This is a genomic window from Stutzerimonas stutzeri SDM-LAC, assembly GCF_000235745.1.
In the GTDB taxonomy this organism is placed as follows: Bacteria; Pseudomonadota; Gammaproteobacteria; order Pseudomonadales; family Pseudomonadaceae; genus Stutzerimonas; species Stutzerimonas stutzeri_H.
On sequence record NZ_AGSX01000043.1, the window covers coordinates 113,810 to 209,516 of the forward strand.

At 61.2% G+C, this 95,707-nt stretch carries 72 protein-coding genes and 1 riboswitch (1 of these 73 only partly in view); of the genes, 43 read left to right on the top strand and 29 right to left on the bottom strand.

The genetic code is table 11. From position 1 onward, the window contains the following. The 4 genes in view from PSTU_RS0104555 to PSTU_RS0104570 are tightly spaced (at most 3 nt apart) and all read left to right on the top strand, a layout consistent with a single transcriptional unit that may run on beyond the window. Positions 1-42, top strand: the 3' end of a protein-coding gene (locus PSTU_RS0104555; protein WP_019339862.1) for a response regulator. Its footprint begins 3,462 nt before the window's first position; only the last 42 of its 3,504 coding nucleotides appear in the window; the start codon falls outside the window, past its left edge; the stop codon is at positions 40-42. Position 43: 1 nt separating this feature from the next. Beyond that, a complete protein-coding gene (locus PSTU_RS0104560) occupies positions 44-862 on the top strand; it encodes a CheR family methyltransferase (RefSeq protein ID WP_019339863.1) in 819 nt (272 codons plus the stop codon). Further along, entirely contained in the window at positions 859-1,458 is a 600-nt protein-coding gene (locus PSTU_RS0104565; protein ID WP_019339864.1) for a chemotaxis protein CheB, read from the top strand. Before PSTU_RS0104560 ends, PSTU_RS0104565 begins: the two co-directional genes overlap by 4 nt. A 3-nt stretch (positions 1,459-1,461) precedes the next feature. Next, positions 1,462-2,658, top strand: coding sequence for a hybrid sensor histidine kinase/response regulator (locus PSTU_RS0104570; RefSeq protein ID WP_019339865.1), 1,197 nt, complete (start codon positions 1,462-1,464; stop codon positions 2,656-2,658). A gap of 8 nt (positions 2,659-2,666) precedes the next feature. Here PSTU_RS0104570 and PSTU_RS0104575 read toward each other — a convergent pair whose 3' ends face one another. The 6 genes from PSTU_RS0104575 to PSTU_RS0104600 form a co-directional block, all read right to left on the bottom strand. Next, on the bottom strand, positions 2,667-3,320 hold the full coding sequence (locus PSTU_RS0104575) for an HAD family hydrolase (protein ID WP_019339866.1): 654 nt from the start codon (positions 3,318-3,320) through the stop codon (positions 2,667-2,669). After that, the gene (locus PSTU_RS0104580) at positions 3,320-4,321 is read right to left on the bottom strand and encodes an ABC transporter ATP-binding protein (protein ID WP_019339867.1); all 1,002 of its coding nucleotides are present in this window, start codon (positions 4,319-4,321) and stop codon (positions 3,320-3,322) included. The genes PSTU_RS0104575 and PSTU_RS0104580 overlap by 1 nt, the downstream gene beginning before the upstream one ends. A gap of 129 nt (positions 4,322-4,450) precedes the next feature. Continuing rightward, positions 4,451-5,251 carry an ABC transporter permease gene (locus tag PSTU_RS0104585; RefSeq protein ID WP_019339868.1) on the bottom strand — a complete coding sequence of 267 codons (801 nt, stop codon included), beginning with the start codon at positions 5,249-5,251 and terminating at the stop codon, positions 4,451-4,453. Next, positions 5,238-6,149 (bottom strand): ABC transporter permease, encoded by a 912-nt coding sequence (locus PSTU_RS0104590; protein ID WP_019339869.1) that lies wholly within the window; start codon positions 6,147-6,149, stop codon positions 5,238-5,240. Before PSTU_RS0104590 ends, PSTU_RS0104585 begins: the two co-directional genes overlap by 14 nt. Continuing rightward, the gene (locus tag PSTU_RS0104595) at positions 6,146-6,949 is read right to left on the bottom strand and encodes an alkaline phosphatase family protein (RefSeq protein ID WP_019339870.1); all 804 of its coding nucleotides are present in this window, start codon (positions 6,947-6,949) and stop codon (positions 6,146-6,148) included. The genes PSTU_RS0104590 and PSTU_RS0104595 overlap by 4 nt, the downstream gene beginning before the upstream one ends. Before the next feature lie 126 nt (positions 6,950-7,075). After that, positions 7,076-8,134, bottom strand: a complete 1,059-nt coding sequence (locus tag PSTU_RS0104600; protein ID WP_019339871.1) for an ABC transporter substrate-binding protein — start codon at positions 8,132-8,134, stop codon at positions 7,076-7,078. Positions 8,135-8,488: 354 nt separating this feature from the next. On the opposite strand from PSTU_RS0104600, the gene PSTU_RS0104605 reads away from it, so the two are divergent. Further along, the gene (locus PSTU_RS0104605; protein ID WP_019339872.1) at positions 8,489-9,205 is read left to right on the top strand and encodes a UTRA domain-containing protein; all 717 of its coding nucleotides are present in this window, start codon (positions 8,489-8,491) and stop codon (positions 9,203-9,205) included. A gap of 188 nt (positions 9,206-9,393) precedes the next feature. On the opposite strand, the gene PSTU_RS22220 is transcribed toward PSTU_RS0104605, so the two are convergent. From PSTU_RS22220 to PSTU_RS0104650, 9 genes are all read right to left on the bottom strand, one after another. Next, a complete protein-coding gene (locus tag PSTU_RS22220; protein ID WP_029404611.1) occupies positions 9,394-10,047 on the bottom strand; it encodes a hypothetical protein in 654 nt (217 codons plus the stop codon). A 545-nt stretch (positions 10,048-10,592) separates the two neighbouring features. Further along, a complete protein-coding gene (locus tag PSTU_RS0104615) occupies positions 10,593-13,895 on the bottom strand; it encodes a hypothetical protein (RefSeq protein WP_019339874.1) in 3,303 nt (1,100 codons plus the stop codon). Then, on the bottom strand, positions 13,892-16,033 hold the full coding sequence (gene tssI / locus PSTU_RS0104620; RefSeq protein ID WP_019339875.1) for a type VI secretion system tip protein TssI/VgrG: 2,142 nt from the start codon (positions 16,031-16,033) through the stop codon (positions 13,892-13,894). The genes PSTU_RS0104615 and tssI overlap by 4 nt, the downstream gene beginning before the upstream one ends. Before the next feature lie 258 nt (positions 16,034-16,291). Next, entirely contained in the window at positions 16,292-16,810 is a 519-nt protein-coding gene (locus PSTU_RS0104625; protein ID WP_019339876.1) for an Hcp family type VI secretion system effector, read from the bottom strand. A gap of 282 nt (positions 16,811-17,092) precedes the next feature. Further along, positions 17,093-18,553, bottom strand: a complete 1,461-nt coding sequence (gene selO, locus PSTU_RS0104630) for a protein adenylyltransferase SelO (RefSeq protein WP_019339877.1) — start codon at positions 18,551-18,553, stop codon at positions 17,093-17,095. A gap of 87 nt (positions 18,554-18,640) precedes the next feature. Further along, on the bottom strand, positions 18,641-21,931 hold the full coding sequence (mscK, locus tag PSTU_RS0104635) for a mechanosensitive channel MscK (protein WP_019339878.1): 3,291 nt from the start codon (positions 21,929-21,931) through the stop codon (positions 18,641-18,643). 108 nt (positions 21,932-22,039) lie between these two features. After that, entirely contained in the window at positions 22,040-23,785 is a 1,746-nt protein-coding gene (locus PSTU_RS0104640; RefSeq protein WP_019339879.1) for a potassium/proton antiporter, read from the bottom strand. Between the two features lie 310 nt (positions 23,786-24,095). Continuing rightward, positions 24,096-25,898 (bottom strand): acyl-CoA dehydrogenase, encoded by a 1,803-nt coding sequence (locus PSTU_RS0104645; RefSeq protein ID WP_019339880.1) that lies wholly within the window; start codon positions 25,896-25,898, stop codon positions 24,096-24,098. Positions 25,899-26,017: 119 nt separating this feature from the next. Then, positions 26,018-26,923: a polyprenyl synthetase family protein gene (locus tag PSTU_RS0104650; protein WP_019339881.1), complete on the bottom strand. Its 906-nt coding sequence runs from the start codon at positions 26,921-26,923 to the stop codon at positions 26,018-26,020. 118 nt (positions 26,924-27,041) lie between these two features. Here PSTU_RS0104650 and fni point away from each other — a divergent pair, with 118 nt between their 5' ends. From fni to PSTU_RS0104675, 5 genes are read left to right on the top strand one after another with little or no spacing between them, the layout of a single operon-like run. Beyond that, positions 27,042-28,091, top strand: coding sequence for a type 2 isopentenyl-diphosphate Delta-isomerase (gene fni, locus PSTU_RS0104655; protein WP_019339882.1), 1,050 nt, complete (start codon positions 27,042-27,044; stop codon positions 28,089-28,091). Positions 28,092-28,137: 46 nt separating this feature from the next. After that, on the top strand, positions 28,138-29,427 hold the full coding sequence (locus PSTU_RS20460) for a glycosyltransferase (protein WP_036992677.1): 1,290 nt from the start codon (positions 28,138-28,140) through the stop codon (positions 29,425-29,427). Beyond that, positions 29,420-30,580, top strand: coding sequence for a lycopene beta-cyclase CrtY (gene crtY / locus PSTU_RS0104665; protein ID WP_019339884.1), 1,161 nt, complete (start codon positions 29,420-29,422; stop codon positions 30,578-30,580). The genes PSTU_RS20460 and crtY overlap by 8 nt, the downstream gene beginning before the upstream one ends. Beyond that, positions 30,577-32,094 carry a phytoene desaturase gene (locus PSTU_RS0104670; protein ID WP_019339885.1) on the top strand — a complete coding sequence of 506 codons (1,518 nt, stop codon included), beginning with the start codon at positions 30,577-30,579 and terminating at the stop codon, positions 32,092-32,094. The genes crtY and PSTU_RS0104670 overlap by 4 nt, the downstream gene beginning before the upstream one ends. Next, positions 32,091-33,017 carry a phytoene/squalene synthase family protein gene (locus tag PSTU_RS0104675; RefSeq protein WP_019339886.1) on the top strand — a complete coding sequence of 309 codons (927 nt, stop codon included), beginning with the start codon at positions 32,091-32,093 and terminating at the stop codon, positions 33,015-33,017. Before PSTU_RS0104670 ends, PSTU_RS0104675 begins: the two co-directional genes overlap by 4 nt. Here PSTU_RS0104675 and PSTU_RS0104680 read toward each other — a convergent pair. Then, a complete protein-coding gene (locus PSTU_RS0104680) occupies positions 32,977-33,504 on the bottom strand; it encodes a sterol desaturase family protein (protein ID WP_019339887.1) in 528 nt (175 codons plus the stop codon). The two genes, PSTU_RS0104675 and PSTU_RS0104680, sit on opposite strands and share 41 nt — an antisense overlap. An 86-nt stretch (positions 33,505-33,590) precedes the next feature. Continuing rightward, positions 33,591-34,631 (bottom strand): NAD(P)H-dependent flavin oxidoreductase, encoded by a 1,041-nt coding sequence (locus PSTU_RS0104685; protein ID WP_019339888.1) that lies wholly within the window; start codon positions 34,629-34,631, stop codon positions 33,591-33,593. Positions 34,632-34,874: 243 nt separating this feature from the next. Here PSTU_RS0104685 and PSTU_RS0104695 point away from each other — a divergent pair, with 243 nt between their 5' ends. After that, the gene (locus PSTU_RS0104695) at positions 34,875-35,714 is read left to right on the top strand and encodes a 23S rRNA (adenine(2030)-N(6))-methyltransferase RlmJ (RefSeq protein WP_019339890.1); all 840 of its coding nucleotides are present in this window, start codon (positions 34,875-34,877) and stop codon (positions 35,712-35,714) included. A 231-nt stretch (positions 35,715-35,945) separates the two neighbouring features. On the opposite strand, the gene PSTU_RS0104700 is transcribed toward PSTU_RS0104695, so the two are convergent. Both PSTU_RS0104700 and PSTU_RS0104705 read right to left on the bottom strand, forming a co-directional pair. Next, positions 35,946-36,920 (bottom strand): serine/threonine protein kinase, encoded by a 975-nt coding sequence (locus tag PSTU_RS0104700; RefSeq protein ID WP_019339891.1) that lies wholly within the window; start codon positions 36,918-36,920, stop codon positions 35,946-35,948. Between the two features lie 214 nt (positions 36,921-37,134). Continuing rightward, entirely contained in the window at positions 37,135-37,845 is a 711-nt protein-coding gene (locus tag PSTU_RS0104705) for a ComF family protein (RefSeq protein WP_019339892.1), read from the bottom strand. Positions 37,846-37,938: 93 nt separating this feature from the next. Between PSTU_RS0104705 and bioB the strand changes: the two genes are divergently transcribed. The 10 genes from bioB to PSTU_RS0104755 all read left to right on the top strand — a co-directional run bounded on the left by bioB (position 37,939) and on the right by PSTU_RS0104755 (position 50,309). Next, positions 37,939-38,997, top strand: coding sequence for a biotin synthase BioB (gene bioB, locus PSTU_RS0104710; RefSeq protein ID WP_019339893.1), 1,059 nt, complete (start codon positions 37,939-37,941; stop codon positions 38,995-38,997). 80 nt (positions 38,998-39,077) lie between these two features. Then, positions 39,078-40,259: an 8-amino-7-oxononanoate synthase gene (gene bioF / locus PSTU_RS0104715; protein WP_019339894.1), complete on the top strand. Its 1,182-nt coding sequence runs from the start codon at positions 39,078-39,080 to the stop codon at positions 40,257-40,259. Continuing rightward, on the top strand, positions 40,252-40,974 hold the full coding sequence (locus tag PSTU_RS0104720) for an alpha/beta fold hydrolase (protein WP_019339895.1): 723 nt from the start codon (positions 40,252-40,254) through the stop codon (positions 40,972-40,974). Before bioF ends, PSTU_RS0104720 begins: the two co-directional genes overlap by 8 nt. Beyond that, entirely contained in the window at positions 40,971-41,795 is an 825-nt protein-coding gene (gene bioC, locus PSTU_RS0104725) for a malonyl-ACP O-methyltransferase BioC (protein WP_019339896.1), read from the top strand. Before PSTU_RS0104720 ends, bioC begins: the two co-directional genes overlap by 4 nt. Further along, positions 41,792-42,475 (top strand): dethiobiotin synthase, encoded by a 684-nt coding sequence (gene bioD, locus PSTU_RS0104730; RefSeq protein ID WP_019339897.1) that lies wholly within the window; start codon positions 41,792-41,794, stop codon positions 42,473-42,475. Before bioC ends, bioD begins: the two co-directional genes overlap by 4 nt. A 133-nt stretch (positions 42,476-42,608) precedes the next feature. Then, entirely contained in the window at positions 42,609-42,866 is a 258-nt protein-coding gene (locus PSTU_RS0104735; protein ID WP_019339898.1) for a hypothetical protein, read from the top strand. A gap of 236 nt (positions 42,867-43,102) precedes the next feature. Continuing rightward, a complete protein-coding gene (locus tag PSTU_RS0104740) occupies positions 43,103-44,908 on the top strand; it encodes a phenylacyl-CoA dehydrogenase (protein ID WP_019339899.1) in 1,806 nt (601 codons plus the stop codon). A gap of 115 nt (positions 44,909-45,023) precedes the next feature. Further along, positions 45,024-46,370 carry a GGDEF domain-containing protein gene (locus PSTU_RS20465; RefSeq protein ID WP_080571173.1) on the top strand — a complete coding sequence of 449 codons (1,347 nt, stop codon included), beginning with the start codon at positions 45,024-45,026 and terminating at the stop codon, positions 46,368-46,370. Between the two features lie 146 nt (positions 46,371-46,516). Beyond that, complete coding sequence (locus tag PSTU_RS0104750; RefSeq protein ID WP_019339901.1) at positions 46,517-48,310, top strand: acyl-CoA dehydrogenase C-terminal domain-containing protein; 1,794 nt, start codon at positions 46,517-46,519, stop codon at positions 48,308-48,310. A 220-nt stretch (positions 48,311-48,530) separates the two neighbouring features. After that, positions 48,531-50,309 carry an acyl-CoA dehydrogenase C-terminal domain-containing protein gene (locus PSTU_RS0104755; RefSeq protein ID WP_019339902.1) on the top strand — a complete coding sequence of 593 codons (1,779 nt, stop codon included), beginning with the start codon at positions 48,531-48,533 and terminating at the stop codon, positions 50,307-50,309. A 605-nt stretch (positions 50,310-50,914) separates the two neighbouring features. Here the strand turns inward: PSTU_RS0104755 and msrA are convergent. Both msrA and PSTU_RS0104765 read right to left on the bottom strand, forming a co-directional pair. Continuing rightward, positions 50,915-51,562, bottom strand: coding sequence for a peptide-methionine (S)-S-oxide reductase MsrA (gene msrA, locus PSTU_RS0104760; RefSeq protein WP_019339903.1), 648 nt, complete (start codon positions 51,560-51,562; stop codon positions 50,915-50,917). A 95-nt stretch (positions 51,563-51,657) separates the two neighbouring features. Then, on the bottom strand, positions 51,658-54,333 hold the full coding sequence (locus tag PSTU_RS0104765) for an EAL domain-containing protein (protein ID WP_019339904.1): 2,676 nt from the start codon (positions 54,331-54,333) through the stop codon (positions 51,658-51,660). Between the two features lie 110 nt (positions 54,334-54,443). Here PSTU_RS0104765 and PSTU_RS0104770 point away from each other — a divergent pair, with 110 nt between their 5' ends. After that, positions 54,444-54,971 carry a hypothetical protein gene (locus PSTU_RS0104770; protein ID WP_019339905.1) on the top strand — a complete coding sequence of 176 codons (528 nt, stop codon included), beginning with the start codon at positions 54,444-54,446 and terminating at the stop codon, positions 54,969-54,971. A 68-nt stretch (positions 54,972-55,039) separates the two neighbouring features. Here the strand turns inward: PSTU_RS0104770 and aceF are convergent, their stop codons facing one another. Together aceF and aceE are read right to left on the bottom strand one after the other, a co-directional pair. Next, entirely contained in the window at positions 55,040-57,028 is a 1,989-nt protein-coding gene (gene aceF, locus PSTU_RS0104775; RefSeq protein WP_019339906.1) for a dihydrolipoyllysine-residue acetyltransferase, read from the bottom strand. 24 nt (positions 57,029-57,052) lie between these two features. Beyond that, positions 57,053-59,698 carry a pyruvate dehydrogenase (acetyl-transferring), homodimeric type gene (gene aceE / locus PSTU_RS0104780; RefSeq protein WP_019339907.1) on the bottom strand — a complete coding sequence of 882 codons (2,646 nt, stop codon included), beginning with the start codon at positions 59,696-59,698 and terminating at the stop codon, positions 57,053-57,055. A 275-nt stretch (positions 59,699-59,973) separates the two neighbouring features. Here aceE and glnE point away from each other — a divergent pair, with 275 nt between their 5' ends. From glnE to PSTU_RS0104845, 13 genes are all read left to right on the top strand, one after another. Then, positions 59,974-62,919 carry a bifunctional [glutamate--ammonia ligase]-adenylyl-L-tyrosine phosphorylase/[glutamate--ammonia-ligase] adenylyltransferase gene (glnE, locus tag PSTU_RS0104785; RefSeq protein ID WP_019339908.1) on the top strand — a complete coding sequence of 982 codons (2,946 nt, stop codon included), beginning with the start codon at positions 59,974-59,976 and terminating at the stop codon, positions 62,917-62,919. Positions 62,920-62,964: 45 nt separating this feature from the next. After that, the gene (gene ilvE, locus PSTU_RS0104790) at positions 62,965-63,888 is read left to right on the top strand and encodes a branched-chain-amino-acid transaminase (RefSeq protein ID WP_019339909.1); all 924 of its coding nucleotides are present in this window, start codon (positions 62,965-62,967) and stop codon (positions 63,886-63,888) included. Between the two features lie 75 nt (positions 63,889-63,963). Further along, on the top strand, positions 63,964-64,998 hold the full coding sequence (gene waaF, locus PSTU_RS0104795; RefSeq protein ID WP_019339910.1) for a lipopolysaccharide heptosyltransferase II: 1,035 nt from the start codon (positions 63,964-63,966) through the stop codon (positions 64,996-64,998). Further along, positions 64,999-66,000 carry a lipopolysaccharide heptosyltransferase I gene (waaC, locus tag PSTU_RS0104800; RefSeq protein WP_019339911.1) on the top strand — a complete coding sequence of 334 codons (1,002 nt, stop codon included), beginning with the start codon at positions 64,999-65,001 and terminating at the stop codon, positions 65,998-66,000. After that, positions 66,000-67,121 carry a glycosyltransferase family 4 protein gene (locus PSTU_RS0104805; protein WP_019339912.1) on the top strand — a complete coding sequence of 374 codons (1,122 nt, stop codon included), beginning with the start codon at positions 66,000-66,002 and terminating at the stop codon, positions 67,119-67,121. Before waaC ends, PSTU_RS0104805 begins: the two co-directional genes overlap by 1 nt. A gap of 118 nt (positions 67,122-67,239) precedes the next feature. Beyond that, positions 67,240-68,055, top strand: a complete 816-nt coding sequence (rfaP, locus tag PSTU_RS0104810; RefSeq protein ID WP_019339913.1) for a lipopolysaccharide core heptose(I) kinase RfaP — start codon at positions 67,240-67,242, stop codon at positions 68,053-68,055. Next, the gene (locus PSTU_RS0104815) at positions 68,052-68,789 is read left to right on the top strand and encodes a lipopolysaccharide kinase InaA family protein (protein ID WP_019339914.1); all 738 of its coding nucleotides are present in this window, start codon (positions 68,052-68,054) and stop codon (positions 68,787-68,789) included. The genes rfaP and PSTU_RS0104815 overlap by 4 nt, the downstream gene beginning before the upstream one ends. Continuing rightward, entirely contained in the window at positions 68,786-69,538 is a 753-nt protein-coding gene (locus PSTU_RS0104820) for a lipopolysaccharide kinase InaA family protein (RefSeq protein WP_019339915.1), read from the top strand. Before PSTU_RS0104815 ends, PSTU_RS0104820 begins: the two co-directional genes overlap by 4 nt. Continuing rightward, a complete protein-coding gene (locus PSTU_RS0104825; RefSeq protein ID WP_019339916.1) occupies positions 69,535-70,956 on the top strand; it encodes a lipopolysaccharide kinase InaA family protein in 1,422 nt (473 codons plus the stop codon). Before PSTU_RS0104820 ends, PSTU_RS0104825 begins: the two co-directional genes overlap by 4 nt. Before the next feature lie 174 nt (positions 70,957-71,130). After that, positions 71,131-72,885, top strand: coding sequence for a carbamoyltransferase (locus tag PSTU_RS0104830; protein WP_019339917.1), 1,755 nt, complete (start codon positions 71,131-71,133; stop codon positions 72,883-72,885). Further along, entirely contained in the window at positions 72,872-73,792 is a 921-nt protein-coding gene (locus PSTU_RS0104835) for a glycosyltransferase family 2 protein (RefSeq protein WP_019339918.1), read from the top strand. The genes PSTU_RS0104830 and PSTU_RS0104835 overlap by 14 nt, the downstream gene beginning before the upstream one ends. Beyond that, entirely contained in the window at positions 73,789-74,934 is a 1,146-nt protein-coding gene (locus tag PSTU_RS0104840; protein ID WP_019339919.1) for a glycosyltransferase, read from the top strand. The genes PSTU_RS0104835 and PSTU_RS0104840 overlap by 4 nt, the downstream gene beginning before the upstream one ends. After that, positions 74,927-75,787, top strand: coding sequence for a glycosyltransferase (locus tag PSTU_RS0104845; protein WP_019339920.1), 861 nt, complete (start codon positions 74,927-74,929; stop codon positions 75,785-75,787). Before PSTU_RS0104840 ends, PSTU_RS0104845 begins: the two co-directional genes overlap by 8 nt. Positions 75,788-76,370: 583 nt before the next feature. Here PSTU_RS0104845 and PSTU_RS0104850 read toward each other — a convergent pair. Next, positions 76,371-78,206: an O-antigen ligase family protein gene (locus tag PSTU_RS0104850; RefSeq protein ID WP_019339921.1), complete on the bottom strand. Its 1,836-nt coding sequence runs from the start codon at positions 78,204-78,206 to the stop codon at positions 76,371-76,373. Between the two features lie 117 nt (positions 78,207-78,323). Between PSTU_RS0104850 and msbA the strand changes: the two genes are divergently transcribed. Both msbA and hldE read left to right on the top strand, forming a co-directional pair. Further along, positions 78,324-80,141, top strand: a complete 1,818-nt coding sequence (msbA, locus tag PSTU_RS0104855; RefSeq protein ID WP_019339922.1) for a lipid A export permease/ATP-binding protein MsbA — start codon at positions 78,324-78,326, stop codon at positions 80,139-80,141. Positions 80,142-80,251: 110 nt separating this feature from the next. Continuing rightward, the gene (hldE, locus tag PSTU_RS0104860) at positions 80,252-81,673 is read left to right on the top strand and encodes a bifunctional D-glycero-beta-D-manno-heptose-7-phosphate kinase/D-glycero-beta-D-manno-heptose 1-phosphate adenylyltransferase HldE (protein WP_029404614.1); all 1,422 of its coding nucleotides are present in this window, start codon (positions 80,252-80,254) and stop codon (positions 81,671-81,673) included. A 51-nt stretch (positions 81,674-81,724) separates the two neighbouring features. On the opposite strand, the gene PSTU_RS0104865 is transcribed toward hldE, so the two are convergent. The 4 genes from PSTU_RS0104865 to PSTU_RS0104880 all read right to left on the bottom strand — a co-directional run bounded on the left by PSTU_RS0104865 (position 81,725) and on the right by PSTU_RS0104880 (position 85,034). Then, positions 81,725-82,612: a hypothetical protein gene (locus PSTU_RS0104865; protein ID WP_019339924.1), complete on the bottom strand. Its 888-nt coding sequence runs from the start codon at positions 82,610-82,612 to the stop codon at positions 81,725-81,727. Positions 82,613-82,648: 36 nt separating this feature from the next. Next, on the bottom strand, positions 82,649-83,461 hold the full coding sequence (locus PSTU_RS0104870; RefSeq protein ID WP_019339925.1) for an aldo/keto reductase: 813 nt from the start codon (positions 83,459-83,461) through the stop codon (positions 82,649-82,651). After that, complete coding sequence (locus tag PSTU_RS0104875; RefSeq protein ID WP_019339926.1) at positions 83,461-84,633, bottom strand: NAD(P)/FAD-dependent oxidoreductase; 1,173 nt, start codon at positions 84,631-84,633, stop codon at positions 83,461-83,463. Before PSTU_RS0104875 ends, PSTU_RS0104870 begins: the two co-directional genes overlap by 1 nt. Before the next feature lie 68 nt (positions 84,634-84,701). Continuing rightward, positions 84,702-85,034 carry a DMT family transporter gene (locus PSTU_RS0104880; protein WP_019339927.1) on the bottom strand — a complete coding sequence of 111 codons (333 nt, stop codon included), beginning with the start codon at positions 85,032-85,034 and terminating at the stop codon, positions 84,702-84,704. Between the two features lie 144 nt (positions 85,035-85,178). On the opposite strand from PSTU_RS0104880, the gene waaA reads away from it, so the two are divergent. Continuing rightward, complete coding sequence (gene waaA, locus PSTU_RS0104885) at positions 85,179-86,450, top strand: lipid IV(A) 3-deoxy-D-manno-octulosonic acid transferase (protein WP_029404615.1); 1,272 nt, start codon at positions 85,179-85,181, stop codon at positions 86,448-86,450. Positions 86,451-86,540: 90 nt separating this feature from the next. On the opposite strand, the gene PSTU_RS0104890 is transcribed toward waaA, so the two are convergent. Beyond that, on the bottom strand, positions 86,541-87,992 hold the full coding sequence (locus tag PSTU_RS0104890; protein ID WP_019339929.1) for a TolC family outer membrane protein: 1,452 nt from the start codon (positions 87,990-87,992) through the stop codon (positions 86,541-86,543). A gap of 196 nt (positions 87,993-88,188) precedes the next feature. Further along, positions 88,189-88,295: riboswitch (TPP riboswitch) on the top strand. A 103-nt stretch (positions 88,296-88,398) separates the two neighbouring features. On the opposite strand from PSTU_RS0104890, the gene thiC reads away from it, so the two are divergent. The 5 genes from thiC to PSTU_RS0104915 form a co-directional block, all read left to right on the top strand. Continuing rightward, positions 88,399-90,279: a phosphomethylpyrimidine synthase ThiC gene (gene thiC, locus PSTU_RS0104895; protein ID WP_029404616.1), complete on the top strand. Its 1,881-nt coding sequence runs from the start codon at positions 88,399-88,401 to the stop codon at positions 90,277-90,279. 519 nt (positions 90,280-90,798) lie between these two features. Further along, positions 90,799-92,094 (top strand): putative hydroxymethylpyrimidine transporter CytX, encoded by a 1,296-nt coding sequence (cytX, locus tag PSTU_RS0104900; RefSeq protein WP_019339931.1) that lies wholly within the window; start codon positions 90,799-90,801, stop codon positions 92,092-92,094. Positions 92,095-92,316: 222 nt separating this feature from the next. Continuing rightward, complete coding sequence (locus PSTU_RS0104905) at positions 92,317-93,594, top strand: Wzz/FepE/Etk N-terminal domain-containing protein (RefSeq protein WP_019339932.1); 1,278 nt, start codon at positions 92,317-92,319, stop codon at positions 93,592-93,594. 441 nt (positions 93,595-94,035) lie between these two features. Continuing rightward, a complete protein-coding gene (locus PSTU_RS0104910; RefSeq protein WP_019339933.1) occupies positions 94,036-95,316 on the top strand; it encodes a Wzz/FepE/Etk N-terminal domain-containing protein in 1,281 nt (426 codons plus the stop codon). 129 nt (positions 95,317-95,445) lie between these two features. After that, a partial coding sequence (locus tag PSTU_RS0104915) for an MBL fold metallo-hydrolase (protein ID WP_029404617.1) occupies positions 95,446-95,707 on the top strand: 262 nt, incomplete at its 3' end.

The window sequence follows — 95,707 nt, forward strand, 5'->3', positions numbered from 1 at the left end:
TCGCTGATCCGTGTTTGGTTGCCGAAGGTGGAGCTGCTCTGACATGCCGGACCGCAACCAGGCCATCGAGCTGAAGCTGCTGATCGAAGCGATCTACCTGCGCTACAGCTACGATTTCCGCGACTATTCCGGTGCTTCGCTCAAGCGCCGGGTGCTGCTGGCGTTGAAGCAGATGCGCTGCGAGAACATTTCGCAGCTTCAGCGGCGGATTCTCTATGACCCGCAGGCGTTCATGGAGCTGCTGCAGTTCCTCACCATCCCGGTGAGCGAAATGTTCCGTGACCCCAGCTATTACCTGGCCTTGCGTGAGCAGGTGATTCCGGTACTGCGCACGTACCCGTCGCTGAAAATCTGGATTGCCGGTTGCAGCACGGGCGAAGAGGTCTACTCGATGGCTATCCTGCTCAAGGAAGAAGGGCTGCTCGACCGTACAATCTTGTACGCAACAGACATCAACCCAAGGTCGCTCGAGCGTGCGCGTCAGGGCATCTTCAACATCGATAACATGCGCCAGTACACCGATAACTACCAATGTGCCGGTGGCAAGCACAGCTTGAGCGATTACTATACGGCCGCCTACGACTCGGCAATCATGGATAAGTCCTTGAAAGAGAACGTAACGTTCGCCGATCACAGCTTGGCGACCGATAGCGTATTCGCCGAAACGCAGTTGATTTCCTGCCGCAACGTGCTGATCTATTTCAACAAGCCGCTGCAAGATCGGGCCTTTGGCCTGTTTCTCGATTCGCTTTGTTATCGCGGCTTTCTCGGCCTCGGCAGCAAGGAAACCCTCGAGTTTTCCGGCTATGCCGAGCGGTTCGAAGCCTTCAACAAGCAGGAAAGGATTTTCCGCAAGCTATGAACGCGCCTGCCGAAGCCTCAACCAAGCTGCCCGCCCGGCCTGTGGATGCCGTGGTGATCGGCGCGTCGGCTGGCGGGTTGGCCGCGCTCAGTGCGCTGGTTTCGGGGTTGCCGCCTACGTTCCGCTTGCCGCTGCTGATGGTTCAGCATGTGCCCCCGAAAGGGCAGACCCAGCTGGTAGAGATCTTCCAGCGCAAGACCGATCTGGCTGTGAAGGAAGCGCGCGACAAGGAGCCGGTGCACGGCGGCACGCTCTACTTCGCAGCGCCGGGCTATCACCTGCTGGTCGAGGCGGACATGACGCTGTCGCTCAGCCAGGATGACGCGATGCATTTTTCGAGACCATCGATCGATGTGCTCTTCGAGTCAGCGGCCGATGTCTGGGGCGACCGGGTCGCCGGCATCCTCCTGACCGGAGCCAACGAGGACGGCGCCGCCGGTCTCGAGTCGATCAAGCAGGCCGGCGGCCTCACAATCGTTCAGGAGCCCGGCGAAGCCGAGGTGCCGACGATGCCACTTGCTGCACTCCAGCGCTTCGCGCCGGATTACATTTTGCCCTTACGCGATATTCATCGATTGTTGCGTGATCTGGAGTGACCGATGCCCAACCAAACCGATGAAGCGAACCTGCTGATCGTCGATGATCTGCCGGAAAACCTGCTGGCGCTGGACGCTCTGCTGAAGGGGCCGGGCATCCGCGTGCATCAGGCCGAATCGGCCGAACATGCGCTTGAGTTACTGCTTCGTCACGAGTTTGCGCTGGCCATACTCGATGTGCAGATGCCGGGCATGGATGGCTTCCAGCTGGCCGAGTTGATGCGCGGCACCGAGCGCACCAAGCAGATCCCGATCGTCTTTGTCAGCGCCGCCGGGCGCGAGCTCGACTATGCCTTCAAGGGCTACGAAAGCGGTGCCGTCGACTTCATGCAAAAGCCGCTGGACACCCATGCGGTGCGCAGCAAGGTCAGCGTGTTCGTTGACCTGTATCGCAACCGCAAGCGCCTGGCCCGTCAGCTGGAAGAGCTGGAGCGCAGCCGCCGCGAACAGGAGGTGTTGCTCAACGAGCTGCGCAGCACCAAGGCCGAGCTGGAGAATGCCGTGCGCATGCGCGACGACTTCATGTCGATCGTCTCCCATGAGCTGAAGACGCCACTCAATACGCTCATCCTGGAAGTACAGTTACGCAAGTTGCAGCTCGGTCGCGAGAACGTCGCGGCAATTAGCCCGGACAGGCTACGGCAGATGGTCGACAAGGATGAGCGGCAAATCCAGAGCCTGATTCGCCTGATCGACGACATGCTCGACGTGTCGCGGATTCGCACCGGCAAGCTGTCAATTCGGCCGAGGCAGGCGGATCTGGGAAAGCTCGTAGCCAGCGTGGTGGAAAATTTTGCCCCGCAGATGGAGGTGAGTGGCTGCACGCTGCTGTTCCAGCGCCCCGAACCGATCATTGGTTGCTGGGATGAATTTCGTATCGAGCAGGTGCTGGCAAACCTGCTGACCAACGCCATGCGCTATGGCGCGGGTAATCCGGTGCAAGTCAGCGTGACGCGTCAGGACGACGCGGCCTGCATCGAGGTGCGCGATCAAGGGATCGGGATCAGCGCGAAAAGCCTGGAGCGCATTTTCTGCCAGTTCGAGCGTGCCGAAGGCAGCGAAAGCAGCGCTGGGCTTGGCCTGGGATTGTTCATAGCAGAGCAGATCGTCAAAGCGCATAAAGGCCAGATTCAAGTCGAAAGTGAAGAAGGCAGAGGGGCGCTGTTCAGGGTTCTGCTGCCATTGAACACCGAGGCTTGAGGTTCGCGTCAGGTCCAGGCCAGCAGCGGCCACCCCCGGGCCTCGGCCTGCTCACGCAACAGCGGATCGGGGTTGACCACGTGCGGATGCGCCACCTGTTCGAGCAGCGGCAGGTCGTTGATCGAGTCGGAGTAGAAGTGCGCGCCGTCCAGCGACTCGCCTGCCGCTTCGGCCCACTCGCGTAACCGCGTCACCTTGCCGTCACGGTAGGTCAGCACGCCACGGGTGTTGCCGCTGTAGAAGCCGTGCTGCTCTTCCAGCTGAATGGCCAAAACCTCGTTGATTCCGAGCCGCTCGGCAACCGCGCCGACGAGAAACTCCGCCGACGCGGAAATCACTAGAATGCGGTCGCCGGCTTTGCGATGTTCGGCGATATGGCGCATGGCGTCGCTGTAGATCAGCGGCTCGATCACGTCCTCGACGAAGGGGCCGACGATGTGGTCGACCTCTTCGGCCGTGCGGCCGACCAGCGGCGCCAGGCTGAACGTCATGTAGTCCTCCATCGCCAGCCGGCCGAAGGCGTACTCGGCCATCAGCTCGGCATCCTTGCGCAGGAAGGATTCGCCATCCACCCAGCCGATCTTGGCCATTTCATGAGCCCAGAGACTGGCGCAGTCGCCGTCGATCAGGGTTTCGTCCAGGTCGAAAATTGCCAGGGCCATCAAGCCACCTCGTGAATTGCGCAAGCGTCGATGGTAAGGCTTACCAGGCGACCCTGGGGATAGAGATCGGCCGAGGAGCGGTTGAGCACGTCGACCAAGAGTTCGACGTTGCGCGCTTCGACGCGGTAACGGATCACATTGCCGAGCAGGCTATGGCTTTTGATCACGGCAGCAATGCCGGTGTTGCCTTCGGTTGTGTTGAGCAAGGCGATGGCTTCAGGCCGAATCGCCACCTGTGCATTGACCGGGCGTTGCAGCAGGCGGGTGGCGACTTCGGCGGACAGCAGGTTGTAGTTGCCGATGAAACCGGCGGCGAAGGCGTCCACCGGTGCGGTGTAGAGGGTTTCGGCATCGGCGCTCTGGACGATGCGGCCGGCATTCATCAGCAGGATGCGGTCGGAAAGCGTCAGCGCCTCTTCCTGGTCATGGGTGACGAAAATGGTCGTCAATCCCAGCTCCTGCTGGATCGTGCGGATCTGTTCGCGAAGGTGCTTGCGGATGCGGGCGTCCAGCGCCGATAGCGGCTCATCGAGCAACAGCAGGCGAGGGCGAGTGACCAACGAGCGCGCCAGAGCGACACGCTGACATTGGCCGCCTGAGAGTTGGCTGGGGTAGCGCCGCGCGAAGTCGTTGAGCTCGACCATCTCCAGCACCTCGGCGACCCGTCGCGCGCTTTCGTCCTGGGCGATTTTCTGCATGCGCAGGCCGAAGGTGACGTTCTGCTCGACCGTCATATTGGGGAACAGCGCGTAGCTCTGGAATACCATGCCGATCTGGCGCTTCTGCGGTGCGACTGGCACCAGATCGTCGCCATCCAGCACGATCTGCCCGCCGTCTACCTCAGTCAGCCCGGCGATGCAGCGCAGCAGGGTGGATTTGCCGCAACCGGACGGGCCGAGCAGGGTGATCAGCTCACCCTTGGCGATCTCGCAGTGGATGTCGCTGAAGACCTGGGTTTCACCAAAGGACTTGTGCAGGTTGCGAATGGAAAAGTAGCTCATGAGGGTTCCTGTCTCGAATTGCCGCTGCGGTGGCATGGATCGGTTTGAAGAAGCTCGGCCTGGCGAGACACGCACGTCAGGCTCGGCCGCACAGTCTTACCAAACGGCCTTACCAAACGACCCACGCGCTTAGGCTGTACGCTCTCGATTCAACCGGGTCGCTGCCCAGGTAAACACCAGTACGAAGAAGAAGTAGGAGATCACCAGCGCGCTATTGAAGTGACCGCTGCTGTTTTTCATGTTGTTCAGGTAAACCTGCAGGGTCTCGTAGCGCGTGCCCACCAGCAGATTGGCGAAGACGAACTCGCCGAACAGAAAGGAGAACGACAGGAACAGCGACACCATCAGGCCCTTGCGCAGGTTCGGTAGCACCACCAGCAATGCTGCCTTCCAGGTACTGGCGCCGAGCAGGTGGGCGGCGTCCATCAGGTCGCGCAGGTTGATCGCCTGCAGGTTGTTGCTGATCGCGCGGTACATGAAGGGCAGGGCGATGGTGAAGTAGGCGCCAATCAGTATCCACGGCGTACCGACCATCGCCAGCGGCCCGGAGCCGTACAGCTGCAGCAGCCCGACCGAGGACACCACCGGCGGCACCGCGAAGGGCAGCAGGATCAGGATGTTCATCAGGCCGTCGAGTTTCGGAAAGTGGTAATGCACCACGAACAGCAGCGGCAGGATCAGCACCACTGCCAGGGCCAGCGCACCGAAGCAGACCAGCAGGGACTGACCGAAGGCACGCAGGAAGCGCTCGTCGCTCCACAGCTGCAGATACCAGTCGAGGGTCAATCCGTCCGGAAGAATCGTGGCCGACCAGCTGTTGGCGATCGAGTAGAGAAAGGTCGCTGCCAATGGCAGCAGCAGGATCAGGAACAGCAGCCACACCACGATGCGGTGGTAGCGCTGGCCGCGCCGGGCTTCAACGGCTCGCATGGTAGCTCCTCTTCAGCAGCAGCTGATGCGCCACGGTAATCACCGCCATCAGCCCGACCAGCACCATCGCCAGCGCACTGGCCATGTGCGGATCCAGCGAGATATCCCCGGAAATCATCGCCGCGATGCGGATCGGCAGGACGTTGAAGTTGCCCGTGGTGAGGTAATAGACGGTGGCATAGGCGCCCAGCGCGTTGGCCAGCAGGATGACGAAGGTGCCAAGCAGTGCAGGCGTCAGCACCGGCAGGCCGATGTAGCGCCAGTAGCTCCAGATTCCCGCGCCCAGCAAGGACGCCGACTCGCGCCAGTCTTCGCGCAGCGCGTCGAACGCGGGATAGAGCAGCAACACGCCCAGCGGAATCTGGAAATAGGTGTAGAGCACGATCAGGCCGGTCTTGGAGTAGAGGTTGAAGTCCTCGATGATCCCGGCCTGCTTGAGCAGGATGGTTAGCGCCCCGTTGAAGCCGAGCAGGATGACGAACGCAAAGGCCAACGGCACACCCGCGAAATTGCTGGTCATGTTGGAAAAGGCCATGACGAAATCGCGCAGCTTCGAGTCGACCTGACGCAACGAGTAACTCCCCAGAATCGCGATGACGATCCCGAACAGGCTCGACCAGAAGGCGATCTGCAGGCTGTGCTTGATCGCTTGCAGGTAGAACTTCGAGCCGAAGATCTTCTGGAAATTGGCCAGTCCCCAGCCCTCGGGCGTGTTCAGGCTGTTGACCGTCACCCACAGCAGCGGGGCGATCTGGAAGGCGAAGAAGAACAGCGCGAAGGGCAGCAGGCAGAGCAGCGCCAGCTGTTTGCCACGAGCGGGTCTGCGACCCACCGCGGCTGGAGCGGCATGGTCGCGTATGGCCGCGGTCTTGAGGTTGTTCTCGAGCGGCGCGGTCATTTCAGCAGCTCCCGGCACGCGGGCTTGTCATGCGCTACGCCAAGCAGCTCGCACAGCGTGCCGCACAGCTCGGTCTGTTTTGGGCGCGCCGATAGATCGAGACTGAACGCCGAGCCCAGCGCAAACAACGGCACCTCGCGCTCCTCCGGCAGCAGGCCATTGTGGGAGCGATCGTTGTTCATCCCGTGGTCGGCCGTCACCAACACCTGATAGCCGTCATCCAGCCAACGCTGCAGGTACTCCGCCAGCAGAATGTCCGCGCGGCGTGCCGCGTTGCGGTACTGAGACGAATCCAGGCCGTGCTTGTGGCCGGCGTCGTCGATGTTCATCGGGTGCACCAGCAGGAGGTCGGGGCGATGCCGCAGCCGCAAACTTTCCGCATCGGCTAACAGGTGGGAATCGGGGTAATGGTCTTCGTAGTAGAAATGCCCGTGCTGGATCGGCAGCTCGGGGGTCTCGCTGTGGCGGTCGCGTGCGGCGTGAAACGGCGCGCGGTTATAGAGCTCACTGACCCAGTGATAGGCCGCGGCTGCAGTGCTCAAACCTGCATCACGTGCGTAATGGAAGATGCTGCGCTCGGTCGACAGCCGCACCACATCGTTATGCACGATGCCGCTCTCGATGGGGGGCACGCCAGTGAGGATGCACTCGTACAACGGCCGGGACAGGGCCGGCAGTTCGCACTGCAGCCGGTACAAGGCGCCGCGCCCGGCCATGCAATAGGCCTGAAGGTGCCCGAGTGCATGCTCGGCCACCTCGTAGCTGAGACCGTCAAGGATGACGAGGATGGCTTTGCGCATGCTTGCGTTTCCTGCCGGTTGCCTGCCGTAGAGAGGGCGCTTTCGGGTCATTGCTCGCGAGTGCCGCTTTTCGAGCGCATTCGCGAGCTGACCTGTTCCTTGGTGCCGGTGACTTCCCGCCTCCGGTCATTCCATCTCGATGATCACGTTTTCCTGCCACTGCTGCGGCAGGGCCTTGGAGGTGGCTTCCCAGGCTTCGGCGTTCTTGATGGGCCGGACCTTGGCGTACTGCTCGTTGGGCAGCAGTTTCGCCTGCACCTCGGCCGGCAGGGTCAGGTGCTCGGCGCGAATCGGCCTTGCGTTGCCCTTGGCGAGGTTGATTTGCCCGGCATCGGACAGGATGTACTCACGCGCCAGCTTGGCGGCGTTGGGGTGCTTGGCCCACTTGTTGATGATGGTCGTGTAGCCGGAAATTACCGAGCCATCGGAGGGAATCAGCACTTCGAAGCGGCTCGGGTCGATCTGGTCGCGGTAGGACAGGCCGTTGAAGTCCCAAACCACACCGACTTCCACTTCGCCGCGCTCCAGCGTCTGGATGGTGGGGTTCGACAGCGACAGGCGGCCCTGTTTGGCGATCTCGGCGAAATAATCCAGTCCCGGCTGGATGTTCGTCTCGTCACCACCGTTAGCGATGGCGGCTGCCAGCACACCGTTCACGGCCTGGGCGGCGGCGCTGACGTCACCGATGGCGACCTTGTACGTGCCGTTCTTGAGCTCGGCCCAGGACGTCGGCGCCTCCTTGACCAGCTGCTTGTTAACGATAAAGGCAATGGAGCCGGTGTAGGCCAGCAGCCAGTGGCCGTCCTTGTCCTTGGCCCAGTCGGGGACTTGGTCCCAGGTGCTCGGCTTGTAGGCTTGGGTGACGCCTTGCTGAACAGCGATCGGCCCGAATGCGGCACCGACGTCGCCGATGTCGGCCGTGGCGTTATCCTTTTCCGCAGCGAACTTAGCGATCTCCTGGGCCGAGCTCATGTCGGTATCCATGTGCTTGAGGCCGTATTTGTTCTGCAGATCCTGCCAGGTGTCCTTCCAGTTGGCCCAGCTGTCCGGCATGCCGACGCTGTTGACCTCACCTTCCGCGCGTGCCGCCTCTTCGAGGCTTTTCAGGTCCGTTTGTGCAGCGTTCGCCGAGGTCGCCAGCGCGATCGCCGATCCCAGCAGTGAAGCCAGCAGCAGTCGTTTCATCAGAAGCTCCTTTCGCAGGTCAAGTTGGTCTAGTTCAGCAAGACTGAAGCCAATCTAGGGGGCGCAAATGACATTTTGATGTCGATGCCTCCGCCGTCGCCTCCCATGGGCGACACTGCGACAGGAGCGCCGTAGCAAGCCTAGCTCAGGCTGAGCGCCTTGCCTGGCGCCGTTTCCATTACTTTCACCGATGCGCTCGAACGGGCTTAAACAACCGCTGCGTGGGTGCCATGCGCGACGATGTCACGCGCTGGTCATTTAGCTTGCTTAACTTCAACAGCCTGTTTGCGGTGGGAAATGACAGGAGCAAGTGCTCCGTTCTGGTGCTGGACTAGTCCAGCCATGGAGAAGGTGATGCGTGACGAGGTACCGCGAGCGGTTACGGCAATCTGCCGATCCTTGCAGGAGCAGATCGCCCACGGGTTGCTGCAGCCCAGCGGGCAACTGCCGTCCGAACGCAAACTTAGCGAACTCTTCGACACCACACGGATCACGTTGCGAGAAGCGCTGGGCCAGCTGGAATCACAGGGGCTGATCTACCGAGAGGATCGTCGCGGCTGGTTCGTCTCACCGCCCCGGATCGCCTACAACCCGCTCGTGCGAAGCCACTTTCACGCGATGGTGCAGGAGCAGGGGCGGATCCCGGCGACGGAGCTGTTGTCCGCCCGGCTGATGCCGGCTGCCGCGGACATCTGCGCGCGCTTGGCGCTGCCCGCGTTATCCGGCGTCATCCAGATCCGCCGCGCCCGGCGCATCGATGGCCGCTTGGTGCTCTACGTCGAACACTATCTGAACCCCAGCTACTTCCCGGGTATCCTCAATTACGACCTGACCCGCTCCCTGACCGAGCTCTATTCGAGCGAGTACGGCATCCACTACGGCCGCGTCCGCTTCGACATGGTTCCCACTGCGTTACACCCCGAAGCCGCCTCAACCCTACGCACCGCCCCCGGCAGCCCAGCCCTGCGCATCACCCGCCTCAACCGCGACCAGCATGATCGGCTGATTGATTGCGACGTGGAGTATTGGCGGCACGATGCGATTCATGTGTGTGTGGAGGTGCCTGAGTAGTGAGGAATGCCGACTCACCGATTGCCCACGGAAGTAAGCGTCGCCGAACTGAACGAGGCAGCGACGCTTGGCTACTACATAAGCGCGGCGTCGTGTTTATACGGCGTTACGGTAGGACGCGAGCGGCATTCCTCCCGGATACAGCCGACTCATACTGAGCAGCGCTGCTACCGAGAGTGCTCCATCGACTAGCTAGGCTCGGTACCGACACGATGTTGATGGACATTGCTGAAATCATTGCCCTTTGGAGTGGCATTGATGCATTTCGCCTCCTGGCTACGGTAGTAGTCTTCGACGCTCAGGCCTGGGGCGACCTTGGCGTGCAGCGCGCAGGGTTGTTGTTGCCAAGGGTGGCTGGCCAGTTGCTCCCTCAGCTTCTTCGACGCAGAGCTGCGCTTCCAACCTTCGAGGGTAAGGTCGCGCCAGTAGCGTTCGGGGCGGCCAATGGTGGCGTCATGGGCGGCGGTAACCGGGTCCAAGTGACGACTCTGCTCCAGTACGGGCAGATCGGGCAGCGGCTGCTCGACATCCATATATCGCTGCAAGGTATCCCAAAAGGCGTAAAGGTTGGGTTTGTCGAGGCCCAAGCTGTGCATTTTCATGCCTAGGCAAACCTTAGTGTCGGTATAGCGGTGATGCAGCCAGAGTACGTAGTCGTGGCCGCCATGGGGGGTGATCTGCAGTTGCATCACCGGGTCGAATTCGTAGAACGGGGCGACGAAGGGCGAGCGGAAGCGCCGGCCGATTCGCAGCATGCCGTCGCGCCGGTTGAAGCTGCTGCCGTCATGGGTATATATCAGGGAATAGAGGCCGATCAGCAGATCGACGCCGATAACCGCCATAAAGAGCAGAACCGCGCCGAACCAGAATGCAGTTTGTTCGTCCCAATAACCCCAAAGCGCGCCTTGGTCCCAAGCAATGGTTCCGGCGGTAATTATTCCGAACACTCCGCCAAATATATAAGCCAGCCAGGGCCTCGATGAACCGTAAATCACGAGACAGGCGATCATAATGAAGAGACCTAGTGTTGTGACCAAGAAGTTACTGTTAAAAACATCTGCCAGCTTTAGTGTCCATGGGAAAAAAAATGACATTAAGCAGCAAAGCTTTAATATGAATAAAAAATGCAATAGCTTGCCGCTATTTTCAAAATTCCAGCGCTCCGCATCGCAATAAATCTGCTGTTTGCGTTTTTTTTCCTTGGTTTGCCGCTCATAGGCCAGATGAGCCTCACCCATAAGCTGGCCTTCGATCTCGGATATCGAATCCAAGTTGGCGTAATGCCCCCATTTCAAGGCGGTATCGAACAAACCATGCTTGTCGCGAATCGGTGAAGGCAGTGGGGGCAAGGCTTGGCCGCGATAGGCGGCAGGGCCGTAGGTTTCAGTCATACCTTGAATTCCAGAGTTTCGATTTGCCAGTAGGGAACGTCATCGGTCCTAGCGTTTAGCGCCGGGGGTTTGGCGAAGGCTGCTTGATAAGGTTGCCAGGTTTTCGGATTGGGCTGTGGCAGCACCAGCTCGTCGGAGCGGTCGGCCTCCTTGGCGAGGCGGAATTGACCGAAAACCTTGAGACGCTGAGTGACCTTCTGCCCATAGCGTTGCAATGGGGTAAGCGTCATCACGGGAAACTGCTTCGGCAATATATAGAGCACCGAGGCCTCGTCCAGAGGGTGCGCGGTCAGCTTGGCCTCGTCGATCGGGCGATGCTCGGTGCGCTCCGCATTGAAGGCGCCATTGAGCGGAAGCACCCCCAATGCTTCCCGGGCAAAGAACTGAAAGTGCTGGGCGTCGAATAGGCCCAACAGGGGAGAGTGGATACGCACCGCCCAGTCGTCGCGCTCGAAGGGCTGGGCCGAAGTGCGACGGCATTCCAGGGCCGCGTTCAGCGGGGCGCGCTGCCGATTGAGGCTGCTGATACCCGCACGCACGCTCGCTGGCGCCAGATCCAGCCAGTCGCCTAGACGACTCACCTTGATCACGGGCCGGCCGAGGATGCCGAGCAGCTGCTGGTAGGCAACATGCGGGTCGCTCAGATGAGCGAAGCGCTGGTCGTCTCCAAGCAATTTGTCGAGCGCGCCGACCTGCCCATGATCCTTGCCAAAAGGCCCGTTCTTCATCAGCGCCTCGACGTCGCTGTCGACCAGCCAGCCGGCCAGGATGCTGCCACCGATAAACAGCGTGGCCCCGGCAATCAGCACCACCGGGTTGATGCACATACCAAAAGCGTAAGCCGTCCAGGCCGCCCCGCCCGCCGCCGCCACGCCATAGGCCAGGGCGGCATCGCGGTCGCCCTGGTGCCAGGCGCGCTTGGCGTCCCAGACGGTAATCGCCGTCGTAAAAAGCATGGCCCCGCCCGAAAGAGCGCGCAGTACTGGCAGACGAGGGTTGCCCGTCTGCTCTGCCAGATTTGCTGCCCAGCGGGTGGAGATTCTGGAAGCCTCGAGGCGTGGTTTGTTCAGCAAGCTTACGAGCTGATGCTCACCGCCAAGAATAAATTTCGATAGGTTGCCCGAGGCAACCACAAGGTCAGCCGCTGCAGATATATATCCGGCGCGATAGCGGTCTAGACCATCCCCCGCTTCCCTTTCCAAACTCCTAATCCCCTCAACCTGCGCACTCAGGTTGTACAGGGCGCAAGCCACCGCCACTACAGGCATGGAAGGCGACTGCGCGGCAGTGTCGAGTTTGCTGGCCACCGCATGTTTCCAGGCGCCGTACTTGATCACCTCAGGATGGTCGGCAGGGGCGGCGATGATGACTCCTGTCCCATGATTGGGCAGCCCCCGTCCCACCTGACGCGGGCTGGTGGAGCCGATGACCTGACCCTCCGGATTGACGACGTTCATATACAGGTAGCTCTTGCGGGTGAGGGCAGCCCGCTCGGTGGTGGTCAGGCCATAGCGCAGCCCCTCTCCTTGAACGCCCAAAATCCGTAGGTTCGAAGCCTGGGCCTGTGCTTCGCTGACCAGTTGAATGCCACGCCAGCTGGGAGAAAGTTTCTCGAGTACGCCGTGAGTCGGTGCGAACAGGCGGTGGAACTCAATGGCTACGTTCACTTTAGCATCGTTCAAGCGCTGCACCTGGGTCAGCACGGCTATGGAGAAAGTGTCCATAAAGTCGCTGATCAGGGCGTGCAGATTCTTGTACACCAGCACCTTGTCGGTGTCCTGCGGGTCGATGTCGGCCATGTGCAGCAGGCTGTTCATGCCCATGCGCTGTGGCTCGGGTTCGCGTTTTTTTGCGGCCAGGGCGACAAGCCGCTCTACGGCCTCGGGTAAGGTGCCGTCCGCCTGCGCCAGGAAAGGCTTGGTGAGTGGGTGATGGCCGGCCAGGAGGCGTTCGCTTAACTGGGCGATTCGGGTTTGCAACGAGTTACTGGCGTCGGCCGGAGACAAGGCATCGATATGGTCGGGCAGTTTGCCCAGCGTGGTGAATATCTCGCTGAGCAACTGGTAGGGTTCTAGCAGGCGTTCATCGTGGGCGTATTGCCAGTCCCACAGCGCTGCCGCCAGCGAAACATCCGATAGAAGGCTGACCAGGCGTTGCAGTTGGGATGACAGGGCGGTCCTTACCAGCTCGCGTTCGCCGTCGAACACAGCGTCGTGAAGTTGCTCGAGGTGCAGCTGCTTCTTGAACTTGCCCAGAGGGCTGCTCGGGCTTTGCATGACCGAGCTGTACAGCGCATGGGCGTAGCGACCATTGGGGCGATGCGGCACCAGCGCATTGAGGGTAAGAAGGTAGGACTCCGCCAGACGCGCTTGCGCACAGGCATGTCTGAGCGCGAACAAGGGGTCGTCGAGCATCAGCCCTACCAGCTTCGGATAGGCTCGCATATTGCGTTCCGCAAGCACATCCGCACTGGCCGCCAAGGTGGGCAGGGGCTGCGGTGGCGCACTGCGGGTGGCAGAAGCCAGTTCTTCCAGGCGCAGCTGCATGCGGCTGCTCATTTCATTCGAGGGGATGCTACTCAGGCTGGGGGTGAATAGGGACGGATCACTCAGCAGGCTCTCGATGCTGAAGTCGCGCGCTCGAAAGCCTTCCGTTTGAGCGCTGATCACCACCGCCGGCATGGCCTGCGTCGGCCGCCATTGATCCATCCCAACGACCGCCGCCGACCAAGCGAATGCGACGATATGGGCGCGGCTTTTGACTCGATTCCGATCTGCCTCAAGCCAGCGGATATATTCCCACGTCCAGGGCTTCTCGCTGTAGGCCATCAGGTAGTTGTTGGCGACAGATTGCCCCTGTACAAGGATAGGAATCAGCAGGACTTGCTGCTGCGTGCCGACAGATTGCCGTTCATTGGCAGCGGCGCCGCTCTCGGCCTGCCTGCGCCAATGTGCGAGATCGACATCCTTCATGTTGCCTTGGCCGTCGCACCAGACCTCACGCCAAAGCTTGCCATTCTGGAATACGTAGATTCGCCCTGGACGTGGCAGCGCTCCCCGGGGGGCCTCGTTGTAGGCGTCATGTCCTGGCAGCTTGGCCAGCGGCATGATGGCCAAGAATGTGTTCTGTTGAATGTTTTCTTCTTCCTCATGGCTGCGCATGTCTACAGCGATGGGCAGAGACAGCTTGCCACCATCCTCCCGGTCGACATTCAGCACGAGCCTCTTGCGCTGCGCATTTTCGTACTCGGCACGCTTGCGAACACCCTGCTCGATGGGTTGATCCTTCAACTCGCTCATGCGTCTTCCTCCGGGTCGAGCAACTCAACTTGCCCGCCTTGCTCCGGGTCGCCCCAGACATCCACGATCAATTGTTGCGGTCCCGGGGCCACTTTTTCTATTGGGGCTGGTAACTGGTTCGGATTGGCGGTGCTGGTTTTCTCGCCCACCGGAGCGGTATCTGCTGGTTTGGGCAATACCGGTGAGATAGGCGCCGCCGCTGAGCCATTGCCCGGTGCCCCGCCGGAGTTAATCCGGATCACCGGCCCCACCAGTGTCACGCCGCTGCCGTCGAGCTTGATAAAGCTGCCACCAGCCTTGAAGGTCAGTTCGCTGCCGGCTTCAAGCACGATCTTCAGGCCGCTGGAAAGGTGGATTTCCTGGCCGGCTTCGATGAACTGGCCGGTGCCGATCTTCACGTGTTGGCTGTTGCCGACGGTCAGGTGGTCGTTGGCTTTGACTTCGCTGCGGCGGTCGGCGTGGGTGGTGCGGTGTTCTTCGGACTTGAATTCGCTGTAGCTGTTGGCCTCGACGGTGTCGTGGCGTTCGTGACCTACGCGGATTTTCTGGTCGTGCTCGATGTTCTCGTCCCAGTCGCGCTGGGCGTGGAGGTAGATCTGTTCGGCGCCTTTGCGGTCTTCGATGCGTAGCTCGTTGTAGCCGCTGCCGCCTGGACTGCTCAGGGTCTTGAATACGCTGCGCGTCTTGTTTGCGGGCAGCTCGTAGGGGACGGCGTTTTCCTTGTGATACAAGCAACCGGTCAAGAGGGGTTGGTCGGGATCGCCCTCCAAGAAGGTAATCAGCACCTCCATACCGACGCGCGGAATGGCAATACCGCCGTAGCGGTCACCGGCCCAACTGGATGACACGCGCAGCCAGCAGCTGGTGTGCTCATCGGCTTTGCCTTCTCGGTCCCAGAAAAACTGCACCTTCACGCGACCGTACTCGTCGCAATGGATCTCTTCGCCAGCAGGTCCGGTCACGACTGCGCTCTGGCTGCCGAGAATGCGTGGTTTGGGGTGGCTGAGTGCGGGGCGGAAGGGGACGGCCCAAGGGGTCGCGGTGAAGTGGTTTCGGTAGCCTTGGGTGAAGCCATTATTGGCAAACTGATCCTCGCCATGGAGCGCTGAGGGCGTCAGCGTGGAGGTGCCTGAAAGATCAGTGACGGACTCTTCCAACACCTGCGGTTGCTTGCCTTCGTGGAACACTTCGGTCAGCAGCCAGAGCTGATTCCAGTCGCTGCGCGGGTGATCGCTGATTGGGAGGAAATGACCGCTGACAAGCAGCGGCTGGTCGCTTTCTCCCTCGGCCAGCTCGAAGTCGTGGCGATGGCGTTCCAGTGCGCGACGGGACAGGTGCTTGCCGCGCTCACGGTCGGCGAAGCGGCCGGGGTAGTCGTAGTCCTCGAGGTCGGGTTGGGCGTCGCTCCGTACTGCCGCCTCCATGGTCAGGCGGGGCTTTTCGAAATCGTAATCGCGGCGGGTGACTCGGCCAGTGCGGGTCTCGATGCGTACGCCGAAGCGCTTGATGACCGGCTCATCGGCAACCAGTCCACTGTCCTGCTGGTAGGCCATAGGGGCAAGTGATCGGAATACCGTCTGGTCATCGCCGAACACCAGTATGTGGCCGCTTTCGCTGTGCTGGAAGTGGTAGTGAATGCCTTCTTCTTCACAGAGACGCTGGATGAACTGAAGATCCGTTTCGTCGTACTGAACGCAGTAATCCCTTTTGGGGTAGACCACCGGGCCGAGATCGAAACGGTGGCGGTCACCGGCGAGGATGCCATGCTCATCAAGCACCTTGGCAATGATCTGCGGTACCGAGAGTTGCTGGAAGATGCGTTGGTTGATGCGGTGAGATAGATAGGCAAGCTGTGGTCGCAAGGCGATGCGATAGCGCGTCAGGCGTTTGCCGGAATTGCCTTGCGCGGCGCTGTAGATAATCCCGTGAATGCCATTGCCGCCAGGCGACAGCGCTAGAAAGGCCTGCTGGTGCAACAGGCTTTCAAGGTTCAGGTCGGGGCGTTCGCTGACCAGTTCGAGATCGAACGAGAAGGGTTGCGAAATGGCCTCTCGACCTTTGAATTCGAGGACCTGCAGGTCGTGCTGGACGCCTTCAATGACAAGGCTGAAATGCGTGTCGTTGGCCGGATTGAACATTCCCTGTTCCTTTGTAACCAGTCCATGGCAGCGAGCCGACAAGGGTTCGCAAGGCGGCAATGCCGATACTCCAGGCGTGCCGTAACGCGGATTGGGGAAGCACCCTACCCGCAAAAAGCTGGCAGCGATTTTCGCTCTTTTGGTGAAAAAGTCGTGTGAAGCACTGCGTTGTTTACCGATTGGATCGGCTGAAAACACATCGGCCAGGTAAGCCTGGCCGATGTCGGATTAACCGTGGCCGCGAGGCCTGATCAAGGCTTAGGCCGAGATCGGGGTGCGCCAGTCGTCGGAACCGGAAGTGCCTGAGACCTCGTGGGTCCAGACGATCTTGCGGTAGGTGAAGTAGACGTCTTCCAGGTGGGTGAAGTGGGACATGTTCGGGTCCTGGCAGTTGGGCATGCGCGACTGCACGTCGACGATCACTGCGTCTTCCAGTTCGATGGTGAAGTAGTGCTCCTGGGTACCGGTGGAGGAGGTGCGGTACCACTCCAGACGGCACTTGTTCAGGCGCTCGCCGGAAGTCAGGGCGTTGAAGATCAGCGGCGATGACTTGTCGAATACTTTGGTGATCATCAGCGGTTTGTGTACGCGCTGGCCGGTAGGTTGGCCGGACTGCGGATCACGCGGGATGATGACCTGATGCTGGAAGGCCTGCACCAGGATCTGGTCTTCGTGTCCTTCCTGGAAAATATTGCCGACCGAGTCCTCGGTAAAAGTGCCTGCGGTGATCAGACCTTGCTTGGTGCCTTCGAGGGACAGATACGCGGGTGTTGGCATGAACGCTCTCCTTGCCTTGTTGAATGCCGGAATGGCCCATAAACAAGTACAAGGTGCGTGCCAGTTTAATAAAAATCGTTATTTATCAATAGGTTGTAATTATCGTAAGCGCGCGGGTGGCCGATCCTGCGGGGCACTTCGCATTTAGTTGGGCAACATCCTGCCGAGCCCTGCGCAAGGTTTTGCGCACGTGCGCTCGAGCCCAGCGGCTGCGCACCTTGCCGTAGGGGTAACAGGGGTTTTTGGCAACATAATGTGCAGCATCTTGCGCAAACCAATGGCTCATGACGAGCAGCTGATTTCCAGATGCTTGCCCCATTCCGGTGGCCGCTCTGCGTAGCGCTCCATGCCCGGTTGGTCATCGAAGGGGCGGCTGAGCACGGCATGTAGCTCGCGAACCGGGCCATAGTCTCCCGCTTCGGCGGCTTCGATTGCTTGTTGAGCCAGGTAGTTTCGCAAGATGTACTTCGGGTTCACCGAGTGCATGCGCGCTTGACGTTGGCATTGGTCGCTGCCCTCGCGCTCGCTACGTTGGCGATAGGCAGCGGCCCAATCGTCGAAGGCCTTGATATCGATGAAATCCTCGCGCAGCCGCGCCAGGGCCAGCTCTGCCGGGCTGTCGCCAAGTTCTCGGAAGAAGCGCGTGTAGTCGATGGCGCCGCTCTGCATCAACTGCAGCAAACGTTGGATCAACTCCTTGTCGTCTTCCTCGGCGGCCTGCAAGCCCAGCCGTTTACGCATCAGGTCGAGCCAGGCCGCTTCGTAGATCGGCAGGAACAGGTCCATGGTTGCGCGTAATTGCTCAATAGCGATGAAGGGCGTCAGGGCCTGCGCCAGTGCGGCGAGGTTCCAGTGCGCAATCGGCACCTGGTTTTCGTAGGAGTAGCGACCGGCATGGTCGGAGTGATTGCAGATGAAGCGTGCATCGAAATCGTCGAGAAAGGCGTAGGGGCCGAAGTCGAAGGTGATGCCGAGGATGGACATGTTGTCGGTGTTCATCACTCCGTGGCAGAAGCCGTAGGCCTGCCATTTGGCGACCATCTCGGCGGTGCGCTGCAGCACTTCACGGAAGAAGGCGTGGTAAGGCTCCGGGTGCTCCAGGCATTCGGAGAAGTGGCTCTCGACGACATGATCGAGCAGCTTCTTCAGCTCGTTGTGTTGCTTGGTGTAGTAGAAGAATTCGAAGTGGCCGAAGCGTACGTGGCTGGGCGCAAGGCGCATCAGCATCGCACCGCGCTCCTGGCGTTCACGGTAGACCGGCGTATCCGAGCCGGTGACGCATAGCGCGCGCGAGCTCGGAATGCCCAGCGCATGCAAGTGCTCGCTGGCCAGAAACTCGCGGATCGATGAACGCAGCACGGCACGGCCGTCACCCATGCGGGAATAGGGTGTCAGCCCAGCACCCTTGAGGTGCAGATCCCAATGCTCGCCGGCCTCGTTGACTACTTCACCGAGTAGCAAACCGCGCCCATCACCCAGCTGCGGGTTGTAGCTGCCGAACTGATGACCGGAGTAGACCATCGCTCGCGGTTCTGCCGTGCTCCAGAGCTTGTGTGCCGAGAACAACTCGGTAAATAGCGGATCGTCCTTGATGGCCGGATCGAGGTCGAGCAATGCCATGGCGGCTTCGCTGGCGACGACCAGACGCGGCGCATCCAGCGGATCGGGCGTCACCTTTGTGGAAAACACATCGCCGAGTCGGGCGAAGCGGTTATCGAAATGCAGCTCGGTGAGTGTCTTCACGGGGGCTCCGGCGCTGTCCTGAATGTGGCGCCGCCCAGGCGGGCAGGCGCACTTGAGTTTGGAGGTCGTAGCCGCGACCACGTTCCTTCAGGGCTGACCGTTGGCGGGCGCAGGTTCCTCGGCACTGCCATCGTCCACGGCCAGCTGAATGTCGAGCGCGGACGGAGGGTTTTTCAGATGCACATCCAGCTGGCGGAAGGCGATGACGATGCCGCGCGCACGGAATTCCTGATCAAGGTGCCGGTTGATCTCGTCGATCACCGGGTTGCGGTCGCCCAGATCGCGTACATGCAAGCGCAGCTCGTGCTCCAGCCGGCTTTCGCCGAAGTTGAGGAAGAACACCTGCGGCTCGGGCTCCTTGAGAACCCGCGGGTTATTGCGTGCGGCCTGGAACAGCAGGTTGCGGACCTCTTTAAGGTCGGAGCCGAACTGCACACCGATGCGGATGGTGACCCGCGTGATGGTGTCGTTGAGCGACCAGTTGACCAACTGATCGGTCACAAAGGTCTTGTTCGGGACGATGATTTCCTTGTTGTCGAAGTCGGTGATGGTTGTTGCCCTGATGCGGATGCGACTGACCGTTCCGGACAGGTTGCCGATGGTCACCACATCGCCAATGCGCACCGGTTTCTCGAAAAGAATGATCAGGCCAGAGACGAAGTTGGCGAAAATCTCCTGCAGACCAAAGCCGAGGCCGACCGACAGCGCCGCGACCAGCCACTGCAGCTTGTCCCAGCTCACGCCCAAGGTCGACAAGGTCGTGACGATGCCGATACCGACCAGCGTGTAGGACAACAAAGTGCCCGTTGCATAAGCGCTGCCCTGCGCGAGGTGCATCTTCGACAGCACCAGAACTTCGAGAAGGCCCGGAAGGTTTCGCGCCAATGCAAAGGTGATGACCACGGTAACCAGCGCCCCAAGCAGGTTGTTCAGCGTGATGGTCGAGGTCGTTGCGGCGTCGCCGCTGCCGCTGGTGAATTCGTACAAAGTGATGTTATCGAGGTACGACACCACGCTGATGAGGTCGGCCCACACCCAGTAGAGCACCAGGAAGAACAGCCCGAACATCGCCAGACGTGTCAGCCGCAGGGACTGTTGGTTGACTTGCCTGATATCCAGGCCGGCCTCGCCAGTCGATTCGCTGGTATCCATCGTCTCGTCGATCTGCGCGTCACGCTTGGCCAATGCACGATGGTAGGCGAGCCGCCGTGCGGCCACGGTCAGGCCGCGGATCAGCGTGGCTTCGATGACGATCCAGGCCAGCAGCAAATACAGGGTGTCGATCAAACGACCCGTCAGTTTCAACGCGGTGTAGTAATAACCAAAACCGACCACCAGCATCAGCGCCAGCGGCAATATGCTGAACAACAGGCCGATAAAGCGCCGTAAAAACGGCGCGTTCTGGCTCGACGGGCCCTTGCGCAGCAGGCGCATCAGGCGCCAGCTCATCAGCGCAAAACAGACCAGCACCACGACAATGCCGACCACGTCGTCGACCAGGCCCGCCGGCTGATGCTCGGCGATTGCCACCACGGCCACCAGCGCCATGACCACCAGGCCCAGTCGGCGGATCTCGTTGCGCAGGAAGACCACTTGCGGCCGGAACCAGCCGAAGTGTGTCTCGGCGACTCGGCTGGGCGAGAGCATTCGGTAGGCGCTGTAGAACACCAGCCAGGCCTGGGCCATCTGGTAGAAGGCGGCGCCCAGGCTGATGTTCTGCCCGCGCCCGTCCATCTGCAGCAGGTAACCGCAAAGCGCCAGGAACATCGCGCCCGGCAAGGCCAGCAGGAAGTTCAGCAATAGCGCCAGCGGTGTGTGCAGCTGGCTGTCGCGGCGAAAATGCCCGACTTCGCTGCTCAGGGAGTCGAGCTTGGTGTTGATCGCGTTGCGCCGCCAGAGCAGCAGGCCGATCACCAGCAGCAGCGGCACGAAGAACAGCGGCCGCTCGAACAGGCCCGCGCCCAGCGCATTGAACGCCGAGCCCCAAGGCATGGCGCGTAACTGGTCGTCGAGCAGCGCCGGCACGCTTTTGAACCAATCCAGGTCCAGCGGGCGGTTGCTCGGAATCCAGAACATCTGTTCGTCCAGCGTGTTGCGCAGGGCCTCGGCCTTGCTCTGTAGCTGGCGCTGGTTCAGTTGCAGCGTAATGGATTCGCTGAGCAGTGCGTTGAGCTCGTGGTTCAGCCGGTCGAGCAATTCGCTGCGGGTGCGTATCAGATCGGTAAGCGCGCTGCGAACCTCGGGGGTTACCTCGCCCGGCGGCTGACTGGCGAGCTGTTGATCGACGTAGTCCTGAACGTTGCCGGCCGCTTCCCGACGCTGGTTGAGCTCGAACTGATAGAGACGGATGTCAGCGATTTCATCGGCGAGGTCTTTGTCCAGCGTCAGCTGCGGCAGGGCCTGCTTCTGCTGGTAGAGAATTTTCGATAGCAGAAGGCTGCCTTCGAGTACCGCGATCTGTTCTTCCAGGGCTTGGTCGGCCTGGTTCAGCGTGTCGAGCTGCTGGCGGGTCTGCAGGTTCTGCTGGGTCAGGTCGTTGAGCCGCTCGGTGGCGCGCAACAGATAGCCTGACAAACGCTTGTTCTCGGCGCTTTCAGCCGGCAGCAGCTTGTCCGACCCGGTCTTCTCGGCCTTCAGCGAAAACTCGGCAACTGTCTGTTCGGATTCCTCGCGACGCTTGTTGTTGATGGCCGCCTGCAACGCCATGGTTTCGTGCTCGGCACGGGCGATGCGTTCGGACAGCAGATCGCGACGGGCAATGCCCAGGTCCTGTAGCAGGCTGTTGCCGGCCAGCTCCTTGCGGCGCAATTCAATCTGGGCGGTGAGTGCCGACTTTTCAGCGGCAAGCAGCGCCCGGCGTTCATCACTCAGCGGCTTGCCGTTGTCACGGCCGGTCTTGAGCAGATTGCTGATCTCGTCGATCCGCGTCTGCGAGTCGCTGATATCGGCCTGAGCGCGCTCGGGGCGCGTTTGGGCGCTGATGATCATGCTGTTGGCGGCGGTCAGTGCTGCCTGCCAGGTCGATAGTTCCTCGACGCGTTCTGCCAGGCGCTGCTCCAGTGCCGGCACCTTCAGCTTGGCCAGCTTGTCGGCCAGGTCGCTGGTATCGCCGCCCTTGAGTTTGCTTAGTTCGCGCTGGGACTCGGCAATTTCCTTCGGCGCGCTGGCGAGTTCGGCCTTCAGCTCGGTCAATCGCTGCTGCGCGGTGGCGGCTTGTTCGGCAAACTGCTGCGCACGCTCGTCGGCACTCGGCTGTGCGGGTTTCGCCTCCTCGGCGGCCGGTTTGCTGCCGGACAGCCCGGGGATGGTTTGAGCGAAGGTCGAAGCGGGAGCGAAGGCGAGCAAGGTCGCGATCAACAGGGTGCGCAAGGGTGCCATGAACATTTTCAAGTGAAGAAAAGAGTGCGGAGTCTAAGGGCTGCAGAAGGTCGGCGCGAGTCCATAGATCGGAACGCTCTGGCGCGGGCTTCGCGGTCGGGCAGCGATTCAGAAGTGCAGTGATGGACCGGGTTTGTTGCCCTCAGGGAATTTGAGACCGACCTTACGCACCTGGCCATGCTCCATGGCGGCGATGGTCCAGATCAGGCCGTTCCAGTCGATCTGATCGCCGATGACCGGCTTGCCACCGACACGCTCGGCCATGAACTCGCCAATCGTTTGATCGCCGGAGGTTTCGCCGAGCTTCAGGCCGTACAGCGCAGCAAGGGCGCTCATCTCGGCTTCGGCTTCAAGGATGAAGTCACCGAAGAAGCGCATGTCGCGGCCACGCTCTGGCGCTTCGCTGAACAGCTTGCCGAGCGCCGGCAGATCCTCTTCGTGGCCGATGACGCAGAGGATGTCGTCCACCTGCAGACGGGTGCTGCCGGAGGGGTGGAGCAGGGCCTTGCCGCGAAACAGCGCGGCGATGCGCGTGCCGGCAGGCATCTTCAATTCGCGAAGGGCGGCGCCGATGCACCACTTCTTGGCGGTCAGGCGATAGATGAACATTTCCCACTGGCTGGTGGCGTGGATCTGCAACCCGGCGCGGGAGATCGGCAGTGGCGAGGGCGGCACCTCGACCTTGGCCTTCTTCGCCGCCCAGGTCAGCGTGGTGCCTTGAAGCAGCAGCGAAACCAGCACGATGAAGAACGCTACGTTGAAGAACAGCTGGGCGTTTTCCAGTCCGGCCATCAGCGGAAAGACCGCGAGAATCACCGGCACCGCACCGCGCAGGCCGATCCAGGAAATGAACAGGCGTTCGCGCAGGTGAAAGCTGCGAAACGGTGCCAGCCCGACGAACACCGCCAGCGGGCGGGCAAAGAGGATCATCCACAACGACAAGGCCAGCGCCGGCAGGGCGATGGGCAGCAGGTCGCTGGGTGTAAGCAGTAAACCAAGCACCAGGAACATGCCGATCTGGCTGAGCCAGGCGAGGCCGTCGAACATGTGCAGGATGCCGTGACGGTTGCGGATCGGCCGGTTGCCCAGCAGCAAGCCGCAAACGTAGACCGCAAGGATGCCACTGCCGCCGATCGCGCCGGACAGTGCGTAGATCATGATCCCGCCAGCCACTGCCAGCAGGGGATAGAGACCATCGGCAACCGCTAGCCGATTGATCAGATACAGCAGCAGCCAGCCGCCAGACAGGCCGAGCAGGGTGCCGATACCGAACTGCTGCAGCAGGCTGATGAAGAAGCCCCAGCCGAATCCGGTCTGACCGGAGGCGAGCATGTCGATCAGTGCGACGGTCAGAAACATCGCCATCGGGTCGTTGCTGCCCGACTCGATCTCCAGCGTTGAACCGACGCGTTCGTTGAGCCCGCGGCCGTTGAGCAGGTTGAACACCACGGCGGCGTCGGTGGAGCCGACGATGGCGCCGACCAGCAGCCCTTGCATTAGTGGCAGGTCGAACAACCAGGCCGCGGCTAGACCGGTCAGGCCGGACGTAATCACGACACCGGCGGTGGCCAGTGAAAAGGCTGGCCAGAGTGCGACGCGGAAAGTGGCGGCGCGGGTGCGCATGCCGCCATCGAGCAGGATGATCGCGAGGGCCAGGTTGCTGATCAGAAAGGCCAGTGAGTAGTCGTCGAAGACGATGCCGCCGATGCCGTCGACACCGGCGAGCATGCCGACGGCGAGAAAGATAACGAGGATCGGCACGCCGAGACGCGTCGACAGAGAACTCATCATGATGCTCGCTGCGACCAACAAGGCACCGATAAAAAACAGGTGGTTGATGTTGCCGATATCCAAGCGCGCTCTCCGTGGGTTAGTGCCGCTGACGAACATGCAGGGCGCATGCCAGCGATTCTAACCTGCTGTTTTGGCGAGCTGTCAAAAAACGATCAGCGAGCAGACGGTCGTTATTGAGGTGTCGTGGCGCCGATCGGATCGCGGCTTGCTGCTGTGCCGGAGCTGTGAAGGGTTGCCCCGTCCTGCGGATGCAGCAAGCGCAAGACGGGTAACCATTCATCAAATCGGCAGCCGAAGGATGGATCACATGCATGCGCTCATTGCTCGGGGTTTGAGCCTCGAGCGCTTGGCCTGTCTTCAGCCTGATGGGCTAGAACCAGTCATCCTGCATGGTCAGGCAGGTGTCGTCACGAGCGGCCAGCAGATCCAGTTCGTGGTGACAGCTCGGCACTTCCCAGGTCAGGAAGTAGCGAGCGGCCTGGAGCTTGCCGCGATAGAAGTCGACGTCCGCCGCGTTGCCCTTGGCCAGCCCTTGTTCGGCGCGGATCGCCTGCTCCAGCCAGCGCCAGCCGATCACGGTGTGACCGAATACCTTGAGGTACAACGCCGAGTTGGCCAGTGCCTGGTTGATCTTGCCGGCCATCAGGTCACCTAGCAGCGCCTGGGTGACCTCGGTCAGGCGCGCCAGAAGCTTTTCCAACGGCTGACGCAGCGTATTCAGCGCGCTGAACTCGCCCGCGCGTTTGCAGGTGTTCTGGATCAACCCGAGCAACTGACGCAGGCCGGCGCCACCGTTCTGCGTCAGCTTGCGGGCCAGCAGGTCGAGCGACTGGATGCCGTGGGTGCCCTCATGGATCGGGTTCAGGCGGTTGTCGCGGTAGTACTGCTCGACCGGATATTCACGGGTGTAACCGTGACCACCAAGAATCTGGATGGCCATCTCGTTGGCCTTGAGACAGAACTCCGACGGCCAGGATTTGACGATGGGCGTTAGCAAATCGAGAAGCTCGTGTGCGTTCTTGCGCTCTTCTTCGCTGATGGCCGTGTGCTGCTCGTCGACCAGTCGTGCGGCATAGAGACCGAGATCGAAGGCGCCTTCGACGTAGGCTTTCTGCGTCAGCAGCATGCGCTTGATGTCGGTGTGCTGGATGATCGGTACCTGTGCCGAGGCCGGGTTCTTGCCGTCTGGCAGGCGGCCTTGTGGCCGTTCTCGCGCGTAATTCAGCGAGTACAGGTAACCGGCGTAGCCGAGCATGATCGCGCCCATGCCGACGCCGATGCGCGCGTCGTTCATCATCTGGAACATGTACGACAGGCCTTTGTGCGGCTCGCCGACCAGATAGCCGACGCAGTCGCCGTTGTCGCCGAAGTTCAGTGCTGTGCTGGTGGTGCCGCGCCAGCCCATCTTGTGGAACAGCCCGGCCAGGATCACATCGTTGCGCTTGCCCAGTGAGCCATCGTCGTTGACCAGGAATTTGGGCACGATGAACAGGCTGATGCCTTTCACGCCGGGCGGGGCGTCCGGCAGCTTGGCCAGGACCATGTGCACGATGTTTTCCGACAGCGGATGGTCACCCCCGGAAATGAAGATCTTGTTGCCCTTCAGGCGGTAGGTGCCGTCGCCGGCCGGCTCGGCGCGGGTGCGCAGGTCGGACAGGGAGGAGCCAGCGTGCGGCTCGGTCAGTGCCATGGTGCCGAAGAAGCGGCCTTCGAGCATCGGCTGCAGGAAGCGCTGCTTCTGCTCGTCGTTGCCGAACACTTCGATCAGGTGCGAGGCGCCCATGGTCAGCATCGGGTAAGAAGAGGTGCCGATGTTGGCGGACTGGAAGTGGGCAAAGCAGGCGCGCGACAGGAGGTTGGGCAACTGCATGCCGCCGTCGTCGAAGCTGCGCGAAGCGTTGTGGAAGCCAGCCTCGATGAACGCATCAACGGCGGGCTTCACCTCTGGAATCAGCACCGCTTCGCCATCCTTGTAGATCGGCTCGTTCTCGTCGGCCTTGCGGTTGTGCGGGGCGAAGAGGTTTTCGGCAATGCTGCGGGCGGTGTCGATGGCCGCGTCGAAGGTTTCGCGGCTGTGGTCGGCAAAGCGCTCGCGCTGGGTCAGGCCTTCGGCGTCCAGCACTTCATAGAGTTCGAATGCCAGGTTACGCGGGCAGAGCAGAGTCTCGGGCATGGAAAATCCTCCGTTTACATGCACTCGAGTCTAAGGAGCCGGCGAGACGGCTGCCTAGCACCATACATTCGGGTGATGGGCCAACACAGCAGCGTCTTCTGAGGCTTGCCCCGGCGGGCTCAGTGTGACTTCGCCCAGAAGAACTCGAGCAGTTGCGCCAGGCGACCGCCGCCGACTCCCGCATCGATCAGGTGCTGTTCGGCCCGTGCCAGATGGTCTTCGATGTGCTGGCGAGCCGCGTCAGGGCCGAGCAGGGCAACCACGGTGCTTTTGCCGACATCCTTGCCCGAATCCTTGCCGATCTGCTGAGCGCTGAGCCCGTCGGCCAGATCGTCGAGCAGTTGGAACGCCAGCCCCAGTTCAGTGGCGAAACCCTTGAGGTGGCGCGTGCGGCTGGCATCGGTATCAGCCAGCAATGCGGCAAATTCCACGGCGCAGGTGAACAGGGGGCAGGTTTTCAGGCGATTGGTATGGGCGATGGCTTCGAGCGGGCGCGCACGCTGGCCCTCGCGCAGGTCGTGAAATTGCCCGCGGACCAGGCCCTGTGCGCCAGTGGCTTGCGACAGCAGGCGCACCAGTTGATTACGCGTCGATGCGTCAGTGCCGGCAGTCGAGGCGGCTATGCTGAATGCCTGGCTGAGCAGGGCGACCGAACCGAGCACCGCGACGTCTTCGCCGAACTGGCGGTGAATGGTCGGCCGACCACGGCGCAGCTCGGCATTGTCCATGCAGGGCATGTCATCAAGGACCAATGAGGCGGCATGCACCATCTCCAGGGCACAGGCCAGATCGAGCCCGGCATGGGACGCCATCGTGTCACGCTGTAGATCCTTGAGTGTCAACAGCAGCAGCAACGGGCGGACTCGCTTGCCCGGCGTGAGGGTGCCTTCGCGCATGGCGGACGCGATCGCATCCTGCGCAGGCGCTAGCGGTAGCCACTGGCCTAGCCGTTCGTCAACCTGTGCACGCAGCGTACTGACTGCCTGTTCGAAGTCGAGTTGCGTGTCCGGCAAAGCGATGGCCATGGCGGCCTCCTGTATAATTTTTCGGTAGCTATCGTGACAATACCTGTACGGCGTGTATAAGTCTTGGCACTTTTAATGACCACTACCGTCCACATAAGGTCATCGAACGAGGCGCTGCATGACTAAAGAATCCATTGCGGAACGTAAGAACGACCATTTGGACATCGTTCTCGACCCGCGCCGCGCCTGCTCCGTGATCGATCCAGGCTACGCTGCCCTGACCTTCGAGCACTGCGCGGTTCCAGAGTTGCGTCTGGACGACATCGACCTTCGCGCCTCGCTGTTTGGGCGGACCCTCTCGGCACCGTTGCTGATCAGCTCGATGACGGGCGGGGCGGCGCGCGCGGCTCAGATCAATGCAAACCTGGCCGAGGCGGCACAGGTGCTCGGCATCGCGCTGGCAGTGGGCTCCCAACGAATTGCGCTGGAAACCAATGCGGATCAGGGGCTGACCCGGCAGCTGCGTGAGCTCGCGCCCTCGGTTCCATTGCTGGCCAACTTTGGCGCGGCCCAACTGGTCGCCGGCTACGGGCTGGACGAGGCGCAGCGAGCTGTCGACATGATTCAGGCCGATGCGCTGATCATTCACCTCAATCCATTACAGGAAGCTGTACAGGTTGGCGGCGATCGCAACTGGCAAGGCGTGTACGCAGCGCTCGAAGTGTTGGCCTCGCGCCTGCCGGTGCCGTTGGTGGCCAAGGAGGTTGGTGCAGGCATTTCTCCGCGTGTGGCGCAGCGATTGCTCGATGCCGGGGTGTCGGTGATCGATGTCGCCGGCGCTGGCGGCACCAACTGGGCGGCGGTAGAAGCTGAGCGCACCCTGGACCCGCAGCAGCGCGCCATTGCCAGCGCGTTTACCGGCTGGGGCATACCGAGCGCTCAGGCTATCGCTAGTGTTCGTCGTGCCTGCCCTGATGCGCAGCTCATCGCTTCAGGGGGTATTCGGAATGGCATTGATGCGGCCAAGGCGATTCGCCTCGGCGCCGATCTGGTGGCCCAGGCTGCCGGTGTGCTGGACGCAGCGCTGATCGGGCCGGAAGCCGTAGTCGAGCATTTCCGGGTGCTGATCGAGCAGCTGCGCATCGCCTGCTTCTGCACCGGTTCGGGCAGTCTGGCGCAGCTGACCAAGGCGCCGCTCCTGGCGCCTTTCGACCCGTCCAAGCTGTGATGCAGCCGCAGGACTGCCAGTCGGCTGACCGGCGAGGTCCGTTCGGATGACTCACTTCGCCGTGATCGCCCCGGCTTTCCACAGCCACGTACGGGCCATGGAAGCCTTGGCCGGTGAGCTGCTGGCGCGTGGACACCGTGTGACATTCCTCCAGCAGGCCGACGTCGCCACGGTGTTGCGCGACCCTCGCGTGGGCTTTGCCCAGGTCGGCTCGCGCTCGCATCCGCCTGGCTCGCTCAAGGCGGTGATCGACCGTGCGGCACGGCCCGGCGGGCCCTGGGGAATACGCCGGGTGATTGCCGATATGGCCTCGGCAACTGACCTGTTTTGCCGGGACGCGCCAGCCGTGCTTCGCGCCATCGGTGCAGATTGCGTCATCGCCGACCAGATGGAGCCGGCGGGAGGGCTTGTGGCGGATTATCTCGGGCTGCCATTCGTGTCGGTGGCCTGCGCGTTGCCGGTCAATCGAGAAGCGCACGTGCCGCTGCCGGTCATGCCCTGGCGCTATCGCCCGACGCCCTGGGGCGAGCAACTGAATCTGCAAAGCAGCGGTGTCTACGACCGCGCCATGGGGGCGCACGCCGAGGTCATTGCGCGGCATGCGGCCGCGTTTGGTCTGCCGCCTCGTCTGCGTCTCGACGAGTGCCTGTCACCGCTGCTGCAACTGAGCCAGACGACACCGGCTTTCGATTTTCCGCGTAGCGCGCTGCCTGGACAGTTCCATGGCGTCGGCCCGTTGCGTTCGGCGCTGACCGACGAGCCGCTGATGGATATCCCCGTCGTCACCGGCAGGCCTTTCGTGTTCGCTTCGCTGGGCACGCTGCAGGGCGATCGGTTCGGCCTGTTTCAGCGAATCGCTGAAGCCTGTCGCGAGCTGGATGCGCAGCTCTTGATCGCTCATTGCGGGCGTCTGGATGCTCGGCAAGAACAACGATTGCTAAAGGCCGGCGCCAGCTGGGTCACCGACTTTGCGCCGCAGCGTGCGGTGCTGGCGCGGGCCGATGCGCTGATCACCCATGCCGGGCTCAATACGGTGCTCGACGCGCTGGAAGCCGGGGTGCCGAGCCTGGCGCTGCCCATCGCCTTCGATCAGCCCGGTGTGGCTGCTCGGGTGACGCATGCCGGAGTGGGCTTGAAGCTAAATCCGCGTCTGGCCAGTCGTCGGCGCATCGTTCAACAGCTGCGACGGTTGTTGCGCGAGCCCGGCTTTGCGCAGCGCGCTCGGGCGCTGGGCGACGAGGTTCGCACTGCCGGCGGCGCGCCGCGAGCGGCGCAGTTGATCGAGACGGCGCTAGCAGTTGAGTCGCCGGTCTTGCGCAGGGCCAAACATGGCTGATGCAGACCTGATCCTGGTCGGCGGCGGTCTGGCTAATGGCCTGCTGGCGCTGCGCTTGCGCCGGGCGCGTCCGGATTTGCGGTTGCTGATCATCGAGCAAGGCGAAACCCTCGGCGGCAACCATACCTGGTCCTTTCATGAACAAGACCTGACGCCGGCTCAACGGGCCTGGCTGGAGCCGCTGGTGAGTCATCGCTGGCCTGGTTATGAGGTGGTCTTCCCGGACCTCAAGCGCCGGCTGGGCAGCGGCTATGCCAGCATATTATCCAATCGGTTTCATCAGCTGCTGATGTCCGAACTGGCCGACGGCGTGCGCCTGAACACCACGGTCAACCACGTCGAACCCCGGCAGGTGCGGCTGGTTTCCGGCGAGGCTCTGCGTGCCGGCGTGGTCATTGATGGGCGAGGGGTGCGCCGGACCGATCAGTTAACGCTGGGCTTCCAGAAATTTCTCGGGCAGGAGCTGCGTCTGGATCGGCCGCATGGCCTGTATGAGCCGATCATCATGGACGCCAGCGTCGCCCAGCAGGATGGCTATCGCTTCGTCTACGTGTTGCCGTTCAGCGCCGACACCCTGTTGATCGAGGACACCTATTACGCCGACGGCGATGCCGTTGCGCCGGGCACCTTGCAGGGCAACATCCAGCGCTACGCCGAGGCACGCGGCTGGCGTATCGCCGAGACGCTACGAGAGGAACAGGGCGTGCTGCCCATCGTGTTGTCGGGCGATCTTCCTGCGTTCTGGGACGAAGCCCGTGGCGTGCCGCAGACGGGCCTGTCAGCCGCCCTGTTTCACCCCACTACGGGCTATTCGCTGCCCGATGCGGTGCGTCTGGCTGATCATCTGGTCGCTCTGGACCGCTGGGACGCCGACAGCCTGTTCGCGGCAATCCGCGACTATTCGCTGCTGCAGTGGCATCAACGCGGGTTCTTCCGTCTGCTCAACCGCATGTTGTTCATGGCGGGGCCGGCGGATCGCCGCTGGGCGGTGATGCAGCGTTTCTATCGCCTGCGTGAACCGCTGATCCAGCGCTTCTACGCAGCCAATCTGACCACCTGGGACCGCTTGCGCATCGTCTCGGGCAAACCTCCCGTGCCGGTGGGCGAGGCGCTGCGCGCGCTGGCAGCCGGCAATCACAAGGACAAACGATGAACGAGGCAACTGGCGCTGTGAAGCGGGCTGTGGTGATTGGGGCAGGTTTCGGCGGGCTGGCGCTGGCCATCCGTCTGCAGCGTGCCGGCATCCAGACCACCCTGCTGGAAAAGCGTGACAAGCCGGGTGGCCGCGCCTACGTCTATCACGATCAGGGCTTCACCTTCGATGCCGGGCCGACGGTGATCACCGATCCGCCGGCGCTGGAAGAACTCTTCAGCGGTGCCGGCAAACGCATGGCCGATTACGTCGAGCTGCTGCCGGTCAGCCCCTTTTATCGGCTGTGCTGGGAAGACGGCTACAGCTTCGATTACGTTAACGACCAAGCCGCGCTGGACCGGCAGATTCACGCCCTGAACCCAAAGGACGTCGCCGGCTATCAGCGCTTTCTCGCCTATTCCCGTGCGGTGTACGAGGAGGGCTATGTCAAGCTCGGCACTGTGCCCTTCCTGTCGTTCCGCAGCATGATCGGCGTCGCCCCGCAGCTGGCTAAGCTGCAGGCCTGGCGCAACGTGTACAGCATGGTGGCCAAGTTCGTGGAGAACGACCGGCTGCGCCAGGCGTTGTCGTTCCATTCCCTTCTAGTGGGCGGCAATCCCTTCGAAACCTCATCGATCTATGCGTTGATCCACGCGCTGGAGCGACAGGGCGGCGTCTGGTTTCCACGCGGTGGCACCGGGGCGCTGGTGCAGGGGATGGTCAGGCTGTTCGAGGACCTGGGCGGCAAGTTGGAGTTGAATGCGGAAGTCGCGCGCATCGAGCTGACCGGGGGTAAGGCAAGCGCGGTAATCAGCGGCGACGGGCGTCGCTTCGACACCGATGCGGTGGCCTCGAATGCCGACGTGGTGAACACTTACAAGCAGCTGCTCGGGCATGAACAGCGTGGTCGCGACGAGGCCAAGCGGCTCTCCGGTAAGCGCTTTTCCATGTCGTTGTTCGTCATCCACTTTGGTCTCAAGCGCCGCCACGAGCACCTGCAACATCACACGGTGTGCTTCGGGCCGCGCTACCGCGAACTGATCGACGAGATCTTCAAGCGCGAAACCCTGGCTGACGACTTCTCGCTGTACCTGCACGCGCCCTGTGTCACCGACCCCTCGCTGGCGCCGGAAGGTTGTGCCAGCCATTACGTGCTGGCCCCGGTGCCGCACCTGGGCACGGCGGATATCGACTGGGCGGAGGAGGGGCCAAAGTACCGCGACCGCATCTTCGAATACCTGGAGCGTCATTACATTCCGGGGCTGCGCGAGGATCTGGTTACTCACCGGATCTTCACGCCATTCGATTTTCGCGACGAGCTGAACGCGCATCTCGGTTCGGCGTTCTCGCTGGAGCCGATCCTCACCCAGAGCGCCTGGTTCCGCCCGCATAATCGCGACGATGTGATTCCGAACCTCTATATCGTCGGTGCCGGTACGCACCCCGGCGCGGGTGTGCCGGGCGTTGTGGGTTCGGCCAAGGCCACGGCCGGGCTGATGCTGGAGGACTTGATGTTGCAGGAGCGGGTCGGATGAACGACAAGGTCATCGATCACTCGACACAGGCCATTAACGCTGGCTCCAAGAGCTTTGCGGCCGCGGCCAAGTTGTTCGACCAGCGCACGCGCCAGAGTGCGGTGATGCTCTACGCCTGGTGCCGGCACTGCGACGATGTGATCGACGGCCAGACGCTCGGGCACGGTCAGGTCGAGGGTGATCGCTCCACCGGGGAGGCGCGCCTGGCCGAGCTGGTGGACCTGACCGAGCGTGCCTATGCCGGCGAGCCGATGCGCGATCCGGCATTCGCGGCGTTTCAGCAAGTGATCCAGCGCCATCGGATTCCCAAGGCCCATCCGCTGGAGCACTTGGCGGGCTTTCGCATGGATGTGCAGGGCTACCGCTACCAGACCCTCGACGACACACTGCTGTACTGCTACCGCGTCGCCGGGGTAGTTGGCCTGATGATGGCGCGCGTGATGGGCGCCGAGGCGGAAGCGACGCTGGACCGGGCCTGCGACCTGGGGCTGGCGTTCCAGCTCACCAATATCGCTCGCGACATTGTCGAGGATGCCGAGATCGGTCGCGTCTATCTGCCGGCCGACTGGCTGTCCGAAGCGGGTATTCCGGCTGGCGAGATTGCCCTGCCGCATTGGCGACCTGCGCTGGCGCTGCTGTCGGCGCGTCTGGTCGATCTGGCCGAGCCCTATTACCGGTCGGCCTCGCAGGGTTTGCGCGACCTGCCACTGCGTTCGGCCTGGTCCATTGCTACGGCGCATGGCATCTATCGGCAGATCGGCGTGGAGGTGAAAGCGCGCGGCGCGGCGGCCTGGGATACGCGCGTCTCGACGACTGGCGCGCAGAAATTGCAGTTTCTGCTGGGCGGGGGTGTGCTGGCGCTGGCATCGCGGCGAATGCAGCTCACGCCGCGTCCCGATTTCCTCTGGAAGCGTCCTCGCTAGCAGTCGCCTTGCGCAGTGGTCCGTCATGCAGTTCGCGTAGCTGCTGCTTGAGCACCGGCAGCGGTGGCGCATAGAGAAAACCAAAGGACACGCAACGCTCCTTGCCTTCTACCGCATGATGCAGCCGATGCGCCTGGTACAGGCGCTTGAGGTAGCCATTGCGCGGTACGTAGCGCAGCGGCCAGCGATGGTGCACCAGCCCGTCATGGGCGACGAAGTAGAGCAATCCATAGGCCGTCATCCCGGCGCCGATCCATTCCAGCGGGCCGTAGCCCGCCGTGCCCAGCGCGATCAGCAGAATCGCGACTCCCGCGAAGACCACCGCATACAGGTCGTTTTTCTCGAACCAGCCGCTGCGCGGCTCATGGTGCGACCTGTGCCAGCCCCAGCCCCAGCCATGCATTACATACTTGTGCGCCCACCAGGCGAACAGCTCCATGCCGGCTAGGGTGGCGAGAAATACCAGAGTGTTGGTCAGCACGGTCATGTCCGATCCGTTGGTTTTGCAGAGACCACCAGTCTACGCGTTGCGCCGCGCCAGTCGACCCGGCGCCGACGCCTGGCGAGCGCCGGTTAGCGCCAGCCGGCCGCGAGCGCCTTCGTCAGTTGTGCCGCCGGGACAGCCAAACAGCCGCTGGCATTCTGTCCGGCCCAAAGTGGGGAGAAATGGTCGATGCCCTGTGGCTCGGCTGCAGCGCGAAGGCTGCCGATGGCGTTTCCAGCCAGCGGGAATGCCGGCACCGCATCGGGCCTGGCGCCGAGTTCATGAATGAGCCGGTTGATCATGCTGCGTGCCGGGCGCCCGGAGAACAACGTGGTCAACACCGTTTTCTCTGCTGCCGCGCTCTGCAAGGCCTTGCGGTGCAACGGGCTGGTGCGGCTTTCGTCACACAATAGGTATGCGGTGCCAACCTGCACGCCTGCGGCGCCCAGCGTCTGCGCGGCGGATACGCAGCGAGCGTCCGCAATGCCACCCGCCGCAATCACCGGAATATTCAGCTCAGCCACTAGCTGCGGAAGCAAGGCGAAGGTGCCGATCTGCGTGTCGATGTCCTCGCTGAGAAACATGCCGCGATGACCGCCGGCTTCGACGCCCTGGCCAATCACAGCGTCGGCGCCTTGCGCCTGTAGCCAGCGGCCTTCTTCCAGCGTCGTGGCGCTGGAGATGATTTTCGCGCCGGTCGCCTTGACCCGCTGCAGCAGGTCCGCTGGAGGCAGCCCGAAGTGGAAGCTGACAACAGGCGGGCGGTGCCGCTCCAGCACGTCGGCCATCGCGGCGTCGAACGGTTTGCGGCTGGCAGCGCCGGGGATGCTTGCAGGGTCGATGCCCATCTCGTCGAGATAGGGCGCCAGCAGCGCCAGCCAGCCCGTGTTCCGTTCAGTGTCGGCGAGCGGCGTCTGGTGGCAGAAGAAGTTGACGTTGTACGGCTTGCTCGTCAGCGCGGCGATGGCGGTCAGTTCGGCGTCCAGCCCGTCGGCGTCAAGTGAGCCAGCTGGGATCGAGCCCAGCCCGCCCGCTTCGGATACCGCAGCGGCCAGCTGGTGGTTTTGCGAGTTCGCCATCGGCGCCTGAATGATAGGTAGGGCAATCTGAAACAGCGCGCGCATGTCCATCGAAAACTCCTTTGCAATGGCGGGACGGGCTGACACTGTAGCCCGCCAGGCCCCGGACGCAAGCGGGATTGCTGCCCCTGGTTGCCGGAGCCGTGCAGTGCTGCACCGAAATGAACGACTCGCACCCACTCATCGATTCCGGCGTGTTGGACTGCGGTGCGCCTCGCCAGCCCTTGCGAATCGCCAGCCCCCTGCGAATCGCCGCGTTGCGCGGTTAGACTGTGCGCACTTCAGGAGTGCCCGATGAACTACCGTCACGCTTTCCACGCCGGCAATCACGCCGACGTATTCAAACACCTCGTTTTGTCCCGTCTGTTCTCGATGCTGGCACGCAAGGAGGCGCCGTTCGCCTACCTCGACAGCCACGCCGGCGTCGGCCTGTATGACCTCGCAGGCGACCAGGCCAGCCGCACCGGCGAATGGCTGCAGGGCATCGCGCGTCTGTGGCAGGCAGAGGATGTGCCGGCGATGGCGCAGGGGTACCTGGACGTTATCCGCGCACTCAATCCCGACGGCACGCTGCGTTACTACCCCGGTTCGCCGGAACTGGCACGCCAGCTGACGCGCCCGCAGGATCGCCTGCAGCTCAACGAAAAACATCCCGAAGATGGCCGCCTGCTGAAAGACAACATGGCCGGCGATCACCGCGTGGCGGTGCACCTCGGCGAAGGCTGGCATGTGCCACGCGCCTTGATGCCGACTGCCGAAAAGCGCGTCGTCCTGCTGGTCGACCCACCGTTCGAGCAGGCCGATGAGCTGAGCCGTTGCGTGCAGGCGCTCGGCGAGGCGCTGGGGCGCATGCGCCAGACCATCGGTGTGATCTGGTATCCGATCAAGGATGAACGCCAACTGAAGCGGTTCTATCAGGACCTGTCACGCAGCGGCGCACCCAAACTGCTGCGTGCCGAGCTGTTTGTCCACCCGACCGACGAAGCGCTGCGGCTGAACGGCTCCGGCCTCGCGATCAGTAATCCGCCGTGGGGGCTGGAAGAAGAACTGCGCGAGTTGCTGCCTTGGCTCGCCAAGCTGCTCGGCCAGAGCGAGGGCGGCTGGCGACTGGATTGGTTGGTGGAAGAGAAGTAATGGCTGAACGTGCTCCAGCGGGCGATTCGCTTGGGTGAAACCGGAATCCGGGCCGTGCTTCTCGCCTTTGGTAGGAGCAGGCTTGCTCGCGATCAGAGGCCGATCGAGGCTGGAAGTAGCTGGGCTGTCCGGATCGCCAGCAAGCTGGCTCCTACAGGTGAGCGGGGCAGGGTGGATGTCGCGCTTACATTCAGCTTCACGCCACGCAATCCTGCCGCGTCCAACCTCCAGCTAGAACAGCTTCAGCGGCTCTTCCTGCAACGCTGACATCTGCTCTCGCAGGATCAGCACCTGGTCGCCCCAGTAGCGTTCGGTGCCGAACCAGGGGAAGCTCATCGGGAACGCCGGATCATCCCAGCGACGGGCCAGCCAGGCGCTGTAATGCATCAGGCGCAGCGCGCGCAGGGCTTCGATCAGCGGTAACTCGCGGGGAGCGAAGTCGTGGAATTCGCTGTAGCCGTCCACCAGTTCGGACAGCTGTCCGAGCCGCTCATGACGTTCGCCGGCGAGCATCATCCAGATGTCCTGCACGGACGGGCCCATACGACAGTCGTCCAGATCGACCAGGTGGAACGCATCGTCACGGGCGAGGATGTTGCCGGGATGGCAGTCGCCATGCAGGCGGATCGGCTGGAAATCGGTGCGGGCGAAGACATCATCGACACGCTTGAGCAGGTCGCGCGCGACCGACTCGTAAGCAGGCAGCAGGCTCTTGGGGACGAAATTGCCGTCGAGCAGCGTCGCCAACGATTCGTGGCCGAAATGCTCAGCATTGAGTGTTTCTCTGTGCTCGAACGGTCGGCTGGCACTGACGGCATGCATGCGGCCCAGCAACTGGCCGAGGCGGTAGAGCTGATCGAGATTGCCCGGCTCCGGCGCGCGGCCGCCGCGACGAGGAAACAGCGCGAAGCGGAAGCCGGCATGTTCGAACAGGGTTTTGCCGTCGCGCTCCAATGGCGCCACCACCGGAATCTCACGATCAGCCAGTTCCTTGGAAAACTGGTGCTCCTCCAGAATGGCCTCGTTGCTCCAGCGCCCGGGGCGGTAGAACTTCGCCACGATGGGCGTTTCGTCCTCGATGCCCACCTGATAGACGCGGTTTTCGTAGCTGTTCAATGCCAGCACGCGAGCGTCGCTGATGAAGCCTGTGCTTTCCACCGCATCGAGCACAAGGTCAGGCGTAAGCGTGTCGAAGGGGTGGCTCATGGTCAGCTCCGTGGACGGGCAGCCAGTGTATTGCACCCGGACTTTTAAACAACCGGCTTGGTTGCGGCAGGCTAGTCTGCGAGCCGCGGTGGGTTTTGGCGCGAGGCCACATAAGAGCTCTCACAGCTGAACGCAGCGTCGGTTGCGCTGACGGGGCTATCGGAGCGGACCATGCCGCGACCGCTCGTAGCCGGTTCGCGAGCATAACCCGCGCCTACAACGTCCCAGGTTTCGGTGTGCGCGCCAGACAGTAGACATCTACGCGTGTTGCGCCGGCCCGTTTGAGCAGGCGGGCCAGTGCCTCGGCGGTCGCGCCGGTGGTAAGCACATCATCGACGATGGCTACGTGGCGACCGGCGATCGTCGGTTCATTGGACAAGGCAAACGCCTGACGCAGATTGCGCCGACGGCTGGCTGCATCGAGCTGCTGCTGCGATTGGGTGTCCTGTACCCGCTGCAGGGTCTTCGTATCGATTGGAATTGCCAATGCCGCGCTCAGCCAATCAGCGAGCATGTGTGCCTGATTGAAGCCGCGCTGGCGCAGCCGTTTGCGGGCCAGGGGCACGGGCACGAGCGCATCGGGACGCGGTAAGCCTTCATCGAACGCGTGTTGCAGATGGCGCGAGAGTTGCTCCGCCAGCAACCGGCCGAGTGGCCATTGGGATTGGTGTTTGAAGCGACTGATCAGCGTGTCTACCGGAAAGTCGAAGCGCCACGGCACATTCACTTGATCGAACGCGGGCGGCCGCTTCAAGCATTCCCCGCAAATCAGCCCGGACGCCGGCAGCGGCAGGGCACACACCACGCAATGTTCGTGCAGCCAGGGAAGCTCAGCTTCGCAGGCGCCGCAAACCGTTTGCCCGGTTTCGCAGCGCTCGTCGCAAAGCGAACAGTGGTGTTCAATATTTAACCAGTTGTAAACCATGATTCCTTTCCTGGTTGACAGCGCCTCGGCCTTGGCTAACCATTTCGCATCCGTGCCAGGCCGCCGAGCCGTTATTAATTACAAGGAATACCCATGAGCGCCACTGCCGCTTCCGTTACCCGTCACGACTGGCGCCTCGCCGAAGTCAAGGCGCTCTTCGAACAACCCTTCAATGACCTGATCTTCCAGGCTCAGGGCGTGCACCGCCAGCACTTCGATGCCAACCGCGTCCAGGTTTCGACCTTGCTGTCGATCAAAACCGGCGCGTGTCCTGAAGACTGCAAATACTGTCCGCAATCCGGCCACTACAACACCGGCCTGGATAAAGAAAAGCTGATGGAAGTGCAGAAGGTGCTCGACGCTGCCGCCGAAGCCAAGGCCATCGGCTCGACGCGCTTCTGCATGGGCGCCGCCTGGAAACACCCGTCCGCCAAGGACATGCCTTACGTCCTGAAGATGGTCGAAGGTGTGAAGGCGCTGGGCCTGGAAACCTGTATGACACTCGGCAAACTCGATCAAGAGCAAACCCAGGCGTTGGCAGCCGCGGGCCTGGACTACTACAACCACAACCTCGATACCTCGCCGGAGTTCTACGGCAACATCATCACTACCCGTACCTATGCGGACCGGCTGGAAACGCTGAGCTATGTACGTGAGTCGGGCATGAAGATCTGCTCGGGCGGCATCCTCGGGATGGGCGAGTCGCTGAACGACCGCGCCGGCTTGCTGATCCAGCTGGCCAACCTGCCCGAGCATCCTGAGTCGGTGCCGATCAACATGTTGGTGAAGGTCAAGGGCACGCCGCTGGCCGACGAGCAGGACGTCGACCCCTTCGACTTCATCCGCATGCTCGCCGTGGCGCGGATCATGATGCCGAAGTCCCACGTGCGGCTGTCCGCCGGACGCGAGCAGATGAACGAGCAGATGCAGGCCCTGGCCTTCGTCGCCGGTGCCAACTCGATCTTCTACGGCGAGAAACTGCTGACCACCGGCAACCCGCAAGCTGACAAGGACATGCTGCTGTTCAAGCGCCTCGGCATTCAGCCCGAAGCGCGTGAAGAGCACGACGACGAAGTGCACCAGGCTGCCATCGAGCAGGCATTGGTCGAGCAGCGCGACAGCAAGCTGTTCTACAACGCCGCGTCGGCCTGATTAGTACGACCCCTGTAGCCGCGAAGCTCCTGCGGCTACAGGTTCGCCAGCAAGCTGGCTCCTACAGAAGCTCTTCTGCCATGCCGTTCGATCTCGCTTCACGTCTTTCCGAGCGCCGCGCCGCCCATCTCTATCGCCATCGCCCGTTGCTGGAAACGCCGCAGCAGCCGGAGGTGATGGTCGATGGCGAACGGCTATTGGCGTTCTGTTCCAACGATTATCTCGGGCTGGCCAGCCACCCTGATGTGATCCACGCCATGCAACAGGGTGCCGGGCGCTGGGGCGTAGGCGGCGGTGCATCGCATCTGGTCATGGGGCACAGCACACCGCATCACCAGCTCGAGGAAGCCCTGGCTGAATTCAGCGGTCGGCCGCGAGCCTTGTTGTTCTCCACCGGCTATATGGCCAATCTGGCCGCAGTTACCGCGCTGGTGGGGCAGGGCGATACGGTACTGGAAGACCGGATCAATCACGCCTCGCTGCTCGACGCCGGGCTGCTCAGTGGCGCGCGCTTCTCCCGTTACCTGCACAACGATGCGGATAGCCTGGCCAAGCGCCTGGACAAGGCGACCGGCGATACGCTGGTGGTCACCGACGGTGTGTTCAGCATGGATGGCGACCTGGCTGACTTGCCCGCAATCTGCGCCACCGCAAATGCCCGAAATGCCTGGGTCATGGTCGATGACGCCCATGGCTTCGGTCCGTTGGGCAAAACCGGCGGCGGCATCGTCGAGCATTTCGGACTGGGGATGGCTGAAGTGCCGGTGCTGGTCGGTACGCTCGGCAAGGCCTTCGGCACCGCTGGCGCCTTCGTCGCGGGCAGCGAGGAGCTGATCGAGACCTTGATCCAGTTCGCCCGGCCGTACATCTATACCACCAGCCAGCCACCGGCGGTTGCCTGCGCCACCCTTAAAAGCCTGGAGCTGCTGCGCACCGAGGGCTGGCGCCGAGACCATCTGAATAATCTGATTGCACGTTTCCGTCAGGGCGCGAGCGAGATCGGTCTGACCCTCATGGACAGCCCGACGCCAATCCAGCCGATTCTCGTCGGTAGCAGCGAGCGTGCCCTGAAGCTTTCTTCGGCGCTGCGTGAGCGTGGAATTCTGGTCGGTGCCATTCGCCCGCCCACCGTGCCGGCCGGCAGCGCACGGTTGCGGGTAACCTTCAGCGCGTCGCATAGCGAAGCGCAGGTGGAACGACTGCTGGATATCCTGGCCGAATGCTGGAATCAAATGGCCAAGGAGCCTGAAGCGGATGCGTGATCAGCTGATTTTGCTGCCCGGTTGGGCGTATGGCCCGGCTGCGTTACAGCCTTTGAGCGAGGCGCTGACAGAGCTCGCGCCGGAACTCGACGTAATCATCGAACCCTTGCCGGAGCTTGCCGAGGCCCAAGCTTGGCTCGACGAACTTGATCGCCGCCTGCCCCATGACAGTTGGCTGGCCGGCTGGTCGTTGGGCGGGATGCTGGCGTCTCAGCTCGCTGCGCGGCGCGTGGATTCCTGCCGTGGGCTGGTCACCATCGCCAGCAACCCCTGCTTCCGCGCTCGGCCACAGTGGCCCGAAGGCATGGCACCGGACATTTTCGATGCCTTTCAAGAGGCCTTCCGGCTGGACCCCGAGGAAACTCTGAAACGTTTCCGTCTGCTCTGCAGTCGTGGTGGCTACGATCCGCGAACGCTGGCCCGCCAGCTGGAGGTCAGCCAGTCCAATTCTGCATCGGCGGTGCTTGATGCCGGCTTGCAGTTGCTCGCCGAGCTGGACGGGCGCGGTGCGCTGCATGGCTATTTCGGGCCGCAACTGCACCTGTTTGCCGGTGGCGACGCATTGGTGCCGTCGACCGCTTGTGATGCGCTGCGGCGCTGGATGCCGGGTATTGAAGCTGAGCTGATCGCCTCGACCAGCCATGCCCTGCCTCTGGAACGGCCGGATGATGTAGCCGCAACCATAGCTGCATTCATCAGAGGCACGGCGGAATGATAGAGGTGGCCACGGCGCTGATGCCGGATGCGGGAAACACCCTGCCTGACAAGCGTCAGGTCGCGGCATCATTTTCCCGAGCAGCATCCAGCTATGACGCCGTGGCCGAGCTGCAGCGTACGGTCGGCAACACGTTGATCGAGTGCCTGCCCGCCGCGCTTACGCCGGCGTGCTGGCTGGACCTGGGTTGTGGCACCGGCTATTTTTCTCGCGCGCTGGCGAGCCGTTTTCCTGCTGCTGATGGCGTCGCGCTGGATATTGCCGAAGGCATGCTGCGCCACGCCCGACCTCAGGGCGGCGCGAGCCATTTCATCGCTGGTGACGCCGAGTGCTTGCCGCTGCGTGATGCGTCGGTGGATGTGATTTTTTCCAGCCTGGCACTGCAGTGGTGTGAAGATTTCCCCAGCGTGCTGAGCGAGGCGAAGCGGGTGCTCCGCCATGGCGGTGTGTTCGCCTTCAGCAGTTTGTGCAGCGGCACCTTGCAGGAACTGCGCGACAGCTGGCAGACGGTCGACGGTTTTGCCCATGTGAATCGCTTCCGTCCCATGGGTGCCTATCAGCAACTCTGCGCCGCCAGTGGTTTGCGGTTGGAGCAGTTGGAGGTCGAACCTGAGGTACTGCATTTCGCCGAGCTGCGACAGCTGACCAGCGAACTCAAGGCGCTCGGTGCGCATAACCTCAACCCTGGTCGTCCGGGCGGGCTTACCGGTCGTGCACGTATTCGCGCGCTGATCGATGCCTATGAGCGGTTCCGCACGCCGCGCGGGCTCCCCGCGACCTATCAGGTGGTCTATGGCGTGTTGCGCAAGGAGCTTGCATGACGGCAGCTTATTTCGTTACCGGCACCGATACCGAGGTCGGCAAGACCACCATCGCCGCCGGGCTCCTGCATGCCGCGCGGCTGGCTGGCCTCAGTACAGCGGCGGCGAAACCTGTGGCATCCGGTTGCGAAATCACGGCCGACGGCCTGCGCAACAGCGACGCGCTGGCGCTGCTCGGTGAATGCACACTGCCGCTGCGCTACGAACAGGTCAATCCTATGGCCTTCGAGCCGGCGATAGCGCCGCATCTGGCCGCCCGCGAGGCCGGCATCGAACTGACTGTCGCGGCACTGGCCGAGCCGGTTCGCCGCGTGCTGGCGTTGCAAGCTCAGTTCTCTCTGGTGGAGGGTGCTGGCGGCTGGCGCGTGCCGTTGGCTGCAGGTGAAACGCTGTCCGATCTTGCCATCGAACTCGGGTTGCCTGTCATCCTGGTAGTTGGCGTTCGTCTGGGCTGCATCAATCACGCGCTGCTCAGCGCCGAGGCCATCGCGCGCGACGGGCTAAGAATGGCCGGGTGGGTCGCCAACATCGTTGATCCGGCCACCTCACGCTTGCAGGAAAACCTCGCCACGCTGACCGAGCGTCTCTCCGCGCCTTGTCTCGGTCAGGTTCCGTACTTACCCGTGGCAGACCCGGCCAATGTGGCGCGCTGTCTCGATTTCGGTCTGCTCGAGCCCTAGCTGGCACGCTTCGAATTGACTGCGCTGTAGCGCGCAGCGTCATAAAACAGGTTCCTTTATAGCGACGTGGAACTGGCGCCAGCGAGGTGTCATCTGCTTCAATGGTGGCGAACTGATTTCGCGGATGCCATATATGCAAATCAACAGCAGTCTTCTCTCCGCGGGTCTCGGCGCTTACCAGGCCGGACAGCAGCGTGTCGATCAGGCAGGCGCCGCCATAGCCGGGCAAGGCCTACCGATGGCGGATAATTCCCAGGCGGTGGCCGAAACGGTCGACCTGACCGAGGAGCTGGTGCAATTGAAAGTTGGCGAGCATCAGGCCAAGGCTGGCGCTCGAATCCTGCAGACCGCCGACGAAGTGCTCGGCACCCTGATCAACACCAAAGCCTGACCGCACTGGCCTTCCTGGCCGAGCGACAGGCTTTTTCCTAAGTCGCAAATCCTCCCAAGTGTCCAGCGACGCGCCGACGAACGGCGTGAGGGTCGCTGCTTGACATCGACTGGCCCTAAACGTATGTTTCAAACGCCTGTTTGACCTGCCGGAACGAAGCCGGATGGTCCAATCCAATCAAGCGTGGCTATTCTTTCGGCCACCTGAACCAAGAACCCACCGCTGAGGTTTACGCTATGCCTGACTACAAGGCCCCCTTGCGCGATATCCGCTTTGTACGTGACGAATTGCTCGGCTACGAGGCGCATTACCAAAGCCTTCCGGGCTGTGAAGACGCCACCCCGGACATGGTTAACGCGATCCTCGACGAAGGCGCCAAGTTCTGTGAGCAGGTCATCGCGCCGCTGAATCGCGTGGGCGACATCGAAGGCTGCACCTGGAGCGAGTCCGGTGTGAAGACGCCAGCTGGCTTCAAAGAGGCCTATCAGCAGTTCGTCGAAGGCGGCTGGCCGAGCCTGGCTCATGACGTCGAGCACGGCGGCCAGGGCCTGCCGGAATCGCTGGGCATGGCGATCAGCGAAATGGTCGGCGAAGCCAACTGGTCCTGGGGCATGTACCCCGGCCTGTCCCACGGCGCGATGAACACCCTGCACGAGCACGGCACGCCCGAGCAGCAGCAGACCTACCTGACCAAACTGGTCTCCGGCGAGTGGACCGGTACCATGTGTCTGACCGAGCCGCATTGCGGCACTGACCTGGGCATGCTGCGCACCAAGGCCGAGCCTCAGGCCGACGGCAGCTACAAAGTATCGGGCACCAAAATCTTCATCTCCGCCGGTGAACACGACATGGCCGACAACATCGTCCATATCGTGCTGGCGCGTCTGCCCGATGCGCCGCAAGGCACCAAGGGTATTTCGCTGTTCATCGTTCCGAAGTTCCTGCCGAATGCAGAAGGCGGTGTTGGCGAGCGCAACGGTGTGTCCTGTGGCTCTCTGGAGCACAAGATGGGCATTCATGGCAATGCCACCTGCGTGATGAACTTCGACAGTGCCACCGGTTTCCTGATCGGCCCGCCGAACAAGGGCCTGAACTGCATGTTCACCTTCATGAACACCGCACGTCTGGGTACTGCACTGCAGGGCCTGGCCCATGCCGAGATCGGCTTCCAGGGCGGCATCCAGTATGCGCGTGAGCGTCTGCAGATGCGTTCGCTGACCGGCCCGAAAGCACCGGAAAAAGCCGCTGACCCGATCATCGTGCATCCGGACGTGCGCCGCATGCTGCTGACCATGAAGGCCTTCGCCGAAGGCAACCGCGCGATGCTCTACTTCGCCGCCAAGCAGGTCGACATCACCCAGCGCAGCCAGGACGAAGAGCAGCGCAAGGCCGCCGATGCGATGCTGGCGTTCCTGACCCCGATCGCCAAGGCCTTCATGACCGAAGTGGGCTTCGAAGCGGCCAACCACGGCGTGCAGATCTATGGCGGTCACGGCTTCATCGCCGAGTGGGGCATGGAGCAGAACGTTCGTGACAGCCGCATCTCCTGTCTGTACGAAGGCACCACCGGTATCCAGGCCCTCGACCTGCTGGGTCGCAAGGTGCTGATGACCCAGGGCGAAGCACTCAAGGGCTTCACCAAGGTCGTGCACAAGTTCTGCCAGGCCAACGAAGGCAACGAGTCGATCAAGCAGTTCGTCGAGCCGCTGGCCAAGCTGAACAAGGAGTGGGGCGACCTGACCATGAAGGTCGGCATGGCCGCGATGAAGAACCGCGAAGAAGTCGGTGCCGCCTCGGTGGATTACCTGATGTACTGCGGTTACGCCTGCCTGGCCTACTTCTGGGCCGACATGGCGCGCCTGGCTTCGGAAAAGATCGCTGCCGGCGAAGACGCCGATGGCTTCTACACCGCCAAGGTGCAGACGGCGCGCTTCTACTTCCAGCGCATCCTTCCGCGTACCCGCGCCCACGTCGAAACCATGCTGTCCGGTGCTGACAACCTGATGGACATGGACGAGGCGCACTTCGCACTGTCCTACTAAGGCGCCGCGCAACCAGGAAACCGCTGCTACGGCAGCGGTTTTTTTTGGCTCGTGTTCCGCGATGCCAGTGATTGTTTTCACCCCGTGGGTGAACCTTTCATCAAGTGCAGGCAAAATGCCTGCTTTCCTCACGGCCGTTACCGGAGCCGCCGTGCCTCGCCAGAGCCCCGCTCGTTTCAGTCATTTCTATGCACCGCTGGCGCTATTGGTCGGAGGGCTTGTGGCTGCAGGTCAGCCCATGCTGAACGAGTTCTTCACGTCCTTGTTCAATGTGCTGCCCACCGTCCTGCTATTGCTTGGGGGCGCCTTCTGCATCGCCTATGCACGGGTCCGTGAGACCTTTCTGCTGCTGACGGTTTATATCGTCTATTTCCTCCTCGATACCCAGGTCGACCACTACCGGCTCTCCGGCGTGCTACTGCCAGAGGCTGCGCTGACGTTCCACCTGTGCAGCCTGCTTCTGCCGGCGCTCTACGGTCTCTATGCCCTTTGGCAAGAGCGTGCACACCTGTTGCAGGACGGTCTGGCACGCCTTGCCGTTGTGTTTGTCGTCTCGGTCTTGGCTCTGGCCTTGGCGCGGCGCTTCCCCGCGGGGGTGCTCGACTGGCTGACGGAAGTTCGCTGGCCGTCATTGCAGGCTGACTGGCTGCAGTTGATCCAGCTGGCCTATCCAGTATTTCTGATCGCCATACTCGCCGTACTGGCGCAGTACCTGCGACGGCCTCGGCCAGTGCACGCGGCGCAGTTGGTTGCGCTGATCGGCCTCCTCTTGATGCTGCCGCAGGTGTTCAGTCGTCCCGGTGCGCTCAACGTCTTGAGCAGCCTGATGATGCTGGTGCTGGTGATCGCCATTGCCCAGGAGGCCTATCAAATGGCGTTTCGTGACGAGCTGACCGGCCTGCCGGGCCGTCGCGCCCTGAACGAGCGACTGCAGCGCCTGGGGCGTCAGTACGTAATCGCCATGGCCGATGTGGATCGATTCAAGGCCTTCAATGACACCCACGGGCACGATGTAGGTGACGAAGTGTTGCGCCTTGTCGCGAGCCGGCTACGCAAGGTTGGCGGCGGTGGACGCGCCTATCGCTACGGAGGCGAGGAGTTCGCGCTGGTATTTCCAGGGCGTGATCTGGCGCATTGCCTGCCGCATCTGGAAGCCGTGCGGCAGGCCGTCGAGAGCTATCCACTGCAGCTGCGCGACACGTCCAGCCGGCCAAAGGATGCGGAGCAGGGACGGCAGCGCCGTGGTGCTGCTTCGGCAGCGGCGGTCTCGGTGACTATCAGTATCGGCGTCGCCGAGCGACTGATGACGCAGCGCAGCGCTGAGGAGGTCATCAAGAAGGCCGACCAGGCGCTCTATAGCGCCAAGGGAGCGGGGCGCAACTGCGTCCGCTCGCATGTAGAGAACCGCCGCGGTGCGATGCGTACGTTGAAAGAGGGAGGTTCCGACGCAGTGCGAGGCTGAAAAGCAGCCTGCGCTTGCGCTACGAACTGGTGGGCAGTCGGCGGTTATGGCGGCGCATTCAGCGCCTGCAATGTGATGGCGAGCGGGTCTATCTGTCAGTAGCGTAGCGCGCATAACAATGCACGATGCTGTCCTGGAGAAACGATATGCCCGCTTACAAGGCTCCCCTGCGCGATATGCGCTTTCTGATCGACGAAGTGTTCGACTTTCATGGCAGCTACGCGGCCAACGGTGCTGAAGACGCTACGCCTGATACGGTCAGCGCGATCCTCGAGGAAGGCGCCAAGTTCTGCGAGCAGGTGCTTGCGCCTCTCAACCGTAGCGGTGATGAGGAAGGGTGCCACTTCGACGAAGGTGTGGTGACCACGCCAAAAGGCTTCAAGGAAGCATTTGCGCAGTATGCCGAAGGCGGCTGGATGGGCCTGGCTTCGGATCCTGCCTATGGCGGTCAAGGTCTGCCGCACTCGCTGGGGCTGGTGGTTGGCGAGATGGTTGGCTCGGCAAACACCTCCTTTGGGATGTATCCAGGGCTAACCCATGGCGCCATGGCCGCGATAGCCGCCCACGGCACCAACGAGCAGAAAGAGACCTACCTGACCCGCATGACCGAGGGCCGCTGGACCGGCACCATGTGTCTCACTGAATCCCATTGCGGCACGGACCTGGGCATCATTAAGACCCGTGCGGTCCCCCAGGCCGACGGCAGCTACGCGATCAGCGGCACGAAGATCTTCATCTCGGCCGGCGAGCACGACATGAGCGAGAACATCGTGCATCTGGTGCTGGCCAAACTCCCCGATGCTCCGGCGGGAACCAAGGGCATTTCGCTGTTCATCGTGCCCAAGTTCCTGGCTGATGCTACCGGCGAAGCGGGCGAGCGCAACGCTGTCGCCTGCGGATCCATCGAGCACAAGATGGGAATCAAGGCCTCGGCGACCTGCGTGATCAACTTTGACGGTGCCAAGGGCTTCCTCATTGGTGAGCCGAACAAGGGGCTCAACTGCATGTTCACGATGATGAACCATGCACGGCTGGGGACCGGCATGCAGGGACTGTGCAGTGGCGAGGCGAGCTTTCAGGGTGCCATCCAATACGCCAACGAACGTTTGCAGATGCGTGCACTGACCGGGGCGAAGTTTCCTGAGAAGCCTGCCGATCCGATCATCGTGCACCCCGATGTGCGGCGGATGCTGTTGACCATGAAGGCGTTCAACGAGGGCAACCGTGCCCTGGCCTACTTCACCGCGCAGCTGCTTGATCAGATCCACAGCCCGGACGCCGGCAAGCGCAAGGAAGCCGAGGATCTGCTCGCCTTTCTCACCCCGATCTGCAAGGCCTTCATGACCGATACGGGGCTGGAGGTGACCAACCTCGGCATGCAGGTATTCGGCGGCCACGGTTACATTCGCGAGTGGGGCATGGAGCAGCTGGTTCGTGATTGCCGCATCGCGCCGATCTACGAAGGGACTAACGGGATTCAGGCACTCGACCTGCTCGGCCGCAAAGTGCTCGGCAGCCAGGGCAAGCTGATGCTTGGTTTCACCAAACAGGTACACAAGTTCTGCGAGGCCAACGCGCAGCATCCTGAGCTGCAGCAATACATCACGCAGCTGGCCGGCCTGAATCGCGAGCTAGGCGAGATCACCAGCCGAATCGGCATGGCCGCGATGAAGAACCCTGACGAAGTCGGCGCGGCCTCGGTGGACTACCTGATGTACTGCGGCTACCTGATCCTGGGCTACTTCTGGCTGCGCATGGCCGTAGTGGCGCAGGGCAAGCTCGCCGAGGCGGGCGGCGATGCGGCTTTCTATCAGTCGAAGCTGACCACTGCCGAGTTCTACTTTGCTCGCTTGCTGCCGCGCACCGCAGCCCATAAAGCAGCCATCGAGGCCGGCAGCGCCAGCCTGATGAAACTGGCCGCTGACCAATTTGCTTTCTGATCTGCGCCTCAATCTAAGCCCGCCTTGTGCGGGCTTTTTTGTGCGCGATCGTCGCTGCAGCTCGAGGACTTTGGCCAAGAATACGTGGCTGCCTCGAGCGTCTAGGTGAGAACTGATCAGTCATTTAAAGACGCTTCGGGCGCCGATTAGTCTTCAGTTAGACTCGCGAAACTGCTGCGGCCAATCGGCCGGGTGACACGTTTTCTGCGAGGTCTTTTCCATGGCTGACTACAAAGCACCGCTGCGCGATATGCGTTTCGTCCTAAACGAAGTCTTCGACGCCCCGAAGCTCTGGCAGACGATGCCAGCGTTGGCTGAAGTCGTCGATGCGGAAACCGCCGAAGCCATCCTCGAGGAAGCGGGCAAAATTACGGCCAATTCCATTGCGCCTCTCAACCGCAGCGGCGATGAAGAAGGCTGCCGCTGGGTGGACGGCGCGGTCACCACACCCGCCGGTTATCCCGAGGCATATCGCCTTTACGCCGAAGGTGGTTGGGTCGGTGTAGGCGGTGACCCAGCCTACAGCGGCATGGGCATGCCGAAAGCGATCTCGGCGCAGGTCGAGGAAATGATGAACTCGGCCAGCTTGGCGTTCGGTCTGTATCCTATGCTGACGTCTGGCGCCTGCCTGTCCCTCTATGCTCATGCCAGCGAAGAGCTGAAACAGAAATACCTGCCGAACATGTATGCCGGTGTCTGGTCAGGCTCCATGTGCCTGACCGAGCCACACGCAGGCACTGACCTCGGCATCATCCGCACCAAGGCTGAGCCACAAGCGGACGGCTCGTACAAGGTCAGCGGCACCAAGATCTTCATCACCGGTGGCGAGCACGATCTCACCGAGAACATCATCCACCTCGTACTGGCCAAGCTGCCCGATGCGCCGGCAGGTTCACGCGGTATTTCGTTGTTCCTGGTCCCCAAAGTAATGGTCAACGAAGACGGCAGCCTAGGTGAGCGCAACAGCCTCGGCTGCGGCTCGATCGAGCACAAGATGGGCATCCAGGCCTCGGCCACCTGCGTTATGAACTTTGACGGTGCCACCGGCTGGATGGTCGGCGAGCCGAACAAGGGCCTGGCGGCGATGTTCACCATGATGAATTATGAGCGTCTGGGCGTCGGCATCCAGGGCTTGGCCACGGGCGAGCGTTCGTATCAGAGCGCTATCGAATACGCACGTGAGCGCATCCAGAGCCGCGCACCAACTGGTCCGGTAGCGCAAGACAAGGCCGCTGACCCGATCATCGTCCACCCCGATGTTCGCCGAATGTTGCTGACCATGAAGGCGTTGAACGAGGGCGGTCGCGCCTTCTCCAGCTATGTGGCGCTGCAGCTGGACATCGCCAAATTCAGCGATGACGCCGAAGCACGCCAGCGTGCCGAGGCACTTGTGGCTCTACTGACGCCGGTAGCCAAGGCTTTCCTCACCGACATGGGGCTGGAAACGACTGTCCACGGCCAGCAGGTCTTCGGTGGTCACGGCTTTATCCGGGAGTGGGGACAGGAGCAACTGGTGCGCGACTGCCGGATCACCCAGATCTACGAAGGCACCAATGGCATCCAGGCGCTGGACCTGCTTGGGCGAAAGGTGGTGGGCAGCGGCGGCGAGCTGTATCGCGCATTTGCCGAAGAAGTTCGCAGCTACTGTGCAGCGGCGGGCGGCGAGCTCGAAGAGTTCACGACGCCACTGAAGGCGGCACTGGAGAACCTTGACGCGCTCACTGCCTTCGCCATCGACAGTGCAAAGCGCAACCCCAACGAAATCGGCGCGGCCTCGGTCGAGTACCTGCATGTGTTCGGTTACACGGCCTATGCCTATATGTGGGCCAGAATGGCAGAGGCTGCATTGGGCAAGGAAACCCAGGACGACTTCTATGCCAGCAAGCTAGGCACTGCGCGGTTCTATTTCGCTCGCCTGCTGCCGCGCATCCACTCATTGAGCGCCTCGGTTCGAGCTGGCAGCGATTCGTTGTATCTGCTTGAGGCTTCGCAGTTCTAAAAGCGTTCAATTCCGTGGAGGCACAATGAAATTAATTCGCCATCTCTGGGAACAATGTCTGACGGGCTTAGTCATAGATCTGCATCGCTTGTAGTCAATTACTTACACGCAGCGCCAAGGAAGGGGTCGTGCGTAAGTGAATGCTTACAAGCCGTGGTGCGAACTGCTACTACAGGTTTTTCAGACCGATCGGTAGTCTTTTCGCCACGGACGCCGCGTAGGGAAGCGCTTAAGAAATAAAACGGACGCGTAGCGGAGCGACGCCAGGAAGGCGTAAGTCATGGATGTCGGTTACAGTCTGCAAAGGCCCCGCTTCGGCGGGGTTTTCTTTTTTCCGTGGACAACCACGGCGCCACCGTCGTCAGTCATTAATCCTTTAATGCCGGGTTTCCGGGAGGCGCGCTCCTGCCGGGTCCTGTCTGTAGGGGCAGGCCATGCCTGCGAACCGATACTGCCGACGGGGTCGGCCAGATCCAGACGAAGCTCGCCGGTAACGCAGGCGAGCTGAAGATCTCGATCTGGCGCAACGGCACCGCAAAAGGGCACTAACACAGTGCTGCCTTGCTCAGCCCCTGATTAGCACTAAGCACTGGCAATTTTCCAGCTTAAGCCGGCATGCACACGCCAGTGCCTCCGAGACCACAGTACCCGCCTGGGTTTTTCGCCAGATATTGTTGGTGATAGGCCTCGGCGTAGTAGAACGCCGGCAGATCGGCGATTTCTGTGGTGATGCCGCCTAGCCCGTGCTTGTTCAGTTCGGCCTGAAACCGCGCTTCGCTGTCGCGTGCCATTTCCAGCTGAACGGCGTCGAAGCAGTAGATCGCCGATCGATACTGGGTGCCGATGTCGTTGCCTTGACGCATGCCCTGGGTTGGGTTGTGCGCCTCCCAGAACAGTCCGAGCAGGTCGTTGTAGGAAATCAGCTGTGGATCAAACACCACCAGCACGGCTTCGGTGTGTCCGGTGAGGCCGGAGCACACTTCTTCGTAGGTGGGGTTTGGTGTGTGGCCGCCGGCATAAATCACCGCGGTCGTCCACACACCGTGCTGCTCCCAGAAGCGCCGCTCGGCTCCCCAGAAACAGCCCATGGCAAATATCGCCTGTTGCAGGTGCGCCGGGAACGGTGGCTGCAGCGGATTGCCGCTGACGAAGTGAGTCTCGGGCACCGGAACTGGCGTGGCGCGTCCTGGCAGGGCTTGCCCGGCATCAGGTAGCGCCTGTTTATGTACAAGAATTTGCGAGCGCAGGGTCATTTTGGTCCTCGGGCCTTGGGCATGTTTTCCGCTAGCCTAGGCTACCAAGCTGACAAATCCAACGCGCGCGTGCCCGGACGGTAGGCGTAGAACCGTTAAAGCCAGTGCGGATATCGGCGTAGCGAGCTGATTAGCTGGTCGCCGGGGATGGGTCGATCGAACAGGTAACCCTGTCCGATATCGCAGCGTTGATGGCGCAGGAAGGCCAGCTGCTCGACAGTCTCGATGCCTTCGGCAACCACCTTGAGATTGAGGTTGCGAGCCATGGCAATGACAGCTGAGGTGATCTCGATATCGTCCTGGTTATCCGGAATGTCCTTGATAAAACTCCGGTCGATCTTGATCACATCGATTGGGAATTTCTTCAAGTAGCTCAGCGATGAATAGCCGGTGCCGAAGTCATCCATCGCCAGGGTGACCCCGAGTGCCTTGAGGCCTATCAGTTGCTGACGCGTCGCTTCGGTCGCTTCGAGCAGCAGGCTTTCGGTCAATTCCAGCTCGAGGCGGTCGGTCGGCAGCTTTTCTTCGGAGAGAATGGCGGCGATCGAGCTGACCAGGTCGGGATCGGAAAATTGCTTGGGTGACAGATTTATCGCGATCTGCGGCGTGCCGATGCCGAGTGCGGCGAGCTGCAGGCCCATCTTGCACGCTTCACGTGCGACCCACTTGCCTATCGGGATGATCAGCCCGGTTTCTTCGGCAACGCCAATGAATTGATCCGGGCGGATCATGCCTTTTTCCGGGTGGTTCCAGCGCAGGAGCGCTTCCAGGCCCTGCAGCCGGCCGCTGCGCAGGCAGAGCTTGGGTTGATAGAAAACTTCGAGCTCATTCTGCACCAGCGCTCGGCGCAGATTGTTTTCGACGAACAACTTGTAGTTAGCCTCGGCATGCAAGGCTTCGGTAAACACCTGTACTTGGTTCTTGCCGTTGGCCTTGGCCTTGTGCAGGGCTTGGCCGGCATGTTTCATCAGCGTCTCGGGATCACGGCCATGCAATGGCGAACAGGCCAGCCCCAGGGAGGCACTGACACTGATCAACTGCTTGTCGACGAACAGGGGTTTGTCGAGGGTGCGCAGCACTTGATGCGCCAGCAGCAGGCCCTCTTCCAGGTCCATGTTGTCGAGCAGGAGGGCGAATTCGTTGCTGGCGAAGCGCGCGAGCACACTGTCGCGGTTGAGGCTGTTGCGTAGCCGGCGAGCCAGGCTGGCCAGCAATTTGTCGCCGGTCTGGTGTCCGAGGCTGTCATTGATGCGCTTGAAATTGTCGATATCCACCAGCAACAGGCACAGCTGCGGTTCTTTACCGGTGGCGAAGCGCTCTTCGATACTGCGAATGAAAAACGGGCGATTTCCGAGGCCGGTCAGGTTATCGGTATAGGCCAGGCGTTCGATATGCTGCTGCGCCAACTTGCTATGCGTGATGTCTTCATAAATGCCGATGTAATGCGTGAGCTCGCCGCTCTCACCAAACACCTTGGAAATCGACAGCTGCCCCCAATAAGGCTCCAGGTTCTTGCGACGGCTTCGGAATTCGCCCTGCCAGCTGTTGCCCTGGGACAACGTTGATGAGGTGTCGAACAGCAATTCGCTGAGGTTTTCCAAAGCAGTCAGGTCGGCCAGGCGGCGACCACGAACTTCATCGGCTGAGAACTGGGTAATCGAGGTGAAGCTCGGATTCACATACTCGACGATGCCATCCCGGTCGACCAGGATGAATGCGCTGGCGCTCTGCTCGACCGCGCGCTGGAAGAGGTGCAGGGTATAGGTGGCGCTGACGCGCTGCTGATTGGCCAGCACCTGAGCGTACTGATCGGCCAGTTCGCCAGCGAACGCCACCTCATCGGCATGCCAGGTCCTGACACAGCCGGAGTGTTCCAGGCAGAGTACGCCGAACACCTCACCGCCGACCCTGATCGTCGCGTCAAGAATCGATGTGATGCCGCGTGGATTGAAGCTTATTGGTGCAAGTTCCACGGTGCGGGCGTCTTCTACGACATTCTGCACGTCGATCACCCGCCCCTTATGCAGCGCCTCTACATAACGTGGGCAGGCCGAGATGTCCATAGATGGAGGGTATTCAAAGCTGCCACTAGCGCGGCAGTAAGCTGCGATGGCCTCTAGCTGATCTCCCTTCAAATGCCATATCGATGCACGGGCGATCCCATATGCTTCACTGGCGGCCTGGGTGATCAGCTGCGCAGCCTCAAGCTGTGGATTAGCTGCGCTGTAGCGGTGCCGGGCCAGGCGCACGATAAGACTCTGTTGCGCGCGGGAGCGGATCAGGTGTTCGAGATGCTCATCCTGGGCCTGCTGATAAAACTCCAGAGACGATTGTAGCTTCGCATTCTGGGATTCCAGAGCCGGGGAGGCTCCCGCTGCATGGGGTTCGACGATCAGGTAGCCACGAACCAATTCTCGACCATACTGTTGGCAGAGTTCGCCAATCTCCAGCATGTCCAGCGGCCCATCGGAGGTGTGCAGGCAGTAACGAATGGAATAGTGGCCCAGGGTTGCCAGCTGCGCTTGCACCACGTCATGAAGTTTTAGGCGAGCTTGCGGCTCCATGAGGCTGGCATAAGGCGAGTCGATCAGAGAACAGAGATTATGCGCGGGCTGGCCCAGATAACGATCGCAGGCTGGGTCGAGATACAGCAAGGCCCAGCTGGATTCGTTCAAACGCTCGAAACGCAACATGCCCAGCCTCGAAGGCGCTGGCAACTGCGTCACAACCTCGGTCGCCAAACGGCTGGCGGCATCGGTATGTATTTTCATCGAGCGGTTGGCTTCCAGTATGCTGCGGGAGTCGCTTCGTTAGCCGCAGCTTAGACGCTTTTTAGGGCGCTGAGATGGCTAAATAATATTAATTACTGCAAGGGTGCATCATGCAGCAGGGACTGACAAGTCGGCTATCAAAGTTACTGTTAATCTCGGTTCTCCTGATCGCTGGCGGACCGCTCAACGCCGCCGAGCCAAATACCCTGGGCTCAGACGAACCGTCCCGTTATTTGGCCGAGCTCCAGGCACTTTATCTCACCCAGAACGAACGAAAAGCCCTGCTTGCGCACAGCAATGCGCTGCTCAAGGCCTATGGATTGCGGGCTGCCTATCAAGTGGAGCGGGCCAACCCGGAGGATCTCGAATACCAGATCAGCGTTGGCGCGCCTGGCGAGTTGCGTATCCGTGAGGAGCGCCGCGATGCGTCCGGTAACGTTGCCGTGCGCAACCGTGGGTTCTCGGTGTTCGGCTTGGATCCCTACATCCAGTACCAGTGCCCGCCGCAAGGCGTTGTATGCACCTTCGCGGGCGTGGCTGACAGCGAGCCTTGGCTGACCATCCTCCGTGACCCCAAGGGGGCAGAGGAGTTGGCGAAGGCTCTGTCCTTCCTGTTCCGCAATCTGCAAAAGGGCTGATGACGCTTCGCGGTTAGCCTGACAAACAAAAAACCCGCCACGAGGGCGGGTTTTTGTCGTTCATCGGATCACAGCAGCATGGTGCGGATGTCCGCCAGCAGCTCGGACAGGCGCTTGGTGAAGCGCGCCGCCGCGGCGCCGTTGATCACGCGGTGATCATAGGACAGCGACAGGGGCAGCATCAGCTTGGGCTGGAAGGCCTTGCCATCCCATACCGGCTGCATGGTCGCCTTGCTGACACCCAGGATCGCTACTTCCGGCGCATTGACGATCGGCGTGAAGCCGGTGCCGCCAATGTGACCGAGACTGGAGATGGTGAAGCAGGCGCCCTGCATGTCGTCCGCTGAAAGCTTCTTGTTGCGCGCTTTCTCGGCCAGTGCCGCCGCTTCGCCTGCCAGCTGCAGGAGGCTTTTCTGGTCGACGTTTTTGATTACCGGCACCATCAAGCCGTCCGGAGTGTCGACCGCAAAGCCTACATGCACGTACTTCTTGCGGATCAGCGCCTTGCCGCTGGGTGCCAGTGAACTGTTGAAGTCCGGCAGCTCCTTGAGCAGGTGCGCACAGGCTTTGAGCAGCAGTGGCAGTACGGTCAGCTTGACGCCGGCCTTCTCTGCCACAGCCTTCTGCGCGACGCGGAAAGCCTCCAGCTCGGTGATGTCGGCCGATTCGAACTGGGTCACGTGCGGCACGTTGAGCCAGCTGCGGTGCAGGTTAGCGGCGCCGACCTGCATCAGACGGGTCATCGGCACTTCTTCGATTTCACCGAAGCGGCTGAAATCGATGGTCGGGATCGGCGGAATGCCCGCTCCGCCCGTGCTGCCTTCTGCCGGTGCCTGCTTGGCCTTGCTCATCATGCTCTTGACGTAGGCTTGGACGTCTTCCTTGAGAATCCGCCCCTTGGGGCCGGTGCCTGTAACGTCGGCCAGTTCGACGCCGAACTCCCGTGCGGTCATGCGCACTGCAGGCCCGGCGTGTACCTTGGTGCCGGCCTTGCTCGGGCCGCTTACTGCCGGGGCGGGCGTTGCGGCAGCCTTGGCTTCCGGCACACCCTGCTTGTTCGGCGCGACGGCCTGCTGCTGCGGTTCCGCTTCCTGCGGCTTGGCTGCGGCTTTCTTCGCCGGGGCGGCGCCCGCGACCTTCAGCGTCAGGATCAGGTCACCGGTCTTGGCCGAGTCACCGACCTTGATCGACAGCGACTCCACCACGCCCGCCTTGGGCGCCGGGATTTCCATGCTGGCCTTGTCGGATTCCAGCGTGATCAGCGACTGATCCGCCTCGACGCTGTCGCCGGCCTTGACCATCACTTCGATAACGTTGGCGCTGCCGCTGGAGCCGATGTCCGGAATGCGAACCTCTTCCACAGACTCGCCTGCAGGCTCCTCAGCCGCCTGTTCGGTCAGCTGCTCCTTCGGCTGGCTCTGGGCCTGGCTTGCCGGTGCGCTGCTCGCTGCTGCCGGCTTGCCCGCTGCGGCGCCTTTGAGGACCAGGATCAGGTCGCCAGTGCCCAGCTCGTCGCCCACCTTGACCGAGATGCTTTCGACCACGCCGGCGGCCGGAGAGGGAATCTCCATGCTGGCCTTGTCAGACTCGAGGGTGATCAGCGCCTGCTCGGCCTCGATGGTATCGCCGACGTTGACCGAGACCTCGATCACGCTGGCTTTGCCCGACGAGCCGATGTCCGGAACCTTGATTTCCTGCGATTCACCGCCGGCCGAGGCGGAGGATGCCTCCTCAGCCTGGGTGGCCGGGGCTTCGTCAGCAGGGCTGTCGGCGGCGCCGGCAGGCTCGGCAGCGGCTTGCGCCGGTGCTTCGCTGCCCTGAGCGTCTTCGCTTTCCAGCTCAAGCAGTTCGTCGCCTTCCTTTAGTCGATCACCCAGCTTGACCTTAAGTGCTTTCACGACGCCCGCCTTGGGCGCCGGGATTTCCATGCTGGCCTTGTCGGACTCGAGCGTCAGGATGCTCTGGTCGGCCTCGATACGGTCGCCGACCTTGACGAACAACTCGATTACTTCACCCTCACCGCTGCCGATGTCGGGTACGCGTATGGTTTCACTCACAATAGGTTCTCCTGTGCGCACGCATCAGCAATCCAGCGGATTGCGCTTCTCGGGGTCGATACCGAACTCGGTAATGGCATTGGCCACGACCTTGCGTTCGATGGCGCCGCGATCGGCGAGTGCCTGCAGTGCCGCGACGGCAACCCAGCGACGGTCGACTTCGAAGAAGTCGCGCAGCTTGGCGCGCGAATCGCTGCGACCGAAGCCGTCGGTGCCCAGCACCTGGTATTCGCGGGACGGCACCCATTGGCGAATCTGGTCGGCGAACAGCTTCATGTAGTCGGTGGAGGCGATAACCGGACCTTCGCGGCCTTCCAGGCATTGCTCGACATAGCTCTTGCGGGGTTCGTCGGTTGGGTGCAAGCGGTTCCAGTGGTCCACGGCCAGGCCGTCGCGGCGCAGCTCGTTGAAGCTGGTGACGCTCCAGACGTCGGCACCGACGCCCATCTTGGCGAGGATGTCCACCGCGGCGCGGACTTCGCGCAGGATGGAACCCGAGCCCATCAGCTGCACGCGGTGCTTGAAGTCGCCCTTGGCTTCTTCGAGCAGGTACATGCCCTTGATGATGCCGTCTTCGACACCCTGCGGCATGGCTGGCTGCTGGTAGTTCTCGTTCATTACCGTGATGTAGTAATAAACGCTCTTCTGCAGCTCCATCATCTCGTGCATGCCGTGGTGCATGATCACCGCCAGCTCGTAGCCATAGGTGGGGTCATAGCTGCGGCAGTTGGGGATGGTGCTGGCGAGGATGTGGCTGTGGCCGTCCTCGTGCTGCAGCCCTTCGCCGTTGAGCGTGGTGCGCCCGGAGGTGCCGCCCAGCAGGAAGCCGCGAGTCTGGGCATCGCCCGCCGCCCAGGCCAGGTCGCCGATCCGCTGGAAGCCGAACATCGAGTAGAAGATGTAAACCGGCAGCATCGGCTGGTTGTAGTTGCTGTAGGCGGTACCGGCGGCCATGAACGAGGAGAAGGCGCCCGCTTCGTTGAGACCTTCCTGCAGGATCTGCCCGTCTTGCACCTCGCGGTAGTACATCACCTGGTCGCGGTCGACCGGCTCGTACAGCTGCCCCACCGGCGAGTAGATACCCAGCTGGCGGAACATGCCTTCCATGCCGAAGGTACGCGCTTCGTCGGCGAGAATCGGCACGATGCGCTTGCCCAGATCCTTGTCCTTGATCAGCTGCGACAGGATCCGGCCAAACGCCATGGTGGTGGAGATTTCACGATCGCCCGATCCGTCGAGGACCGCTTTAAGCGTCTCCAGCGGCGGCGTCGGAATGCTGAAACTCTTGGCCCGACGCTGCGGCAGCGAGCCGCCAAGCTTTTCACGGCACTTGCGCAGGTAGCGCATCTCGGCGCTGTCTTCGGCTGGACGGTAGAACGGCAATTCTTCCAGCTGCGAATCGTTGATCGGGATGTCGAAACGGTCGCGGAATTTCTTCAGGCTCTCGATATCGACTTTCTTGGTGTTGTGGGCGATGTTTTTCGCTTCACCGGCACCGGTGCCGTAGCCCTTGATGGTCTTGGCCAGGATGACGGTCGGCTGGCCTTTGTGGTTGACCGCCTGGTGATAGGCCGCATAGACCTTGTAGGGATCGTGGCCACCACGGTTGAGCTTCCAGACTTCCTCGTCGGACATGCTCTCGACGCGCTTGAGCAACTCTGGGTCAGCCCCGAAGAAATGCTTGCGCACGTAAGCGCCGTCTTTGGCCTTGTAGTTCTGGTATTCGCCGTCGATGGCCTGATCCATGCGGCGCTGCATGCGGCCGTCTTCGTCAGCGGCGAACAGCGGGTCCCACAGGCGGCCCCAGACGACCTTGTTGACGTTCCAGTTGGCGCCTTTGAACACGCCTTCCAGTTCCTGGATGATCTTGCTATTGCCGCGAACCGGGCCGTCGAGGCGCTGCAGGTTGCAGTTGATGACGAACACCAGGTTGTCCAGGTTCTCGCGGCCAGCCAGGGAGATGGCGCCGAGGGTTTCCGGCTCGTCGCACTCGCCGTCGCCGATGAAGCACCAGACGCGCTGCTTGCCTTTGGGAATGAAACCGCGGTTTTCCAGGTACTTCATGAAGCGTGCCTGGTAGATCGCCGTGATCGGGCCCAGGCCCATGGATACGGTGGGGAACTGCCAGAAGTCGTTCATCAGGTGCGGGTGCGGATAGCTCGACAACCCGTGGCCATCGACCTCCTGGCGGAAGTTGAGCATCTGGTCTTCCGTCAGGCGGCCTTCAAGGAACGCACGCGAGTAGATGCCGGGCGAGGCGTGGCCCTGATAGTAGATCAGGTCGCCGCCATGCTCCTCGGTCGGAGCCTGGAAGAAGTAGTTGAAGCCGATGTCATACAGGGTCGCGCTGGAGGCGAAGGTGGAAATGTGCCCACCCAGGTCCGGGTCCTTCAGGTTCGCGCGCATCACCATCGCCAGTGCGTTCCAGCGGACCAGGGAGCGAATGCGGCGCTCCATGAACAGGTCGCCGGGCATCTTCGCTTCGCGGGTGACGGGGATGGTGTTGCGGTAGGGCGTGGTGATGCCGTAGGGCAGGGGTGTGCCGCTACGGGTGGCCAGTTCACCCATCCGGGTCATCAGGTAGTGGGCGCGGTCTTCACCTTCGCGATCGAGTACTGACTCGAGGGCGTCCAGCCATTCCTGGGTTTCGACGGGATCGAGATCTTGCATGGCTTGCTCCAGGGCGGAAAGGCTTCCAGAATCGGTTGCCTGCTTCGCGGCCGGCTTTGTGGGCCGGTGCGTCTATGTTCTTGGATGATTGCCGGGGGTAGAGCCGGGCTCTGTAGTTTTACTACAAAACCGTGACCGATTCAGCCCCTTGTCGGAATTTTTCCGTAGTAAAACTACATTCGCAGCGGCTCCGTTGGACGGCTGACTCCGATGTCAGGGCCCAATTCCGGGCGTTCTCGCTATCCTTCTGGCCGGTCTTGCACAAAGGAACATTCATGAGTTTGCCATTGCTGGTTGCATTGCCGACGTCGCTCCAATCGTTGGTCACCCGTGCCGAGGAGACGTTCCTCGACTCCCTGCGCGGCTCATCAGAACGGGCTGAACAGGTATTTTCAGCATGGCCAGCGACTCGCCGTGAGGCCTTCGGTCGGGTTTGTGCCGCCAGCGACTTCGTCAGCGAACAGGTTAGCCGAGAACCCGAGATGCTGCTGCAACTGGCCGAAAGCGGGTTGCTGGAACGACCGCTAAAGCCTGGCGAAATGCGCGCGGCGCTCGCCGAGCTGCTCGACGATTGCATTGATGAGGACAGTCTGGCCCGCCGGCTACGGCGGTTTCGCAACCGCCAGCAGGTGCGAATCATCTGGCGTGATCTGACTCGACAGGCCGATCTGGCCGAGACCTGCGGCGATTTGTCCGACATGGCTGATGCCTGTATCGATCTCGCCTATCAATGGTTGTACGAGCGCCAGTGCGAACAGTTTGGCGTTCCGACTGGCCGGCGCAGTGGCGATGCCCAGCATATGGTTGTGCTCGGCATGGGCAAGCTGGGCGCGCATGAGCTGAATCTGTCTTCGGATATCGACCTGATTTTCGGTTACCCGGAAGGCGGCGAGACCGTCGGGGCGAAGCGTTGCCTGGATAACCAGGAATTCTTCGTGCGCCTCGGGCAGCGGCTGATCAAAGCACTCGACGCGCCGACCGTCGATGGTTTTGTCTTCCGTGTCGACATGCGGCTGCGGCCCTATGGCTCGTCCGGTTCGCTGGTGCTCAGCTTCAATGCGCTGGAGCAGTACTACCAGGACCAGGGGCGCGACTGGGAGCGCTACGCGATGATCAAGGCGCGCGTAGTCGGCGGCGACAAGGCCGCCGGCAAGCAGTTGCTGGAGATGCTCAGGCCCTTCGTTTACCGACGCTACCTCGATTTTTCCGCGATCGATGCGCTGCGCACCATGAAACAGTTGATCCAGCAGGAAGTGCGGCGCAAGGGGATGGCCGCCAACATCAAGCTGGGCTCCGGCGGTATTCGCGAGGTGGAGTTCATCGCTCAGGCTTTCCAGCTCATCCACGGCGGGCGAGACCTGAGCCTGCAGCAGCGGCCCTTACTAAAAGTGCTGACAACTCTGGCGGGGCAGGGCTATCTGCCGACTGCTGCCGTAGAAGAGTTGCGCGAAGGCTATGAATTTCTGCGCTACACCGAGCATGCACTGCAGGCCATCGATGATCGCCAGACGCAGATGCTGCCAGAGAATCAAATTGATTGTGATCGCGTCGCCCTGATCATGGGCTTCGATGACTGGGAGGCCTTTCATCAGCAGCTGCTGTATTGGCGTGGGCGGGTCGATTGGCATTTCCGCCAGGTGATTGCCGATCCCGATGAAGACGAAAGTGCCGAAGCCGAATCGCTGGTGGGCGGCGAGTGGTTGCCGTTGTGGGAGCAGGATTGGGACGAGGAATTCGCCTGCCGTCAGTTGAGCGACGCGGGTTTTCGCGATGGCCAGGGCGCCTGCCAGCGTCTCGCTGCCCTGCGTAGCGCCAATCAGGTGCGAACCATGCAACGTCTTGGGCGCGAGCGTCTGGATGCGTTCATTCCTCGGTTGCTGGCTCAGGCGGTCGAACAGGATGACCCGGACCTGGTGCTGGAGCGCGTGCTGCCGTTGGTTGAGGCGGTCGCACGCCGTTCCGCCTATCTGGTGCTGCTGACGGAAAATCCGGGCGCGTTGCAGCGGCTCCTCGAACTTTGTGCCGGAAGCCCCTGGATCGCCGAGCAGATCGCCCGCTTCCCGTTGCTGCTCGACGAGCTGCTCAATGCCGGGCGGCTGTTCAGCCCGCCACAGGCGCCGGAACTCGCCGCCGAGCTACGCGAGCGGCTGGCACGCATTCCCGAGGACGATCTCGAGCAGCAAATGGAAGCGTTGCGCCATTTCAAGCTGGCGCACCGTTTACGTGTCGCGGCATCCGAGATCGCCGGTACTTTGCCGCTGATGAAAGTCAGTGACTACCTGACCTGGCTGGCCGAGGCCAATCTCGAAGAGGTGCTGGCCCTGGCCTGGCGGCACACCGTCGCGCGGCACGGCCAGCCGCAGCGTGCCGACGGTTCGCTGTGCGATCCGGCCTTCGTCATCGTTGGCTACGGTAAGGTCGGCGGCATTGAGCTGGGCCACGGTTCCGACCTGGATCTGGTGTTCATCCATGACGGCGACCCGAACGCCGAAACCGACGGCGCCAAACCCATCGATGGCGCGCAGTTCTTCACTCGCCTGGGTCAGCGCATCATTCATCTGCTGACCACCCAGACGACCTCAGGGCAGCTCTACGAGGTCGACATGCGTCTTCGTCCGTCAGGTGCATCCGGCCTGCTGGTCAGCTCGCTGGGCGCCTTTGGTCGCTACCAGAGCGACGAGGCCTGGACGTGGGAGCATCAGGCGCTGGTGCGTGCTCGAGTGCTGGTGGGCTGCCCTCAGTTGGAAGCGGATTTCGAAAAAGTCCGCGCTTCGGTGCTCGGGCGCGCGCGTGATCTTGAACAGCTGCGTGGCGAGGTCAGCGAGATGCGCGCCAAGATGCGCGACAACCTCGGCACTCGCACCACTCAGGCGGGCACGGCTGAAAAGGCGTTCCTGGCCGATGGCGAGTTCAATCTCAAGCAGGACGCCGGTGGTATCGTCGATATCGAATTTATGGTGCAATACGCGGCTTTGGCGTGGTCGCACCAGCATCCGCAGCTGCTGCGCTACACCGACAATATCCGCATCCTCGACGGGTTGGAGCAGGCCGGGTTGATGACCGGCGATGAGGTTCGGCTGCTGCAGGACGCCTACAAGGCATACCGCGCTGTGGCTCACCGGCAATCACTGCAGAAACTGCCTGGCGTTGTGAGCGGGGATCAATTTCATGACGAGCGTCGCGCGGTGATGCACATCTGGCGTGAGCTGGGGCTCAGCTGATCTCGTCTGTAAACACAGCATTTATCGAATTCCGAGGTGGCAACAATGTCGATGGCCGATCGTGATGGCGTGATCTGGTATGACGGTGAGATGGTGCAGTGGCGCGACGCGACCACCCATGTACTGACTCACACCCTGCATTACGGTATGGGCGTCTTCGAAGGCGTGCGCGCCTACAACACGCCAGCCGGTACTGCGATCTTCCGCCTGCAGGCGCATACCGATCGCCTGTTCGACTCGGCGCACATCATGAACATGAAGATGCCGTACTCGAAAGAGGAAATTAACGAGGCCACCCGCGCTGCCGTTCGTGAAAACAATCTCGAAAGCGCCTATATCCGGCCGATGGTCTTCTACGGATCAGAGGGCATGGGGCTGCGCGCCAGCGGTCTGAAAGTGCACGTGATCGTCGCCGCCTGGCACTGGGGTGCCTACATGGGCGACGAAGCGCTGGAGGTCGGTATCAAGGTCCGCACCAGTTCCTTCACCCGGCACCACGTCAACATCAGCATGACCCGCGCCAAATCCAACGGGGCGTATATCAACTCGATGCTGGCGCTGCAGGAAGCGATCTCCGGCGGTGCTGACGAGGCGCTGATGCTGGATCCGGAAGGTTATGTGGCCGAGGGATCAGGCGAGAACATCTTCATTATCAAGGATGGCGTGATCTACACCCCGGAGGTCACCGCCTGCCTCAACGGCATTACCCGTGGCACCGTACTGACCTTGGCCGACGAGCTGGGTATCAAGGTGGTCGAGAAGCGCATCACCCGCGATGAGGTCTATATCGCCGACGAGGCCTTCTTCACCGGTACTGCTGCTGAAGTTACCCCGATCCGTGAAGTCGACGGCCGCAATATTGGCCTTGGCCGTCGCGGCCCGGTCACCGAGCGCATCCAGAAGGCATACTTCGATCTGGTCTCTGGCAAAACCGATGCGCACGCTGAATGGCGGACCCTGGTGGGCTAAAGGCTCTAGGCTGAAGGCTGGACGAGGTGCTTCTTCGTTCAACCTTCAATCCTCCAGCCTCTGGCGGCTCTTGTTATGAATATTCTGATTGTGGGTCCTAGCTGGGTCGGCGACATGGTGATGGCGCAGACGTTGTTCGTCTGCCTGAGGCAACGCCATCCCGACTGCCAGATCGACGTGCTCGCCCCGGAGTGGAGCCGGCCGATCCTCGAGCGCATGCCCGAGGTTCGTGAGGCGCTGAGTTTTCCGGTGGGGCACGGCGTGCTCGACATGGCGACCCGGCGAACCATTGCGCAGAGCCTGCGCGGGCGTTACCAGCAGGCAATCCTGCTGCCCAACTCGCTGAAATCGGCGCTGGTGCCATTCTTTGCCGGCATCCCGAAACGCACCGGCTGGCGTGGCGAGATGCGCTTCGGCCTGCTCAACGACATGCGCAAGCTGGATAAACAACGCTATCCGCTGATGATCGAGCGCTTCATGGCGCTGGCCTTCGAGCCTGGCGTTGAGCTGCCCGAGACTTATCCGAAGCCCTCCTTGCGTATCGTCGAAGAGACTCGCGATGCTGCGTTGGCGCGTTTCGGGCTTGCGTTAGATCGCCCGGTGCTGGCGCTTTGCCCCGGTGCCGAGTTTGGTGAATCCAAGCGTTGGCCGGCCGCGCATTTCGCCAAAGTCGCGGAAGCGAAGATTCGTGAAGGCTGGCAGATATGGTTGTTCGGTTCGAAGAACGACCACGCTGTCGGCGAGGAGATCCTGCAGGCGTTGATTCCCGGATTGCGTGAAGAAGCCCTGAACCTGGCCGGCGAAACCAGCCTGGCTGAGGCGATCGATCTGCTCTCCTGCGCCGATGCGGTGGTTTCCAACGATTCGGGTCTGATGCACGTCGCCGCCGCCCTCGCGCGGCCGCTGGTTTCCGTCTATGGCTCGACGTCACCGGCCTTCACGCCGCCTTTGTCCGACCAGGTTGAGATCGTGCGCCTGGGGCTCGACTGCAGTCCCTGTTTCGATCGAACCTGCCGTTTCGGTCATAACAACTGCATGCGCGAACTTGAGCCGCGTTTGGTCATCGAGGCGCTGGGGCGCCTGGTACCGCAGTCGGTCGAGGTGCGCTGAGTGAGGGTTTTGCTGGTCAAGACCTCCTCGCTGGGTGACGTGGTCCACACGCTTCCGGCGCTGACCGATGCACAGCGCGCCATTCCGGGCATTCAAATCGACTGGGTCGTGGAGGAGGGGTTCGCTGAGATTCCTGCCTGGCATCCGGCGGTTACGCAGGTGATTCCGGTAGCGGTTCGGCGCTGGCGCAAGCATCCTCTGCAAACCCTTCGTTCCGGTGAGTGGCGGCGTTTCAAGGCGCGACTGCGTGAGACCCGTTACGATCTGGTGATTGAAGCTCAGGGGCTGTTGAAGAGCGCCTGGTTGACACGCTACGTCAAGGCACCGGTCTCAGGTTTTGATCGCGACTCGATACGTGAGCCGCTGGCGTCGCGTTTCTATGATCGATGCCATGCCGTGCCGCGGGACCAACATGCGATCGAGCGGGTGCGTCAGCTGTTTGCCCAGGCGCTTGGCTACACAGCTCCGGAAACGGTCGCCGACTACGGACTGGACCGCAGCCAGTTGGCTGCACCGGGCGAGCAACCGTATTTGCTCTTCCTGCATGGCACTACCTGGCCAAGCAAGCATTGGCCAGAGCGCTACTGGCGCGAACTGGCCGAGCGTATGAGCGAGTTCGGTTGGGCGATCCGCTTGCCGTGGGGCAATGCCGAGGAGAAGGCCCGCGCCGAACGAATCGCCAAAGAGCTGCCGGGCGCTTCTGTATTGCCCAGACTCAATCTGGGTGGTGTCGCCAAAGTTGTAGCCGGGGCGCGTGCCTGTGTAGCGGTGGATACGGGGCTCGGTCATCTCGCCGCAGCCTTGGACGTTCCGAGCATTTCGCTTTATGGGCCCACGCTGCCCGGCCGCGTCGGTGCGTACGGCCGTTCCCAAATACACCTGTGCGCGCCCGGGCCGAACGCCGGCAAAGGGGATCGCCACAAACCCTGTTTCGACGAGCTGCCTCCTGAGCGCGTCGCAAGTGAACTCAAGGCCCTGTTGCGGTCATCGGAGACGCCCTGATGCAGCTGGCCTTCATCCTCTATAAGTATTTCCCGTTCGGCGGCCTGCAGCGTGACTTCATGCGCATCGCGCTGGAATGCCAGCGCCGTGGTCATGCAGTCCGGGTTTACGCGATGATTTGGGAAGGCGAAGTGCCCGCTGGTTTCGAGGTGCTGATCGCGCCGGTCAAAGCGATCTTCAACCACACCCGCAATGAGCGTTTTACCGACTGGGTCGAAGCCGATCTGGCGCAGCGCCCGGTTGATCGTGTGATCGGCTTCAACAAGATGCCAGGGCTGGACGTGTACTACGCCGCCGACCCTTGCTTCGAGGACAAGGCGCAGACCCTGCGCAACCCGATCTACCGGCGCTGGGGCCGCTACAAGCACTTCGCCGAGTACGAGCGCGCGGTCTTTGCGCCGCAGTCGAAGACCGAGATCCTGATGATCTCCGAGGTGCAGCAGCCGCTGTTCGTGAAGCATTACGCTACACCGACCGAGCGGTTCCATCTGCTGCCGCCGGGCATCGCTCAGGATCGACGGGCGCCATCCAATACCACTGAGATTCGGGCCGATTTCCGCCGTGAGTTCAAGCTTGAGGATGACGACCTTCTGCTGGTGCAGATCGGTTCCGGCTTCAAGACCAAGGGGCTCGATCGCAGCCTGAGAGCCGTTGCGTCACTGCCTCGCGAATTGAAGAAGCGAACTCGCCTGTTCGTCATTGGCCAGGACGACCCCAAATCGTTCCAAATGCAAGCCAAAACACTGGGAGTATCCGCTCAGGTCGAGTTTCTCAAAGGCCGCAGCGACATCCCGCGTTTTCTCCTCGGAGCCGACCTGCTGATCCATCCGGCCTACAACGAGAACACCGGTACCGTGCTGCTGGAAGCGTTGGTCGCGGGGTTGCCGGTGCTGGTGACGGATGTCTGTGGTTACGCCTACTACATTGAAGATGCCGATTGTGGCCGGGTGGTGCCCAGCCCGTTCGAGCAAACCACGCTGGATCGTATGCTGGAGCAGATGCTGGCCGACGATGAGCAGCGGGCCCTCTGGAGTCGAAATGGCTTGGCCTATGCTGACAGCGCTGACCTCTACTCGATGCCGCAGAAGGCCGCCGACGTAATCCTGGCGGAGCGCCCATGAATGCCGTTATAGGAGCCAGCTTGCTGGTGATGCGCTTGTGCAGCATCGGGCGGGTTTTAACCTGCCGAATGAACCTGATGCTCGCGCCCCAACGGTCCCGTGAGCAATGGGAGGGCGTATGCGCCTGATTCTCTCGGAGCCCTTCAAGACCCTCTGGCAAGGCAAGGACCCCTTCGTCGAAGTCGAGCGCCTGCAGGGCCAGGTTTACCGCGAGCTCGAAGGCCGGCGAACCCTGCGCACCGAAGTCGACGGGCGCGGTTACTTCGTCAAGATTCATCGCGGCATCGGCTGGGGTGAAATCGTCAAGAACCTCTCTACCGCCAAGCTGCCGGTACTTGGCGCCGGGCAAGAGTGGCGCGCCATCCAGCGACTGCATGAGGTCGGCGTGCCGACAATGACGGCCGTGGCCTACGGTGAGCGTGGCATCAATCCTGCGACGCAGCATTCGTTCATCATCACTGAAGAGCTGGCGCCAACGGTCAGTCTTGAGGACTTTAGCGCCGACTGGTCGCAAAACCCGCCCGAGCCAAGGCTCAAGTGGGCGCTAATTGATGAGGTGGCGCGCATGACTGGCGACATGCACCGTGCCGGCGTGAATCACCGCGACTGCTATATCTGCCACTTTTTGCTTCATACCGACAAGCAAGTTACGGCTGATCATTTTCGTCTTTCGCTGATCGACCTGCACCGCGCCCAGGCCCGCAGCACCACACCGCCCCGCTGGCGCGACAAAGACCTAGCCGGGGTGTACTTCTCGGCCTTGAATATCGGCCTGACCCACCGCGACAAGCTGCGCTTCCTAAAGCGGTATTTCCGCAAACCGCTGCGGGATGTACTGCGCGATGAGGCCGCTTTGTTGGCCTGGCTGGCAGCCAAGGCCGCAAAGCTGCAGACTCGCTATGACCGCAAATACGCGCCGGGTACACAAGGGTGAGTGCGTGGACCGTCGTCCGTTGTGCAGATCCCGAAGCAATTGAGGCCTTCGGCAGCCTCGAGTCGGTGTTCGCGCTCCGAGGTGAGCCGATTGCCCGGGACCCATTGTCCGAAGTCATCCGGGTCGAGCATGACGGCCTGCGCTACTACGTCAAGCGTTATTGGGCTGCCGGGAAGGGGTTGCGTCGCTATTTAGGGCGTCCGCGAGTCAAGGCGGAATGGCAGAATCTGAAGCATTTCGAGCGCTGGGGGATACCCGTTGCGCCGCTCGTAGCCTGGGGTATGGAGCGTCGCGCCGGCGCGTTTGTGCGAGGGGCGCTGATCACTCTGGAGGTGCCTAATACCCTGGACATGGCGGCGATCGCGAAAAACGGAGATCCGCGTCTGTCTGATCGAGGCTGGGTTGAGCGCATCAGTCGACAGGTCGCACAGGCGACTCGGACCCTGCACGATCACCGTTTTGCTCACAATGACCTGAAGTGGCGGAACCTGCTGGTGAACGATGCTGGCGAGCTTTTTATGATCGATTGTCCATCCGGTGACTTCTGGTGGGGGCCGTTTCTGCGGCACCGTATCGTCAAGGATCTGGCTTGTCTCGACAAAGTGGCCAAATACCATCTGAGCCGCACCCAGCGGCTGCGCTTTTACCTGCAGTACCAGCAGCGTCCACGCCTGGTGCCCGGCGATCGCGCCGTTGTCGATCAGGTGCTCAAATATTTCGAGGGACGCGAATGAGCGAGCATTTTTCCGCGAGCGACAAGGCAATCCTGCAGGTGCGTGGGCTGGATAGCTTCGATGCGCTTTGGGCGCTGCAGCTTGACTCGGTGGATGTACCGAACACAGCGCGCGGCGGCTGGAGCAGTGTTTTCCGTCTAGAACTGGGCGAGACGGCCTATTACCTCAAACGTCAGAGTAACTACCTGGCGCATACGCTGCACCGCCCGTTCGGCGAGCCGACGTTCGCCTGCGAGTTTCGTAGTATTCAGCGATACCAGCGTCTTGGCATTCCCACGTTGCAGGCGGCGTATTTCGGCGAGCGGCGCGTCGCCGGCGAGCGGCGGGCGATCCTTCTTACTCGCGCGCTGGATGGCTGGCGGGATCTGCACAGCTGGCTGGACGACTGGCGCGAGCTGGGCACGCCGGCACGCAAGACACTTATAGATGCTTGCGCCGAGCTTGCGCGGACCCTGCATCAGGCGGGGCAGCGCCATGGCTGCTTCTATCCCAAGCACATCTTTCTGCGTCCTGCTGGTGAGCGATTCGAGGCGTGCCTCATCGATCTGGAGAAGACCCGCCCGCTGCTTGGGCGCCGAGATCGAACGCTCGACCTCGAGGCGCTGACCCGTCGTGCGGCAGTCTGGAGTGAAGGCGAGGTGCGGCAACTGATCGAAACCTATCTTGCACACGATGCCAGAGAGTCGGCTATCGACGCCTGGCTGGAGAAAATTGCCGGTCGCCGGCAGCGCAAGGCGGGACGCACATGAAGCTGATGGAACTCGCCCATGCCGGTCGTTCGCCGACATTGCCGCTGACGCTGGCATTGCCCACTGGCGAATTGACGGTGCAACAGTGGCTGCGCGTACTGCCAGGGCAGCGTTATGTCGGCAAGGCGCAGTGGCAAGGCCGCGACGTGTTGGCCAAGCTGCTGGTCGGAACCAGGGCCGAGCGGCATTTCCAGCGCGAGCGGCGCGGCGCCCGATTGTTGAAGGAACAGGGCATAACTACGCCTGCGCTACTCGTCGAAAGTTTGGCGGAGGGACAGGGCGGTTGGCTTTTGTTCGACTACCTGGCCGGTGCCGAAAGTCTGGAGCAGGCATGGCGCGCGGTGAAGTGGCAACCCATGCTATCCGATGAGCAGCAGGACGTGTTGGGCGCGGCGCTTGGCGCTATTGCACAATTGCATGGCAAGGGGCTGTGGCAGAGCGATCTGCATCTGGATAATCTGCTGCGCCATGAGGGAAAGCTGCATCTCATCGACGGTGGCGGTGTGCAGGCGCAAACACCGGGCCAGCCGCTTGATCGCGACAAGGTGTTGGCGAACCTCGGTGTGTTCTTCGCCCAGTTGCCTGCCAGCCTGGAGCGTCATATCGAGGAATTGCTCGTGCATTACCTGTTGGTCAATGGCGAGCATGCGCTTCCCCTGGAGGCCCTGCTACGGGAGATTGCCAGCGTGCGGCGCTGGCGGCTGCGCGACTACCTTGGCAAGCTTGGGCGTGATTGCTCTTTGTTCAGCGTGAGCCGCCGTTCCAGTCAGCTGCGTATCGTACGCCGCGAGGATGAGCCCGTACTACATGAGTTGCTGGCGGCACCGGATGTGGCTGTCGAAGCGGGGCGCGCGTTGAAGCTGGGCGGTAGTTCGACAGTCGCTTTGGTCGAGCAGGGTGGCCGGCAGCTAGTGGTCAAGCGCTACAACATCAAGGGCCTTGGACACTGGCTACGACGTTGCTGGCGCCCGAGCCGTGCCTGGCACAGCTGGGTTGAAGGTAATCGCTTGGCGTTTCTCGATATTGCTACGCCGCGCCCGCTGGCAACGTTGGAGTTGCGTTGGCTGGGACTGCGCCAACGCAGCTATCTGGTTACCGAGTACGGCGCGGGTGAGGATATCGTTACTCATTTCCGGCCATATCTATCCAGCTCACCGCCTGAAGCCGAACTGTTGGCGCTGGATCGACTTTTCGCGTCATTGCTGCACGAGCGTATCAGCCATGGCGACATGAAGGGCACCAATCTTTTGTGGGAGCAGGGCCGCTGGTCGCTCATCGACCTCGATGCGGTTCAGCAGCACGGCAGCGATGCCAGCTTCGCCCGTGCCTACGCCAAGGATCGTGCAAGATTCCTGCGTAACTGGCCGACCGACTCGGCGCTCCATCGCCTGCTTAACGAGCGCCTGCCACGACTCTGACTGTTCGTTGCACAAGCCTGCGGTTCGTAGCCTGCGTGAAGTTTCGCTCTATGTCGTGTACGTCCCCCGCGGCGGTGTCGGTATAATTGCGCCCTTTATCAGTGATCGCATACAGCGGTCGTGTCCGATATTCCGTGATAGCCTTGCGCTATTACCTGTTCCAGAGGCCTTCCTGTGGCATTGACGATTCTCGGCCTTTCCGGCGCCCTCAGTCATGATCCTTCCGCCGCTCTGTACATCGACGGCAAACTGATCGCAGCCGTCGAAGAAGAGCGTTTCGTGCGCGACAAGCATGCCAAGAATCGCATGCCCTACGAGTCGGCCAAGTTCTGTCTGGAGCAGGCCGGCATCAAGCCGTCCGACGTCGACGTGGTGGCGATTCCTTTCGCGCCCATCAGCATCTTCGAGAAGGCCCGCTGGCACTACGCCAAGCGCTACTGGTACGCGCCGGATCGCGCGCTAGATGCCATTCTCATGGGCAACCGTCGCTACCACCGTTACAAGAAGCGCATCCAGTGGTGCCTGCAGCAGCTCGGCTTCGACCTGAAGAAGGTCAAGCTGCAGCCGGTCGAGCATCATCTGGCCCACGCCTCCAGTGCCTACCATTGCTCCGGTTTCACCGAGAAGACCGCCATCCTCGGTATCGACGGCAAGGGCGAATACGCCACCACATTCTTCGGCTGGGGCGAGAACGGCAAGATCCACAAAATCAAGGAATTCTACGATCCGGATTCGCTGGGCGGCCTGTATGGTGCGGTTACCGAGTACCTCGGCTTCGAGATGCTCGACGGCGAGTTCAAGGTCATGGGCATGGCACCTTACGGTGATGCCGCCAAGTACGACTTTTCTCGTTTGGCGAAATTCGAGAACGGCGAGCTGACCATCAACACCGATTACGCCAACGTTATCGGCTTCCGTCGCTACAAGGAAAACGGCAAGGGCTACTACTTTTCGCCCAAGCTGATCGACTGGCTCGGCCCCAAGCGCGAAGGCGACATCGCCGACGATCCCTACATCCATTACGCCGCCAGCATGCAGGCGCTATTCGAGAAGCTGGCGCTGGAGATGATGGACTACTACCTGGGCGACATCATCCGCCAGACCGGCAAGATCGCCTTCGCCGGCGGCTGCGCGCTGAACGTCAAGCTCAACCAGAAGATCATCGCCCGCCCCGAGGTAAAGGAACTGTTCGTCCAGCCCGCGTCCGGTGATGCTGGCACCGCGGTCGGCGCTGCCGCCTACGTCTCGCATCAGCGCGGCGTGCCGGTGGAGAAGATGGAGCATGTTTATCTCGGCCCGTCCTATTCCAACGAGGACGTGATTGCCGCCTGCGCCCGCCACCCTAGCCAGCCGGTGTGGCAGAAGATCGGCGACGTGCCCGAGCGTATCGCCAAGATCATGGTCGATGGCAACCCGGTAGCCTGGTTCCAGGGGCGTATGGAATTCGGTCCGCGCGCCCTGGGTGGGCGTTCCATCATCGGCTGTCCGAGCATTCCGGGCGTGGCCGACCGCATCAACGAACAGATCAAGTTCCGCGAACGCTGGCGCCCGTTCTGCCCGTCCATGCTTGATACCGTAGCCGAGCAGATGCTCAAGGTCGACCATCCCAGTCCGTTCATGACCTTCACCTTCGAAGTCAACGACGAGTGGAAGGAGCGTGTCAGCGAAGTCGTCCACGAAGATGGTACTTCCCGCGCCCAGGTACTCAAGCGCGAATACAACCCGCGCTGGTACGACCTGATGCTGGAGCTGGAGAAGCTCACCGGCAACGGCGTCTCGCTTAATACTTCACTCAACCGCCGCGGTGAGCCGATGATCTGCTCGCCGACCGATGCGCTGAATATGTTCTACGGGTCGGATCTGCAGTATCTGATCATGGAAGATGTTCTGGTGGTGAAGGACGAGAAGAGCGGGTATGACGTCCTCTGAAGTGCTGATTAGCGTCGTTATTCCGGCTTACAACTACGCACAGTCTCTGCCGCGTGCAGTGGAGTCGGTGCTGGCGCAGCTGGATGAAGCCTTTGCTGAACTGATCGTCATCGATGATGGTTCGAGCGACAACACGCCGCAGGTAATCGAAACGTTTTTAGCCCGCCAGCCAGCGCGGTTCCGGACGTTGCGCAAGGATAACGGTGGGGCGGCGTCGGCACGCAATAGAGGCATCTGCGAAGCCAGGGGGGATTATCTGGTTTTTCTTGATGCTGATGACGAGATGGTCCCAGGGGCGTTGGCAGCACTGGTGCAGCACATCGAGCAGCACCCCGAGACGCGTATGGTAATCGGCGGCCACGATGCGGTTTTGAGCGATGGCAAGCACCGCTCATATACCCCTCCCGCTTTACCGGAGTCGCGTCTGGACAGGCTGCGCGGATACCTGCTGGACAAGCGGATTGCGTTGTCCAACGGAGCCTGCGCCATGCATCGTGAGGTTTTTTCGCGAGGCAACTACCCAGAGCAGTTTCGCAGTGCGGAAGATATTCCAGTGTTCAGTCAGGTGCTGGCCTTTTACCCGTGTACCGTGCTCGCTCAGCCGCTGGCAGTGATTCACAAACATGACGACAGTTTGCGTCATCAGTTCATCCACGCAAAAGCGGGCGGGCTGGCCTTGGTTGATGAAGTATTTTCGCCGCTCAGGTTGGATGAAGAATTTCAAATATTGAAAAAGGAATTTGCTGTGCAGCGATGCCTTTCATTGTTTCGCAGCGCTTATTTGGCAGGTGATGCTGGTGCTGCCAAGGAGTACTTCCGTATGGCGTTACGGTATGACCGACGCGTACTGTTGAATGTTTCATATGCGCGCAAGGCGCTGCGATTGTGGTTGGGCAGTTGGCAATGACTCGTAAGATCAAAGTTTTACAGCTGCAGAATCGCTATAACGTCAATGCCTCGGATCTTGCCGAGCAGGTAATTCAAGGGTTACCAACGCAGAACTACGAAGTGACTACTGCCTTTCTGCGTGGCCGACCAGGGCCTCGCGAGCCTGAGAGTCGGGCGGTACGCTCGGTGTACTTCGACTTGAGTAGCGCCTCGACCAAGGGGCTGCGTCTTAAAGCACTCTGGCTGCTTTACAAGCATTGTCGTGCTCAAGGCTACGATGCGGTCATTGCCCATCGCTTCAAGCCTATAAACATGATGATGCTGCTAAATCTCTGCTTGCGCATACCAGCCTGTATCGGCGTCTTGCATGGCCTTGGCGAGTATGATCGCCCTTATCGCCGCTGGGAAAGCCGCGCCTTGATCAGCAAGGCCTGGCGAATGGTGGGGGTTTCCCGTGCTGTTTGCGATGATTTGATCAACAGCGGTGCAGGTTTCACACCATGTAACGTTCGCCAGATTAACAACGCTATCGATATTTCTCGTGCCGAACGCTTGCAACATCCCAAGCCGCAGGCGCGGCAGCTACTGGGCCTGCCACAGGATGCGTTTATTATCGGAACCATCGGACGATTGGTTCCGGTCAAAGGACATCTCCAATTGCTGGAGGCGTTCAGCGAGATAAAGGATGACTTCCCTCAAGCACTACTGGCTATTATTGGTGATGGGCGCTTACGCCAGGAAATGGAAGCGATAATCCAGGCCCGCCGATTGGAGGGGAGGGTGCGATTGCTGGGTGCGAGGGACGATGCCCTGCAATATGTCAGAGCCTTTGATGTCTTCGTGATGTCATCTCTCAGTGAAGGCTTGCCTCTGGCATTGCTCGAGGGGATGAGTGCCTGCTTGCCGGTAGTTGGTTCGGATATCGATAGCATGCGGCCAATTCTGGAAGACAGTGGTGGGCGTATGTATCCCGTGGGCCAGCCGCTGATATTGGCGGAGCGACTGAGGGAGGTTATTTCGCTGACACCTCAGGAACGTGAGAAAGAGGGGAAAAGATCATACGAATACCTTTGCCGGGCGCATGCTATTGAGGATTTTCGCAAGCAGTACCGAGATTTGCTCGAAGAAATGCTGAGTAAAGGATCGCGAAATCATGCGTAATCTCCCGCTCGTAACGGTGATTATTGCCTCGTATAACCACGGGACTTACATCGAAGAAAGTATTCTGAGCGTTCTGCAGCAGACGTATCCAAATATTGAACTGTTGGTCGTGGATGATGGCTCGAAGGATGATAGCGTCGAGCGTATTCAGCGCTTACAGGAGAGGTGCGAGTTTGATTTTCGTACTCAGCCCAATCAAGGCCTTGCCCGAACTCTGAACGATTGTATCGCTCGAGCTCAAGGGAACCTGATCGCGCCACTTGGCTCGGATGATGTGATGTTGCCAGAGCGTATCGCCACGCAGGTGGCGTATATCCAAGACAAACCAGAGGTTGGGATCTGCGCGGGCAACATCCAAACGATCGATGCCCAAGGCAACATCATTCAAAAGCGCTGCCGAGACCGAGAATTTCGTCGGTTGGACTTCAACGCAATGTTCAATGCAACGGACGTCGGGCCACCTGCGCCGACGTTATTATTCCGACGCGAGGCGCTGGAGGCGGTGGGAGGGTTTGATCCGGAAATACGTTTGGAAGATTTGCAGGTTGAGTTGAAGATTACCCACGCAGGATTCTTTATCGATGTATTAAGCGACGTCTTGGCAAAATACCGAGTCCATGGCGCCAATACATACAAGAATCGACGATTCATGGTAGAGCAGGTGATGGCGACCTATGCCTGTTTTCGAGATCATCCCGACTATCCAAGCGCCTGTGCCAAATTTACGAACTCTATGCTGCTCAAGTGTGCTAGTGACGACAAGGCACTGGCGCGGGAATTGCTGCGGAAATTGCCGCCACGTTACTGGGATATGAAAACGCTACGTGGGTTAGGGCGTTTGCTTCTTAGTTGAGCGCCCGGCGGAGCAAGCGGAATTTGCGCGCACAACGTCAGAGCAAAGTATGGCTGAAATCGCTCTGATCTCGTCTTCTGGCCAAGCCCCCCAAGCGGTTTCAAGCAGCGCTTGGCAGTGCTCTTCCGAAAACCGCCAGCGAATATGGCGAGCAGGATTGCCTGCTACTATTGAATAAGGCTCGACATCTCGGGGCACGATACTTCCACAGGCTACGACAGCACCGTCCCAATCGTTACACCGGAAGGAATGATGCAGCCAGAGCAGAGCCAGACATCACATCGCCTTTCGTGCCATTGTAGTTTGATATGTCTGCTGCTTCCTCAACGAATGCAGGAAAGGGAAAAGTACTGATCCAGTCCGTGCGATGGAGGCGGCCAAGGAATACCTGTACGTTGCTGGCAATAGAGCAGTAGGCGCCGATACGGAGAGTTGAGCCTCATGCCAGTCGTAGAATTCAGGCATTCCATAGGTGCCATTCCCTATTGTGTACTCCGGGTAGCGTTGGCGAAGCTTTTCTTGTGCTCTTTGTAACTTGGATGGCTTTCCGTTCTTGTTTTTTAAAAAAGCCTACGAAGAGTCTTCATGATGCACCGTTTTTTATTGTGCGAAGTCGCTGTTCCAGCTTCCGAGCGGCTGGTTGACCGCATTGGTCGGCATAGCCTGAAGTCAAGGCCGAAATGTGCTGCACGGTCAGCCATTGGCTATCTTCGCGATAACGCAGCATGTGCGTGAGGTTTCGGCGGCGCTTCGAAGAAGAAAGTGCATGCTGGGAAATGATCATGTCGGCAACATCGATCAGGCCCAGGCTCCCGTCCGGCTGCTTCAACACATTGCCTAGGTGAAGTGAGCGAAAATAAATGCCTAATTGATGGAGCTGGCCAAGAAAGGCGCCAAATTGACGAATGTCCTGGTCGCGTTCCGTGTCTCCTAAGTTTCGCCAGTGATTACGCAGCGTATCGCCAGGAAGTGGACGGTAAATTATACCTTCTAATCTGGCTGACGGTATTCGGATGAAACAGTCGATTGAGGGGACTGTAACGCCAAGCGATTGCAGCTGTTTAGCATTTTCTGCGAAGCGGCGCGACGGAGGAGACCAAAGTGCTGAAGAGACCATGCGCTTGCGTCGAAACAGCTTCAGGTAATTGCCGTCCGCCAGTTCTGCGACCTTCACTCCGTGACCATCTTCTTCAATGACACGGGCAGTTTGTAACAGCTCATTGAGCTGGCCTCTGCTCAAGGTTCTGCTCCGTGGAGCTTCTTGCCGCAAGCTTATGGAAATTGCCGCGATCAATGAGAGAGGTATCCAGATGAGAAACCAGTTTTCATTAGGGCGTGAAAGAAAGTTGCTTCCTTCGGTAAGTCCCGCGGCCAGACCATAAACCACCAAGGCTGAAGCCAGCTGGAGACTGGCATGATGCTGTTGGGAAAGACAGCGAAAGAATGCTAGCAGGTACATCAATAGCCAAAGAGCAAGTCCTACTATTCCTAGTTCCAGAAGTACCGCTAACTGAACGTTGTGCGGATCTGTCAGAATAAATCCGAGTTCGGCTATATCGAAGCCGAACTCCGCACCATAGCCATGGCCGATCCAAAAATGGTCGGAGGCCTGCCGTATGGCGTCATTCCATAATTCAGGGCGGAAGGAAAGTCCTCTCTGGAGAAGTATTTCCGGCATCAGCACAACGCCTGAAATCACAGTGATGATCACTGCTGCTACCAGATACAACGCACGCCGTCCGGCCAGCGCTACCATCCAGAGACTCGTCAAGGCCATCGCCATCAGAGGAGTGCGCGAGCCGGTTGCCAAAACAGCCGCCAGTAGCGGAATCGTGAAAATGATTGAAAACCAAGATGGACAGTTGCGATCCGTTAACCAAACCGCTACCCAGTAAGTACAGAAGAAACCAAACACATGGGAAGAGAGAAGAGGGTTGGACAAAGCCCCTGTGCCGATCATGCGATCGTGCTCAGCTCCGGTTAGGAACATGGCTAGACCGACCAAGGCTGCGAGCGAGGCCAGCATGGCAGCAATACGCAGTGCTCTCAGGAGTTGGCGCTGATCCTTAAGTACGATGATCGTGCAGGAAGCGAACATCATAAATACGTAAATCGGACGCTTCGCGAGCCCGCTTGGATCGTCTTCACTACTAGTCCAAGAGAGGCTCAGCAACAGCCAGGCTGCAAGAGCCAGAAAAGCCAATATGACTGGTTCGCGGAGCATAATCAGCCAGTAGCGTGGACGGACTATGAGAGCTATCAGCGCGGGTGCTGCCATCAAACCATAGTAGAGCTTGGTATACGCGCTGGTGTCACCCAGCCAGAACAAGCCAGTCAGAAGCGCAACGTAACCAACGATTAACCAGCGACGAGCGATGAAGTCGTCTAGATGGTGCGCAGAAGGAAATAGTCTCGTCACAGTAAAGTCATTCGGCTATTGCTACGGAGCCGGCATGGTAAAGCAATAGCGCGAGGAGAGGCAGCTGCAGCTGTATGGTAATCTCTCTCCCTATTCCAGATGTCGATACGTGGACGCATGCCAGATCATCAACCCAGCGCTAGCCAATCTTCCAGCCTGAAGATCTACCTCCGCTTGCTCGGCTACGTAAGGCCTTACGTCGGCCTCTTCATGCTAAGCCTTCTCGGCTTCCTCATTTTCGCCTCCACTCAGCCAATGTTGGGCTACATACTGAAGTTCTTTGTCGATGGGCTGAACAACCCTGACGCCAGTTTTTTTGCCCAGGTGCCCCATCTGAACGAACTGGAGTGGCTGGCTGGGCTGAAGCTGCTGCAGGCGGTGCCGTTGCTGATCGTACTCATTGCACTGCTGCAGGGTATTGGCTCGTTTCTCGGCAACTATTTCCTGGCCCGTGTCTCGCTGGGCTTGGTTCATGATCTGCGTGTGGCGCTGTTCAACAACATGCTGACGCTGCCCAATCGCTACTTCGACTGCCATAACTCCGGTCACCTGATCTCGCGTATCACCTACAACGTGACCATGGTTACCGGTGCCGCAACGGATGCGATCAAGGTGGTGGTGCGTGAAGGCATGACGGTGATTTTCCTGTTCGCTACGTTGCTTTGGATGAACTGGAAACTGACCCTGGTGATGGTGGCTATTCTGCCGGTCATTGGCGTGATGGTATCCAGTGCCAGCAAGAAATTCCGCAAGCAGAGCAAGAAGATCCAGGTCGCAATGGGCGACGTCACCCACGTGGCATCCGAGACCATCCAGGGTTATCGTGTTGTGCGCAGCTTCGGTGGTGAGGCCTACGAACAGACTCGTTTTCTGGCGTCCAGCACTGATAACACCGCCAAGCAGCTGCGCATGGTCAAGACCAATGCGGTCTATACGCCTAGCCTGCAGCTGGTGATTTATACCGCGATGGCGCTGTTGATGTTTCTTGTGCTGCTGCTGCGCGGAGATGCTTCAGCGGGCGATCTTGTAGCTTACATTACTCTGGCGGGCCTGCTGCCCAAGCCGATTCGCCAGCTTTCGGAGGTCAGTTCGACGATTCAGAAGGGCGTGGCAGGCGCGGAGAGCATCTTCGAGCAGCTGGACGAAGCTCCGGAAGTGGATGCCGGCACGGTGGAGCGTGACAAGGTCAGCGGCCGGCTGGAGGTGCGTGATCTTGGCTTCATCTATCCGGGCACTGAAAAACAGGTGTTGCACGATATCAACTTCACGGTCGAGCCGGGGCAGATGGTGGCGCTGGTCGGCCGTTCGGGTAGCGGCAAGTCGACGCTGGCGAACCTGATCCCTCGTTTCTACCAGCATGACCAAGGACAGGTGCTGCTGGATGGCGTCGATATCGTGGACTACAGATTGCGAAACCTGCGTCGACACATTGCGCTGGTCACGCAGCAGGTCACGCTGTTCAACGACACGGTTGCCAATAACATCGCCTATGGCGATCTGGCCGGTGCGCCGCTGGAAGATATCCAGCGCGCCGCCCGCGATGCCTACGCCGAGGAGTTCATCCAGCAGATGCCTGAGGGTTACCAGACGCCTGTCGGAGAGAACGGCGTTCTGCTGTCAGGCGGTCAACGCCAACGTCTGGCGATCGCACGCGCACTGTTGAAGAATGCGCCAGTGCTGATTCTGGATGAGGCGACCTCAGCCTTGGATACCGAGTCCGAGCGCCATATCCAGGGTGCGCTGGATCATGCCATGGCGGGGCGCACCACGCTGGTCATCGCTCACCGTCTGAGCACCATCGAGAAGGCCGATCTTATTCTCGTGATGGAGCAAGGCCTCATCGTCGAGCGCGGTTCCCATGCCGAACTGATCGCGGCGAACGGAGCCTACGCCAGCCTGCATGCCAAGCAATTCAAGGATGATGACGAAGCCTGACTGATGTGATGGTGCCTCACGGCGAGCAATCGCTGACCGCAGACTTGAATGAACCGGCCCGCTTCATGCTGGTATTCTTTGCACCGTTTTTTTCCTTACCCGGAGCTCTGATGAAACTCACCATGCCCCGTTTCGACCAAGCCTCCGTTCTGGTGGTTGGCGACGTTATGCTCGATCGTTACTGGCATGGCGGCACCTCGCGGATATCGCCGGAAGCGCCGGTGCCGGTGGTCAAGGTCGAGCAAGTAGAGGACCGGCCGGGTGGCGCCGCCAACGTGGCGCTGAACATCGCTGCGCTGGGTGCGCCTGCTGCTTTGGTTGGCGTTACTGGAGTTGACGAAGCGCGGCAGAGCCTGACTGACAGCCTCGCTGCGGCCGGCGTGAAGACGCATTTCCAGTCCATCGAGCATCAGCCGACGATCATCAAGCTCAGGGTCATGAGTCGCCATCAGCAGCTGCTGCGCATGGACTTCGAGGAACCGTTCGAAACCGATCCGGCCGCCTTGCTTGCGCAGGTCGAATCGTTGCTCAGCGGCGTCAAGGTGCTGATCCTTTCCGACTATGGGAAGGGCGCGCTGCGTAATCATCAGGCGTTGATCCAGCTCGCGCGCAAGCGGAATGTACCGGTGCTGGCTGATCCCAAGGGCAAGGATTTCGAAATCTACCGCGGCGCTTCGGTGATTACGCCGAATCTCGGTGAGTTCGAGGCCATCGTCGGCCACTGCGCAGACGAAGCCGAGCTGGTCGCCAAGGGCGCAGAGCTGATGCACGATCTCGAACTCGGCGCCTTGTTGGTGACGCGCGGCGAACATGGGATGACCCTGCTGCGCCCCGGTCATTCGGCGCTGCATCTGCCGGCGCGTGCGCGTGAAGTGTTCGACGTGACCGGCGCGGGCGACACCGTTATCTCAACCTTGGCGGCGGCCATTGCTGCTGGAGAGGAGCTGCCGCAAGCGGTGGCGCTGGCCAACCTGGCCGCGGGTATTGTTGTCGGCAAGCTGGGCACTGCCTGTATCAGCGCACCGGAACTGCGTCGCGCCGTGCAGCGCGAGGAGGGTTCCGAGCGCGGGGTGATGACGCTCGAACAGCTGCTCACCGCGATAGAAGATGCCCGTGCCGAAGGTGAGAAGATCGTCTTCACCAACGGCTGTTTCGACATCCTGCACGCCGGGCATGTGACCTATCTGGAGCAGGCCCGCGCCCAAGGTGACCGATTGATCGTGGCGGTCAATGACGACGGTTCGGTGAGCCGTCTGAAAGGTCCAGGTCGGCCAATCAACTCGGTCGATCGGCGCATGGCGGTGCTGGCTGGGCTCGGTGCGGTCGATTGGGTCGTCTGCTTTGCTGAAGATACGCCGGAGAATTTGCTTGCCGAGGTCAAGCCGGATGTACTGGTGAAGGGCGGCGACTACGGTGTCGATCAGGTTGTAGGGGCCGATCTGGTGACCGCCTATGGCGGCGAGGTCAAGGTGTTGGGGTTGGTCGAGAACAGCTCTACCACCGCCATCGTAGAGAAAATTCGCAAGCGATAAGCGTAGCCGCTGCCCAGCTGACCTCGGCTGGGCAGCCCCCTCCGGCTCAACTCAACCGGATGCCGCTACGGCGATGGTCTTGATCCAGTCGCGCCAGGTAATGCGCTCTTCTCGCACCACCCAGGCATCCTGACCCGCAAAGCTCTCCGAAAGCCAGACCCCACGGGTGCTGGCCGCAACGGGCTGGCCTTTGCGCAAGGTGAACAACGCGGCGGTCGGGCGGCCTTGCAGCAGCGGGACCAGATAGAGGTCGGGTCTGCTGCGGGACAGTTCAGCGACGAGCTTGCCGTCTTCCATGCGTTCATCAACATGGAACAGGCTGAGCTCTCGGGTCTCCTTCGGCAATTCGAGGCGCATGTCGTACACCAGCTGCAGTGAAGCTGTGGGCAGATGAACATAGGCTCGCGGGCGCTCCATCAAGGTCATCTGGCCGCACTGAACCGGTCTCGCCGAGCCGGAAAGCGAGGCCAGGTTGAAATGCACGGCCTCGCGATAGCGCAAGCTGCCCTGATAGGGAGCCGGTAGCCATGTGTCCCCGAAGCGCCCGGCGAGCCAGCCCTCAGGCGTTTCCAGCAAACATTCTTCAGCAACTTCCTGAATCGCGGTGAGCAGAGGGAGGCTGAGCTCATGGGCCGGGACATAGCCGGAAATCAGCTTGAGTACCACGTCGCCGCGATCCTGGCGCTGCTGGCGCACCAGTGCCCAGTACTCCTGGCCCTGCCAGCAGAGCGTCAGGCGTACGGAGACACCTAGATTGGCCAGCTCGATGTTGAAGCGACTTGGATCTTCGACCGCAACAGGGCGGCGGCGCTCGAGCATTTCACTGAAGTTCAGCGGGCGGCCGAGACTCTGGTAGCGCAGGCTTTCCGGACTGGCTTCGACGCTAAGCGGCAGCGTCTTGAAGGCGGTCGGGTTCTTGCGGATCAGTACACGCGGCATTCGGCTCCTCCTGACAGTCGGCGGCCGTCTGGCCATTTATTGTTGTTGGGATAAAACGGATGCGGCGGTACGTACGTTAGCTGACAAGTGTTGCGGGTTGATGGTGCCAATGATGGCCGCGCCGACGCCGGGGTGACTGAACAACAGTTCGAAGCTGAGCCGTACGGGGTCTTGATCCGGCGTCAGGCAAACATGGCCGCTGGCAAGCGCCTTCTTGACCAGGATGCCCTTGGCGTGTGCCTGAGCGTAGTCGAGCACTGGCCGCTCGGCCTGCTCGTTGAGGTTGTAGGTCACCATCGCACAGTCTCCCTGCTCTAGGGCGAAAAGGCCCCCTTCGACGGTTTTACCGGACAGGCCATAGCCCAGAATCTTGCCCTCGCGCTTGAGCTCGGCAAGGGTTTCGTAAACGCCGCTGTGCTGGAGGATTTCCAGATCGCGCCCGTCCGAATGCACCAGCACCAGTTCGATACGGTCGGTCTTCAGCCGCTGGAGGCTGCGCTCCACGGAGAATCGCGTATGAGCCGGCGAGAAATCGAAGTGCGATTGGCCGTCGATGAACTCCTCGCCAACCTTGCTAACCACCACCCAATGGTCGCGCTGGCCCTGCAACAGCGGGCCCAGGCGCTCTTCGCTGACACCGTAGGCGGGCGCTGTGTCGATCAGGTTGATGCCGAGATTCCGCGCCAAATCAAGCAAGTGGCGCGCCTGTGCATCGTCGGGAATACGAAAGCCGTTGGGGTACTTCACGCCCTGATCTCGACCCAGCTTGACCGTGCCCAGGCCCAATGGCGATACATTCAAGCCGGTACTGCCCAATGAGCGATGCAAGGCGTGAAGGGTCGTTTCCATCAGACCAGTCCTTCCCAGAACGGCCCGGTGATAGCGGGGCGTGGCAGTTCAGGCAGTGGCGTCACTGGTTGCGGTTGGATGCCGTCTCGGCCCAGCGCGGCTTCAACCCGGTCGGCAAAGTCCGGGGACAGCGCCAGTTTGGTTGGCCAGCCGACGAGCAGGCGGCCCTGTTCTGCAAGGAAAGCGTTGTCCGGCCTGGCCAGCGCGGACTGGGCCGGCTCGGCTCGATCAATGCGCAGCGTCGCCCATTTTGCTGCCGACAGATCGATCCAGGGCACCAGCTCCGCCAGCTCTTTTTTCGCGGCAGCAATCTGTGCGGCCTCGTCGCGCGCGACCCCGCCTGCTTCGGCCAGATCGCCGCCCAGGTACCACACCCATTCGCCGTCGGTAGCGGGGTGACTGGTTACCGTGATCCGCGGCTTGGAACCGCCGCCCAGGCAGTGCGCGTAGAGCGGCTTCAATGTTGGCGCCTTGACGATGACCATGTGCAATGGGCGCTTTTGCATTGCCGGCTGAGCAAGGCCCATCGCGTTCAGCAACTCGGCATTGCCCGCGCCAGCAGTCAATACAATGCGTTGAGCGCTGATCGAGCGACCGTCGACGATCAGCCCGGTCAACTCGCCGTTTTCCCTTAGCGGCTCGATTCGCTCGGCTTTCAGCAGGCCTGCGCCCGACAGATCCGCGAGTCGCTGGATCAGACTGGGCACGTCCAGCACCAGTTCGCTGAGGCGGTAGACTTTGCCTTTGAAGCGCGGGTCCTGAAGCGCTGGTGGCAAGTCGGCCCCCTTCACCTGACCGACACGGGAGCGGACGGCTTTGCTGGCGAAGAAGCTGGTGAGGTTGCCGGTCAGGGTGCCTGGCGACCACAGGTAATGTGCATCGGACAAAAGCCGCACGCCGGTCAAATCCAGCTCGCCGCTACCTTCGAGCGCTTCGCGCCAGCGCCGAGGCATGTCGGCGATGGCTTCCGATGCGCCGGTCAACGCACCGCTCAGTGCGTACTTGGTCCCGCCGTGGATGATGCCCTGCGACTTGACGCTTTGTCCGCCGCCGAGCACGCCCTTGTCCACCAGCAGCGTCGAATAGCCCAGGCGGCGCAGACGGGCGTTCAGCCACAGACCGGCGACCCCACCGCCTACGATCAGAACATCGGTGCTCAGTGACTCGGACATGGACGGGCCTCGTAGAGAAATCAGGCGCGCAGTATAACCGCTCACCCCTGAACATCAGCGGATACGGCTCAGTGTCCGCTGCTGCCGGAAAACAACTGGATGACCACCACGCCGGCGACGATCAGCGCCATGCCGAGTACCGCCGGAAGGTCGAGCTTCTGCTGATAGATCACCGCTGCGGCGATGCTTACCAGGACGATGCCAAGGCCTGCCCAGATGGCGTAGGCAATGCCCACCGGAATGCTTTTGACCACCAGCGCGAGCATCCAAAACGACAGGCTGTAGCCCGCGATCACCAGAAACAGCGGAAGTGGGCGACTGAAGCCGGCCAGCGATTTCATGGATGTGGTGGCGATCACCTCTGCGGTAATGGCGATGGCGAGATAGATATAGCCAGTCATATGAACTCCGGTTGCATGAGGAGCAGATCAGTGCTGCGCTCATTCGGCTCCCCCGGTGCGGACAAGTTCGGCGCAATGCTGCCGGATGCAGCGCCGTGCTTCGCTGTGGCCGTTGTGTCCGCCGCTTTGCTAAGCTCCGCGCCCATGAATCGTGCCCTCTATACAGTACTGTTCCATCTCGCTTTGCCTCTGGTGGTTGCTCGTCTGTTCTGGCGCGCCCGTCGGGCCCCGGCTTATCGGTCGCGTATCGGTGAGCGCTTCGCTATCGGTCTGCCGGACTTCCAGCCTGGCGGCATCTGGGTGCATGCGGTGTCGGTCGGCGAAAGCATCGCCGCGGCGCCGATGATTCGCGCGCTCAGGGAGCGTTATCCGCAGTTGCCGATCACCGTGACCTGCATGACTCCGACCGGCTCCGAGCGGATCAAGGCGCTGTTTGGCGATACGGTGCAGCATTGCTATCTGCCTTACGACCTGCCGTGGTCAGCGGCGCGCTTTCTTGAACGCTTGCAGCCGAAGCTGGCGGTGGTGATGGAAACCGAGCTATGGCCGAACCATATTCATCAATGTGCGCAGCGGGGCATCCCTGTGGCGCTGGCCAATGCGCGCTTATCCGAGCGCTCGGCGCGTGGCTATGCACGCTTCGCCCGGCTGACCGCGCCGATGCTGGCCGAACTAAGCCTGATCGCTGCGCAGACCAGCGCCGAGGCTGCGCGCTTTCTACAGCTCGGGGCGCGTGAGGCCAGTGTGCAGGTTACCGGCTCGATCAAATTCGACCTGACCATTGATCCGGCGTTGCCGGCGCGCGCCTCGCAGCTCCGTCAACAGTGGGGCGCTGTGTCGCGGCCAATCTGGATCGGCGCCAGCACTCATACCGGTGAAGACGAAATTCTGCTTGCGGCGCATCGGCTGATCCTGGATCAACAGCCCAATGCGTTGTTGATCCTCGTGCCGCGCCACCCGGAACGCTTCGGCTCGGTGTATGAGCTGTGCAGCAAACAGGGTTTCAGCACGGTTCGCCGATCCATTGCAGAACCGCCGCAGGCCGAGACTCAAGTGCTGCTTGGCGACACCATGGGCGAGTTGCTGTTTCTGTTTGCATTGGCTGATGTCGCGTTTGTCGGCGGCAGCCTGGTGCCGACGGGCGGGCACAACCTGCTCGAACCCGCTGCGTTGGGTAAGCCGGTCGTGACAGGGCCGCACGTATTCAACTTTCTCGATATCGCCGCACAGCTCCGCGATGCCGGTGCGCTCGTTGAAATCGGCAGCGCGCCTGAGCTGGCGTCGGCAATTGAGGGGTTCTGGAGCGACCCCGAGCGCGCCGGGCGCGCGCGCGATGCAGGCTTGACGGTGCTGAAAAACAATCAGGGCGCGCTGGGGCGGTTGTTGGCAGGGCTGGATCAGCTGCTCCAACGCTAAGGCGCGTCCCGCGCCAAAGCGCTGGGTTGCAACCATGCCGCTCCTAGACTTGTACTGAGGGTGCGTCGCATGCCTGCCGCGCCGCCGCTGCTACTCGATACGCACCGGGCGGGCGAAATTCTCGGACAGGTCCGGCGGCAGGAAATCAGTGTCCGGGTCGTAGTCCGTTTTCAGATAGCGCTGCAGATCTTCCAAGTCACCGGGGTTGAGTGTGCCAGCGGCCTGTTTCAGGCGCAGGCTGTCGATGATGTAGTCGTAGCGGGCATTGTTGTAGTCGCGCACGGAAGCGAACAGGCGCCGCTGCGTGTCGAGCACGTCGACAATGTTACGTGTACCGACCTGGTAGCCGATATCGGTGGCTTCCAGGGCGCTCTGGTTGGAAACGATCGATTGCCGCCGTGCCTGCACTTGCTCCACATCGGTGTTCACCGCCCGATAAAGGTTGCGGGTGGTCTCGACCACCTGGCGCCGCAAGCTTTCGCGCTGTTGCTCGGTCTGGGTCAACTGGTGGAAAGCTTCGCGGCGCCGGGAGCTGATCAGCCCGCCGCTGTACAGCGGAATGTTCAGCTGCAAGCCGATGCTGCGCTGCTCGACATCACCGGTGTAGCGAGGGATACCGGTCACCGCTTCGCTACCTGTATTGGTGAACCCCAAGCTGTCGTTGTCGCCCTTGCTGTAACGCGCCACGGCGTCGAGTGTTGGTGCATGACCCGAACGGCGCTGGCGTAGGGTTTCCTCTGCGGCGTTGACGGCCTGGTTGCTGGCCAGCAGGTCGAGGTTCTGTTGCGTGGCGGTGTTGACCCAGGCACTCGCGTCGTTGGGGATGGGTGGCAGCACCGGCAAGCTGTGCTCGATGCCTTCCAGCGCCAAATATTCGCGGTTGGTCAGGGTAAACAGCGCCTGGAATGCATCGTCCACCTGCCGCTGTGTGAGCAGTCGGTTGGCGCGCGCGGTATCGAAGCCCGCCTGGGCTTCGAGTACATCGGTACGGTCAGACAGGCCCACTTCGAAGCGCTCATTGGCTTGATCCAGCTGACGCTGAAACGCCGCCTCCTCGGCCTTGGCCGCGGCGAGATTGTCCTGGGCGCGTAATACGGAAAAGTAGGCTTGCGCGGTGAGGCGAATCAGATCCTGTTCGGCAATCGAATATTCCAGCGCGGCCTGTTCGCTGATGGCCTCGGCTGCCTGTAGCTGAAACCAACGTTCAGGGCGGAAGATCGGCTGGCTGAGGGTCGCCTGGTAGACAGTGCCACTGCGCGACAGTGAGCGCGACCCCATGGATGTATCGACGTCGGTGCGCGTATTGCTGAGCTCCGCTCCGCCGCTGAGGTTCGGTAACAGGCCGGCACGCGCCTGCGGCACGACCTCTTGAATCGCCTGGAACTGAGCGCGCGCCGCCGCGAGGTCGGCGTTGTTTTCGACGGCCTGCCGGTAGACGCTGACCAGGTCGGTTCGAGCGGAAAGCGGAGGCGCTGTCTGAGCCCAGGTCAGCCCGGACGAGGCGGCGGTCACGGCGAGTGCCAACGTGAGTCTGCGCAGCATGTGCGTCTTTCCCTGAAGCGAAGTGATGGGCAAGGCTATGCGCGGTCATGCGGTCGGTCAAGGCGCTTGAACAGGGCGTTCGGGACCTTTGTCGGTCGGGATGCAGCAGCAGGCTGGCCGGGCATGAATGTGACCCGTCAGTCGCGCATGGCGCTGTCGGCATGGTATTCCCAAGCAGTCTTGATTAGACTCGGCCCCGTTCTTGTCGGGGTGCCTTGAATCGAAGGCTGAGATCGGAAAGTTCCGGATCCCGTTGAACCTGATCAGGTTAAGGCCTGCGTAGGGAACAAGATGTGCTCGCCGGTCGTTCGGCCAGCTCTCTCGGCGCCAGTTCCGGCGCGCCCCGATGCCCTTCATCCGCCGTGTTTTTCAGGTTCGCTCCGACAACTATCGAGGAGCCAGCCTGATGCGTGCAGAACAACAAAACCTGAGTGAATCGGCCCAGGTCGACCAGCAGTCGATCCAGCCTTTCCCCCGTTCTCAGAAAATCTATGTGCAGGGCTCACGCCCGGATATTCGCGTGCCGATGCGCGAGATCAGTCTCGACGTTACCCCTACAGACTTCGGCGGCGAGATCAACGCGCCAGTGCTGGTGTACGACACCTCCGGTCCTTACACCGATCCGAGCGTGACCATTGACGTGCGTAAAGGCCTGGCCGACGTGCGTTCGGCCTGGATCGACGACCGTGGCGACACCGAGTTGCTCGACGGCCTGACCTCGCAGTTCGGCCAGCAGCGCCTGGCCGATGCCGAGCTGACCAAGATGCGCTTTGCCCACGTGCGCAATCCGCGCCGCGCCAAGCCGGGCAAGAACGTCAGCCAGATGCATTACGCGCGTCAGGGCATCATCACGCCCGAGATGGAGTTCGTCGCCATCCGCGAAAACCTGAAGCTGCAGGAAGCCCGCGCCGCCGGCCTGCTTGCCGAGCAACATGCCGGGCAGAGCTTCGGTGCCTCGATCCCGAAGGAAATCACCGTCGAATTCGTGCGTGACGAAGTGGCGCGCGGCCGCGCCATTATCCCCGCCAACATCAACCACACCGAGCTCGAGCCGATGATCATCGGCCGCAACTTCCTGGTGAAGATCAACGGCAATATCGGCAACTCGGCGCTGGGTTCCTCGATTGAAGAAGAAGTTGCCAAGCTGACCTGGGGCATTCGCTGGGGGTCTGACACCGTCATGGACCTGTCAACCGGCAAGCACATCCATGAAACCCGCGAGTGGATCATCCGCAACTCGCCGGTGCCGATCGGTACCGTGCCGATTTATCAGGCTTTGGAGAAGGTTAACGGCGTGGCCGAAGACCTGACCTGGGAGCTGTTCCGCGACACGCTGATTGAACAGGCCGAGCAGGGCGTTGACTACTTCACCATCCACGCCGGTGTGCTGTTGCGCTACGTCCCGCTGACCGCCAAACGCGTCACCGGCATTGTCAGCCGCGGTGGCTCGATCATGGCCAAGTGGTGCCTGGCGCATCACCAGGAGAATTTCCTTTACACCCACTTCGAGGAAATCTGCGAAATCATGAAGGCCTATGACGTCAGCTTCTCGCTGGGTGACGGCCTGCGTCCGGGATCGATCGCCGATGCCAACGATGCTGCGCAGTTTGGCGAGCTGGAAACCCTCGGCGAGCTGACCAAGATCGCCTGGAAGCACGATGTGCAGTGCATGATCGAAGGCCCGGGCCACGTACCGATGCAGTTGATCAAGGAGAACATGGACAAGCAGCTGGAATGCTGCGATGAGGCGCCGTTCTACACCCTCGGTCCGCTGACCACCGACATCGCACCGGGTTACGACCACATTACCAGCGGCATCGGTGCCGCCATGATCGGCTGGTTCGGTTGCGCCATGCTCTGCTACGTCACGCCGAAGGAGCACCTCGGCCTGCCGAACAAGGATGACGTCAAGACCGGCATCATCACCTACAAGATCGCCGCGCATGCCGCCGACCTTGCCAAGGGCCACCCGGGCGCCCAGATCCGCGACAATGCCTTGAGTAAGGCGCGCTTCGAATTCCGCTGGGAAGACCAGTTCAACCTCGGCCTGGACCCGGACACCGCGCGTAGCTATCACGACGAAACCCTGCCCAAGGATTCGGCCAAGGTCGCGCACTTCTGCTCCATGTGCGGCCCGAAGTTCTGCTCGATGAAGATCACCCAGGAGGTGCGTGAATACGCGGCGGAGAACGGCCTGACCGACGAGCAAAAGGCCATCGAAGCCGGCTTCAAGGAGCAGTCTTCGCGCTTCAAGGATGAAGGCTCGGTGATCTACAAGCAGGTGTGATGATGATTCCGTAGAGTGGCTGTCGCTTTTCACATCCACCGCATGACGCCTTCGTTCGGTGGATCGGTGAAGCGTGATCCACCCTACGGAGGTCGTGGTTTTGTAACCGCAGGGCGGCGCATCCCGCCGAAGCTCCGTAGATCCGCAGGATGGAATCGCCAGGAGGCGCTTCCGTCGTTTACCGCGCGATGAAGGATGCTTGATGCGGCGCGGCGGATGGCGTCGGGGCGACCGAGGGGCGGCGGGTTTGCCGCGTATCCTCGGATTACCTTCGGCTAATCCAAGCTACAAAACCGCAGCCTCGTAGGGTGGATGTCGTTTTTACATCCACCGTGACGCTGTTCGGTGGATCGATAAAGCGACATCCGCTCTACATGGCGGCTGGTTCGCGGCCATGGGCCGCTCCTACAATTCTGGCTCTGCCAGCTCTGTAGGATGGAATCGCCACCAGCGCTTCCGGCGTTCCGCGAAATACACCCGGCTCTGCCGGGTTCCACAACAATTCCTTTGAGACAAACCTTGAACATTCATGGTCGTTATTCCCCCCATCAGCGCATCGCCGCCGAACATCGCGTCTTCGGCGGACGTGATCTGTTTTCCCTGTGGTTTTCCCTTGGCGTCGGCTTGATGGTGCTGCAGCTCGGCGCCTTGCTGGCGCCTGGATTGGGCATGCAGGGCGCCTTGCTGGCAATCGTCAGCGGCACAGCGGTCGGCGTGATATTGCTCGGCGCGGTGGCCGTGATCGGTAGCGATACCGGCTTGTCGTCAATGGCCAACCTGAAGCGCACGCTGGGTGACCGCGGGGCAGTGCTGCCGGCATTGCTGAACCTGATTCAGTTGATCGGCTGGGGCGCGTTCGAAATCATCGTCATGCGCGACGCGGCGAGCCTGCTGGCAACCCGTGCATTCGGCGAGCAGAGCTGGCTGATCAGCCCCATGCTCTGGACGTTGTTCTTCGGTGCGCTGGCGACGTTATTGGCGATTACCGGTCCACTCACGTTTGTACGTCGAATCCTGCGCAAGTGGGGTATCTGGCTGCTGCTCGGCGCCTGCGTCTGGCTGACATGGAACCTGTTCGACAAGGCCGATCTCAATGCACTTTGGGCACGTCAAGGCGACCGCTCGCTGCCCTTTGCGTTGGGCTTCGATATCGCCATTGCCATGCCGCTATCCTGGCTTCCACTGATTGCCGATTATTCGCGTTTCGGCAAGGCGGCGGGTCGGGTGTTCGGCGGCACGGTGCTGGGCTTCTTCATCGGTAACGTCTGGCTGATGAGCCTTGGCGTCGCCTACACCCTGGCGTTTGCCGATAGCGGCGAGGTTAATGCATTGTTGCTGGCACTGGCCGGCGCCGGACTGGGGATTCCGCTGCTGCTGATCCTGCTGGATGAGTCGGAAAATGCCTTCGCCGACATCCATTCGGCGGCAGTGTCAGTGGGCATTCTGCTGCCGTTCAAGGTCGAGCGGCTGGCACTGGCGATCGGCGCCCTTTGCACCCTGATTGCCTGGTTCGCGCCGCTGGCAAAATACCAGAACTTCCTGCTGCTGATCGGCTCGGTGTTCGCGCCATTGTTCGGCGTGGTGCTGGTGGATCACTACCTGCTGCGTCGGCGCGGACAGCTGCAGGCCACGGCTGCGATCCTGCGCTGGGAAACGCTGCTGGCCTGGGGATGCGGTGTGGTCGTCTATCACGTGCTTGCCAGCGCCTGGCCTGAGATTGGCGCCAGCCTGCCGGCATTGTTTCTGTCCGGTGGGTTGCTGTTGGTGTTGAGCCGCTTCGGTGGGACTACGGCACATACGCCGATTACACAATAGAGCCGGGTGGGGCGAACCGGGCCATAGGTGTGCTGCAGGCGTCCTACATTCCCACTTTCCCGCGATTGGCGACACGGCCCGCCCGTACGGGCCAGTTGGCCGATTCTGGCCTATCAAAAATTTTCAAAATGCATTTGCACTGCTGAACTTGTCGCCGGAGTTGCGTACTAATCCCGGTTCGCTTTCTTGCACTGAAGCGTAACGACAATAAGGAAATAGGGAATGAACGCTCAGCATCAAACCTCCTCGGCTGAAGAGATCGACCTCGTCGAGCTGTTTCGCGCCCTTTGGCGACAGAAGCTTCTGATCGTTGCTATTACGGCAATCGTTACGCTGATCGCGGCCGCCTACGCTTTCCTCGCGACACCGTATTACCAGACCAGAACCTATCTCCGCCCCGTTCCGCAAAGCAGTCTCGACCAGCTTAATGAGACCGGCATCTACAAGCTCACCCCAGAAGAGGCTATCAACCGAGTAGCCGGTGGGTTGTCCTCCTATGACAACCGGCTCGACTTCTTCCTGAACAACCAAGATCTTTTCCAGCAGATCGAAACGCGCGGCGACTCCCTCGAACAGACATTTGCGAACTTCAACGAAGAAGCGTTTGAAGTGCTCTTCCCGGACCCAAAGCGAAAGGACAATCGCAGTGCCTTTGTTGGGCTCGAGCTGACCTATCCCCAAGGCATGGAGGGTGCTTCGGTAGTCAACGGGTTCGTCGCGTATGTGCTCGAACTCGAACGTCGTGAAATTGCGGACGACCTGGAAAGCCTAGTCAGGAACCGACTCGCGAGCCTGGACATGAATATGGAGGCTCAGCGTGCTAGCTATTCAGCTTCCAAGGAAGCGAAAATTGCAACGCTTCTGGAGGCAGATGCCTTGAAGCGCGCCGAGTTGCAGGACGAGCTCACCGCGTTGCGTGCCGAACTCAAGACCCGCCGAACAAACCGCATCCAACAGCTCAATGAAGCGATCAGCATTGCTGAGTCGCTGGGGATTCGCACACCGACCAGCCCCTCGGGCATGGCCGAATCGCCTCGTAATGGCACCCAGGTCATTCGCACCGAAGTGACTAATCAGGAGATGCCCCTTTATTTCATGGGTACCGAAGCGTTGACCGCTGAGCGTGACGCGCTCGCTGCGCGAACCTCGGACGACTTTATCGAGCCCCGCATCGCCGAGATCCAGTCGGAACTGGCCATGCTCAAAACGAATCGAGAAGTGGAGATTATGAACGAGCGTGAAGGCGAAGACGTTTACCTGCAGAACCTCGCTGCGCTACGCGAAGAGGCGGCTCGCCTGAAAGGCATCAAGCTCGACACGGAACGGCTACGACTGGTCCGCCTGGACCAGCCGGCGCTGCAACCACTCAGCCCCATCAAGCCGAAAAAAGCCATGATTCTCGCCTTGGGGCTGGTGCTTGGTGGGATGCTCGGCGTCTTTGTTGCATTGGTGCGTAGCCTCATAACGCGTAATCAGGAGCCGCACCTCGCCCTTCGCTGATTTCAGCCGTCCACTAGTGTGATGACCGCGCTCCTCCATAACTGGTCTACACGGGCGAGCCATAACCAAATGGTGCGCCCTAGCTGTTCGATAAGGCTGCTCAGCCCCCGTGGCAGTTGCCACAGCTCAAAATACGCTAAACCCGTCTCGGCGAGATGCACCCGTACGCAGCCCGCCAACCTCCTCCGCTTCTGTAGGAGGCCCACCTTCGGGTGAAGCTATTCGCGCTCAGCCCCGATCTGCAAGCAGTTCCCCCGCCTAAAATACCGCGCGTCACCTGCGACACATCGTCAGCTCTAATGCACGCCGTCCCGCTTGTTTTTTGTGATCTGGGTGGCAAAATGGCGGCCCGCAAAACATTACGGAACATTTCCGTTTTCTTGTGGTCGCGACCGGGCGCCGGCATTCGCCGCGCTGCACACTGATGAGACGGAATTCGACGTGAACGCTGTAGCCTCCCCGCAGAATTTGACCCCCGTTACGCACGATGAGATTGATCTGGTTCAGCTCGTCAGCGCGCTATGGAAGCAAAAAACGCTAATCACCGCCGTCACTGCATTGGTCGGTGTCCTCGGACTCGTGTACGCCTTGCTCGCAACGCCGTATTACACCGTCCAAAGCGTGCTGCGCCCAGCCGCCATCAAAGACCTCGATGAGCTCAACCACCTGGGCGTCTACGAGCTGTCACCGAAGCAGGCACTGGCCCAAGTCGGAATCGCGCTGGATTCCTACGAAAACCGCCTTGAGTTCTTTCGGGACAACCAGCCCTTGTTTGCTGATCTAGCCCAGCCCGGTCGCAGCCTGGAGCAAGCGTTCGAGGCATTCAACGATAAATCATTCAAACTGCTGCAGCCCGACGCGAAGAAGGTCGAAGGCACCACGCCATTCGTGGGTATTCAGCTGACCTACCCGCAAGGTCTCGACGGGGTAGAGGTCGTTAACAGTTTCGTCCAGTACTCTCTGACCAACGTCCGCCAGCAGATCGCCGCAGACCTCGATACGCTGATCAGCAACCGGCTCAGCCAGCTGGATAAAAAAATGGCCGCCGCTCGTGAGCACTACGATGCCACCAAGGAAATCAAGATAGCCAAGCTGACCGAGGCGGATGCACTCAAACGTGCCGAACTGAGCGACGAACTGGCTGCGCTGCGCCAACAACTGAAAACACGGCGCGAAAACCGCATCAACCAACTCAACGAAGCCATTCGCATTGCTTCGTCGCTGGGCATCACCAAGCCCACCACCCCCTCATCGCTTGGCGCCGCCGAGATCACCAGCCAAGGCAGCGTGATCCGCACAGAGGTGAACAACCAGCAGATCCCGCTTTACTTCATGGGCAGTGACGCACTGGAGGCCGAGCGCAAAGCACTCCTGGCTCGCCGCTCCGACGATTTCACCGAGCCGCGCATTGCACAAATCGCCCGCGAACTGAAACTGCTCGAGCACAACCGCCAGATCGAAGTGCTCAACAGCCGCGAAAACGAAGACCTGTTTCTGAAAGACCTCGCGGCCTGGCGAGAAGAGGCCGCACGCCTGCGTGCCCTGCAGTTTGATACCGAGTCGCTCAAGCTGGTATCCATCGACCAGGCTGCAGTAGAGCCGACCAATCCGATCAAGCCAAAGAAGGCGCTCATCGTTGCGCTCGCGTTGGTGCTCGGCGGTATGCTTGGGTTGTTCATCGCGCTGGTGCGAAACCTCCGTCGCCCCGTTCCTGCGACCTGACCATCCATCCGTCGGAACGCTGCTGGCAATTCAGTCTCTCCGAAACTCGGTAGAATCCCCGCTTATTTTTCAGCGGGCTCGTGGCTAGTCTGTCACGGGCGCCTTGGTGACGTTGTTAAAGGAATAACCATGACCTATCCACAAATAGAACATCACGGTGCCAAGGACGGCGTAACCGGCTCCTGCCATCAACTGCTCATTAATGCCGCCACTAGCTTGCTGATCGACTGTGGCCTGTTCCAGGGCAACGATGCATCGATCCCTGATGAACCTGGCGCTGATCGCCTCGCTATTGAGTTCCCGCTGGACGGCATAAAGGCGCTGATCGCCACCCACGTGCACATCGACCACGTCGGCCGCATTCCCTACCTGCTCCCGGCAGGGTTCGGTG

Bases quoted from the DNA above. Each gene is read 5' to 3' on its own strand.
- PSTU_RS0104560 (WP_019339863.1), top strand. From the start codon at position 44: ATGCCGGACCGCAACCAGGCCATCGAGCTGAAGCTGCTGATCGAAGCG.
- PSTU_RS0104565 (WP_019339864.1), top strand. From the start codon at position 859: ATGAACGCGCCTGCCGAAGCCTCAACCAAGCTGCCCGCCCGGCCTGTG.
- PSTU_RS0104570 (WP_019339865.1), top strand. From the start codon at position 1,462: ATGCCCAACCAAACCGATGAAGCGAACCTGCTGATCGTCGATGATCTG.
- PSTU_RS0104575 (WP_019339866.1), bottom strand. From the start codon at position 3,320: ATGGCCCTGGCAATTTTCGACCTGGACGAAACCCTGATCGACGGCGAC.
- PSTU_RS0104580 (WP_019339867.1), bottom strand. From the start codon at position 4,321: ATGAGCTACTTTTCCATTCGCAACCTGCACAAGTCCTTTGGTGAAACC.
- PSTU_RS0104585 (WP_019339868.1), bottom strand. From the start codon at position 5,251: ATGCGAGCCGTTGAAGCCCGGCGCGGCCAGCGCTACCACCGCATCGTG.
- PSTU_RS0104590 (WP_019339869.1), bottom strand. From the start codon at position 6,149: ATGACCGCGCCGCTCGAGAACAACCTCAAGACCGCGGCCATACGCGAC.
- PSTU_RS0104595 (WP_019339870.1), bottom strand. From the start codon at position 6,949: ATGCGCAAAGCCATCCTCGTCATCCTTGACGGTCTCAGCTACGAGGTG.
- PSTU_RS0104600 (WP_019339871.1), bottom strand. From the start codon at position 8,134: ATGAAACGACTGCTGCTGGCTTCACTGCTGGGATCGGCGATCGCGCTG.
- PSTU_RS0104605 (WP_019339872.1), top strand. From the start codon at position 8,489: ATGCGTGACGAGGTACCGCGAGCGGTTACGGCAATCTGCCGATCCTTG.
- PSTU_RS22220 (WP_029404611.1), bottom strand. From the start codon at position 10,047: ATGGCGGTTATCGGCGTCGATCTGCTGATCGGCCTCTATTCCCTGATA.
- PSTU_RS0104615 (WP_019339874.1), bottom strand. From the start codon at position 13,895: ATGAGCGAGTTGAAGGATCAACCCATCGAGCAGGGTGTTCGCAAGCGT.
- tssI (WP_019339875.1), bottom strand. From the start codon at position 16,033: ATGTTCAATCCGGCCAACGACACGCATTTCAGCCTTGTCATTGAAGGC.
- PSTU_RS0104625 (WP_019339876.1), bottom strand. From the start codon at position 16,810: ATGCCAACACCCGCGTATCTGTCCCTCGAAGGCACCAAGCAAGGTCTG.
- mscK (WP_019339878.1), bottom strand. From the start codon at position 21,931: ATGGCACCCTTGCGCACCCTGTTGATCGCGACCTTGCTCGCCTTCGCT.
- PSTU_RS0104645 (WP_019339880.1), bottom strand. From the start codon at position 25,898: ATGCCCGAGACTCTGCTCTGCCCGCGTAACCTGGCATTCGAACTCTAT.
- PSTU_RS0104650 (WP_019339881.1), bottom strand. From the start codon at position 26,923: ATGGCCATCGCTTTGCCGGACACGCAACTCGACTTCGAACAGGCAGTC.
- fni (WP_019339882.1), top strand. From the start codon at position 27,042: ATGACTAAAGAATCCATTGCGGAACGTAAGAACGACCATTTGGACATC.
- PSTU_RS20460 (WP_036992677.1), top strand. From the start codon at position 28,138: ATGACTCACTTCGCCGTGATCGCCCCGGCTTTCCACAGCCACGTACGG.
- crtY (WP_019339884.1), top strand. From the start codon at position 29,420: ATGGCTGATGCAGACCTGATCCTGGTCGGCGGCGGTCTGGCTAATGGC.
- PSTU_RS0104670 (WP_019339885.1), top strand. From the start codon at position 30,577: ATGAACGAGGCAACTGGCGCTGTGAAGCGGGCTGTGGTGATTGGGGCA.
- PSTU_RS0104675 (WP_019339886.1), top strand. From the start codon at position 32,091: ATGAACGACAAGGTCATCGATCACTCGACACAGGCCATTAACGCTGGC.
- PSTU_RS0104680 (WP_019339887.1), bottom strand. From the start codon at position 33,504: ATGACCGTGCTGACCAACACTCTGGTATTTCTCGCCACCCTAGCCGGC.
- PSTU_RS0104685 (WP_019339888.1), bottom strand. From the start codon at position 34,631: ATGGACATGCGCGCGCTGTTTCAGATTGCCCTACCTATCATTCAGGCG.
- PSTU_RS0104695 (WP_019339890.1), top strand. From the start codon at position 34,875: ATGAACTACCGTCACGCTTTCCACGCCGGCAATCACGCCGACGTATTC.
- PSTU_RS0104700 (WP_019339891.1), bottom strand. From the start codon at position 36,920: ATGAGCCACCCCTTCGACACGCTTACGCCTGACCTTGTGCTCGATGCG.
- PSTU_RS0104705 (WP_019339892.1), bottom strand. From the start codon at position 37,845: ATGGTTTACAACTGGTTAAATATTGAACACCACTGTTCGCTTTGCGAC.
- bioB (WP_019339893.1), top strand. From the start codon at position 37,939: ATGAGCGCCACTGCCGCTTCCGTTACCCGTCACGACTGGCGCCTCGCC.
- bioF (WP_019339894.1), top strand. From the start codon at position 39,078: ATGCCGTTCGATCTCGCTTCACGTCTTTCCGAGCGCCGCGCCGCCCAT.
- PSTU_RS0104720 (WP_019339895.1), top strand. From the start codon at position 40,252: ATGCGTGATCAGCTGATTTTGCTGCCCGGTTGGGCGTATGGCCCGGCT.
- bioC (WP_019339896.1), top strand. From the start codon at position 40,971: ATGATAGAGGTGGCCACGGCGCTGATGCCGGATGCGGGAAACACCCTG.
- bioD (WP_019339897.1), top strand. From the start codon at position 41,792: ATGACGGCAGCTTATTTCGTTACCGGCACCGATACCGAGGTCGGCAAG.
- PSTU_RS0104735 (WP_019339898.1), top strand. From the start codon at position 42,609: ATGCAAATCAACAGCAGTCTTCTCTCCGCGGGTCTCGGCGCTTACCAG.
- PSTU_RS0104740 (WP_019339899.1), top strand. From the start codon at position 43,103: ATGCCTGACTACAAGGCCCCCTTGCGCGATATCCGCTTTGTACGTGAC.
- PSTU_RS20465 (WP_080571173.1), top strand. From the start codon at position 45,024: ATGCCTGCTTTCCTCACGGCCGTTACCGGAGCCGCCGTGCCTCGCCAG.
- PSTU_RS0104750 (WP_019339901.1), top strand. From the start codon at position 46,517: ATGCCCGCTTACAAGGCTCCCCTGCGCGATATGCGCTTTCTGATCGAC.
- PSTU_RS0104755 (WP_019339902.1), top strand. From the start codon at position 48,531: ATGGCTGACTACAAAGCACCGCTGCGCGATATGCGTTTCGTCCTAAAC.
- msrA (WP_019339903.1), bottom strand. From the start codon at position 51,562: ATGACCCTGCGCTCGCAAATTCTTGTACATAAACAGGCGCTACCTGAT.
- PSTU_RS0104765 (WP_019339904.1), bottom strand. From the start codon at position 54,333: ATGAAAATACATACCGATGCCGCCAGCCGTTTGGCGACCGAGGTTGTG.
- PSTU_RS0104770 (WP_019339905.1), top strand. From the start codon at position 54,444: ATGCAGCAGGGACTGACAAGTCGGCTATCAAAGTTACTGTTAATCTCG.
- aceE (WP_019339907.1), bottom strand. From the start codon at position 59,698: ATGCAAGATCTCGATCCCGTCGAAACCCAGGAATGGCTGGACGCCCTC.
- glnE (WP_019339908.1), top strand. From the start codon at position 59,974: ATGAGTTTGCCATTGCTGGTTGCATTGCCGACGTCGCTCCAATCGTTG.
- ilvE (WP_019339909.1), top strand. From the start codon at position 62,965: ATGTCGATGGCCGATCGTGATGGCGTGATCTGGTATGACGGTGAGATG.
- waaF (WP_019339910.1), top strand. From the start codon at position 63,964: ATGAATATTCTGATTGTGGGTCCTAGCTGGGTCGGCGACATGGTGATG.
- PSTU_RS0104805 (WP_019339912.1), top strand. From the start codon at position 66,000: ATGCAGCTGGCCTTCATCCTCTATAAGTATTTCCCGTTCGGCGGCCTG.
- rfaP (WP_019339913.1), top strand. From the start codon at position 67,240: ATGCGCCTGATTCTCTCGGAGCCCTTCAAGACCCTCTGGCAAGGCAAG.
- PSTU_RS0104820 (WP_019339915.1), top strand. From the start codon at position 68,786: ATGAGCGAGCATTTTTCCGCGAGCGACAAGGCAATCCTGCAGGTGCGT.
- PSTU_RS0104825 (WP_019339916.1), top strand. From the start codon at position 69,535: ATGAAGCTGATGGAACTCGCCCATGCCGGTCGTTCGCCGACATTGCCG.
- PSTU_RS0104835 (WP_019339918.1), top strand. From the start codon at position 72,872: ATGACGTCCTCTGAAGTGCTGATTAGCGTCGTTATTCCGGCTTACAAC.
- PSTU_RS0104840 (WP_019339919.1), top strand. From the start codon at position 73,789: ATGACTCGTAAGATCAAAGTTTTACAGCTGCAGAATCGCTATAACGTC.
- PSTU_RS0104845 (WP_019339920.1), top strand. From the start codon at position 74,927: ATGCGTAATCTCCCGCTCGTAACGGTGATTATTGCCTCGTATAACCAC.
- msbA (WP_019339922.1), top strand. From the start codon at position 78,324: ATGCCAGATCATCAACCCAGCGCTAGCCAATCTTCCAGCCTGAAGATC.
- hldE (WP_029404614.1), top strand. From the start codon at position 80,252: ATGAAACTCACCATGCCCCGTTTCGACCAAGCCTCCGTTCTGGTGGTT.
- PSTU_RS0104865 (WP_019339924.1), bottom strand. From the start codon at position 82,612: ATGCCGCGTGTACTGATCCGCAAGAACCCGACCGCCTTCAAGACGCTG.
- PSTU_RS0104870 (WP_019339925.1), bottom strand. From the start codon at position 83,461: ATGGAAACGACCCTTCACGCCTTGCATCGCTCATTGGGCAGTACCGGC.
- PSTU_RS0104875 (WP_019339926.1), bottom strand. From the start codon at position 84,633: ATGTCCGAGTCACTGAGCACCGATGTTCTGATCGTAGGCGGTGGGGTC.
- PSTU_RS0104880 (WP_019339927.1), bottom strand. From the start codon at position 85,034: ATGACTGGCTATATCTATCTCGCCATCGCCATTACCGCAGAGGTGATC.
- waaA (WP_029404615.1), top strand. From the start codon at position 85,179: ATGAATCGTGCCCTCTATACAGTACTGTTCCATCTCGCTTTGCCTCTG.
- PSTU_RS0104890 (WP_019339929.1), bottom strand. From the start codon at position 87,992: ATGCTGCGCAGACTCACGTTGGCACTCGCCGTGACCGCCGCCTCGTCC.
- thiC (WP_029404616.1), top strand. From the start codon at position 88,399: ATGCGTGCAGAACAACAAAACCTGAGTGAATCGGCCCAGGTCGACCAG.
- PSTU_RS0104905 (WP_019339932.1), top strand. From the start codon at position 92,317: ATGAACGCTCAGCATCAAACCTCCTCGGCTGAAGAGATCGACCTCGTC.